Here is a 115,343-nt window from a genome sequence, read left to right as displayed (position 1 = left end):
ACACCGGAATATTCAATTACAAAATCAACAGTATCAGATACTTCATCAGGATATCCGACTGTATAATGAAAAAGTCTTGAGCCTGCTTGTCCGTTTGCCTCAAAATCCAAATCAATTCCATTTGATGTAATTGAATTAATATTCAATCTCTCAAGGTGAAAGATAAACTTATCTCCTTCAATCGTGCGATTTCTGGCTACTGTAATTGTACAAACACCTTCGACTTGCCTGCTTGTGTAACGGTTTAAATCAAGATATACATCATAATGTAATACTACAAAGGGCATTTCCCGATATTCAAGAGGGTCAGGTGGCTGTTGTTCAGAAAAAACTGTTACGCCAAATATCAAACTAATTGCAAAAAGAAGGATTCCAATTTGTAACTTTTTTATTTTCATTTCAAATTATCCATTTTGAAAAAAACTAATATAATCATTTTTTTAGAAATATAATCAGCAAAATTAAATAATTACATTCAATATTGTAAAACCTATATTTATTTATTGTTATGTAACTTTCTTGATTGAACTTTGTTATTAAATTGATTTAGAAATGAAAATTTTGAAATAATTTGTTTGAAGTTTAAAAAATATTCAAAAAAGCTAGTTCGAATAGTGTTTATCTGAAAAATCTTTTTGGTATTTGAAAAAAAACAGTTAAATTACCATTTGGAAAATTGCAAAATTATTTTATGAATATAAATTAAGAATTTAAAAAAATTTTTATAAACTTTTTAGGTGATACAATGTTAAAGAATTCTAATTTTATGAAATCCCTAAGGATAATTCTACTGGCAGCAATTATGCTTCCTCTTATGTACTCGCAATCAATGTCGCAGTACTGCAGCGCATCCACAACTTATCAGGATGAATTCATTGCTGAATTTTATTTTAACACAATCGCAGTTGACGATTGGAAATGGTCAAGCACAATTTCAGATTATACTCACTTATCAACCGACTTGAAAATGGGGGATACATATACAGCGAAAGTTGTAAACGGTTATGCTTACTCAAGTGATCAGGTCCGGTTGTGGATTGATTTTAATCAGGACGACAAGTTTGATACATCAACTGAAGAATTTATTTTATCATCAAGTGACGCTGGTAAAAATTTTGCTGGCGATATAACAATTCCTCTTGATGCAAAAGCTGGCTCAACAAGACTACGTGTCAGAATGACCTGGGCTTCAACCCCTATGCCTTGCGACGGTTCTTCCTATGGCGAAGTTGAAGATTATACTGTTAATTTAGTGCCTCCAATTCCTGATGGACAGATTACAGCTATGACAAGTCCTGTTAAGCCTTTTTTAGTTGGTGAATATCCTGTTATTGCAACTTTACGTTCTAATAATGAAGTTGCTATGACTGCTTGTAAAATTGACTGGTGGGTTAACAACGTATATCAGGGAACCTACAACTGGACAGGCAATATGCGTAATGGCCAGACTCAGAATGTTAATCTTGGCAATTATAATTTTGTGTATCCGGAAAACGAAACAGTTTTTGGACCATTCCAAATGAGATTTACAGTAAAAGATGTAAATAATGATCCACCTGACGCAGACCCAAGCAATGATACTTATCAGGTAAATATTTCACCAAATCTCAATGATTGCGGTGCAATAGGTTTCTTCGGTCCGCCTGAAGGATTTGGTGCCGGTGTAACTCCTGTAAGAGCACGTATAATGAATTTTGCTCCTAAACCACTTTCAAGGGTTACTGTTTACTGGAAAATTGATGGTCAGGAACAAACACCTAAGACATTTACAGGTTTAAACATCAGACAAAATCAGTTCCAGGATTTGGATATGGGTACGTTTTTATTCTATAATAAAACTCCTCTTGGTCCATTTGAAGTAGAAGTATGGACAGAAAACCCGAATGCAGTTCAAGATGAAGACCCAAGCAATGATAAATATCAAGGCGGTATAGGACCATCTTTGGCTGCAGGTACTTATTTTGCCGGTGGTGCTAATGCACACTTCCAGTCACCTGCTGAAGCTGCTTCATACATGAATTCAAGCGGTATTTTTGGCCAAGGTGCAGTAATTATCGAAATTCGTCCCGGAACTTATAATGGACAGGTAATTTTGAATAACCGTATGGCTAACGACAATCAACTTATATTCCGTTCATCTACAGGCAAAGCTTACGATGTTTATCTTGTTAACAGTCCTTCAACAGCAAATAATTTCGTTCTTCAGCTTGCAGATGTTAATAATGTAACTTTCAGAAATATAACAATTCAGAATAATAATTCAAATATCAGCAATGCAGGCAGACTTGTAACCGCCGATAATATGAATGGATTGAAATTTGAAGATGTTGTTTTCAATGGTGTGTCTAACGCTCCTAAAACAGCTGCTTATAATATTTTAACATTAAATAATGTAAATAATTTCTCTGTAACTGGTAGTGATTTTAACAGGGGTTCAGCAGGTATTTGGAATGAAACATCATCATCGCCTGTTTTTGTTGCTGATAATAATACTTTTATGAACTTCTCATGGTATGGTATTTACAACTATATCCAAGCACCTGCAAATGGTAATGACGTTGCTATCAACAATAACACTTTCAAGCGTGATATGGCAGGCAATCCAAATGGTGCAATTTTCTCATTTAATGGCTCTTCAATCAGAAACAATATTATTGCTGATATCAATGGTGTTGGCAGTGCTGAAGATGCACTTATAAAAGTAGAGCATTATGAAGGTTATGATGAGGAAACTCCATATTCATTATCTCAAATGCATACTTCATATATTGAAGGTAACACTATAACAAACTGTTCAAATATGAATGGTATCAAAGTTATCAATGCGAATGCAATTGTAAATCATAATCAGGTTGTAATGTCACAATCTGCAAACTTTGGTGCGGCATTGATTGACTTCATGAATGCTTCAGGTGTAGCAGGCAATAACATGTTGATGGGATCAAACATATTAGGTCTTGACGTTGAAAATTCACCTATGCTTTATGTAATATATAACACATCATCTGTTGAATTTAATGGCAATCCTGTTGCAAGAGTTAGTGGCGATAATGCAAGTATTATGAGAAACATATTTGTTAATAAAGGCACCGGAACAGCAATTACTGCTCCATCAGCAACCAATATTGACCAGAATGTAATTTATACAAGTGGAAATGTGCTTGCTAATATCGGCGGTACAAATTATGCTTCTATGGCAGCCATCCACAATTTAGGAATGATGATAGAAAGTAATAGCGTTTTGGTTGAATTCTTCAGCCCTTCAGATCCGCATTTGAAAGTGTATAACGCTGCTTTACTATTTAATACACCTCTGTTTAATTCAGACGACAACTGGGCTGGCTGGTATGTTGAGCATAGTGACTTTGATGGCGAACCACGTTTATCATATTATGCCGGTGCTGATGAAATTTTCTTATCAATTTCAATTGAACGTCAGACAGAAGGTTTCGTGGATTGTGTTGGTGCTACTGATAACTTCCTTACAGTTTCATCAGCAATAGGATACAATGCACCAATGACTTACCAATGGGAACATGACGGCACACCAATACCGGGAGCTGTTGACCCAATCCTTTATTTCGAAAATTTACGTCACCAGCAAGCCGGTGTTTACCGTTGTTTAGTTAATGGTCCGGGTAAAACAGAGCCAATTTACTCACACCCGGTAGCTGTTTATGTAACCCGTTCAACTGACATTACCCGTCAACCTGAGACTCATGGTGTATTTGTTGGAACTGTAGCTACTCTGTCATTTGATGCACACGTTAACGGTAAGAATATCGAAAGTGCTATTGCTAATGACGAAGTAAAAGTTCAGTGGTACAAAGTTGTTGACGAAGGTAATGATATCAAATTAACTGATAATCAATGGATTTCAGGCACAAGATCAAATTACCTTACTATCGCTAACTTCAGATTACCTGACCAAGGCGAATACTATGCTACAGTTGAAGGCATCTGTGGTATGGTTACTACCGAAACTGCAAAACTTACTGAAGAAAATCTTGAAATTAATATTATTCAGCAACCTGTTGCTAACACTATTTGTGCTACAGAAGAAGTAATATTTAATGTAGATGCTACTTCAGGCGGTTCAAACCAACTTATTTACCAATGGTACAAAGATGGCAATATGCTTACAGATAATCTTCCAAAGATTGAAGGCACTAACAGCAAGCATTTGATTATTTATAATCTTAATAAAGCTGATGAAGGTAATTACTACGCTACTGTAACTATTCAGGGAACAACTGTACAAGTGCAATCAGATATGGCTGCTCTCAAAGTAAATACACCTCCTGTTATCTTGCTTCAGCCTCAAGACGCTACAATTGAAGCCGGTCGCCAGTTGATGCTTGATGTTGTTGCAGAAGGCAATGATGATCAGGAAGTACTTAACTACAAATGGTTCCATAATAGCAGATTAGTTCAGGATTCGGACGATATGTATTATATCGTTGATGTTACTACTCCTGATAATGCCGGTGAATACTTGGTAATTATAAGCAATGATTGTGGTTCAGTAACGAGTGAAACAGTAACTGTTACAATTACAACAGGCAGTACAAGCGTTGTAGAAGTATTCCAGAGCGGATACTCTCTGACTACTGCTACTCCTAATCCTGTTCAGTCAGTTGCAACTATCAACTTTACTGTACCAACAGAATCATTTGTAAAAATTACAATGACTGATGCAAGCGGTGCAGGTAGAATTATTCTTGCTGAAGGTAACTTCCAGACAGGTACTCACAACATTAATTTCAATGCTCAGGATTATAATCTTGCCAGCGGCACATACTTCTATTATTTAGAATCTAATGGTGTACGCTTAGCTCAGAAATTAGTTGTAATCAAATAGTTTGATTATTTCAAATTGACCTCATTAAAAAAAGGCTTCCCGTTAATTTGGGAAGCCTTTTTGATTTACATCCTGTGTTGCAAAAAAAAGGTTAACATAAAAAGGAGTAAACGATAAGGCATGACCAGATAATAGAATTTGTACGGCGAACTCATTTTAAAGTTTTGAAAATATATGAGTTAGTGCATTTCGACTTTAGGTATGGAAAAGAAGAAAATGGTACCGACTCCGACTTTACTCTCAACCCAAATTTTACCTCCATGTTTCTCGACAAAATCCTTACACAATATAAGACCTAAACCACTTCCTTTCTCGTCAGCAGTTCCAAGAGTTGACACTCTCTTATCTATCTGAAAGAGTTTGTTTTGGGTTTCTTCGTCCATTCCTAATCCCTGATCTTTTACATAGAAAATAGAGTCCGAATCACTGTCAAATCCTTCTTCCAGCTTGCCAATTTCAATAATATCTCCAAATTTAGAAAATTTAATAGCATTAGATATTAGATTTCTGAAAATAGTAGTTATCATATTTGAATCAGCATATACATAAGTACTTGGCGGTATAAGATTAAAAACTATAACGCCTTTGCTTGACAAATTAGCTAATTGAACTTTAATAATATTATCAACTAAAACTGAAATGTATAAATCGGAGGGGAAATACGATATAGTTCCCTGTTGCGACTGAGCCCATTCAAGCAGATTTTCAAGTAAAATAAAAATATTATCAGCTGACTCTTTTATCATCTTTATAAATGATTTTATTTCATCTTGAGATAAAGTCGAATAATTTTCATCGAGTAGTCTGGTAACATTATTGAAAGCACCCATTGGGCTTCTTAAATCATGTGCAATAATTGAAAAGAAAACGTCTTTTGCAGAATTAAGTTTTTTAAGTTTCAATTCGCTCTGAAGAAGTGTTTCTTCTGCAAGTTTTTGGTCAGTTATATCCATTCCGATGGATTGATATTTGATAATATTTCCTTCATCATCAAAAATAGCACAATTTGACCAGTTATGCCATTTGATAGAGTTGTTAAATTCAATCTTATGGCGATTAGTAAATATTGGGTTTTCTTTTGTAAGTTCTTTAAATTTCCCGGATAAAATTACACTGTCCTCATCACTTAAGAAACTAAAGAATTTTTTATTTATCAGTTTGTCCTTCGGTAATCCAAAGTAATCAGCATAAGATTGATTTACATAAGTGAGTGTACTATCAGGTAAAAATTCACAAACCAAAGCAGGTAAATTTTCAGCTAAAGCACGGAATCTTTCTTCACTTTGCTGTAAAAGAATTTCAGCTTCCTTTCGCTTAGTGATATCACTAAATGATGCTATACTCATCATAACATCGCCCTTACTATCGTAAACAGGGGTGCCGTAAATTTCAAGAAGAGTATATCTGCCATCAGGGCGCTTGATAATCATATCATCTACAAAAGATTCTTCGCCCTGCATACCTCTGATTATTGGCATTTCATCAATAGGATATCTTTCGTTAGTGCCATACTTATAGGCTTCATATATTGTATCGAGATTATCTTTTGTGGCATCCGGCAGAATCCCTCTGCCTAATATACTTTTTGCAAGATTATTTGCTATTACAGGTTTGCCACTTGGCGATTCAACCATAAATATGCCTACCTGCAACTTATTAATTAAAGTATTTAGCAAACTGTTTTGATTGAAAATCATCTGCTCATTTTTCTTTCTTTCAGTAATGTCAACGAATGCTCCGACAATTCCGGCGGGTTGATTATTAACATCATAATAAAGACGCTTTGAAAATATCACAGACCTTCTAACGCCGTCTTTATCAATAATATCTCCCTCGTACTCCTGAACTCCCATATTTTCAAAAAGTTCCCTGTCTTTCATCTGATAAATATCGGCTAATTCGAAATCCCATATTTCATTAGGCATTTTACCTGAAATTGTCTCGTTACAAACACCCATTACTTCTTTGAATTCCTGATTGCAACCCTGATATCTTCCATTAATATCTTTGTAAAAGACCGGCAGAGGTATAGCATCAATCAAAGATGAAATGAAGTTTCTTTGCTCAATTATTTTCTTTTCAGCTTTCTTGCCGGCAGTAATATCTCTGGTAACGCCATGAATACCAATGACATTGCCTTCCTCATTTCTTAAAAATGAAACATTTGTAGATATTGTTATTATGCTTTCGGTGTTGGAAATTATATCTGATTCTATCAGATTATTGGCAAAATTTATGAATTCATCGTTATTAAGTTCAACTCTAAGTTTGTTTAAAATTGCTTTAACAGTCGAAGCGGGGTAAACTTCATCAAGTCGTTTCGATAAAGCACTTTCAACCGGTACTCCAAAGTTATCACTAAATGAAGGGCTTAGATATTTTATAATCAAATCTAAATCTGTTATAAAAATAACATCGGAAGTACTTTCGGCAATTCTTTTAAATTTTGATTCACTCTTGAGGAGCCTTTTTACCTGAAATTTCAGCTTTTCATTTTCTTGTTCTAATTTGTTTTTATCATTTTCAAGTATCAAGTATTTTTCAATGAGTTCTTCAACTAAAAAATTGTTATCAAATATAAACTTGTTGTCTGTATTTGATAACTCCTTTGAGTTGTCTTTCGAATTTTTTATTCGTGTAAAAATATCTTCTACTTTAGTATTCATATACTAATTATGTACTTGAAAAATTACAGATTACAAATGTAAATATTTTTTATTTATGAATAAAGAAATATTTGTTTTCTAAGTAATTTAATGTAAGTAGAAATGCGTAGCAATTTGAATAAAACAGCTAAAAATGTAGATATATTGATTATTTATTTTTCATATTAGGATTTTAAAAAAATAATAAAAATACGGAAAACTACTTGTACAACAATGTTTTATACACGATTAAGCCCTTAAGAGAAGTCATTTCTGACTGAATTCTAAATAGTTTAAAAAAAAATGTCTATTTTACATAGATTATAAATAAAATCAATCCTGAGTATTATCGGTTTCATTATTCTTGTTGTTAGATTTATTTTTAAAAATCTGATATGCAACAAAAACAACAACTATTATAATCGCAACAGGAAAGATTATTTTTCCGTAAAGTGACAAATATTTATCAATTGCTTCCCAGTTATCACCAAATGCATTGCCTAATCCAAGCAAAATAGAATTCCATACAAGTGAAGAAACAATTGACAGGGCTATAGTAATTGTAAAATTAAGTTTGGACATACCTGCAAAAAATGAAATAACAGCACGAGTTCCTGAAAGAAACCTATTGGCTATTATAAGTCCGTAGCCATATTTTGCAAACCATGACTCAACCTTTTTGATAGCGTCCCTTGAGATGAATTTGAATCTGTTCTCATCCATAACCAAAGTATCGAATTTCAAGCCCAAATAATACATCACCGCAAAGCCGAGAGTAGAACCTAAAGTAGCAACAAGCAAGATTTCCACAAAACTCCCTGATTTAATTCCAATCAGTGTACCCATGAAAACCAGGACAGAATCACCGGGCGATGGAGGGAAAATATTCTCGGTAAATGTAGTTATAAATGCAATAATCAGAACCCAGTACCAAGGCACTTGAGAAAGAAAATCTATTATAGTTTCAAGCATTATTTAATTCCGGAAGTATTTTCTTTAATAATATTAATAAATTGTTTAATTCTGAGATGTAATAATCCGGATTAGAATTTTCCTGCGATTCTGCTACAAGAATTGAGCAAACCCCGGCATTGCGGGCAGCCAAAATATCCGAATCTGTATCTCCAATCATTATAGACGAATGAAGGTCAATATTATATTTTTCAGCTGCTGAAAGTATCATTCCCGGGTTAGGTTTTCGGTTGAAACTATCAGAGGAGGCAAGCTCAGTACAAACATAGATATCATCGAATGCAACTCCCGACTTTTGAAGCAGCAGGTTTTGCATGTAATTGTGGACATCATCTAAATTCTTCTTGCTCATAATTCCTTTTCCAACACCTTGCTGATTGGAAATAATTATTGCAAGAAAACCTCTATCTTTAACAAATTTTAAAATTTCAGGAATTTCAGGATTGAGTTCAAAATCGGATATTATCTTTACATAATCTCCTAAAATTCTTTTGTTGATTATGCCGTCCCTGTCGAAAAAAACCGCTTTATTCTTCATCGAAAAGCTCTTTGATTACACCATCTATCTGGCTGAAAACCACTTCCCATGTATGAGTTGTAATAATCCAGTTTCGGGCATTTTCGGAAATAGTTTTTGCAAGCTCTTCATTTTTGAGAAGCTCAATTGTATATGCAATTAATTCCTCGTCACTGTGGGACAACATTGCATCAATTCCATGTTTAGCATAAATTCCCTGATTGCCTGTAGGTGTGGTTACGACTGCACAGCCCGAAGACATTGCCTCGAGCAGCTTATTTTGAATTCCTGAAGCACCATCATGAGGGTGCAAAAACACTTTTGCATTTGCATAAAAATCAGCTAAATCAGGTACATCCGCATGTATCTCTATACTATCACTTGCGAGCTCACGAATAGATTTGGGTGGATTTGCGCCAACAATTTGCAACTTGACATCAGGAACTTCAGATAATATCTTAGGGAATATCTCTTTTGAAATTTTAAGAGCCATCATTGTGTTTGCCCAAACGCTCAATTTCCCTGTGAAAATAACATATTTCTTTCTTTTGTTATAGTCAGTTTTGGGAGCGTATCTTTCAATATCTACACCATTTGTTACAAGACGGTATCGGGCATCAGGATTTCCATTTTTCATTTCCTCAATGTCTTCTTTGGTAACGAGGGTAGTGTAGTCATACATAGAAGTTATTTTTGGCTCATATTTTCTTAATTTCATTACTTCCCACCATCTTACGGCTTTTTGAAGTAAATTTGTGCTTCTTGAGTAAGACCTGCTTTGATAAAGTACACGGCAATCTTCAGAAATTAATATTTTTTTGAAAGATTTATCCTTGATATATTCAGCAGTTCGCATAAAAAATGCTATACCCAAATCAAAATCTATTTTACTGCAAAGCTCATCAACTGTATGCTTAAATTCCCTTGTCAGATAAAATGAAATTTCAAGAGGATATTCCAAAGGAAGTCTCACTCCGGTTATAAGCCCTGAAAGCATAGGGTTTAATGCAATTGGATAAACATTAACACCAAGTTCTCTTACCGGTTTTAAATCTGCTTCCAATGGAAGTGATCCAAAATTGAATGCTACCAAATACACATCATTCTTCTCCGCCAAGTGCCTTAGCAGATGATATGCTTTGATTTTATCCCCTCCTATTAATGGAAAAGGATACCTTGATGTCAGAAATAAAATCTTCTTTCTTTTCAACTTGTTTTATTTTAGTGAATCATATCTATGCAAAAATACTTATATTTTTTTTATTAATGAAATTTTCTCTGTTATTTAGAGTTTTTAATTTGGTGATTGGAATCAATATATCAGTTAAACTATTTTAGATTATAAAACGTGTCAAGAAAAGATATACCAAAATTGCATATCGTATTAGCATTTTACAAGTTAGATTTTTAATTTTTTTAGGTTATTATATAAGATGAGAAAAGAAAATTTCAGAAACATTGCCATCATCGCACACGTTGACCATGGCAAAACAACGTTAGTTGACCATTTACTAAGACAAAGCGGAACATTCCGCGATAATCAGCAGGTTGATGAGCGGGTAATGGATTCAATGGATCTGGAAAGAGAGCGCGGTATTACTATATCTGCGAAAAATACATCCGTTGAGTACAAAGGCATCAAAATCAATATAATGGATACTCCCGGTCACGCAGATTTTGGTGGTGAAGTTGAGAGAAGTCTGAATCTTGTTGATGGTGCCTTACTTCTTGTTGATGCAAGCGAAGGACCGCTTCCACAGACTCGGTTTGTACTCAAAAAAGCACTGGCTAAAAGCCTTCCTGTTATTGTTGTCATAAATAAGGTAGATCGTCCGGACGCTAGAATTCAGGAAGTTATAAACGAAATCTATGATTTATTTATTGATCTTGATGCAGATGACGCCCAAATTGAATTTCCGATTATATATACTATTGCCAAGGAAGGTCAGGCATTCAAAAATATAGGCGACGAGTCAAACAGTCTTGAACTGCTTTTTGAAACAATAATCAGCACTATTCCCGGTCCAATTGCAACAGATGACGAAGTACCGCAATTTTTGGTCACCAGTCTTGATTACGACTCCTATGTTGGTCAGATTTTGATTGGAAGACTTTCTCATGGTTCGCTTTCTATGAATAAAAATTATTTGCTTTGCAGTGAGGATGATAAACGAACTCAAGTGAAATTCTCTGCACTTTATACATTCAAAGGCTTACAGAAAAAGGCTGTTGATACTGTTTTAGCCGGAGATATAATTGCTCTTGCAGGTGTTGAAAATGCAAAAATTGGAGATACAATCACTTCAATTGAAAACCCAAAGCCTCTACCTAGAATAAAAGTTGACGAACCAACTGTTTCGATGATATTTTATGTCAATAACAGTCCATTTGCAGGAACTGAAGGACAGTATCTTACTACACGTCACCTTAAAGCCCGACTTGAAAAGGAACTTCTTCGTAATGTGTCAATTCAGGTTACACCTACTGACCGCGTTGATGCTTTTGAAGTAAAAGGCAGAGGTGAACTTCAAATGGCTATCTTAATTGAAACTATGCGCCGGGAAGGTTATGAATTTATGGTATCGAAACCTAATGTAATAACAAAAACTGTTGACGGAAAAACCCATGAACCTTATGAGCACGTTTTTATTGATGTTCCTGAAGAACATACAGGTATTGTAACCGAAAAACTTTCAATTCGTAAAGGAATTATGCAGAATATGATAAATCATGGACACGGCAGAGTTGACCTTGAATTCAGAATTCCTGCTAGAGGTTTAATCGGCTACAGAAGTCAATTTTTGACTGATACAAAAGGTGCAGGTATTATGAATACTTTGTTTGATGGTTACTCTGAATGGGCAGGGAACATCCCACAGCGTGTTTCAGGCGCTCTGGTTGCAGATAGACCGGGACGCGTCACAGCTTATGCTTGTCAAGGTATGGAAGACCGTGGCGACTTGTTTATACCTGTTGGAACTCAAGTTTATATGGGCATGGTTGTTGGCGAGAGAAATAAATCCGGCGATATGGATATTAATATTACAAAAGAAAAGAAACTGACAAATATGAGAGCTTCCGGTTCAGACAATACTGTTGTTCTTAGACCACCAAGAATTCTTACTCTTGATCAGGCTATCGAATTTATCTCTGATGACGAACTTATTGAAGTTACACCTGAAAATATCCGAATCAGAAAGATGGAATTAGATGCTAACAAACGCAAGCCAAAAACACGTGAATTAGGTTGATTCCGGCACTTTGTAGCTTGTGAAGTTAAAAATTCAGCAAAAATCCCCCTGTAATAAAACTCAATGTTTTCAGGGGGATTTGACTTTTAATATTTCACAAATTTCTCCACCATATTCCCAACACGGATGAAATACACTCCTGCCGGCAAATGAGACACATCAATTCTTTGGGTGGACAGGTCAAGCCCTGTCCCTATAATTCTATCATAAACATCAGAAGTTTCCAAAACATCGGATGTTTTATTAGAGGCATGAATAGCAGATTCAGAACTCCTGACCCAACATAGCAAAATAAAGCAGTTACAAGAATTAAATCGCAACATGTAAATTCGCAAATTGTTTGTTTTGTCACATTGAGCGAAGTCGAAACCTGTTAGCAAATAACACTCATTTCGACTTCGCTGCCAATGACAGTCTTGTAAGTGTCGGTAAATATATATAGTTAGATTTGTACGCATTTCGACTACGCTCAGTGTGACACTTGGTTGTATTATTTTGAAACTGAATACTTTTCTGCCAGATGCTAATTATTACATCAACCTGATTACTTCATTACAATTTGTTTTAAATTCTGAAATTAAATTAATAAGAATTACTACAAATTCACGATATAGTAATACAATGGCATTCCTAAAGTTATATTCATAGGGAAAGTTACTGCAAGTGCCATTGGGATATAAAGCCCGGCATCTGCCTTAGGTGCTGCAATTCTCATTGCAGCCGGAACAGCAATGTAAGATGCACTTGCCGCAAGTATGGAGAACATAAATCTGTTGCCAACTGATTCTGTAACAATCTGACTTAAAAATGCTACAGAAATTCCATTGATTAAAGGCATCAATAGTCCAAATAATATTGCAAACCTGCCGTATTTTAGAAAACTGTTAAATTTTTGTGAGCTGATAATACCCATTTCAAGTAAAAATATTGCTAAAAATCCCTTGAAAATATCAGTTGTAAACGGCTCAATTCCGCGGGCTTGTTTAGCGTCTGAAACAAATCCGATTACCAAACTTCCTATTAGCATCAATACACTTGCATTTGTAAATGAGTGATGAAGAATTTTTTTCATACCGGTACCGCTTTCTTTTTCTTTTTCATAAAGCATTATAAGAATTACACCAACAATAATTGCCGGAGATTCCATAAGTGCCATTACTGCCACCATGTGCCCACCAAAATCAATAGATTGAGCTTCTAAAAATGATGCTGCTGCTACAAATGTAACTGCACTCACAGAGCCATAAGATGCGGCTACGGCACCTGCATCACTGATTGAAAATTTCGTTTTTAAAATATAAAATGAATACAGTGGTATTATTGATGCAATGATAATTCCAAAAATTAAAGTCGCTAAAATTTCATAAGATAATGGACTATGAGTAAGCTCTTGCCCACCTTTAAATCCAATTGCAAATAAAAGATACAATGAAATAAACTTTGATGTTGATTCAGGTATCTGTAAATCACTTTTTACCCTGTTGGCAATAATACCAAGAATGAAAAACAACAATGTGGGATTTGTTAAATTTGATATTAAAATTTCGAGATTCATAAATTCTGATTAAAATTACGACAAAATTAATCGTATATGACGTTGCTAATATTTTTTATTACTTTTACCAATATTTCCATACAACTGCCAATTTTTGCCTGAATCGTGGATTATTTGGATTAAGGAATTTCGCAGATTTTTAAAAAAGCAAGATGTCCTACACTTGCGAAGTGCAGGACATCTATTTCCATAAACAATGGAGCAAGCTCCATTGCTATAATAGCTAAACATCCGATGTTTCCAAAACACCGGATGTATCAAAAAAATCATCTATTTTCCAAATTCCTCTTTTTTGTTTGGCAATGGCGGTACACTCGGAACTTTTGGCTTTTTATCGGTTTTTTGCAGTTCGAGTACCATTTCTATGGCTTTGTTGAGCTGCTGGTCATTTCCGTGGAACTCCTGCCAAGGGTCATTATCTACATCTAAATCCGGAACCATGCCAACATCTTCAAGTACCCATTTACCATCAGCACTGAAATTTGATACTTCGGGACGATTTACACTGCTTCCATCAAGAAGTGGTAAACTGCCGTAAATTCCGATAACACCACCCCATGAGCGTCTGCCGATAACAGGTCCCAAGCCGAGTGCCTTGAACTGATAAGGGAACAAATCACCATCGGACATTGAAAACTCATTGATAATACAGACCATAGGACCGGTCATAACCGCATCAGGATTTGTCAGAACTTTTTCCATATTACGTGCATATTTGGCTATTACAAGCTCGCGTCGAAGTCGTTCAATAATAAGAGGAGATACATTTCCACCACCATTAAAACGGTCGTCAATTATTAAGCCCTCTTTGCCGAGCTGCGGATAAAAATATCGTACAAACCAGTTCAGACCATTGTTTGGCATCATATCCGGTACATGAATGTAACCAATTTTTCCATTTGTAGCTGAGTCAACTTTTTTGCGGTTTGTTTCGACCCAGTCGTAATATCTGAGTGTTCTTTCACTTTTCACAGTTTTGACATCAAGTATTCTTGCATTTGGGTCATTTGCAGTTTTGCCAATTTTCACCTTAACAAACTTATCGGCTTTATTCAATAATTGAGATGAAGGAGTATTAAATTTGTCGAGTTTCACCCCATCAATTTCAATTATGTAGTCTCCTTCAGCGATATTCAGACCCGGCTCTGTGAGTGGTGAGCGTATATCGTCCTCCCAATTCATACCTTTGTAAATTTTCTTAATTTTATAAGCATTTGATTTACTGTCAAAATCATAATCAGCACCGAGTAAGCCAATCGGAACAGGGCTGACTTTGGGTTGGTCGCCTCCACTTACATAGGCATGTCCAGCATCAAGTTCGCCAATCATTTCACCAATTATGTAAGTCAAATCATTCCTGTGCGAAACATAAGGAAGAAGAGTTTCATAACGTTTGCGGATAGCTTCCCAGTCATAGCCGTGCATATTAGGGTCATAGAAGAAATCGCGGAAATGTCGCCATGATTCATTAAATACCTGCTTCCATTCTGCACGTTTATCCAAAACTTTTTCCATTTGGGTTAAGTCAAGCTTGCCCTCTTTGCCTTCTTTTGTGCTGATTTTTTCGGTAAGTTTTGTAATATAATAATCTCTACCGCTTCTGAAAAATATGCTCTTTTCATCATTGCTGATTGAGAATCCATCCACATTGCCAACTTCTTTTTCTTCTTTACCTGCAAAATCGTAATAGAACATAGCTTTAGGTTTGTCCTTTTCATTTCGGATATAATAAAGCCGGTGATTCTTTGTAGGAACAAGATTTGTGTATAATCCCGCAGGAGCCGGCATTTTAAACACGCGGTCAATTATGTTGTTGAAATTAATTTCGACTCGCACTTCATCGCCTTTCTTGCTGCGTTTTTGCTTTTCTTCCTCGTCGAGAGACTCTTCATCATTTTCAAATACTGCAAATGGATTCATAATTGTGTCCTGAAGCGTCAGACCATAAACATTTGCCATGTGGCTGTATTGAAAATTATACTCAAAATTTCCCATTGACGGATTGAATTCCCTATCAGATACAAATAGCAGAAATCTGCCTCCCGGAGTAAATTTCGGGTTGTATGAGCTGTACATTTCACTTGTAACGGGGATTGATTTTCCAGTTTCAAGAGAATATATATTGATTTGCCCGAAACGCGATTCAGGATAATCAACATAAGCAATCCAACGGCTGTCAGGTGACCACTCGAAATCACTAATATTCCAGATTTGAGATTTTGCTACATTCGTCTGCTTTTTTGTTGCAATATCAATATAATACAAATTGCGGGTATTATCATAAGTCAGAATTTTTTTGCTATCCGGTGACCACAAAAGCGAATAGCGGTAAAATTTGCCATTACTTGTTAATTGCATATTGTCCGAGCCATCCGGTTTCATAAGATATATTTCATCTGTGCCGGATTTATCACTAATGTAAGCAATCCATTTTCCATCGGGTGACCAAACTGCACTGCGGTTATGAACACCAGATTCATTTGTCAGATTTTCGATTTTACCTTTGCTTGCTGGCACGGTATAGATATCGCCGCGTGCTGAAAAAACTGCACGAAGAGCATTAGGAGAAACATCACCGGATGTAATTCTGCTACTTACTTTTTCCGGTGATGGACGCACAGCAGCAAAATCATTAGTGATGAATATTTCTAATTTTTGCACATTTTGCGAAACTAAATCCATCAGATAAATATAACCGCCATTTTCAAAAGCAATATGTTTTGCACCAAGAGAAGGAAATTTAACATCAAATTCTGTAAATTCTGTGATTTTCTTGGTCTGTTTGGTAGTTAAATCATAGCAGAAAAGGTTCATAGTAAAATCGCGGTCTGATAGATAATAAATCTTATCGCCTGCCCATATTGGAATAATATCCTGAAACTTCGTATTGCTAATATTCTCGGATTGCCCGTTTGTCAGGTCATAAATTCTGATATCATCTGCCTGCCCGCCACTGTAACGTTTCCATGTACGGTACTGGCGAAATATGCGGTTATAAGCAATCTTCTTTCCGTCCGGACTGAGAGTGGCAAAACCTCCGCGTGGAACAGGCAACTGCTCCGGAAGTCCTCCATCCTGACCAACAAAAAATAGTTGCCCTGCTAAATTCCATCCAATATGGCGGCTTCGGTAAAGAATTTTCGAGCCGTCGGAAGTCCATTGCATGATTAATTTATCGGGTCCCTGACGTTCAGCAACACCACTTTCCATAAATGAATAAGTAATACGTTTTGGATTAAGGAAATTATCTTTCAAATCAATTGTGTAAATTTCATTATTTCCGTCGTATTCAGCTGTAAAAGCGAGCTTACTGCCATCGGGAGAGAATCTTGGATAACGTTCCAATCCTTCCGAAGTGGTGATTCGTTGTGCAATACCCCCCGAAATCGGTGCAATATAAACATCACCACCATAGATAAATGAAACCTGAGTTTCTGAAGTATTAGGGTATCTTAATAATCTTGCTTCCTGCGAAAATGCGCCTATAGCAATAAATAAAATTCCAATGACTAAAGCAGTTAATCTTTGCATAATCATAAATCCTTTTGTTAAATCATCATTAAATCAATATTACAAAAATACGGTATTTATGTTTAAAATAAAAGAATGGATGGGAAAAAGAATTTTACATTTCAATAAATGAAAATATTTTAATTTACGTTGTTATATTATGTTTTAAATTAATTGAGAAAAAGAAATGCAAAACTTAACTGAAAATGTTCTGTCGGAATCAATGATTAAATCCGCAATTATGGATATGATGAATAATAACAAAGATTTATTCAAAGAAATTATATCTTCAGCAATTCAGGATATTGGGATGGTTGCAACAATGAAAGACACACCAGCAAGTGAAATGAACGGAAAAAGCCCGTTAAGGTACAGACGTTAATTACTTTTTTGTGAATAACTTTGTAATTTGTTATTTTTATACATTTTTCGTAATTATTAATAAATTTATGATTTTGATGTTATAAATTATTAAATATACATAAATACGGCATTTATAATTAATATAAAAGAAAGGGTGGAAAAATGTGTAAAATATAAAAAAATGACTAATTTATCTCATTCAAAAATATCTTCCTTACTTTGTTTTTTGAGTTTACCGGAGCGAATTAATTCAACTTGTTTGAAAGCATCCGCGAGGTCATTCTTAAGATTGAATATTTGAAATCAAATGGCTGAATCCATAAAAATACAAACTAAAAAAATGGATGCATCTTTTCATTCAGTCTGACAATTGGCTTTGTCAATATGAATGAAATGATACATCCAGTAGAAAATATTTTAATTTGATTATTAAATTTTTACAAATTTTTCAGTTTTTTCACCAATTTGAATAATATAAACACCGCTTGGAAGCATTGAAATATCAACTCTTATAACAGTCTTAAAGTTGTTTGATGAGTTTATGTTGCAAATACTCGTTACATCAATACCTAATGGGTTAATTACTTTAAGTTTTTTATCACTCAATTCTCCAGAATTAATCTTGATTTCAATAAATTCAGAAGAAGGATTCGGATAGATTTTCATAGAAAATTCTATAGAATTATCCTCAGTATCTTCTACTGATGTACCTTGAAAATCATTGAGTTGAATACCAACAAGCAGATTATCAGTAGTTTTGGCAATAAGATATTTGCTCTGAATCAAAAGCATATCACTCACCGGACTATAAGTATTTATGAGATGCTTCGGAGTATTGGTGCCTTTATCCCAAAATCTTATTGTGCCGTCTTGATGGGCTGTAACAAAAGAATTTCTTCCGGGAATATTTAAAAATTTAACAATTCTATGCGGATAAATATTTGATTTTTCAATTACCTTCTGTTCGATTAAATTCCCCGAAGCTATATCATTGATATAAATTATATTGCCCGGTTGAGTTATTTTGGGATTAGCATATTGAATCACACAAGAATTGTTATATACGAAATCATTGTTGTGATATTGCCGTGCATCAAATAAACCGCTTACTGATTTATTAGCCAAGTCAAAAGTATAAATCTTAGAACCATCTGTTGCAAGGAACTTTGAATCATCATCAGATAGCGAATAATTAGGATCCAAACCAGCACTATTGCTTATATTTGCAACTAATTTGATCTCATCCTTTAAATAATATTGCTCAAATATTGCGACATTATCTCTCAAACTAAAAATGTTATAAATTGAAGGTTTTATTTTACTAATATTATAGGTGAATCCTGTAATTAAAAATTCACTTAGTTTATTATTGTTGTGATCGAATGTTGAAAAAATATCTGCATGTATAGCTCTTCTTGGATTTATCGTAGACCTGGCATATAAAGAAATAGTTGAGTTTACTTTCCAAAGATGTATTTGCTCGACAAATGATGAATTAAAAACACTAAGAGTATTATCATCTAAAGATGTTGATTTAAAAGTTTCATTGTGTAAAATTTTGAACTCTTTATCAAGAAATATGATTTCATCTCGTTTACCCTGATAGACAAATCTGTTTTTATGATAATCAAAACTTGTAAATCCCATAGTATTACCTTGATCATAATATTCATGATTAAGAGTCAGATCATTACTAAACTTCAATTTCAAATCAGATGCCTTCATATAGGCAATATTGCTGATTTTTTCATCGGGATTTAACACCGTGAAGAAAATTTCATCTGTATTTTTGATAAATTTAAGATGATTTACACTTCCTTGTTTGCTTAGAGTTTCGTCATATATAATTTTTTGTGAAACTGCGTCATAAACTCTTAATTTAAAACTCTGTTCTTTATACAAAATTGCCACATATTTGTTATCTGATGAAACATCATATAAAATAACATCTAACTTCGGCTCAAATTTGTATATTGAAATTGCTCTAAAATTTCCAGTTGATATATCAATATTTACAATTTGTTCTTCATTGAAAATTGCGAATAGTTTATTGTTTGAATTTGTGTAATCGCTAAATGCTTTATAGATATTCAAATCAAATGAAATAACTTCATCTTTATTGATATTATATATATTTGGATATTCTCTACCAAAAATTATCTCACCTGAGGTAAAATAAATCAATGAGTCATTGTAGAATACATACCCGTCAATAAATTTCTTAAGTACTTTTAATGTTTTTGTATCTATGAGACTACCATGAGAAAGCAATTTAGTTTGATCATCAGAAATGGAATTTGGTAAAATACTAATATTTCCAGTTCTTTTTGAGAATATATGGTCGATAAACTTTTCACTTTCAGAGTCTATAATTTTAGAACCAAGACCCACCAAGAAACCATCTTTGCTGTCATTTGAATACACTTTCGAGATGTTTAAAGGTTGCCCATAAATATCGAGGGATTTATCATAAGTCTTTGTATATATCAAATCCCCTGTATTAATATCAATAAAGTCTAAATATGGACCAACTGATGTTGCTAAATAAGGCTTAGCAAAATGCAAAAATCTTGATCGCGTAAGATTAAATTGTTGGACTAAAGTTCCCTGACTACTTCTAATATCGACATTCATTATATCAACATTAAAGTAATTATTCACCCAGTCTTGTACATAAAACAAATATTCTACATTGTTATTATTTAAACTGAATATTTTTTTGGATATTGATAGTAATTTGGATTTATATCTAATAAATTAATATTGTTTATTTCTTCATTTTCTAAACTAATAATCATTGATTGTTGATAATTTATTGAATTGATATTAAATTTATCATCTTTTATTACATAGTTAAATGAGATACTATTTGGATTTAAATCATCAATAAATGTACTGACTAAATAATAATTTTCTTTGTCAGAGAAAAAACTGTCAAAAGAAGGGATATTCTCGATTTTTAAATTATTTAAGTCTAGTTTTAATAATTTTGCAGTATCGTTATTGCTGTAAAAGTAAATTATATCCCTGTACTTATGCGATTTTAAGTTGTCTATCATAACACCTTCCAAACCATTTATGGTTAGCAACTTAAATTTGCCATCAGTATAGGAATGAATTTTTCCATCAAAAATAAAAATGTACTCATCTGCGGAAAATTTTTGTATATTTTCTATGCTCTTGTTCAAATGTGAAATGGAAAATATTCCATTTGTTGACTTTGAATCGAAATCAAGGACATATAATTTTGATTCTTCTTGGTTGCTACTGTTTTTGCTTGAAGTTACAAAATATGCAGATTTGCCATCATTATTCATCTTAAAGTCAATTAATTTACCTTGAACATAGTCATAAATGGAATTATCGGAAATATTTAAAAGATAATTTCCGACAATTATGTATGGCAAGTTTATATGGTATATATTGTTTAGAGTGAGTTGGGTAAAAGTTTTTGAGGGGTCAGCAGAACTATAATTAAAAGACATAATTGGTATAGAGCTCATTATTTCAAAGCTTGATGAATTAATAAGTTTGATATAATGTTGTTCAACTATAACCAAAGTATCGCCGGTAAAACTTTTTCCAGAGTAAAGAATATCACTAAGAACTTTGTCGGATGTATGCCACATTAATTTTGGTTCTTCAGATTTTGCAATCAGAATTACAAATAAGAAACAAAGACAAATAGTAAAAAAATGTTTCATAAATTACCTCATTTTAGTAAGTAAAAATTATAAAAATATGTACAAAAATATAACGCAATATAATTATAAAATATTAATTTAAAAAAATATTTTTGATTCACAATAATTTCCACATCTTATTTTATGAATATTAATCAATTTTTTTTATAACTGAATAATAATCAAACTCCAAAATCAAGGGAACAATAAAATAGGCATGACTTGTTTAATACTTTGTATTTTTTAAGATATCAGGATAACATTATAAATCTCCGTACTTACTTTTCAGCTCCCTTCTTGCATCAGATGCAATCCATTTTGCAGCTTTACTTTTCGAATATTTTTCATTAAGTAAATCGCAAATATCCAAACTTTTTAATGCTAAGTTTCTGTTGCGCTTACCTATTTGTCTGAGTGCCCAGTTTACTGCTTTTTTGATATAATGTCTTTCATCAGTTGAATGTGTGATAATGATGTCAATATATTGATTGAAAAAGCTGTCCGGCAACTTCTTATGATGAACCGCAATCCATGCAATTAATGCAAATGAAGCCCGCTTGACAAAAAGTCTTTCATCATTTTGCCACTCATGAACTTTGTCATAAGCATACATTGTTTTTTGAAAGAGCTTACCGGTTACCGAATCGCATATTGCCCAATTATCGAAATCTCCAGCCCATTTGTCTATTGTTTGCTCTTCTATTATCTTGGGGTCAGCAATTAATGCAGCGAGTATTCTCACGTCATGAAAACCTGTTTCCCAAAGGTCGAGTGCGAGTGGATGATTGCGTTTGATTTGCCTTCTGAGCTCTTCGAGTTGACCGGCAGTCACGCCGAATGCTTTAGTTGTCGTAATTCCGAATCTTGCCATTCCTTCGATATTAGCAGGATTATATCTATGTTCGAACCAATTTAATACTTCTTCTTTGCTCACAATTTATTCCCTTTATTTGTTAATTTATATTTATATTTTCGAGGACTTCACCGACAAGATAGAATGAGCCGAAAATCAGGATGTTATCTAAATCAGCGGTTGCTGTTAATGCATTATTTACATCAGTATAAGTTTTGATATTACTTATTCCAAATGATTTGAATTTATTTGCAAGGTCATAAGATTTCATCGCTCTTTGTATTTTCAAATCAGGAATATGAACCGATAAAGCATATTTCTTCAAGTATTGATTTAATATTTCAAAATTTTTATCTGCCATAAAATTGCAAATAATATTCCACTTTTTATCAGGAAAATACTGCTCCAAAGTATTAAATAAATTCTCAATGCTATTGTCATTATGAGACCCGTCAAGTATTATCAACGGACTATTTGACAGTACATCAATTCTTGCTTTTAATCCTGCTAGCGACCTTACATTTTTTAATCCGTTTTGAATATTTAAATCATTGATTTTGTAATTTTGTCTGATAATATCAATTGCCGAAAGCACGGTTTTCAAGTTGTCTTTCTGCGCCTTTCCGCTTAAACCAAAGTCTGTCTCAAGTAATTTTCCATCGGGGTATTTTACAGAAAAATTTGATACAAGAATATTTTTGCTTATGATATTTTTAATTTGAATATATTTGTCTGCCTCAATCAATACGCTTTCCGGACAATGCCGATTTACGACATTATTAACTCTATCGTTATTGCGTGCAAGTACGCAGGGTATGCCCGGTTTGATTATACCGGCTTTTTCTTTAGCAATTTTTTCAATAGTATCTCCTAAATATTCCTGATGGTCTAAATCAATTTTCGTAATTACCGATACAAGTGGATATACTACATTCGTAGAGTCAAATCTTCCACCCATTCCGGTTTCTATTACAGCTATATCAACAGCTTTCTCAGCAAAATGCATAAATGCCATTACAGTAGTAATCTCAAAGAAAGTGGCTCCAATTATTTCAGCAGTGCCCTTAAGTTTGTGGTAATATTCAACAATTTCACTATTGCTGATAAGTGTGTCATTTATTCTGATTCTTTCGTTAAAATCAAGCAGATGTGGTGATGTATAAAGCCCTGTTTTATAGCCGGCATCCATCAAAATTGCGGCAATTGACGAGCATACCGAACCTTTTCCGTTTGTTCCGGCTATATGAATACTTCGAAATTTATTCTGAGGACTATTCTGCGAATTGCAAAGTGCAAGAGTTCGCTCAAGCCCGGGCTTAATTCCAAATCGTTGCTTTGCGAATAAATCATATAAAACACTATCTATTGAAATAATATTTTCACTCATACTTCACGATTTTTGTAAATTTATTTTTTTAAAAATAATACTTGTTAGTCATAATACAAAATTAAATGAATAAAAAATCTTTTAACGAAATTAATGCTGTGATAAGTGGCGGAAATAAAGGAATTGGGCTTGCCGTTGCAAAATCATTGTTAAATGCCGGTGCGAGAGTGTTTTCATTAGGTCGGAGTGAATTTGCGGCATTCCATCAAAATTTTACTCATATCAGTTGCGATATTACAAATTTTAGCAGGACAAAAGCTGTAATTGATGAAATTAAAAGCCGGTATGAATTAAATATGCTTGTAAATAACGCCGGTTTGGCTGATTTTTGTAATTTTGCAAGTTCTAATTCTGAAAGTAATTACAATATGGTAAATTTGAATTTATCATCAGCTATTTCACTTACTCATAATTTATTAGGAGATATGCTAAAAAATCAATTTGGAATAATTGTTAACATTTCTTCAATAGCAGCAATAGAAAATTTTGCAGATTGCAGCGTATATAATGCTACAAAAGCGGGACTTCTTTCATTTTCACGTTCACTTCGAAAGGAAGTTCGTGGAAAAGGAATCAAAATTTTAGACTTTCTACCCGGCGCTACACTGACTGATATTTGGGATAAAGATTTCGCTGCTTCTTATGGCAGCAAAATGATGCTACCGGAAGAAATTGCTGAAATAATTTTTGAAAACATAAAGTTATCACTAAATCCCCGGCTTATGATTGAGGAAGTAATCATCACACCACAAGCAGGAAGTTTGTAGATTATTTTTCAAGTATGACAAATTCAACGCGTCGGTTTTGAGCTCTGCCTTCATCGGTAGTATTATTATCAATTGGTTTTGTGCTACCGAATCCTTGAATTTTGATTCTACTCATACTGATGTTATATCCTTGAAGAAAATCAGCAACAGCTTCAGCACGCTTTAACGATAAGGTCTTATTGAAATTACTTTTGCCGACATTGTCAGTATGTCCATTAAGTTGAATTTTCATATCGGGGTTTTGATTGAGTAAATCAACAAGACGATAAAGCTCAGAATATGACTCAGGTAGAAGCTCAGATTCAGCAAAGTTAAAGAAAATATTATTTATTCTTACAATTTGTCCTTCTTCTATAGGCACAAGGTATAAATCTCTTCTCAATTCATTATACTGCTTAATATTTTTTAGGTCAATGTTTTGATTAACTGAGGCAAATCCCTTCGACCTACCCAAAAAACCGTAGATATTTCCGGCAGGAAGTATTATGCTGTATTCACCTGTCAGTGGGTTTGAACGTGCCATTCCGGCTTCTTTTCCATCGGGAAGAATTTCATAACGAATATCAGCAGAAAGCGGCTGATTGGTCTTTTGATTTAATACTTTTCCCTTAATCAATACTACGATATCGGGTTTGGCAGACTGAGGCAGCCTTACACGATAGATATCCTCAGCAGTTTCAGAATTATGTGATGAGACAAAGTACGCATACTGTCCATCGCTTGTTACAGTATAATAAGCATCCCATCCGGAAGTATTAATCTGCGGACCAAGATTTACCGGCTCGGTCCAGTTTGTCCAGCTATCATCAAGTCTGCGGGAGACATACATGTCGCAGTTGCCGTATCCAGGTCTTCCTGAAGTAGAAAAATAAAGGGTTTTATTATCACTTGCGAGGTATGGCGAAAGTTCTTCTTCTGAAGTATTGATTAGAGGGCCTAAATTTTTAGGCTTACTCCACACAGAATCATCTTCGAGGAAACTGACATGCAAATCGGTTTTTCCATAGCTGTCATCTTGTTTGATTGCTGTAATGAGAATTTTGCTGTTATTTGCAAGACAGAAGCTTGATTTAGGATATAAGTTATAGTAATCATTTATTATTATAGAATCAGGATATGACCATCTGTATCCATCAAAATTAGAAACAGAGAAACCTGCCTTCAAAGTGCCATCAGGAAGATAAATATTCCCGAGAAAAATTGAATTTGCATCAGTAGAAATAGAAATTGCAAAATTTGCATTTTCATTATTTACAGGCTCGCCGAGATTTTCGGCTTCTGAAAAATTTCCGGTGCTGTCAAGGCGTGAAATCCATACATCTTGTCTTTTCTTTTCGCCAATATTTCCGGGATGACCTTCGCGGGTAAAAACAAGTGTTCTGCCATCCTGAGAAATAATTGGAGCAAGTTCCGAATATGGACTATTTACTTTGTCGCTCAGGCGTTCCTTCTCATAAGTTACGCTGTCTTCAATAGTATTGATTGTGATTTCGTAATCGCTGTGATAATCAGCAATGCCAATTGCTTCAATTTGATATTTATCATAATATTCAATGACGTTAACTTCAATTTTGATTTCATCGGTTCGGAAAGCTGTTCTGTCAATATTGAACTTGCTAAGTCTGCCTTCACGAAGCTGATTTCTGACATGGTGATTAGAAAATACGAGATGACCTTGATTCAGTGAGTCGTAAAGAATTATTTTTACAATTGCTCCGGGATTTAAATTTTCATTTATTATAATTTGTTCTGCGAATATTTTTTCAGGAAATTTGACACGTATCCATTCAATTCTGTCAGTAGGGAATTTTGGCATCCAGGCACTGGCACTAAGTCCCTGATACGGCATTATGCTTGGTTTGCCCAAAACCTGAAATGCCGAATATTCTTTATTGCCGGTTTGCGATGAATAGCCTACCAGCTTATCAGCCCAATAGACTGTATTGGAATTTGCTTCGAATGTGCTTAACACTAAAAGGAATATTATTATTTGCTTCATATTACAATTACATTTTATCATTGCATTCAGAGACGTAATAATAATTAATCAATTTATAAATATATGCAAAAATTTAAATTTTAAAAATTGAATCAAATAAATATCAACTATTAGACATTACATTATCATAAATTTTTGCCATACCTCTGAAAATCAAATTTTCGTCATATACAGCACCCGGGAAATGCTTTACAACATACTTCTGAATTTTCCCGCCATAGCCGCCGGTAATAAAAATTGACGGATTTTCAAGATGGTCAAATTCGATTATATTTTCAATAATCATTCTTATAGCTCCTGCAACTCCAATAATAATTCCTAAACTAAGAGCAGAAGGAGTATTTGCACCTGCACCTTTTGGATTAAAATCGAATTTCGGAAATCCAAGTTTTTCGGATATTGATGCAAGTGTATTTTTTTGAGTATAAGCACCGGCAAAAATTGCTCCACCCAGGACTTTGTATTTGTAATCAAGTACATTAACTGTTACAGCGGTTCCGCAATCAACCGTAATAATTGGTGGTTCGTCGAAAACGGTAGCCCCGACAATACCCAACAGCCTGTCATTTCCAATTCCAATAATATCTCTAATATCAACTATATTTTGCTCTTTTATTAAATCTTTGATGTTGACAAAATCGTAAACCTTCTTATTTCGAACAATAGTAGTGAAAATATTCTCTGCATTGTAATTTACTGATGAGTAAACAACCCTATCAAATGACTCATGAGATAGATAATCGGACAAACTAAGAGCAAATCCGGTATGCTTATAATGAAACGGAGTTTTGACGCCGTTCTTGAAAAGTTTAATTCTTGAATTGCCTATATCTGCAAATAGTATAGAGTTTTTAGTATCCATAAAAAAAATTATTATTTAATAATGTTCGACAAATCGGATATGATATTATCTACAGCCATAGAAAAAACTCTGCTGTATGCTTCTGCTATGAATTTAGTTTCGTACTTCCTTCTTACGAACTTTTGCTTATAATTACTGCTGAAAAAGAGCTCAAGTTTATTGTCGTTCAGTCTTTTTAGATAGTCAACTTTGAACTCAATCTGAACGTAGTATTCTCTTGTCTGAGGGCTGTCATCATTATAAGTAGTCATTTCAATCAAGTGTGGCTCCACAATATACTCCGGCAGAGCTATCGAGCCGCTTTTCAATACTCCGTGTTTCAGAAGTCCGCTTTGATTTATTCTAGTTGCTACAAAGTCGGTAGCTAAAGTCGAAACATCGCTAATCCATCTGTGATAAAATAGACGCTCTACATTATTTGGAGGAGTACTTATCAGGAAGTGAGGCGTATCAAAAGTCTCATTTACAAATACCCTCCTAATCATTACAGTCTGCTCCAATACAGGTAAATTCTTCAGCAGAGTCGGTTCCTGCTTCAGCTCATAGTAATTAATAACAGGATAGGGCTCCCGTAGATTAATACATCCGGCAAGAATGATTAAAGGGATAAATAGCATATATAACTTATTCATAGTTCCCCATATCAGTTATAAACCAATTATTTTCTACTTTTAAGGCATTGAAAAATAATTTTCTTCTGAAATTAAACTCAAGATTGTACCGCATTTGATTTGAAGACAATGTATCAGCTTTGATATCTGTTATTTCAGCAAGTGATATCATCCTTTTAATTCTGTGTATATCATAAAATTTTTCATATCTCTCGATTGCAAGATAAGCCATGCCGTCCTCCTGCTTAATCATTTGAGAAGCGGCGGGAACATTATTGCTGTCAAGCTCAGCTTTGAACAAATATATAGCACCTAAAGCTGATTTTTGATTGAATTCTACATAATTTTGAGTAGCAAAATCTGCTCTCGTACCAACAACAACCAATTCGCAACCGCAAATGAGAAATGACGATAATATTACAAGTAATCTGTTCATTACGTATTCTTAAAAAATTCTAAAGTGGACTTAATTGCCGTTTCAATTGCCTCATTCCGACCTTTAAATGGATGTGAGCAATTGAAAGTATGTCCTGCTTTTGGTATGACGATTAAATCACGTTTTTTGTTAATGCTTTCAGTAGATTTAAGTTCGAGTGCTTCTTTCATCTTGACAGTAATATCATTATCGGGATGAATTATTAGCACAGGCAATGATATTTTCGACATTTCGTTCAAAATTGCATTATCAGGGAAGTTCGTGTCTTTATCTTCAATATAACTATAATCAAGATGCAGTTTCTGTCCTGTTTTAGCAATTTCTATTTCAACACTTCCATTTTCTCTCCAAGCCTCTTTTTGACGATTTGTATTTCTGTCTAATTGTGAAATTGAAGCCCAAAGTGCAATCTTTTTAATATTCTCAAACTTGCGAGCTGTAAGAATCGAAACCGCTCCTCCTAATGAATGTCCTGCAAGATATATTTCGCCATTGAATTTGCTTTTGAGCTCATCATTATCTAATTTATTTTCAATTATTTTTGATATTAATTGCGATAAATCAGAAACTTCAACTGATACTTTATTACGCCTGAAAATTGAGTCATCATAAACTTGATTCAAATCATCCACTATACCATTTAGGGAATAATCGAAATTTATAGCAATTACATTGTTTTCTACAAATTTTTCACAGATATACGGGATAAAACTCCAGTTTCTAAAGCCCTTGAAGCCATGGGAAAAAATAACCAAAGGAAATTTTCCCACTTCAGAGGGGATACGAATATCCCCTCTGATTAAATCACCTGATAAATTCATTATTTCAAAAAAATGACTTATCATTGAGCTTTTTGCACAAGTGTTACTTTAACTTCTATTTTTTCCTGATAGTTATCGCCGCGTAGAATATGTACATTCACAACATCACCGGCTTTCTTTTCGCGTATTTTGTACATGAAATCATATAAATTCTTAATTTCGGTTTCATCAATTTGAACAATTATGTCGTTCGGCTGTAAGCCTGCTTTGTAAGCCGGACTGCCGGGAGTAGCACCTGATATTTTGCATCCGAGCGGACTTTCTTCAAAGTTGGGTATAATACCAAACCATACTTCGCCATATCCTTTTTCTCTGTCGGATTTTCTCTCCGGCGCTTTCATTTCGGATTTGATAAATTCTGGTCTGGAATCAGAGTTACCAAGAGTTTCTACTACTCTGGAAATAAAGTTAACAGCCCATGACATTCCGTTGAAATTAATCTTTTGGAATGTGTCGCTTGGTTTATGATAATCTTCATGGACGCCAGTGAAAAACATCAGAACAGGAATGTCCTTGATAACAAATGAAGCATGGTCGCTTGGTCCGTATGCGTCAGATGCTTTAGTAATTGAAAGAGTATCAATCAAATCAAGTGAGTCAATCATTTGTGGAAAAATATTGCCGGATGCAGTTCCAAATGCAGTAAACTCGTTTTTATTCATCCTGCCGACCATATCAATATTAATCATTGTGATAATTTTGCTAAGGTCAACAGGTGGATTATTTACAAAGTAAGATGAACCTAAAAGCCCCATTTCCTCTCCGGAAAACGAGCTGAAAATAATGCTGCGTTTAGGAGGATTCTGAGCATAATAGTAAGCCAGTTCAATCATCGCTGCTACACCAGAAGCATTATCATCTGCTCCATTATGGATTTGAGGACGTCTGCCCTGCTGCATTGATGTTGGACCTCCGTATCCCAGATGGTCATAGTGAGCGCCAATTAGAATGTATTCATCTTTAAGCTTTGGGTCAGTTCCTGTAATAAATCCATTCAAATTGTAGGCAGGTGACTTCTGATCAATTATTTCAACATTGATTTCAACTGTAACATTGGGAAGTATAAAACTTTGCGGTTTACGGTCGGCAACAATTTTATTTTCAGATGCGATAAGCGCCTGATTTTTTGGGAAAAATTTTGACAAGGACTGCCTCCATGCCTGAATTGCAATTATGCCGGAATTTTTGCCCATATTTGTGTATTCAGGTCTTTCGAATACATTCATCGAGTCGCCCTGAATTCTAACCATGATTATGCCAATAGCGCCCTTATTTTTTGCATTTGTTGCTTTATATCTTAAGGAAGAATAATTAGCAAAAGGACCGTCTTTCTTTTCTTTATCGGGTGTTTCAGAGATTAGAATTACTATTTTGTCCTTGACATCAATTCCGGCATAATCATCGTAATCAAGCTCAGTAGCCGATATGCCAAAACCAACAAATGCAATTTCACCCTGAACCTGCCCATTTTCACTGAAGCCAAGTGGCACGAAATCTTCGCTTAAAACCCAATTCTGCTTAACTTTCGGCAATCTTGCTACCGGAACTCCAGGACGCTGAACAACAGTTTGCAAAGCCACAGAGCTTGCCTGTCCATAGCTGAAACCTGTTGCTACACTAAATTCCTGCCTGAAAGTATTATTCCAATTCTTAAGTCCGGCTGAGCGGAAGTGATTTTCGATATAAACAGCGGCTTTTTCTATACCTTCAGTTCCGGGGAATCTCCCTTTGAGTTCGTCATCAGAAAGGTATTTGACTGCTTCACGCATCCGGCTTTGCTCGGGATTTATTTGAGCGAATGATTCAGTTGTCAATAAAGGCAGAAGAACAATTATAATTGCAATGTAAATATAATTTCTATAAATTTTCATTTAACTTTTCCTTAAACTTATTTATCAATTTACACAAATAAAAACAATTTTTTGTTAATATCCATACTTATTAGTAAAATGATTAAAATAATCAATTATTATTTTGCAAAAATAAAAAAAGCCGCTTGAAAATCTATTTATCCAAGCGGCAAAATTTACTTAATAAGTCAAACTCAATTACCATGCGTATCCCACATTGACGCCTAAGTAAAAGGGTCTCCAGTCCATGCCTGCTTCAACAAGAACATTGTAATTGATTCCAAAAACAGGCTCAAGTACAAAATCATCAAAAATCCATTTATAAGTAGCTTCAGCACCAATCGCAAGAGTCATTCTATTGGCATAAGTTGCATCGCGATAGCCGATATACCCAATCGAAGCACTTGGACCGAAACCGAATCCTTTTATAGCTTTGTCAGCATCCTGAAAAAGATACCATTTGTAAATACCTTGCAAACCAACACCAGTCCAGCCTTGATAACCATAATAAGTAGCGCCGATAGTCAGTGAGTTTTCACGGCTTACCTGCATTTCATAATTGACATTAAATATGCCGAAAGCAAGTGCCAGCGGGTTGGCTGTTATAGCTTCGTTATAATTTTTCATTACTCTTTGAGAATGGCTTTCACTTGGAAAAGCTATTAAAATAATCGCAACAAGCACGATTGTTACTGATAATGTCTTAATGTTCATACATTTTCTCCATAATATTTTAATTATTTGCAAAAAAAATTATTACGAATATAATTGATTATTGTCAATAAATGAAAATAAATATTTACGAAATTCAAAATATTGCTAAATAAAAAATATGTTTTGTTTATTACGTTATAACATTAGTATATCAAACTGATTTTGATATTTGAATTTTCAGTTAACAAAAATTTATTATTATGGCAAGTAAATTAACATTTGATTTTGAAAAACCCATTATTGATTTAGAGTCAAAAATTGCTGAAATGCGTGATTTGGGACAGCGAATTGATATTTCCAAAGAAATTAATACTTTGGAAAGTAAAATTGATGAGCTAAGACACGATATTTATGATAACCTTAATCGTTGGCAAAGAGTGCAAATTGCCAGACATCCGGACAGACCATCATCACTTGAATATATTCAAAATTGTTTTGATTCATTTACTGAATTACACGGCGACCGAAAGTTCAAAGATGACCCTGCAATTATTGGCGGTTTTGCAACAATTAATAAGCAATCTTTTATGGTTGTTGGTCACCAAAAAGGTGTTGATACTAAGTCTAATGTTTACAGAAATTTTGGTATGTCAAATCCAGAAGGCTACAGAAAAGCTGCAAGACTTTTCAAACTCGCGGAAAAATTCGGCAAGCCAATAATTACTCTACTTGATACACCCGGTGCATTCCCCGGCATAGAAGCTGAAGAGCGTGGTCAGGCAGAAGCTATTGCGGCAAATTTACTTTTGATGAATCAGTTGAAAGTACCTGTTTTAGTAATAGTAATCGGAGAAGGTGCTTCCGGAGGTGCTATTGGAATAGGAGTCGGAGATAAAATCTTTATGCTGGAAAATTCATGGTATTCAGTTATTTCACCGGAATCATGCTCTTCAATACTTTGGAGAAGCTGGGATTACAAAGAGCAAGCAGCCGAAGCTCTTCAACTTTCAGCAAATGACCTGAAAAAACTGAATGTAATAGATGAAATTATTCCAGAACCCCTCGGTGGAGCACACAAGGATAGAGATAAAATGTTTGCAATTATGAAAGAAACAATAATCCGTGAGCTTAATGCCGTTAAAAAATTCAATGCTGAAAAACTTCTTAAAAAGCGAAGAGAAAAGTTCTATTCTATGGGAGTTTGGGAAGAAGCCAAATAATCCCTAACCATATACAAACAATAAAACAGAATTGGTATGCTAAGACGTCTGCGAATATGGAAATGGCGAATTTCATCATGGTTGATGAGGTTCGCTCAAAAACCATATGCCAAAACTACACTTTTTCTTCATTCATTTGCAGATTCGTCATTTTTCCCTGTAACTATTGATATTACACTGATTCCTATTTCGATAGCAGCACCAAAAAAAGCATTTATTTTTGCTCTATGGGCAACAATTGGCTCTGTTTTGGGCGGTATATTTGCATATTATATCGGTCATGAATTTATGGCTTCATTTGGTAAAGCTATTGTTGCTTTATTTGACAGTGAAGAGACTTGGGAAATTATGCTTAATACTTTTAGAGGTGAATATGCAAAATGGACTTTAATCGTTGCATCGCTCACACCTTTGCCATTTGCGTTGGCAACTATGGCAAGCGGGGTGGCGGATATGGATTTTACAACATTTTTACTTCTATCATTTGTGGGTCGAGCTACAAGATTTTTTTTGCTTGCCTTACTGATAAATTATTTTGGTCCGGCAGTTCAAGTATTTTTGAATAAATATTCCAGAATCATTGCTGTTTCATTCGCAATTATTTTTATATTATTTGTAGTATTTTTGATAATCAGGTGATAAATTTAGACGACAGGAAGATAAATTCTTACAGAAGTGTATTCATTGGGATTACTGTCAATTTGGAGCTTGCCTCCGGCTAATCTTAATAAATTTTGCACTATTGCAAGCCCAAGCCCAATTCCTTGTTGCTCAAATATTTCTCTGCCAAACTGCATAAAAGAACCAATATTTTGAATTTCTGATTTGTCCATACCTCTGCCGAAATTAATAATTTTGATAATATAAAATCCACCACTCGCAATACTAACAACATCAAGTGACTTATCGGGGTCTGAAAATTTTGCAGCATTATCGGCAATTTCGTACAAAATTTTATAGGCATATTGCTCAGCAATCTTGATATTTTTATCAGGGCATAATTCATAAGTTATGTTTTTTACTTTTGAATAATTAGATTTTGCGGTACCGCATGCAGAGCGTATGACAGATTCAATTGAATAATCTTCGATTTTTTTAACATCTGTTGAAGTGATGATATTGCTATTCAAATCATTGAAATATTTATAATTATCCACTAATCTCATCAGTCTGGCGCCTGAATCATGAATATGCTCGATAATTCCATCCATTTCTTCATTTTTTATCTCAGCAACATTCCCTTTTAGAATTTTAGAAAATCCCATAATTGCATTCAAAGTTCCTGTTAGCTCACCCGGCATAGACATAGAAATATTTTTAATCAGGTCATCTACTTTATTTGAAAGCGAATCTTTCATTAATTCATTCTTTTTCAACCTTGTTTCAACTGCTCTGATTAATTCGGAACCTTTGTATGGCTTGGTGATATAGTCATCAGCACCAAGATTCATACCCGTTCGGACTGCATCATCGCTCGCATTAGCAGTTAGAAAAAGGAAAGGAGTTGTATAAAATTCCGGATATTGTCTTAGCTCTTTAATAAGTTCAAGCCCATTCATTTCAGGCATATTAATATCGCATACGATTAGATCCGGCTTGGAACTTAAAATCAATTCGATTCCAATTTTGCCATTTTCAGCGCATAAAACTTCGTATCCGTTCAATTCCATAAGGTCACGAACATTCGACCTAATGTCATCTTCATCTTCTATTACAAGTATTCTTTTCATCATACAAATTTAAGTTAAATCTTAATTTTTCGTGGGATAATTCTAATATGAACAAATAAATAATCTTTTGTCGAACTGAGCGAAGTAGAAATATTGATTATTCAACCATTATTCACAACTTCGCTCAGATAATCTGCTATATTTAGTTTTCAGAATTATAATAATTCAATAAGTAATGCATTTGCTTCGCCGCCACCAATACATAACGAAGCAATTCCGCGTTTGAGATTATAATGCTTTAAAGCGTAAATCAAAGTTGTCAATATTCTCGCACCCGATGCTCCGATGGGATGACCTAACGAAACAGCACCGCCATGAACATTTACTTTTTCTCTTGGAATAGCAAGTTCGCGTATTGTATGCATCGGCACGCAGGAAAATGCTTCATTAATTTCAAATAAATCAATATCAGCGATACTCAGTCCTGTTTTATTTAATAATTTAGTGATGGCAGCAGTTGGAGCTGTTGTAAACCACTGCGGGTCTTGAGCGTGTGAATTATGGCTGATTATTGTAGCAAGCGGTTTGATTCCTTTAGCATTGGCAAATTCCTCAGAAGAAATCACAAGTGCTGCAGCTCCGTCATCAATTGAAGAAGCATTTGCTGCTGTAATTGCGCCATCTTTTTTAAATACAGGCTTTAATGAAGGCACTTTATCAAATCTAACTTTTCCGGGTTCTTCGTCAGTATCAACCGTGACTGAGCCTTTGCGGTCTTCAATAACAACAGGTATGATTTCATTAGTAAACTTGCCTTCCTGCTGAGCTGCAATAGCTCTTTTGTAGCTTTCGACAGCAAATTCATCCTGTGCTTCGCGTGAAAATTCACATTCAGTTGAGCATAACTCACCTGCCATACCCATGTGCAGCTGATTATAAACATCCCACAAGCCGTCACTTATCATTGAATCAACAATCTCGCCATTTCCCATTCTGTAGCCTTCGCGTGCTCTTGGGAGAATATATGGAGCATTAGTCATAGATTCCTGACCACCTACTACAGCTACCTGTAAGTCGCCGCATCTGATTGCCTGGTCAGCAAGCATTACAGCTTTAAGTCCGCTTCCACAGACTTTGTTGATTGTCATACATTCTACATTTTTTGGAAGTCCGGCATAGATTGCTGCCTGACGTGCAGGCGCCTGCCCGACACCACCCGTGAGAACATTGCCCATAATTACTTCCTGGACATCTTCGGGTGCAATACCTGCCCGCTTTACAGCTTCTTTTATAGCTACTGCACCAAGTTGTGGCGCCGAAAGTGAGCCAAGACTGCCCATAAAGGCTCCGATTGGAGTTCTTGCTGCTGATAAGATCACTGATTTCATTTGATAATTTCCAATATATGACTAAAATTTTGACTATTTTTTTCTTAACGAAATTTGATGAGCATTATTATTTTTAAAATTAGCAATTTAATCAACTTGGGCTGCAAGCAACACAAGTAAGACTATGGGGCATAAACATCAGCCTTTTGATAGGTATTTCCGCATTGCACCTTACGCATTTTGTGAACTTATCTGTACCGTATTTACTTTGTCTGAATTCGAGTCCTTTCAGCATTTCTCGGGACATTGTAAGCGAAAAATCAGCAACACTTTTATTATTAATTGCATCCATTCTGGTAATTCTACCAATCGAATCATCCGGAGCAATGGCTTCAGTTCTACCTTCCAATAGTAAAATTTCAAGTTGTGTTGAAATAATATCTTTTTTAATTATTTCAAGTAATTCTTCTTTCTCATTCAATATAAATAATTCCTTAATCCAAAATTTAGTCAGAGCTTACTACAGCGATTTTTTGCACAGCAGAATGTTTTGTACTCGATGAAGTGGCTAATACAAGGTAAACTCCATTAGGAACTCTGTTGCCATTTTCATCTCTGCCATCCCAGATAGTTTTTCTGCTGTTCACCAGAAACTTTTTTACAAGTGCTCCCGCAGGTGTAACAATTCTGATATCTGAAAATTCCTCAAGCCCATCAATTACCATTTCATTATCGCTTGAGAGGTTGAATGGTTGAGGATAACATTTTATATCAAAAGATGTCGCAGGTTGCAGAAATAAACTCTGTGCTTCGTAAATTCCGGATTTGCTTCCGAGATAAACCTGACCTGTAATTTCATTGTAGCCAATTGAAAGAATTTCGTCAGTAGGAAGAGGTGAATTACTACGGTTGATATTACCTAAAGTATCAGAGCCGTCAGCATTTATTACCCACACACCGTTATTAGTTGCAAGCCATTTATTATTCTGAGCATCAACCATTATATAATTAATATTCTGCTCACCAATCAAACGATTGAGATTTCGCACATTGATATTAACCTGAGATGAAACAACAGTTGAGGGATTTGATATTACAGCAAGTCCACGAGGGGTGCCAATCCAGACAAATCCTGCCTTATCAGTTTCTATATGAGAATGAGTATTATCAGGGATATTAGGATAATCATTTTGAGTCAAAAAGCCACGATGCTGCTGATTAGCGGGATTGCTTAAACTTCCGTTTTCGTTGACATACATCATACCAACGCCCTCAATTCTACTTCCACCGACCCATTTTGTTCCGAAGAAATCAATTGCAAGAGACGAGAAAAATCGTTGATTAGAATTACGCGGATTAGTATAGCCGTAAGAATTATACTCTTTGTCAAACGCTACTATTGCAGGACCCTGAGACTGATTGCCTAAAATTGGAACCCATATATTGCCGCTATTATCTACTCTTGCTTTCCCGCACACAAGATATCCGGCTGCATTTGCCAAGCCATAAAGCTTAGAATTGCTCGTATCAAAAGTTCTGAAGTTATATTCGTTACCTTGAGGTTCAAGCACAAGAAGACCTGTACCATAGTTCGACACGATTATTCTGCCATCCGGTGCCGCTGTTATTTTATGATAATTATTCCCTTTGATTTCAGGATACTTATTTACAGTAAAATTTTCCCAGGTCTTTCCGTCAAATTTGGCAAAACCGCGTCCATTAGGGTCAATATCTGTTGCAATCCACAGGTTCCCGTTTTTATCAACTTCCAGGTCTGTTGATACATTCAGCAATGGAGAATCCGGTAAATAATGAATAAAATTTCCATTTAGAAATATTCCGATGCCGTTATTATTATATATTACAATATAACCTGATTTTCCAGCTTTATTATAAGGTAAAAAACCATTGACAAAAGATTCAGGATTTGGAATTTCGATTAATCTGTCTTCAAAATCCAGCATTCCGAAAATTGTTGAATATGCAAATCCGCTTTCATCTGAATAAATCGAGGTATATCTGTCTTGTGTAGAGCGGTATTCTCTCAGAGTATCATTAACAAGTCTTGTTATAAATTTCTCGCTCATTGCATAAGTTATGCCGTCATAAATTGCAATATCAATGATTGATGTTTCAAATAAGCCCGGGTTTGACCGGTATCCATTCCAATTTGCCGGGTTTGCAAGCTGTGAATTGAGATTGGCAGAAGCAATTCCATTTGTTGTAGCTATCCAAATATTTCCGTTATCAATTAATATTCTGTTGACAGGATTATTAGTATTAAAATTTGAAAATCTTCTGATAGTTTCTTCAAATACCATTCTATCAATATTAAATACCGCAAGACCAAATCCACCTGCGATATAAGCTTTATTTCCGTGGAAAGCTATGTCATTAATTCCGGGATTTGAAAATCTCTGACTAAAAATATCCGTAATATGTGTCCAGCCAATATTTTCATCATAAATATCTAAATAGCCGTTTTCACTGCCTGCGTAAACATTTCCTGAATGAGGATGTATCTTTACGACGCTAATATTAATATCAAGCATCTCGTCAATATTACGAAAGACCTTGAAATTATTTGCATCAGTATCAATTGTGTATAAGCCTCCTGTGGAAGCCACCCAAATTCTTCCACTGTTGTCAATATCAACCGAACGTGTATTTACAAGTGATGTATGGGCTTTCCAGTTGTCAAGCCGCAATTGGGAATGAAGACTGATATTAAAAATAAATATTAGCCCAACTGTCAAAAAGCTTATCAGGAGTTTTTGCATTGGTTTTTTCCGGAAAATAATTTAACAAAGCAGTAAAAAAATCTACTTGGAATCTCCTGTTTACATTGCTTTTAATAAAGAAGCCATTTCAATTGCTGACACTGCAGCTTCAAAGCCTTTATTGCCGGCTTTACTGCCTGATCGCTCGATAGCTTGTTCGATGGTATCGGTAGTCAAAACACCCATAATACAAGGCACACCGCTATCAAGATTGATTTTTGATATTCCCTTTGAAACTTCAGCAGCGATATAATCGAAATGAGGTGTTGAACCTCTGATAACCGCTCCAAGAGCAATTACTGCATCATAATTTTTGGAATCTGCAAATTTTTTCACAACCAGTGGAATTTCAAAAGCACCAGGGCAGTAAGCTATAGTAATTCTGCTCTCATCTGCCCGGTTTCGCTTTAGTGCATCTAAAGCACCATCAAGCAATTTACTTACAACGAACTGATTCCACCTTGATACTACAATTGCAAATGATTTATCCTGAGCATCAAATATGCCCTCAATTACTTTTGGCATAATTTTATTTCCTTTAAACTTTGTATTTCCAATTTTTTAAGTTACTTTTAATATTAGTCAAATTGCAAAATGTAAAATTATTTTTCTTCTTAAACGATTTTATATTTTTTATAGTCGAATTAACTATTGTTTTAACTTAAACGGATTTTATAATGAATAAATTTATTGTGCTTTTTTTAACAATCTTAGTATTGTTAAGTGCTTGTAATACCGATACTAAAGGTAATGCCAGCAAAGATATGGAACTGAAAACCAATATGGACTCAGTTTCATACATTTTAGGTGTTAATTGGGGTAAGCAGTTAAATAATGATTCTATTGCTGCAAATATCGAAGCAATAACTATGGGCTTCAAAGATGCATTTAAAGGCGAAATCAAAATTGATGAAGTAAAGAGTAATGAAATCATTCAGGCTTTTGTTGGCGAATTGCAGAAAAAACAAATGGAATCCCAGCAAGCCGAGCAGGAAGCTTTGAAAGCTCAGGGACCCAAGAATTTAGCTGAAGGACAAAAATTCCTTGAAGAAAACAAATCAAAAAGTGATGTTAAAGTAACTGCATCAGGTCTTCAGTACAAAATCATCAATCCCGGCAAAGGAGCAAAACCTAAAGCTACTGATAATGTTGTTGTACACTATAAAGGCTCCCTTATTGATGGTACTGTTTTTGACAGCAGTATTGAACGTGGCGAGCCAGCTAAATTCCCGCTGAATGGGGTTATTCCCGGCTGGACTGAAGGTCTTCAGCTTCTCGGCGAAGGTGGTAAGGCAATACTTTACATCCCTTCCGAACTTGGTTATGGAGAAAATGGACGTCCTCCGGTTATACCACCAAGCGCAACTTTGATTTTTGAAGTTGAATTAATCAGAATTGAAAAGTAAATCTATTAGTATTTTCAGCTAAAAATTTTCTGTTGGGGGTATAGCTTGCTGTACCCCTTTTCTTTCTCAAATGCTGCTTTAAGTGTAAATATATCAGTCAGAAAGTAATAGTATCGGATATTGATTGCAGTAAATTGCAACAAAGTAGAGTAATTTGAGAGTATAGATTCTTAAAATATTGATTAATTGCTTTCTATTTCGTGTTATTGATTAGAGCAAAATTATTCATTTTAACAGTGCGAAGTATATTCTAAGGAACATATTTGCAATAAACATATAAACAATATTTTAAGCTCATATACTTTATATAATTTTTAAATTAGAATGAGCCGTATATGTCAGATTTGCAAGTCAAGAAGATACAAACATACAGTCTTTTCGGGTTTGGCTTAGTTACAATAATATTATGGAATATTCCCGGTTTAAGTTTAGTTTTATATCCGTTTACTTTACTTGGAACTTGGTTCCACGAAATGGCTCATGGTATTGCTGCGATTTTAATGGGCGGTAGTTTTCAGAAATTGGTTATATTCCCGGATGGCTCCGGTTACGCTCAATTTGCATATACATCACTTTTTCTGGGTGGCATAGGGAAATCCATTGTTGCAGCTGCAGGTCCTGTTGGTCCAACTATAGCAGGTTCACTGTTTATAATTGCATCAATTAATAAAAAATCAACAGAATGGGCTCTTTATATTTTCAGTTTTTTGCTGATTTTATCTTCACTTATATGGGTAAGACCACTTATAAGTTGGGGATTTCTTATCGTATTGTTTTTTGCGGTTTCAGCTACTTTAGTATCTGTAAAGGCTTCAATTAATGCCAAAATTATGACACTTCAATTCCTTGCTGTTCAAGCGTTTATAAGCGTGTATCAAAGTATAGGATATTTATATTCAACTGGAGCTTCAGTAGATGGTTCGCCCAATATGAGTGATACGCAGGTTATAGCCGATAATTTATTTTTGCCATATTGGTTTTGGGCAACATTGCTTCTGGCATTCAACGTATGGATGATTTATGTAAGCCTGAAATATTATTTCAAAAAAAATGAATCAGGTAAATCAAAACAAATCTAAATACAAGCAACAATGAGCTGATAATTAGGAAAAGCAGCTATTTGACTACCATTATTTTAATTGATTTGGCAAATGGACCCGATACCATTTTTACAAAATAGAGGCCTGTATTTAGTTCTTTAAAGTCAATTATTTGAGTATAAGTGCCACTTTCTTTGAATCCGTCTGAAATCAAATTTATTGATTCGCCAAATGAGTTAAACACTTCAATATAAGTCTGAGCCGGTAAAGCCACAGTATAGCTGATTTCTGCAAAACCACCTAAAACAGGATTTGCTGTCTTACTTTTCAAATCATAAAATCTATTGGACAAAACAATTTTGCGAACTTCTTCACCGCAATAGGACATTCTGACCTTACCTGAAAATAATTTCTTGTTAATGCATCTTTCAGCAGATGGAAAAATGGCAGTTTTAAGTTCAATATCGCTTGAGCTTGAATCTCCAAGAAGTACAATAAATACCGGTTTACATAAAACACCTTTAAGTCCTTTCAGACTTGTACTTCCACGGGCTGTGATATTTAATCTGATTCTATCACCATCAACTTCAGTTTCGTATGTATCAAAACTTATCCATCCACTTGTAATATCTCCCGGCAAAACTTTTCCACCAAAGAACAAATCTTTTTTATCATATTCAATTTCCAATTCAAAACTATAAATATCAATTTCATTCAAATCGGTAAAGTCACCGATTATTTCAAATTCCGGTCCAAATGATTTTGGAGGATTATATTCAAGAATTGCTCCCGGTACTGTATTTTCTATTTCAGGCAATTGGACAATTAAATTTCTCTTGACTGTATTGATTCTGATTATTCCTGTAGAAGTATCAACATCGCTGAACACACGCAGGAATAGTTCGAAAATGTCCTTATCTTCATCATATGTCTCAAACCTGAATCTAAGGTAAATACTGTCTAAAGGATCAAGTATAACAAAATTATTATCAATGCTGTCTGTATCGATAGTAAAAGCTCCTAAATCTCCTGCAACAGGCTTAACCTCGATTATGAAGGCTTCAGTAGTATCTGAGATGTTCTTGATTTTGATGAGCCCCTCTGTTATACGGCAGTGAAATGCACTGTCAATTGATATATTTTCAATTGAGATAACCTTGTTATAGCTTGTTCCGGTGACATAAATAAAAGTAGTATCCCATTTTGAGCCGTCAACACCATAATAAGAGTCGGAAATAATCCTCAAAGCTACTTGCCTTTCGCCTGCTTCACGTGGAAGAAAAGAAACGGGTATTTCAAGCGGATTTAATATATTGATAGAAGTATCCCGAGGAAGTGCTTTGCCAAAAGTAAATTCATCCGGTAGTGTAAACCCTACCGGCATAACATCAATTGATTTGATGAATAAATCTGCTGACCATGATTTTGATGCAATACTGACGTTGCCCGTTGAAGGATGCTTGATACTTACAAGTGTTTTACCGGGGAATTGATAACCGCTTGCTTCGATTAATGGTTTAAATCCGAATCCGCGTACATAATTAAATATACGACCTTTTTCAATTCCGGAAGCGATATCAAATATCGGAATTACCTTGATTTCCTTTAAAAATTCTGTATTTGGTGAGAATTCCACCGGGATTTGTATCTCCTGTAAATATCCAAGGTATTCAGGTCTGTCAGGATAAAGTAACGCAGGCGATTGAGAGCTAAGCCTTGGTTTAATTTCGCTGTCAATTATTCTGAATTCGTTTGATAATTGGCTTAATTCAAAACCACTTACAGACACAGGATTTTCACCGCTGTTTCTGAGATATAAATATCCTTTTTTTCTGTCCCCAACTCGAACTCTGCCAATATGTACATCAGACAAATATGGACCGGGAAGGTATGCAATTCCTCTTATATGACAAACACTGTCAGGACCGGAAGCATTGTTTTTAAATGTTAATGTATCGAAAAATTCGCCATGTGTAGTCGGTTGAAACGTGATTCCGTTAATAAATCGTTCCATCTGTGGGTTAATCTCGAAATTATTAAGCTGCATAGCCGCTTGCTGCGAAATACCGAATGGACTAAAGTCTGATAATGGATAAAATCCCGAGATTATGAGCTTGCCTGAACCCGGATTTGATATATTTAACCCCTTACCGTAAACAGGATTGAATGACTCATTATATACGACTATTTTGCCTACTTCAACAGCCCGAAAGTCAATGTCTTCTACAATTATTGCAGGTTTGACCCCTATTCCATTCATTGGAAGACGGTATGTAAGACATTCGGTTTCAATAAGTAAAGTATCAACATCAAATACATCTTCTGAATATTTATCTGTGAGAGGATTAAATGAAATTATTATTCGATGAATTGAATCAGGTGAAATTATCAAATCTTTGGGCATCTCAACAATGCTGAAGAGTATTCCTTTTGCAAGCCTGATTGAAACTATTTCTATATCTCGGGAGGTCATATTTTCGATTTGAGCATTTAAGCGGGATTCTGTATTAATAAACACATTTCCGAATGAAAGGAGATTTGGTGTCAGTTGAATTCGCTCAGCACGATAAACAACCGAATCAAATGCAAAATTCCTGTTCGTTGAATCTACTACAAAAAAAACTGCTTTTGCATCTACATATTTATTCAATACACTAAGCATAAACGAGAAATCATAATTCACTTGTCCGGGCTCAAATGTGCTGGAGTGAATCTCGGATATGTTTTCCGACCGTCCGGCAAGCAGTACCGGTGGTTGAATTATGCCTACATCGCGCTGGAAAGTATCCTGATTAATCATTAAGCTGCGGTCATCTGTTACCTGTATGGCAAACTCACCGCAGTGCGACCCACTAACTATAACAGGTGGTTTGATATCAACAGTATCAATTTTAGAATATCCATTCTTAATAAAGGAAAAAAACAAAATAGCTGTCGCAATTAAAAGTAAAAAGCGACTTTTCCGAGAAGATTCTATTTTGTAAAATTTCTTCATTTAAGATTATGTTAACACAATTAGTATAATGACAATTTAATATGAAAAAAGTTACGAAATTATATTAAAAAACTTGTATTTTATTAAAAAACAATGTTTCTTGGTTATGAAAGCTATAAATATCTTTCAATTTTTATAATTTCAAATCGTTATTTCAGTTTTAAATCTCAATTTTTATAAATCGTAATATATTCATGAAATATTTATACATTATTGTTATATTTTTAATAATATTTAATTCTGTCAGAAGCGAACATACTGAACCTTTTTCTGAGTTCAGTCAGTTAAACATCGCAAAAAACAGAAGTCAGATAATTAATAATAAGGTTGTTGAAAAATACGCATACAGATTATTAAGTGAATTGGATACTTCAGATAGAAAGATTGTTTCAAGAGAGTATTTTGACGAAAAAGGCAATATCTTGAAATTTGAATCAATTGATGATTATGGTTCAGTCCAAATTAATGCTATATATAAATATAATGATGAAGGTATGCTCATCAATCTTGAGGAAACGGATAATTTTCGTACAATTATCCAAAAGCACACTTACTCCTATGACCCGTTTGGGAAGCTGGTGAAAGTACTGACCACAGGTTATCAGGATGTGCATATACAAACTGTTCAATACGAATATGTTGAAGAGAAAAGCGTAGTCATAGAAAGTATAAAAGATAGTAGTAATAATGTCATAGAATATGCAATTCATCTTTATGACAAGCCTTTTAACCAAATCATTAAAACTTCATATTATACAAAGGATAACGAAATCAATGGAATTACGGCATATTTTTACGATTCAAACGGTATAAACAGTCGCGAAGTTTACAAAAAAAATATTGATGAACCTTACCAAATAAAATATCATAATATATATGACGAAAAATCCAATCTTTCCGAAGTTCGCAATATTGGTTTTCCAAATAAATTGATGGTCACGGTTAAGCATATTTATGATGAAAATAATTTACTTATCAGTACAGCAATGTATGATGCTGAAAATAATTTTATTACTGCAATCAATTACGAATATATTAAAAATTAAGAATTAAGAATTAAAATGATTATTATAAATAAAATATTATCTTTGATATTTTCTGTTACAATTCTATTCATTGTTTCTTCTTGTGACGGCGGACTTGCTCCACGTAAGGAATCAGACAAGTCAGTTTTGAACGGAAAAATAAAATTTGTTAAGGGCAATGACAACTGGCCCCCCGAAGATTCTGTTTTTGCTATCAGAGCGGCAGCATTCAAGGAAATGCCCGACTCGAATATCATACTTGCAATTCTTGGCGGTAATGCGTATTTTACCGGTGAGTCACTACCAATGTATCAGGATTCTATTAATTTTACATTCGATATTACTGAAGCACCCGTAAATCTGGTTTATATTGTTGCTGTATGGCAATATACACCTGATATTTTATCCCAAAGGGTAATAGGAGTATATACCGAAACGGGCGATAAAACTAAAGCTTCTCAGCTTATGATTGAAAAAGGTAATACATATAACATAGAAATTGAAGTTGATTTTGACGATTTACCTCCTATGCCTTTTTAATAAATCTCTAAATATTTGTAATGGCAAGTTTTTTTGAAACATTTTTTTAAAAAAATCGAATTAAATAGAGATATTAGTTTAAAAAGTATTAATTTAGAAAGTATCACAATTACAAATTTGAAAAATGTTTACTCTCTATCTTGCTTGTTTAATTTTCGGCGGAATTCTGCTTGGAGCTTCCCTGATTAGCTTTGGTGGTGGCGATACGGGAGAATTGTCTGATACCGATATTGGAAATGATGTTGATGTGAGCCATGATGTTGATGTGAGCCATGATGTTGATGTGAGCCATGATACCGAAATTTCCCACACCTCAGATTACGACCACCATACCGACCTGACAAGTACTTCTGCATCAAATACGATTGAGAGTATCAGCAAATCAGGAATTATCAAGGAAGCCGCACAATTTTTCAGTTTCAGAAACCTTATATTTTTTATGACTTTCTTCGGTCTGACCGGCACAGTCTTCAATTTGTTCGATATATCAGGAATTTTGGTGCTAATTGCATCACTTGGTATGGGTGCATTCAGCTATTTATTTGGTTACGGACTGATGAAATACTTGCGAAATAGCGAATCAGGTGGAGAAATCAGCATAAGAGGATTAATCGGCAAGACAGGTTTTGCCGGACTTCCTATTACAAAAGACCGTATTTCAAAAGCGGTTATTTATACAGGCTCGAACAGCCGTGAATATTCTGTTCAGCTATCCGAATCTTCGCAGTATGATAGTCTTGGCATTAGAGATAAAATTTTAGTTATTGAAGTTGTAGAAAATATACTTATTGTAGATAAATTAGAGGTATGATATGGAAAGTATTATTGAGTTGTTATTACCGCTTGCCGCATTAGGAGCAATTGCGATAATTATTATTTTAGTCACTATAAGCAAACTTTTGCTTATAGCGCATCCAAATGAAGTGATTATCCTTTCGGGTAGAAAACGCAAACTCGAAAATGGAGAATCAGTCGGCTACAGAACAATTCGTGGCGGTAGAACAATCAAAATACCACTTTTGGAAAAAGCAATTCGAATGTCTCTTGAGACAATACCGATTGAACTGCAAGTTACTAACGCTTATTCAAAAGGAGGTATTCCTCTTCGAGTTGAGGCTATAGCAAATATTAAAATTGCATCTCAGGAGCCATATTTTGGTAATGCTGTTGAAAGATTTTTAACACGCAAAGAGTCTGAAATTCATGGTATAGCTAAAGATACTTTGGAGGGTAACTTGCGTGGCGTTCTTGCTTCACTTACTCCTGAAGAAGTGAATGAAGACCGTTTGAAATTCGCAGAAACTCTTATGGACGAAGCCGATATTGACTTGCAGAAGCTTGGTCTTCAGCTTGATACTCTGAAAATTACTAATATTTCTGACGAAAATGATTACCTCAATTCTATTGGTCGTGGAAAAACTGCTGAAGTAATTGCCAATGCTAAAAAAGTTGAAGCCGCCCAAAAAGCTGAATCAGAGCAAGCTGAAGCTGAAGCTCAGGAACGTGCTGAGCGTGCAAAAGCATTCTCTAAACAGAACATTGAGCAGGCACAGATTGAATCTGAACAGAATGTACTTGTGTCGCGTGCAAACAAAAATGCAGAAACACGCGAAGCAGAAGCCCTCTCTGAGCAGCGTGCCGCTAAAGCTCAAGCCGCTGCTAAGCAGGAAATCGAGCAGGCACAGATTGCAGCCGAGCAAGGTATAAACATTGCTGCATCAAATAAAAGAGCCGCTACCGAGGAAGCCGACGCACTTGCTCGTGAGCGTGCAGAAAAAGCTCGTGCTATTGCCAAGCAAGCTATTGAGCAAGCACAGATTGATTCCGAAAGGAACGTAAAGATTTCTAAAGCACAAGCTGACCAGCAAATTGAAATTGAAAATAATAATTATCGTATTAAAAAAGCTGAACTTGAAAAAATTGCTGTTGTCAAGGAAAAAGAAGCTGAAGTTGCCGGTACAAAAGCTAAAGTTAAGTTCGAACAAGAACTTGAAGAAGAGCGTATCATACTCCAAAAGAAAAGACTGATGGCTGATGTTATAGAGCCGGCTAAAGCCAGAAAAGAAGCAATGGAACTTGAAGCTAAAGGTCAGGCTGCATCAATAATTGCTGATGGTGAAGCTCAACTCGAAATTCTGCGTAAGAAAATTGAAGCTTACATTTCTGCAGAAGGTGATGGTGACAGGATTTTTATGTTAAATATGCTTCCTGAGATTATTGAGCAGCTCGTTTCAACTGTTAAGGATGTCAAAATTGATAAAATTAGCATCATTGATTCAGGTGGCGGAACAGGCTCTCCTATGACAAAGGTAGTAAATCAAATTCCTGCGGCTGTTGTAAACCTTGCCGAAATGCTCGAAAATGCTACAGGAATTGACATTTTGAATAGTTTCAAGAAAAAGCCTGAGAATGATCAGGATAATTTTATGGATGATTTCAGAAGCAATTTTGATAATTATGGTTTTGAAGATAATTATGACACTGAACCTGAAATTGAAAACATTGAAGTTGATAAGAGCGAATAATAATTACAATCTCAGATGAGCTATAACAAAATTGTAAAAGCCGAAGAGATTAACTGCTTTTCGGCTTTTTCATTTTTAGAATTATTTATTTTTTAATAAAAAACTGAGTTCTAAATTAAACCAGCCTTATTTGCAGCATTTTTGATATAGCTCATAGTAAAGAGTGGATGAAGACAGATATTGTTCTCGGTCAATGCTTCCACACCTGACGCTTCACGGTCAATTACGCAGACAGCATCCTGAATCAAAGCGCCCGTACTCCTTAAGTCCTTTACGCTTAAAATAATCTGACCACCGCTTGTAACAACATCTTCGACAATAAGGATTTTCTTACCATCATAATCAGGTCCTTCGGCAAATTTTTGCGTGCCGTATTCTTTTGCTTTTTTGCGAGTAAATATTACAGGTTTCCCTGTTTTGACCGAAAGTAAGGTTGCAAGTGGTATTCCACCCATTTCAAGTGCTCCAAACATATCGAAATCATTTGGAAGTAAGTCAATCATAAAATCACTAATAGCATCCAGTAAAACCGGATTGCTTTCAAACTGATATTTGTCGAAATACTCATTGCTTATTTTGCCTGAGCGTAGTAAAAATTCACCTTTAATATAAGATGCTTTATAAATTTCTGCAGCAAGTTGCTCTCTTGTCATTAAAAATCCCGTTATTTTTGATTAATCAATTCTTGTGGTAAATCCGCATAAATATATAGTGCAATTGCAATTGCGGCTATGCAATCGTTCAAATCCTTTGGTTTCACTTTATCAGGTGTATCTGAATGGTTATGGTGATAATAGAAGTATTTTCCGCCATCATTTGTGCCAAGACTCATGCCCGGAACACCTGTACGCATCATTGGACCAATATCAACGCCACCACCACCTTTTGTAACCTGAATCTCCGGATTGATTTTTTGAAGCAATGGCTCAATAATTTTTAATGTATTAAGCATACTTTCAGAACCGGTATATCTCAAAGCAGATGGCGGGAAAATGCCTGAATCATGTTCAAACATAAGTACATGCTTTTCATGCTGATGTGCATCACGATATGAGTAGCCGCCTCTTACGCCATTCTCTTCATTAGTCCATTGAACAATTCTAATTGTTCTTTTAGGCTTCAGACCAAGATTTTTTAATAGTCTGACAGCCTCCCAGGTAACAATACATCCACCTGCATTATCCTGAGCACCAGTTCCTGCATCCCATGAATCAGTGTGACCTCCGACAGCAATTATTTCATCAGGATAATCAGTGCCCGTCAGCTCACCTATTAAGTTATGCGACACAGCATCAGGTAAAGAATCCAAATCAAATTCCAATCTTATTTTTGGAGTGATTCCATATTTGACTAATCTGCCAAAAAGCATTGCATCTTCAGGGGTGATAGAACCATGAGGAATTCTTGGGACAGAGTCGGAATAAACCATCATCCCGGTATGAACATTATTTGAAATATTTGTACTGAGAGGTCTCATAAGCGATGCAACAGCGCCGTACTTTGCAGCACTGTCGGCACCATAAAATCTGTATGCAAATCCTTTTCCATAACCTTCATAAGGAAAATTATATACAACTATTTTACCCTGAACAAGGTTTTTCTTTTTGTGTAAATCTTCAAAACTATCAACTGTAATAACTTCAGCTTCAATTCCTCCTTTTGGGGTTGCAATACTACCTCCGAATGCAAAAACAGGAATATTAGCTTTTCTGGGATGAGTCAGCTCGCAATTTTCGTGATTTCTTACCCAGTGAGGCACCATAACTTCATCTGCTCTGACATTTTCAAAGCCGTCTTTTTTCATTTCCGAAAGCATCCATTCAAGAGTTTTCTCAAGATTCTCCGAGCCACTAAGACGCGGACCGAATACATCACACATATATTCAAGCCGGTGATATGCTAATGTATCAGAATGCGCTTGTTTGATTATTAAATCAGCTATACCTGAATAGTTCTCAGCGAAAAAAGCAGAATTTTGCTCAGATTTTGCCTGAAATCCTAATAATATCAGAAAATTAATCAGTAGTAAATATTTTAGAAAAGCGAATTTATTCATAAATACCTATTTTGCGATTATAATGAATTCAGTTCTTCTGTTTTTTGAGCGTCCTGCTTCTGTTTCATTGCTGGCAACAGGCTTAGCAAAACCAAAACCGCGATATCTAAGCCTTCTTTCGTCAATCCCACGCTCAACTAAAGCATCATAAACAGCTTGGGCTCGGCGCTCTGACAATGCTTCGTTATATTCTTTTGTGCCAATATTGTCAGTATGCCCTTGAATATCAAATTTTAAATTGGGCCAGGTCATCATTAAATCAACTAATTCATCAAGTGTCAGATATGAATCTTCCTTGATTATAGCTTTATCAAAATCAAAGTTAATCGGCCTGACGACTGTATCTGAAAGTGCAAGCCAGCCGGTTGTATCATAAAACCCGTCCGCTACAAGTGAATCTGCTCTTCCGGGCACATTTATAGCGGCGTAGGCATGATGATAACCCCAATATGTAGGCGGTACATAAGTAATTCGGTAAAAATATCTCAGGCTCATATAAATATCTTTAAATATTGCTATGAGTTGTTCTTTTGTATGGGCTTTGTAAAATTTTCCACCGGTATATTGCGAGAGCAATCTCAATGATTCATCCTTTGAATATCCAAAAGCGACGCAAAATACATGAACATCAAGCTCTTTTGCTTTTCGGATTAAAGAATCAAGGTTTTTTTTGGAATAATTATCATCACCATCGGATAAAATTACTACAATTTTGGGTTGGTCTTTCGGGCTGTCTTTGAGCAAATTTATACTTCCGTAAATTGCATCAAAAACACCTGTAAAAAGACCCAGACCTTCATTACGTTTAGCTCTGTAAAGCCTGAGAATATCGGCAGTATCTTTTAAAAGAGGCACTTTTACATCAAGTGTTCGGTTAAATGTGCCAAGAGCAATCCTATCCTGCGGAAATTTCATTGAAACAAACAATTCCGTTCCTTCGAATATCGCACTTAGAATTGCATCCATTGAGCCGCTGTAATCAACTGTGAGCACAATATCATAGGCAATTGAATCATCTGCTCCGAACTCTCTGACTTTAAAATCTTTGATTGGAGCGTGCCTAATCTTGTAATTTTTCCCAAGTTCCTCTCTGACCGAAGTAAAATATTCGATATCCTTATCTTTTTTGTAAGGGTCAGCCATATGAGTGACGAAATTACCCAAAGAGTCGTAAACTCTTGCAAAGAACCGTACTTCTTTTGGATAATCCTCTGCTTCAAACCTGAACATATCGAATATTAGCAAATTTACATCTACTGAATCAATGGGTTTTGTATCGCTGAGATAAATTTCTTTTGGAGGTTCTTCATCGCCATATTTCAATCGCATTTCCTCTTCGTAAATTTCCTTCTGAAGCTCGAATCCTGTCTTACGAGGAGTTTTACAAGAATTAGTCAGAAAGCTGATTGAAAATAGCATTAAAATGGAAATTAACAAATATTTGGACTTTTTCATGACACTGACCTATTTTATTTTGACACCCATAATTATTCCATCACCGACCGGAACCATACAAACAGAGTACTGTTCATGATTTCGGAAGTAGTTATTGAAGCCTGTAATTGATTTCACATCTTCGGGATTTCTTTCCGGAGCAGAACTTGCTACAAATCCGAAGGCAAAAGCATTATCTGCGGCAAAAATACCGCCAACTCTTAACATTGGTGTCAAAAAATCAAGATACCTCGCATAATTTGGTTTATCAGCATCAACAAATATAAAATCGAATTTATTTTCAGGATTGTATATTCTTAAAAATTCAAGAGCGTCACTGTTTTGGACTTCAATGATGTTTTCCAGTCCCGCTTCTTTAACTTTCTTTACAGCAAAAACAGCGTGCTTAAATTCGTTTTCTATGGTAATAATCTTAGCATCATCAGGCAGAGCCCTTGCCATTGTTATGGCAGAATATCCTGCTAAGGTTCCAAGTTCCAGAATGTTTCTGGCTTTAATAGATTTCAAAATGAACTGCATAAAAAGCCCTTGTTCTGGTGATATGCTTATATCGGGAATACCTTCAGTTCTTGCTTCTTCGACAAGATTTCGCAAAAAATCATCTTCTGAAGAGAAATTTTGTTTCAGATATTCAAACAAACGGTCATCAACGGGTGTGGGTTTCTGAGACATCTTAGAATTTCCTCTTATGGTCTTGTTCCAAGTCGAACATTAACATTCACTCCGTGATTATTTACTTGTTCAAGAAGAATGGAAAGATTGATAAATGCACTGTCTAATTTATTCATAAGCTCTTTATCATATAGAAGTTTACTGGCAAATCCACTTCCATTTCTAAGGTCAACTGCAATTGTATTTACATTCGCAATCAAATCGTTAGCACCGGCTATAGTTGTATCAACATTTTTAAGTAAAATTTTGACATCATCTAAAGCTGTATCAATATCACCAAGTATATTGGCAACTGTAGGTTCGTGTTTATCAACAGCTTTTCTAAGGCTTTCAGTCAGTAAATTCAGATTACTAATTGAATTATCAAGCTTAGTATAATTATTATCAAGGAAATTATTCAGATTCGCAGAGAGTTCAGCTGCATTTTTAGCTGTTAAGCGAATGTCTTTCAGAACTTCGCCATCTGCAAGCAAATCTGTTGCTGATGCTGCAATTGTATCAAGCCTTCTAACTAACATAACAGCATCACCAGAAACTTCGCCAACCAAAGTTACCAGCTGCGCAATATCAGGAGGAGTAAATCCTGTCATTTCATTCTGAATATTAAATTTTTGTGATTCAACGCCCGGATTAATTTCGATTTTCTTTCCACCGGTGATTTCAAGTAAAGTAATTTTTGCATTTGCATCAGATTTGATATCGTTATAATTATCAAGCATTACAGTTATAAGCACTGATGAGTTATCATTTTTTACATTAATAATACTGCCGCGCTTAACTCCATTTACTACTACCGGTTCTGATACCTGCACACCGCCTGAGTTTGGAAATCTGATTTTTAAAAGTCTGTCTTCGGATGTAACTTTATATCCTTTCCCAAGTGAAATACCTAAAAATAGCAATGCAAGTGCAATAAAAGTTACAATGCCTACTGTTATTTCCTTATTTTTTTGATTTTTCATTCATTTAAAATATTTTAATATAAAAGCTCATCATCATTGTTAAAATTGCCGAAAGCACTATCATTTTGATTATCATAGTCAAAATCATAATCATCGTTCACATTATCAGCATCGGTATGGTTTTCTGAATTATCTCGCGAAAATCTCTTATTATCCAGAAGCAGGATATTATCTGCAATTATTTCAACATAAAATCTTTTAACATTATTTTTATCTTCGAATTTACGAGTTCGTAATTTACCCTCAACAAATATTCTGGTGCCTTTATGAACTATTTTCATTACAATTTCAGCAAGAGAACGCCATGCTACAATAGTGTGCCAGTCAGTATGCTCTGCAAAATTACCATCTTTGTCCCTCCATGATTCAGATGTGGCTAATCTGAAATGAGCTACCGGAATTCCCGAAGGAGTATGTTTTAATTCAGGCTGTTTTCCAACATTTCCAATCAACATTACTTTGTTAAGTGCTCTCGACATAAGTGTTCCAATCCCGTAATATCGTAATGAATAAATATTTGTTAAAGAGAATAGACGAAATTATCATTATAAATTACATCTATAACAAAAAAAAATTTTCCATTATATTTAATGGAAAATTTTAGATTACAAAAATAACAAAAAAAATTAAATCTCTGCGTATTCTAATATTCTGCTTGCGATTTCCAAGTCAATATCTCTATTGTTATAAGTTCCATCTTCAAGTCTTGACTTTATTAGACGAATTTTTTTGATATCATCAGAAATTTCAAGTTTATCACTTTTATTTATTCTTTCCGAAGAGCTGCTTGCTTTATTATCAACAGCTGCTTTACGGGATTCAGTTTCATTTTTGAGCCCGTATATATTGGCAAGTGTATTAACAGAGTTTATTTTCATTTTCAGCTCTTGCTATAAATTAACAATGATTTTTGACTATTTAACTTTTTAATCGAATTTTTTGCAATTTTGACTTTCTCATCAATCAATGCAATATTTTGTTTATCGAATGTGATTACTTCCTGAATTTTATCATTCATAAGCTCACGTTGCCGTTGAGTTAAAGTACCAACTTCAGGAGATGAAAGATACTTACTTAACTCATCTAAAATTGGTTTTCTGGCAGTATAATACGAGGCGATATCTGCGAAGTGGTCTTCTGCAGAATCACATAGAAATGCCTGAATTCCTAACGTAATTTCATAAGTAGAATTCAGTAGTTTCATCGCTTCGTTATACTTTAGCATCAGCCAGAGCTCCGCTGCCAATTTGATTCGATACTATTTTTGCAATTTTAAGCATAATTTCAGGAGGCATCTGACGAACAACTTCCTGAGTTTCCTGGTCAATCAGTTTCATAATCAGTTGATTTGCTTCTTTCTCAAACTTGAATTCGACATTTAGTTGGTTACCTTCCAAAATGCCTCTAAGTTCACGATTCAAGTCATCAATTGATTCCTGATTGTATTTTTTTTCCTTAACTTCAACCTTCTGAGTTTCGGAATCGCTTTTGGGCTGACCATTTATTTTCGAATTTTCAAGCCGTGCACGATTGTTCATTTCGATTTCAATCTGAACATCGTTCTGCTTGTCAATCATAAGGTCAGGCAATCCACTAATAGCGCTAATCATAATGCACCTCAATTAAAAGGTTTTAGAATAATCCGTTTTCACTACCTTGTGTAATGAAACCGCTTAAATATGTATTTTGATTCTGTGCTTCATAGAAGAGTTTCAAATAACTTTGATATTGTCTTCTCAAAGCATTAGCCTGAGTTTCAATTCTGCTTTCAGTATCTGCGAGTCTTTTACTTGTTGAATCAATTTGAGTTTTTAGATTTTTGTTTCGTTCCGACACCAATCCTGAATTTCCTTTGAAAGGAGAAATCAGCTCTTCGACTCGCTTTGCTATGCCGTTTTCTCCTGAAAACAAATCAGCTAATTTCTGAGGGTCAGATTCAAGTGCGGTTTTGAATTTATCGCTGTCAGAAATCACAAGAAAACCGCTATTATCAAACTTAATTCCAACATCTACCAAATATTGATAACCGTCTTCAGCAGAGTCGGTGAATTTAGTTAGAGCAACATTTCTCAAATTCTGGAGTAGTCCGGTTACTGCCGAGTCATTTCTGCGAATATCTTTATTTTGATTAATACTTGACATTACATCATTTATAGATGTGAGCAAGCCTTTTACAAAATCTTCAACTGATTTGGTATTAACAGTTGTCGAAAGTGTAATCGGACTGGCATCCTGTTCCTGGGTTTTGAGCAGATTGATAGTCAAGCCATCCAAAACATCAGTAACAGTATTAGAGCCTCTTGTAATATTGATACTATTCAGCTCAAATTTAGCATCTAAATCAGAAAAATCTTCGCGTCTGAAGCCGGCACCGGTTTCAGTTGATAAAACTCTTGTATTCGTATCGCTAAGGAGAGCAGTAGGATTGAGCCCTAATTTATCCAATACTGTACTTTCCGAAAATCTGATACGGTTATCCGAGCCTGTATTCTTAGCAGTAAGAGATAATCTTCCGGTAGTTGTAGTATCTTTTACAAAGGCGGCATTGATATCAAGGTCAGCTGCGCTGTTAATAGCCTGAACAATTTTCTTCATTGCCTGCTCATTCGTTTCTGTACCGTCGAAAGTTACCGAAACTTCTTTAGTTACGTCGCCAATAGTAAACTCAAAAGTTTTGTCCCCGGCATCTTCTCCGAAGTTATCACCAAGGTTCAATCTACTTGTAATTAATAAATCATTAGAGGCAAGTTGATTTACTTTCAGAGTATTATTGCCTATTGTTCCATCGCTTTTTGAGCTTGCTGTTGCAATAGAGGCATCAGATGAAGTTACAGACTTGGCAAAGAATTTGTCAATTGCATCTGCGGCTTTGAATTTATCAATCTGAGATGAGAGGGAATTAATACGGGTATTTAAATTAGTATAGAATGACTGACGAGACTGCAACAATGTGCGTCTGTTAGTCAAACTATCAATTTTATTTTGCTGAGTAGCTTTATAAGACTCAACAAGTAAATCTGTTTGAGACTGATTAGTTTGTAATACACTATTTAAACTCATTTTCTTTTCTCCTCTACATATATCTCAAATAATTATTCGAGATTAAAAGCTGTTGCCCATGAAACACGCAACTCTTTAATAATCGTATAAGCTTCATCGAATTTTTTCTGCATCACACATCTTTGGCAGTATTCGTACAAGCGATAAAGTCTTGTTGCCACTTCTTCGTATTCAAAATTCAGCGAGCTCATTAATTCGACAAGAACACGATTCATTTTGGACGAATCTTGCTTACGGGCACTGACAAGGAATAAGTCATACATCTTGAGGATAATTTTTTCCTTGCTCCATGAAAGAACTTCCTGTTCTAAATAAGCCGGAACTTTACCTTTTTCACCACCGTAAACTTTAGAAGCTGCTAACTTTTGTGCTACATTTGACATATTGATTTCCTGAAAAATTATTTTGTACTTTACTTTAATATCGTCAGCTTAACAAATATCTTTAGCATATTTTTGACAATTATTTTTAAAATATAAAATAAGCAAAACACCCTTTATATGTCAACAAAGCAAGGCGGCGGTATAACCGCCACCCTGCGTAAATTATTTCATCATCCTTGAAGATTCCTGAATCTTCCTTGTTACTCTTATCTAAAGAGCTGGAGGAAATTCTGAGGATTCTGATTCGCCTGAGTCAATGACACCAATGATGCCTGTTGTAAGAACTGTGATTTGATAAGTTCTAACTGTTCTTCTGCAACGTCTGCATCTTCAATTCTTGAAATCGCAGCATTATAGTTTGTAATCTGTGAAGTCAAAAGACTTTCCTGAGATGTCAAACGAGCATCAATACCACCAATATAAGATGCTACTTTATTCACATTGTTGATAGCAGTAGATAAACTCTGCAGGGTTGTTGCAATGTTTGCTTCACTAAATATATCAAGATCGTCTGATGCAACTCCATCCAAGTCAGCTAAGTTTAAACCTTCAACAGCTGCAAAATTTGATACACCAGAATCTGATGTTGAATTCAAATTAAATTCACCAGTTGCTATACCATCTCCAACTATATTGAAATCATCAGTATTAGTTTCTTTAAGATTCACGTCAATATTCAATAGACTATTATCTGCTTTAAACCCGATATTCCAAGAACCAGAGAATGTACCGTCAAGAAGTTCACGACCACCAAATACAGTCGAGTCAACAATAGTTTGAATCTGTTCTGCAAGACGGAAAGCACCTTTTGCAAGAGCCACTTTTTCGTCAGTACCAAGTGCACCAGAAGCAGCATTTGAAGCAAGCTGTTTGATATCATTCAAAAGGTTCTGAATGTTGTCAAGTGAATCCTGAACGATTGCAGTCACGTTCTTGGCTTCACCAACTGACTTAAGAGCTGATTTAAGTGATGTGTTACGAGCCTGTAAGGCACGTGAAGTGATATAACCTGCAACGTCATCTGACGCAGAGTTGATTCTCTTACCTGTTGACAGTCTCAACTGGCGAAGTGCAATGTTATCATTAGATGCTTTTAATGCGTTGTAAGCATTTTCAGCAGGCGTGTTTGTGCGGATTCTTGATCCACCGGATATAGCCGTAGCCATAATAAACCTCCATGTAAAGTTAAATTAATTATTGCCGGGCATCCTGCCGATTGATATTTTTTCATCCACTTATTCATATCGTCTTACTTGAAGAAAACTTTAGGATTTTTTTTCAAAAACCTAAAATTATTTCTGCAGGTGTTTTTAAAACTCTGTCAAAGTACATTCCGCTAAAATAAATTTCGCTTTGTTTATCTGCTGAAATCAACATATATTCAGTAGCGGGTAGTCTGCTCTTAATTTTAATATCGGAACAATTATGCCGAAAGTTTAATATATTTCCTACATTTCTGAAATTTATATATGCAGTTTTACCAAAAGTGAGCTTTGTATCCTTATCTTCCAATATCAATTTATCATCTTCCCTGACTTCAGTGCCACTTTTAGAGATAGTGATTTTCAGCCCTTTTTCTGGATCAAATTTATTTTCAATATTTCTCAAATAGAAGTCAATCTTATCTCCTGTCCTGACTTCGTAATTAAAATGAATATCCAGTTGTGTTACTCTTTGACATTTAAGTGCTATAGCGCCATCTTTGAGAGAGAAGCTGTTATCATTAATTTGCTTGAAAGAATCCAAATCACCAAGTATTGTTCCAATTACCCGATACTGGTCATGGCGATTGAGTGTGAATTTATCAGGGTGACATCCGGAAAAGAGTATTGAAATAAGAGACAATGTTATCAAATATTTAATCATTTGTTATACCTCAATTCATGAGGATAAAATATCCTGTCAAGTAATCCAAAATTAAGTCCAAGATAAAAATTTGAAAAGTTTTTTGTAATTCCATAATCGCCAATTAATCCGGCTGGAAGGTTGATAGTTGTAGAACCGCTTGCATATCCGGCAATAAGACCGAAATTTATTGATTCACTTATAACGAGATTTAACTTGATACCGGTATTAATCATAGATGAAGGGAAATAACTGATTTCTAAGAATGGTTCGGCAGATAGCTCGTCATGGGCAAGAACGAACCAATAGCCGGCTCTGATTGGCAATATGCCAATTCCCCAGGATTCTCTGCCCAAAATCATCATATTCAGAAGTGAAGTGCCGAGAAAAATCTTGTTATTTTTATGGGGTATGGCAAGATATGAATTAGCAAGTTTAAACTGAAATCCGGTAAAAATTTCATTATCGGTAATTGAATTTACTGAACTGCCTCTCAGAAATGCAAATTGAACCAATCCAATATTCCATGATGAATGTTCGTGGTCTTTCCATTCTGTCTCTGTTTCACGAACTAAATTATGAAAATCTAAAAATGATATTCCTATTCCAAAATATGGAAACACCGAGGTTATTCCTTCATTTCGGTTCTGAAAATCATTATTGCGAATTTGTGGGGAGTATGTTGGGTTATATCCTGCTGCAAGTCCTAGATAAGCTCGTAGATTTAATCCACCAATTGAACCAAATTCAATACTACCTGAAATATTTGTATAAAGTGAAGGATAAAAGCCAAACCCTATTGATGGAGTAATTGACAGATATGGTATCTCTTCGCTGATGTAGTACCTCTTTCTAAGATAAACAGGCAGAACACTAAATAGCATATTCTCACCACGTGCATCAGGTAATAAAAATTCTAATCCGTGAGTGCCGAGAGTCCAGTTTTTTGAATCCCGAAACCACCTCAAGCGATGTTCAAAAATTCCAATTCTGTAGATTCCACCAGTGAAAATGGAATTTGAATTTCCACGGTATGTATCTGTTACTTTATCCAAATCAGGAAAAATGCCCAATAAACCGGTTCCAATTCCAAAATCACTGTTTCCGCCTATTGTTCCAACACTTTCAAAAAAGCCGAATCTGATAAAATCGGGATAGAATCTTTCGACAATTGAGTCAAGTTGCATTAACTCCCGTTCAGGCATTACGACTTTAGATGATGGATAAATAACACCATTATCGCGATTGCCCGGATTATTGCGAACATGATAAGTGAAAATTGTATCTTTATCGGTTATTGTATACACATCCTGCTCCGTTCGTGTCAGAGAGCCACAGGACGAAATTAAAATCACAAATAATAATGATAATATGATAAAAATTATTTTCATCAAACAACTCCAACCGATAATTCTACATAACCTGAAAGCTCAGCTTTTATAATATCTCCTTTCCTTATCTGTCCAACACCTTCGGGAGTTCCGGTGAATATGACGTCACCTTTTCTTAGTGAAAAAACTTTGGAAATATATTGAATCAATTCAGCTACCGTACGTTCCATTTCTTTAGTACTACCTGACTGTTTAAGTTCATCATTGACCCATAATTTCAAATCGAAATATGGTACTTCATTTTCAAAACGGCTCTGTGGAATAAATCCGGAAACAGGAGCTGAGGTATAAAAACCTTTTGCAACAGACCAGGGTTTTCCCTCTTCTTTTGCTTTTTTCTGTAAATCTCTGAGTGTAACATCAATCCCGACAGCATATCCACCAATATACTTATGTGCATCCTCAGGCAAAATATTATGGCAGTCATTTCCAATTAAGACCACAAGCTCAACTTCATAATGAACATTTTCTGAAAAATCAGGAAGAACAACATTTTCCCCACTTTGAATATAAGCAGCTGGCGGTTTGATAAATATCACAGGTTCAGGCGATACACTTGAACCCATCTCGGCTGCATGTTTTGAGTAATTTTGACCTATACAATAAATAGTACCAACTTCAATATCACTCTCTCCCTGAATTGAATATTTTTTGTAGCTCATGCATAACTCTCATTTATTCATTATAAAATTATCAATTACAAAATTATCTTAACGGTAAAGGCGGCAGTATAATCTCTTTAGGGAGAATTCTTGGGACCGTGTCTTCGATTTTTTGACGTAGTTGCGGGTCACTATTCAACTGCATTTCAGTTACAGGATAGGGAACTGCATTCCAGGTCAGACTGTCATCTTTTTTAGTATAACTGAACATTCTTTGCTTGTATGGTAAAGTCATATCAGAATAAATCTTGTCCATGAGAATCCCCCAAATCGGTGCAGCAGAGCGACCACCATATCCATCAGAACCTAAAACATCGAATGTTACTCTTTTATCATCAAAACCCAGCCAAACACCGCACACAAGCTGTGGTGTGAAACCAACAAACCAAGCATCAGCGGCATCGTTTGTTGTACCTGTTTTTCCGGCAGCCTGTATATCCTTAAATCGTGACCTTATAGCTCTCGATGCTGTGCCTGCATCAACAACTCTTTGCATCATGAAAATCATCTGAGCCGCAATTTCCGGTTGCATTGCTTCAGTCATATTTACAAATTTACGTTTTTCGCGTATTAAAGTGCCGTGTTTGTCGTAAATTGTTGAAATATAATAAGGTGGAACATAAATCCCGTTATTTGCAAAAGTTCCGTAGGCAGATGTCAGCTCAAGAGGATCTAAATCACCGCCTGCTCCTAATGACAAAGCAGGTACTCCTGCTAACACAGATTGAATACCCATCTTTCGGGAAAGATTGACGACATCTCTTGGATTAGTAACTTCAGTAATTAATCTTGCAGAGACTGTATTTATCGAAATTCTTAAAGCGTTTAAAAGACTTGTTTTTTCACCGGTTTCACAATTTCCGGTGCCCTTTGGCTCCCATACTTCACCTGTTTGGAGCAAATAAGAAAATGGTCCGCATTCAATCATAGATTCCGGGGTCATTCCTTTTTGCAGGGCGCTTGCATATACAAACGGTTTAAAAGCAGAACCGGGTTGTCTTTTAATTTGGAAAGCATGGTTTAAAGAATATTTGGATTCTCTGTGTTCCTGCATAAATTTTGGTGAAGCGCCAACCATCGCGAGTAAAGAGCCATTTGTGGGGTCAATTACCACGAGTCCTACCTGAATTGTAATAGCTGCATTTTTAACAGAATCAATAAATTTTTTATCAGCTCTTAATTGTTGGTCTAATGATTTTTTACCTTCTTTATCAGCAGCTCTGTAATCTGCTCTTCCTGTGATAGCTTTTTTAAGTAAATCATCCAGTAATGTTTTTTGTCTGCTCCAATTCCATTTTTTGTCGAATAATTGCTGAAGTTCCTTCAAATGCTCTGCAACAGCTTCGTTGGCGTGTCTTTGAATTCTCGAATCAAGTGTAGTATGAATTATTAAACCATCGCGATAAAGATTGTAATCAAGCATCGAATTGTCACGCGAAATATCCTGCCTAATCATCTCTACATAATGAGGTGCAATCAGCTCACCCATAAATCTTCGTTTCTTCTTATCTGCACCTTTTTCCTGCTTAAATACAGTTAGAGGCGATTTAATCGCTTCCGTGTATTGACCGGCTGTGATATATTCCTGGTCATACATTAATTTCAATACAAGGTTGCGTCTCGAAATTGCTTTTTCAGGCTTTTTAAAAGGGTTGTAACTTTCCGGTGCTTTTAGTAATCCTACAAGAAGAGCACATTCAGGGAGAATGAGCTCAGAAGGGTCTTTATCAAAATAAACCTGAGAAGCGACCTGAATTCCATAAGCGCTGCTTCCAAAATATACTGTATTTGAGTACATCTCAAGAATTTCTTTTTTGGTATATGTCTTTTCAATTTGTAATGATAGAAACGCTTCCCGAATTTTTCTGTCCCAAGATACAGCATGGCTCAAAAACAAATTTCGTGAAAGCTGCATCGTAAGTGTACTGGCTCCTTCTTTATCGCCTAATACGTTCTTTATGGCGGCATTTATTACCCTACCGGTATGAACTCCCCAGTGTGTCCAGAATTTTCTGTCTTCAGTAGCTACAAGAGCTTTTATAAAATTATCGGGAATGCTGTCATAAGTCAGATTTACACGCCGTTCATTAAAAAAATGATCTAATAATTTGCCATCCGAACTGTAGATTCTTGTTGCTAAATTTGTTTGAGGATTCTCGAGCTGCTCAAGTCCCGGCATTCCGTAAGAAACAATATTATTGGTATATAAGGCAATACCGAGAGTTATCAGTATTGTTAATATACAAAGCAATATAAGCAGGTGTATAGGTTTCATTCAAATTTTATATTTATCAAATATTTTCTTAATTATACTTTATTTAAGAAACCTAAAATAATAAAATTTATTTTAATAGCCGAAATACATTCCAAAAAAATGAAATTATTATATGATTTTAATTCTTAGAAATTTTTTAAATATCACAAATATTTATAAAAACAGCATAGAAACACCTGCAACTGTTATGAATGCACCGGCTATTGATATAAATGTCAATTTTTCCTTGTAAAAATACCATGTAAGCGGCAAAACTATAACAGGTACTGTTGACATCAATGTTGCGGCAATACCGATTTTAGTATTTGTCAGAGCCACGAAGCTGAGGGATATACCCAAATATGGTCCTATAATCGAACCTAAAATCACAAGATTAAATGTTTTTCTTTCTTTGAAATACAGCTTAATTGGGTTTTTATATTTTTTAAATAATATACCTAATGGCAACATCACAATCGCAGCTGATGCAATTCTTACAAATGTAGCTGTCAGACTGTGAATATCACCGTAACTATAGGCTCCTTTGGCAAAAATCAGTCCGATAGCCTGACCCGCAGCTCCGAGAAGTGCATACATAAGCCCTTTTCGAGTAGTCTTGAATTTATTTTCTGCATTCGGTTTCTCCATTACAACAACAGCAATTCCGGTTAGAGTAACCAGCACACCTGTGATTGCTAATACTTCCATTACTTCACCAAGGAAAAAGTATGCAAGTATGGCAGCTATTGCAGGATTAATTGAATAAATAAGCATAGTAACCCGCGGACCAATTTCCTGAAATGACTTGAAAAGAAATGTATCTCCAAGCACAAGACCGATAAAGCCACTGATTGTCAAAAATAGTATTTGATTTAAATTTACTGTAAAATCAATTGAAAAAGCAAAAATTGTTATCAGTAAAAATATTGCGGCGAGAATCATACGGTCAATATTCAGCTGGATGGCTCCAATTCTGAAAGCCACAGTTGTAAAAACTATTGAAATACCTGCCCAGAATATTGCGGCTGCAAGTGCGGAAATTTCACCTATAAACGGCATTATATTATAACCTTATTCCTTGATAGTCAAAAAAGTGTAAAGCACCACGGTCTAACTTAATCTTAATTTCTTCGCCTGCTTTAAATTTTCTTTTTATATCTTGTCTGATACAGAAATCAGTTCTTCCTGTAGTTGCATAAATCAACTGCTCATAACCTAAGAATTCATATCGTTTGACAGTAGAACAAATATCTTCATCATTAGCTACTATACTGATATTCTCCGGTCTTATCCCAAATGAGTAAATATCTTCATGTATTTCATGACCGACATTGATTATATTCTCATCAATTTCAAAACCAAGGGGATGGTGTCTGACTTTGAAAAAATTCATCTGAGGACTACCTAAAAACCCGGCGACGAAAATGTTTTCAGGACGATTGTAAACTTCGTCTGGGGTGCCGTATTGCATAATTTTACCATTATTCATCACAGCAATTTTAGTACCCATTGTCATAGCTTCCACTTGGTCGTGTGTCACATAGACAGATGTTGTGCCTGCTTTTTCGTGTAGATTAACAATTTCATTACGCATTTGAATTCTTAGTTTAGCATCAAGATTTGAAAGTGGCTCATCGAAAAGAAATACATTCGGCTTTCTTATAAGCGCCCTTCCGAGTGCAACTCTCTGACGTTGACCGCCCGAAAGCTGCTTAGGCTTACGTTTGAGAAGTTCGTCAAGACCGGTAAGATGAGCAATTTCTATGACTCTTGCTTCAATTTCCTTTTTCGGAATCTTTATTATTCTTAGTGGAAAAGCAAGGTTATCATAAACTGTCAGATGCGGATACAAGGCATAATTTTGGAATACCATACCAATATTTCGCTTTCCTGGCTCCAGGTCGTTTATTTTCTTTTCATCAAAAAACAGCTCTCCTGAAGTAATTTCTTCAAGTCCGGCTATCATTCTTAAAATAGTTGATTTCCCGCAACCTGATGGTCCTACAAGTACGAGAAAATCACCGGAATCTGCGGAAATACTCACATCATCTACTGCTCTTGTACCTTTTTGATACTCTTTAACTATATTTTTTAAATCTATTTTCAAATTCAACCTTAAAAGAAATTCAAAATTAATAAATTTAATGCTAATAACATCTAAATACTTTTCATTATATTTGTAAATTGTTTAATTTGAAAATTAAAATTTCTTTTTAAAATCATGAGATACAGAATAATTATATTACTTTTAGTAATTTTTGCTTTATCGGCTTGCCATAAAGATAATCCCGTCATTCCTTCAGGCGATACAGAAATACTATCACTTAATTCCGATTCACTGGCTTATGGTGATACTCTAATCATTAAAGGTAAATTCTTTGGTTCATCTATGCCCGGGAAAAGATTGATATTTGATTCATTAGTTTCGGTAAATTCAAATGAATGCCTGCTTTGGCATAATTCAGAAATTCATCTTGTAATTCCTAACGGCACTCGCTCAGGAATGGCGTATCTTTATTTTGATACTTTAGCTATAGACAGTACTTATATAGGAATAAGTAAAGTTCCTTTTTTTGATGTTGTCGAAGTTAAAGCCGGAAAATTCACACGTGGCTCAAATGTTTCATCTTTAAATGAAATGCCTGCCCGGGAAATTGCAATATCAAGTGATTTCTATATCAGCAAATACGAAGTTAATCAGAGAGTTTATCAGGCAGTAACAGGTAGTAATCCTTCAAATGTTAAAGATATTCGTTTACCGGTTGATAGTATAAGCTGGCTTGCCGCAGTTGAATTCTGTAATAAGCTTTCTGCAATGCACAACCTTGAATCAGTATATACCGTTACAGGTATTGATGTAACTATGGATACAGCTAAAACCGGATGGCGTCTGCCTACTGAAGCAGAATGGGAATATGCATGCAGAGCCGGAACTCAAGGTGATTTCGCCGGAAGCGGAATTTTGAACGAGATGGCTTGGTATTCTGAAAATTCAGGAATGAAAATGCATCCGGGTGGCAGAAAAAAAGCTAACGACTTTGGAATTTACGATATGCACGGCAATGTTTGGGAATGGTGCTGGGATTTCTACGGTGGACAATATTACAGTACATCACCTGATGTCAACCCATTGGGTCCTGCCACAGGCAACAGCAGAGTGATGCGTGGCGGTTCATGGAGCGATGGGATGAATTTTGCTAGGTCATCTAACAGGTCACTTCCATTGCAAATTGGCTCAAATACCGGAATTAGAATTATTAGAAAAAAGTAATATTGCCACTCATATCTTGTCAAAAGATACAAAATTATGAAAATAAGAATCTGTAAGCATATAATTTTGATAAATAATTTTATTAAGAAACTATTATTTATTAATTTTGCGATACTATGGAACGACTAATTGAAATAATTTATATGGATGATGAGAATAAATTCCTGACCGATTCTGAAATTGAGCACGTAGCTCAAAGATTCAAGATATTGTCGGAAGGTTCGAGATTGAAAATACTTCGCTCGCTTTTCGACGGAGAGAAATCAGTATCCGAAATCATCGAAAGAACCGGCTTACTTCAGGCGAATGTATCAAAGCAGCTCAGGATTCTGCAAAATAATGGTATAGTTAACTGCAGACCCGAAGGACTTATGAGATACTATAAGCTAACTGATTTCACAGTTCAAAAAATATGTCATGCAGTTTGCGGAAGATTAGAATATTAGTTTATTTAATAAAATATTGTCTTTTCTTAAATCAGTTTATGTTGCATACATATCTCTTGTTTACTCAATAATTGCTGCTTTTGCTATTTTGTTATTTGGCAAAAAAATCTTTTATCCGATTGCAAGACATTGGGCAATGCATCTGCTCTACGCCTCAGGGGTTAAACTTAAAATCTCGGGTAAAGATAAAATATCCAAAGATGAAAGTTATATCTTTGTAGCAAATCATAGTAGTCTCATTGATATTCCTGCTTTACTTGCAGCAATTGATATTAATTTCAGAATAATTTACAAAAAAGAGCTGGAGAAAATACCTGTATTTGGTTGGGGGCTCAAATTGTCACCCTTTATTGGTATCAAACGAGAAAGCGGAAGAGATTCAATGTCAGGTCTTGAAACTGCTGTAGAATCCGTCAGGTGTGGCGATTCAGTTGTAATTTTTCCGGAAGGCACCCGGTCTAAGGATGGTAAATTAGGTGAATTCAAGCGTGGAGCATTCCTTCTCGCTTCAAGAAGTGGCAAAAAGATTGTACCTGTAACTGTTAACGGCTCTGCAAAAGTATTGCCTAACAAAAAATTACTCATCATAAGTGGTGACATTAGCATCAATATTTCTGACCCGATTACTTACAATGGGTCAAATAAAGCCGATGAGATGGAACTGATGAAACAAGTCCACGATATAATTAATTCTAAACTGTAATCTACTATCTTGATTTAGCAATTTTCTTTTCAAAAAGCTGAAGCGCAACTCCGGCAATCTGATCCATATTGTAATATTTATAATCAGCAAGTCTGCCTACAAAATATACGGAACCATCTAATTTATCTGCTTCAGCTTTATATTTTGCGAAAAGCTCATTATTGTCGGGGCGGGGAATTGGATAATAAGGGTCATTTACTCCCGGAATATATGCCTGAGGATATTCGAAAGCTACGCTTGATTTAAGATGCTTTTGCTGTGATAAATGTTTGAATTCGGTTATTCGCGTGTAGTCATAATTATTGGGATAATTTACCTGACCGACTTCCTGATATTGCTCAGTATCAAATGTCTTAATGTCAAAATTCAGACTTCTGTATGGAAGCTCACCGAACATATTGTCGAAATAATAATCAAGTGGTCCTGTGTAAATCAGCTTATCGAATTTAATATATTCCACAGCTTCGCGATAATCTGTTTTTAGCAAAATTCGGATATTTGGATGTGAAATTATTCGTTTGAACATTTCGGTATAGCCGTTTTTTGGCAGTGCTTGATAAGTATCCTGAAAATATCTGTCATCTCGTGAAATATAAACAGGTACTCGGGAAGTAACATTATAATCGAGCTCTTCCGGCTTTAAATTCCACTGCTTGACTGTGTATCCGTAAAATACATTTTTATATATATACTCAGCCAAAAACCGCAATTCCTCATCTTCGACCTCTTTCATTTTCAGGATTGGGATTTTAATTCCGTATCCATACCTTTCAATTAGCTTGGTTTCAAGTTTTTCTGCATATTTTTGTGGAAAAAGGGCATAGATAGAATTTAAGTTGAACGGAACAGGTACACGTTTTCCTTCGACTATTGCCTGAACATAATGGTTGTATGTGTTCCATTCAGTAAATTCAGAGAGGTAATCCCAAACTTTTTTTGATGAAGTATGGAAAATATGGGGACCGTACTTATGAACAAGCACTCCGTCATTGTTATAGTAATCATAAGCATTTCCGGCGATATGGTCACGCTTGTCAACGATTAAAACCTTTTTATCCAGTTGGGTTGCGATTCTTTCTGCAAGAATGCTACCCGCATAACCTGCACCTACAATCAAATAGTCGAATTTCATAAAATATTCAATTTATTGAGCATAATTTTATATAAACAAACAAATTGGTAATTTATTATTTTACAATTGAGAAATTGTTTAGATTGCGGGTTAGTAAATGAATTTACATTACATATCAACAATGCAGTTGCTAACTATTATCATCATTGAGTAATTGCTGATTAATAGATAATCCGGCAAAAACAAATTGTATTGAATATATAGATAATAATTGTATTTTTGAAAAACTATTATTACGAAATTATCTGACAAATGGATGTTAGTAATCAGAATATTATATGTAATCAGTGTGTTTGTGCTACTTGTTTCGTGCACGGCTGAAAATATGATAGTGCATAATGCTGAGGTGAAATCCCGTGCGGCATATTTACCTGTTCATATTACAAAACCCTGTGATACAAGCAGGGTTGATGCTTCAATTGGAATTTCTCATAACAAAAATAAAAATTTTCAATTAATACCTGATGAAAGACTTGAAAAGGGTGAGGTAACAATTGTAAATACTATTATTGATGCACATTTTGATTATAAGGTTGATAATAAGATTGGAATTTTCGCAGGTTTTGATGGTGGTTTGACAGATGGAAAAATTTTATTTGGAAGTATGTTGGGAATTGGTCATATCGAAAAGTATGATAATTTTGCAATTCGTTATGATGTAGGAGCCGGATTTGATTTCAGGCATATTGATGCTGATTTCTCATACAACTTTAAATGGCTTATGGGAGAAGGCAGATTATATGACAGTACGCGTGGAAGTTCGTTTGCTTGGAATTATTTTGGATCTGTTACATTTAATACAGTACGGCGGGATAATTATCCGACTCTCTTTTTAAGAATTGCTTACGTTAATCAAAGTTTGTTTAAGGTAACAACCTGGGATAATCTTGCTTATGAAAGCGAAGGAATCAGAAATCACAATCTGCTGATAAGCGGAGGAGTATCAATAGACCTGTCTCCATCATATTATCTTGTGATTGGAGGAAATTATATTTATACTTTTGCTAATAAATATACTAACTCTGTAAATAATATTTTACCTTTTATACGTATTAACTATACATTCAATGTTAATGACCGTGCAAAAAATGAGATTCAACCACAGAAAAGAAAAAAATATTATAAAAGGTAATATTAGTTTTCAAAAGATAATATAAAAATTTTTTTAAAAAATACTTAATTCAGGTAATTACCGTCCAAAGTGTAATATTTACTTATAAAAAGCCATATTCTTGATATTTTAAAAAAGAAGTTAAAATATTTTTGAAAAAAATCAAAAAAAGTTGAAAAATAATTTGGCAGATTCGGAAAACTTTATTACTTTTGTAAGCTCTATCACCGTAAAGTGTAAGAAAAATATAATTTTTGGAGATTTAAAGTGCCAACTATCAGTCAGTTAGTCCGTAAGGGCAGAAAAAAGTTAGTAGAAAAGAGTAAGTCAGCGGCTCTGAATTCATGCCCTCAAAGAAGAGGTGTATGTACCAGAGTATATACCACTACTCCTAAGAAGCCTAACTCAGCTCTCAGAAAAGTTGCCCGTGTAAGGCTTACATCTGGTTTTGAGGTAACGGCATATATTCCTGGAGAAGGTCATAACCTACAGGAGCACTCAATTGTATATGTACGCGGTGGCAGAGTGAAAGATTTGCCGGGTGTAAGATATCACATCGTACGTGGAACCGCCGATACTCAGGGTGTTGACGGAAGACGTCAGGGTAGATCAAAATATGGTTCAAAGCGTCCTAAACCGGGACAAGCTACAGGACCTGCTGCAAAAGGTAAAAAGAAATAATTAAATAAAATACAGCAATGAGAAAAAGAAGAGCAGAAAAAAGACCGGTTGTTTTAGATCCGATATACAATGATTACGTTGTAGCTAAGTTCGTAAACAACATTATGTTTGAGGGCAGAAAGAATGTCGCCCGCACAATTATATACGATGCGTTTGATATAGTTAAAGAAAAGACTAATGAAGATCCGGTAGAGGTTTTCAAAAAAGCGATATCAAATGTTGCTCCCCTGGTAGAAGTTCGTTCCCGCCGTGTTGGTGGTGCTACTTATCAGGTGCCCGTTGATGTACGCGAAGAAAGACGTCTTGCTCTTGCTATTCGCTGGATAAAAAATTATGCAAAGGCTCGCCGTGACAAAAAAATGTCTCAGAGACTTGCTGCAGAATTTATGGCTGCCTCCAAAGGTGAGGGTTCGGCTGTAAAGAAACGTGAAGATACCCATAAAATGGCAGAAGCTAATAAAGCCTTTGCACATTTTAAATGGTAAGTGATTTTAGAATGTTCTTTGTAAATTTGTAAACCTGACTTGAGATGACTCGTCAAGTTGACATATCGAAATTTCGCAACATCGGCATTATGGCTCACATAGACGCTGGTAAAACGACTACTACAGAAAGAATTTTGTATTATTCGGGTTACCTTCATAAAATGGGAGCGGTTGATGACGGTACTGCTTTTATGGATTACATGGAGCAGGAAAAAGAAAGAGGGATTACGATAATGTCTGCGGCAACAACCTGTATGTGGAATGACTATCAAATTAATTTGATAGATACTCCCGGTCATGTTGATTTTACCGCCGAAGTGCAGCGTTCACTTCGTGTACTTGATGGAGCTATCGCATTGTTTTGCGGAGTGGGCGGCGTTGAACCACAATCGGAAACAGTTTGGCATCAGGCAGATCAGTATCGTGTTCCAAGAATTGCATTCGTCAATAAAATGGATAGAACCGGTGCTGATTTTGAGAGAGTTCTCGAAACCATGAGAACCCGTCTCAAAGCTAAACCTGTTGCTGTACAGTTCCCTATGGGCGCCGAAGACAGATTCGAAGGCGTGGTGGATTTAATTAAAATGAAATCCTTGCGCTTTGATATCGAAACACTCGGCTTGGAATACGCTGAATATGAAATTCCTGCGGCTTTTGTCGAAAAAGCTGAGGAATATCGTTCCTATTTGCTGGAAGCTCTGGCAGATATAGAAGATAATATTTTGGAAAAGTTCCTTGCTGGCGAAGAGATATCTGAATCCGAAATCATGGCGGCTGTAAGACGTGGTACAATTGAGCAAAAATTTGTACCCGTACTTTGTGGCTCTTCCCTAAAAAATGTTGGTGTCCAGCCTTTAATGGATGCTATCATACAATACCTCCCATCACCACTCGAAGTAGAGTATTTCCCCGGTTATGATGTTAAGGATACCGAAAAACTGATTTCTCGCAAACCTGATGACAGCGAGCCTTTTTCAGCCCTTGCCTTCAAATTAATAACCGATCCGTTTATAGGTAAACTCACTTTTATCAGAATTTATTCCGGCTGTTTGAAAGTTGGCAGCAGTGTCAGCAATACTTCAGCTGAAAAGAAAGAAAAAATTCTGAAAATTATGAAAATTTATGCTAACAAACGTGAAGAAATACAGGAAGCTTACGCCGGAGATATTGTTACTATTCCCGGTTTAAAGTTTACCCGAACCGGTGATACTCTTTGTGAAACAAATCAACCACTTTTATATGAAAAAATCAGTTTTACCGAACCGGTAATTAATCAGGCTATAGAAGTCAAATCAATCGCCGATCAGGATAAACTGCTTGAAACATTACAAAAACTCAGCGATGAAGATCCTACTTTCAGGTTCACAGCTGATGCAGAAAGTGGTCAGACAATTATTAGCGGTGTTGGTGAACTTCATCTTGAAATTATTGTGGACAGACTTAACCGGGAGTTCAAAATACCTTCAAAAGTTGGAAAACCACAAGTATCTTACCGTGAAACAGTGTCAGCAAAAGCGATAGAAGTAGGAGAGTTCGAGAGACAAATGGCTAATAAGAATCAGTACGGACATGTAAAAATTGAAGTAATGCCTGCTGATAGAAATGAAGGTCTTGTCGTTGAGAATATGCTCAGAAAATCGAAGATTCCCGAAAATCTTGTTACTGCTTTAGAGCAAGGTGTTCGAGAAGCTTTGAATGTAGGACCCTCAGGGTATCCTATGATAGATGTCAAAGTCAGGATTTTAGAAAGTAATTATATCGAAGATGTAACTACAGAAATAGGCTCAAAAATAGCTGCTTCCACAGCTGTTAAGGACGCTTGCCGGAAGGCTATACCGATAATGCTTGAACCTGTTTTTAAAGTGGATATTACTTCGCCGGATGAATATGTAGGCGATATAATTGCAGATATCAGCTCGAGAAGAGGCAGAGTTGAAGGTATCGAAAGTGTTCTTTCTATGCAGCTTGTAAAAGCGATAGCGCCTCTTTCGGAATTGTTTGGATATGTAACTCAGTTGCGTTCCAAAAGTCAGGGCAGAGCAGTTTTCACAATGACATTTTCTCATTATGAACCTGCTGTAATCAAAAGTTTGTATTAATTTTGTAATTGAATTATTTATTTATAAAACTCAGTATTAATTAGGAGCGATGTACTAATGGCTAAAGAAAAATTTGATCGCAGTAAGCCGCACGTGAACGTTGGTACAATTGGTCACGTGGATCATGGTAAAACTACTTTAACCGCTGCCATAACAATGGCATTGTCAAAAAAATCAGGCGGTGAAAAAAGAACATTTGACTCAATTGACAACGCGCCAGAAGAAAAAGCACGTGGAATAACGATTGCTACCGCTCACGTTGAGTATCAGACTGAAGCACGTCACTATGCTCACGTTGACTGTCCCGGTCACGCCGACTATATCAAAAATATGATTACCGGTGCTGCTCAGATGGATGGTGCGATTCTCGTATGTGCTGCAACTGATGGTCCGATGCCACAAACTCGTGAACATATTCTTCTTGCTCGTCAGGTAGGTGTGCCACGTATAGTTGTATTTATGAATAAAGTTGATATCGCTGACCCAGAGCTTCTTGAGCTCGTAGAAATGGAACTTCGTGATCTTCTTTCTTCATATAATTTCCCCGGCGATGAAATTCCGATTATCCCTGGTTCAGCTCTTCATGCTCTTGATGCCGGTGCAGCAGATGCTCCTCTTGATGATGAAAGATACCAGTGTATCTGGAATTTAATGGATGCAGTTGACTCATATATTCCAACACCTATTCGTGATGTTGATAAACCATTCCTTATGCCTGTTGAAGACGTATTCTCAATTACAGGTCGTGGTACTGTAGGAACTGGTAGAATTGAACGCGGTATTGTAAAAGTTAACGAAGAAGTTGAAATCGTTGGTTTCGGTCTTCAAAAGAAAACAACTTGTACTGGTGTTGAAATGTTTCGTAAATTACTCGATGAAGGACGTGCCGGCGATAATGTTGGTCTTCTTCTTCGCGGTGTTGACAAAAATGAATTGGAACGTGGTATGGTTATTATCAAACCGGGTTCAATCAAACCTCACTACAAATTTTCAGCTCAGGTTTACGTATTGAAAAAAGAAGAAGGCGGACGTCACACTCCATTCTTTAATGGTTACCGTCCACAGTTCTATTTCAGAACTACTGACGTAACCGGCTCTATGGAACTTCCGGCTGGCGTAGAAATGGTTATGCCCGGCGACAACCTTGATGCGATTGATATCGAACTTATCACACCTGTTGGTATGGAAGACGGTTTGCGATTTGCTATTCGTGAAGGCGGCAGAACAGTTGGTGCAGGCGTTGTAACTAAAATTAATGAATAAGAAACAGGGATCGTATAAATCTCAAGGATAATACAAAGTGGCAACACAAAGAATAAGAATAAAACTTAAATCATACGATCATAACCTGATTGACAAATCTTCAGAAAGAATTGTTCGGACAGTTAAGCAGACGGGAGCGGTCGTTTCAGGACCGATCCCCCTGCCTACAAAACGCTCGGTTTATACTGTAAATCGTTCGCCACACGTAGATAAAAAATCTAGAGAACAATTTGAGACTAGAATTCATAAAAGATTAATTGACATTTTCAGCTCGACCCAAAAGACAATTGATGCTCTGATGAGACTTGAATTGCCTGCCGGTGTAGATGTTGAAGTGAAAGTGTGATATAGGAGCTAAGTGATGAAAAGTGCTATTTTAGGTAAAAAAGTCGGTATGACAAGTATTTACAATCAGGATGGTGTAGCTGTACCGGTTACTGTTATCGAAGCAGGACCTTGTCCGGTTGTAAATATCAGAACTCCCGAAAGAGACGGCTATAGTGCAATACAGCTTGGCTACGGCAATATCCGTGAAGACAAGGTAAACAAACCTGAAGCAGGTCATTTCAAAAAAGCAGGTGTTACACCTGTCAGACATTTGAAAGAATTTCGTAATCTTGAAAAAGAATATGAAATTGGCGCACAGGTTACTGTAGAAGAATTTAAAGTCGGAGATAAAGTTAAAGTCAGTGGTACAAGCAAAGGACGCGGTTTCCAGGGCGTTGTAAAACGTCACCACTTTGGCGGAGTCGGTATGCAGACACATGGTCAGTCAGATCGCCAACGTCACCCTGGTTCAATCGGTTCATCTTCTTACCCTTCAAGAGTATTCAAGGGTTTAAGAATGGCAGGTCGTATGGGCGGAAAAACAATTTCCATAAGAAATATACAAATATTTGATATTCTACCGGAAAGAAATATTATATTGCTCAAGGGTAGTGTACCCGGACCAAAGAATACTTTGTTAGAAATAGTAAAGGTTTAGGCAAGTTATGCAAGTAGATTTATATTCTAAGGAAGGCGGAGTTATAGGGCAAGTAGAACTGCCGGATTCCATTTTTGCAGTGGAACCCAATGAGCATGCAATGCATCAGGCAGTTGTTGCTTATCTGGCTCATCGCCGTCAGGGTACAGCAAAAACTAAAATTCGTTCCGAAGTTTCAGGTGGCGGCAAAAAACCATGGAAACAAAAGGGAAGAGGAACTGCCCGTTCAGGTTCATCAAGGTCTCCAGTATGGGTCGGCGGTGGTACTGTTCACGGTCCGAAACCTCATGAGTACGTTTATAAATTGCCCAAAAAGGTGAGTCGTCTTGCCAGAAAATCAGCTTACTCATTAAGAGTAACTGAAAACAATCTCATGATTGTTGATGACTTTACTTTTGATGCAATCAAAACTAAACAAATGGCAGGCGTTTTAGATAAATTGTCACTGAGTAGTCTTAAAACTTTGGTATTATTGCCTGATGTGGATTATAATGTCTATATGTCAGGAAGAAATATTCCAAATTTAAGCATCCAGCCGGCTGATAAAATTTCTACTTATGATATTTTAAATCATAGAAAAATTATTATCTTAAAATGCGCTATTAACAAGATTGAAAAAACTTTTGGCAATTAAGGCGGTTTAGAAAAATGATTCAATTGATTAAAAAGCCTATAATTACAGAAAAAGCAATGAACCTTGCTTCTCAAAGACAGTACGTCTTTGAGGTGCATCCTGATGCTAACAAAATTCAGATAAAACAAGCTATTCAGGATATGTTCGATGTAGATATTACAAGTGTTCGCACTGTAAATGTAAAAGGTAAAAACAAAATTAGAATGACTCGCCGCGGTTTAATGCGTGGTAAGACAGCTTCAAAGAAAAAAGCATACGTGACTCTGAAAGAAGGACAACAGATTGAAATCGTGTCCGGAGTAGGCGGAGACAACGAATAAAATTATTATCAATTTCAAGTAAGTTTTGAAAAATGGCAATTAGAACACTAAAACCGATTACGCCGGGTACGAGATTTTACTCAGTAAGTGAATTTAACGAAATCACTACTGACAGACCTCATAAACCGCTGACAGCTCCGATTAAGAAATCGGGCGGCAGAAACAATACCGGTAGAATAACTTCACGTCACAGAGGCGGAGGTCACAAAAGACGTTACAGAATTATAGATTTTAAACGTAATAAACACGGTATTCCGGCTACTATAAAAACTATTGAATATGACCCTAACCGTAATGCACGTATTGCTTTAGTAGAGTACCAAGATGGTGAGTTCAGATATATTCTCGCTCCTGCTAAAATTAAAGTAGGTGATGTGATTATTTCGGGTCCTGATGTAGAATATAAAGATGGCAATGCACTTCCGCTTAAAAAAATTCCTGTTGGTTTGTTCATACATAATGTTGAACTTAAGCCTGGAAAAGGCGGACAGATTGCAAGATCAGCCGGCTCTCAGGTACAACTTGTAGCAAATGAAGGCAGATTCGCACATCTTAAAATGCCATCAGGTGAAATCAGACTGGTTCCAAATGTTTGCTATGCTACTTTAGGTTCAGTTGGCAATGCCGATCATGAAAATATCCTTTGGGGTAAAGCAGGAAGACTTCGCTGGTTTGGTATTCGTCCGCAAACACGCGGTATGGCAATGAACCCGGTAGATCACCCTATGGGTGGTGGTGAAGGTACATCAAAATCAGGTGGTGGTCGTCAGCATCCACGCTCCCCTTGGGGCAAATATGCAAAAGGTTTGAAAACTCGCAGGAACAAACCATCAGATAAGTTAATTATTAGAAACAGAAAGTCAAAATAGTCAAGGATAAAAGAGAATGTCGCGTTCGCTAAAAAAAGGCATCTTTGTTAATTATAAACTACTCAAGAAAGTAGCAGATTTGAACGAAGCCAAAAAGAAACAGGTTGTTAAGACATGGGCTCGCGCTTGTACTATTACTCCTGATTTTGTTGGGCATACTATTGCTGTACATAATGGAAAAAATTTCATACCTGTATATGTGACTGAAAACATGGTAGGTCATAAATTCGGTGAATTTTCCCCAACACGTATATACAGAGGTCATGCCGGTCATAGAAAAGAACAACGTTCAGCTAAAAAGTGATAAATAGGAGATTATTTTAAAAATGGAAGCAAAAGCTCTAAAAAGATATATACCGTCATCACCTCTGAAAATGAGACTTGTGATAGACATGATTCGTGGCAAAAATGCTGCAGAGGCAATTAATATATTAAGATTCTCGCCAAAGCATGCAGCTCGTGTCGCAGAACAGGTATTACGTTCGGCTATCGCCAATCTCAATGTAAAAGCTGAACAGAATGAAATTGCTTTTAATGATGAAGATATTTATGTTAAGACTGCCTTCGTTAACGGTGGACCGGCTGCTAAAAGAATATTACCGGCTCCAATGGGTAGAGCTTTCAGAATCAAAAAACGCTCTAATCATTTGACTATTATTGTAGCGACACCAACAGAGGATGAAAATGTTTCCGGTAACGAATCAAGCAACAAGGAGTAATTAAAGTGGGACAAAAGACTAATCCGATTGGTTTTAGATTAGGTATTATCCGCAATTGGGACGCTAATTGGTTCGACGAGAGAAATGTAGCCGAAAAATTAGCCGAAGATTTCAAAGTAAGAAATTATATTCGCAATCGTAAGAAAAAAGCTGGTATTGCAAGAATTCTTATCGAAAGAACTGCAAAACAAATGCGTATTACTATCAATACTTCAAGACCTGGTGTTATTATTGGTCGTTCAGGTAAAGATATTACTCAGCTTGAAGAAGAATTGAAAAAACTTACCGGAAAAGATGTTAAGATTCTTATCAGCGAAATTAAACGTCCGGAATTAGACGCATTACTTGTTGCTGAAAATATTGGTCAGCAGCTCGAAGGAAGAATATCATTCCGCCGTGCTATGAAAATGGCTGTCTCTTCTACTATGAGAATGGGCGCACAAGGTATTAGAATTATGTGCTCAGGTCGTCTCGGCGGTGCCGAAATGGCAAGGACTGAGCAGTACAAGGAAGGTAGAATTCCACTACATACTTTGCGTGCTGATATTGATTACGGAACAGCCGAAGCTCTTACAATCTATGGTATCATCGGTATCAAAGTATGGATTTGTAAAGGCGAAGTTATCGGAAAACAGCAATAATTATAAGAAATTAAAAAAACGGAAATTAAGTCATGTTATCACCTAAAAGAGTTAAAAGACGCAAAACGTTTCGCGGCAGGATGACCGGAAAGTCATTCAGAGGCTCAACCGTAGCATTCGGTTCATTTGGATTGAAAGCTTTGGAGCCACACTGGATAACTAATCGTCAGATAGAATCTGCACGTATTGCGATTAACAGATACTTAAAACGTGACGGTAAAGTCTGGATAAGAATCTTCCCGGACAAACCCTACACAAAGAAACCTCTCGAAACTCGTATGGGTAAAGGTAAAGGTAGCCCAGAAGGTTGGGTGGCTGTAGTTCGTCCCGGCAGAATTCTATTCGAAGTCGACGGCGTATCGAGAGAACTTGCTGAAGAAGCATTGAGACTCGCTTCTCATAAATTGCCTATAAAAACAAAATTTGTTACACGAACAGATCTGGTTTACAATGAAACCACGTAACGCTAAAGATTTAAAAGAGCTGAACGACGAAGAATTGTCATTGCTTTATACAGAGTCAATCGAAACTCTTTCAAAGCAAAATTTTCAGCACGCTCTAAAGCAATTGCACGATACTGCTTATCTTAATATTTTAAGAAACGATATAGCAAGAATTAAAACCATTTTAAACGAACGTTTAAGAGCTAAGCAAAATGGATAATAATACAGAAATTATGAACAATGAAGTTGCACCTGTAGCAGAAGTAAAGAAAACTGCACACAAGAAAATACTGGTTGGCAGAGTAAAATCTAACAAAGCTGACAAGACAATTACCGTAACTTCAGAGCGACAAGTCAGCCATCCGCTTTATAAAAAATACTATAAAGTTACTAAAAAAGTAATGGCTCACGATGAAAACAACGATTGCAATATCGGTGACCTTGTGAAAATTGTTGAATCAAGACCTTTAAGTGCACATAAGCGTTGGAATCTGGTAGAAATTTTAGAAAGAGCCAAGTAATCAAGGAGTAAATGTTATGGTACAAGAAGAATCTAATCTAACTGTTGCCGATAATTCAGGCGCAAAAAGAATGAGAGTTATCCGAGTTCTTGGTGGTCACGGCAAAAAATATGCAGGACTTGGCGATTTGGTCGTATGCGCTGTAAAAGCGGCTATTCCAAACGGAGCAGTGAAAAAAGGTCAAGTTGTAAAAGCTGTTATAGTTCGCACAGCAAAAGAAGTTGGAAGACGCGATGGCTCATATATCAGATTTGATGATAATGCAGCAGTAATCCTGAATGATAAAGGCGAACCACGCGGTACTCGCATTTTTGGACCGGTTGCTCGAGAGTTGCGTGAAAGGAATTATATGAAAATTGTTTCACTCGCTCCTGAAGTAATTTAAATAAGGTGTAATTGAAATGAAACTAAAAATTAAAAAAAATGACATAGTTGAAGTTATTGCCGGCGATGATAAAGGCAAATCCGGCAGAGTACTTCTGGTTGACCCTAAAAAAATGACAGTCCTCATTGAAGGTGTCAATATACATGTCAGACACGAAAAACCAAGTCAGAGAAATCAGAATGGTGGGCGTATAGAAAAAGAATTTCCAATTCATTATTCAAATGTTCTCGTCATAGATTCAGACAAAAATGCAACACGTGTCGGTTTCAGAAAAGAAACTAAAGGCACTGAAACAAGTACCGTAAGGTATTCTAAAAAAAATAACAAAGTAATTTAAAATTTTAAAGTGATTATCTAAAATGGCTAAGCAGAAAGTACAACAACAAACAGGTAAAGCAGGTTCGAAAAAAGGAGAATTTACTCCGGAGGGTAAAAGGCTTGAAGATGTAAAGCAAACGGCTAAGCCGCCTGTCCCGAGACTTGCAGATTACTACAAAAGTACTGTTGCGCCTGCACTAATGAATAAATTTCAGTTTAAATCTGTTATGCAGGTGCCAAAATTACAAAAGATCTGCCTCAATATGGGCGTCGGTATGGCTACTCAAGACCTTAAAGCACTGCAAAGTGCTATTAATGAGTTAGAGTTAATTTCCGGTCAAAGACCTGTTGTTAGAAAAGCTAAGAAAGCAATTTCTAACTTCAAACTTCGTCAAGGAATGCCTATCGGATGTATGGTTACTCTTCGTGGTGCACGTATGTATGAATTTCTTGATAGATTTATCAATATTGCATCACCGCGTATCCGTGACTTTAGAGGGTTTCCCGATAAAAGTTTCGATGGAAGAGGAAATTATACTGTCGGTATCAAAGAGCAGATTATTTTTCCGGAAATTGATGTAGATAAAGTAAACAGAATCACAGGTTTTGACATTACGTTTGTAATCAAATCACAATCTGATGAAGAATCATTCGCTTTATTATCAGAATTTGGTTTTCCATTCCGTAAGAAAAGTTAAATTTAAGTGGTATAATTATATATGTCTAAAACATCAGTAACCGCACGAAACGAAAAAAGAAGACGCTTAATTGCTAAATATGCAGAAAAACGTCAACTACTCAAAGCAAATGGAGATCTTGAAGGTTTACAAAAATTGCCAAGAAACAGCTCTCCAACAAGACTTAGAAGTCGTTGCGCTCTTACCGGAAGAGGTAGAGCAGTTTATCGTAAATTCGGATTGTGCAGAAATGTATTTCGTCAAATGGCGCTTGAAGGGAAAATCCCGGGCGTTAGAAAGGCAAGTTGGTAAAAATTAATATGGTAAACGAAATATGCCAGTAACAGATCAAATATCAGACTTTTTGACACGTATTCGTAATGCAGGTGCAGCAGGGCATAAAACTGTTGATTCGCCAAGTTCGAATATCAGATATCATATTGCTGAAATCCTGAAAGATCAGGGTTATATTACGGATGTCGAGAAAATTGATGAAGGACCTCAGGGTACGATAAGAGTAACTCTGAGATATTACAAAAGAAAGCCTGCAATTAAGAAAGTTGTCAGGATTAGTAAACCGGGCAGAAGAGTATATTCTTCGGTTGATGAATTACCGAGAGTTTACAACGGTTTGGGTATTGCTATAGTATCTACATCGAAAGGTGTTTTGACAGCTAAGCAAGCACGCAAATTTAATGTCGGCGGTGAAGTTTTATGTACAGTTTGGTAATTTCTGAAGGAGCCGAAAAGTGTCAAGGATTGGTAAGAAACCTATAACAGTTCCTGATAAAGTTAAAGTCAGCTTTAATGAAGGTATAGTTGTTGCAGCAGGACCTCTTGGTCAATTGCAATATAAAATTCCGGAATCTATTAAGTTAAATATGGATGACAATACTATTACTTTCAGCAGAGAAAGCGACGAGCGTCATATTCGCGCTCTTCATGGCTTATCAAGAGCTTTAACTGCTAATATTATAGAAGGTGTTTATAAAGGTTTTGAAAGAAACCTTGTGATAGAAGGTGTGGGCTATAAAGCTGAGTTAAGAAACGGCAAATTGTTTATGTCCCTTGGCTTTTCGCACCCCATATTGATAATTCCGCCCGATGGCATATCATTTGAAGTGCCTACGGCTACAACTATCAAAATAAAAGGTATTGATAAGCAGCTTGTTGGATTATTTGCTGCCAAGATTAGACAGATCAGACCGCCGGAACCATACAAGGGTAAAGGTGTCAGATATCAGGGTGAATATATTCGTCGTAAAGCCGGTAAGACTTCGGCTAAGTAATAAATTTAAAAGCTGATAAAAGTTAGAGAGAAAAAAATGAAAGTTCAATATTTAAAAGCTAAGCGCAGACTGAAAAGAAAAGCTCATGTTCGCTCCCAGATTACCGGTAGTGCTGAGCGACCACGTCTTACAGTCTTTAAGAGTGAATCTCAGATTTACGTTCAGATAATCAACGATGTTGAAGGCAAAACTCTCGTTTCGGCTTCATCTATTGATAAAGAAATTCGTAGTGAAGTGAAAGCCGGTATGACTAAAACTGCTAAAAGTGTACTTGTTGGTAATTACATTGCCAAAAGGGCAAAAGAAGCAAATATTACTAAAGTAGCATTTGACAGAAACGGCTATATTTATCACGGAAGGGTTAAAGCCCTTGCTGATGCCGCACGTCAGGGCGGATTAGAGTTTTAATTTCAGGTAAGGAGAAAATAATAAGTGGTTAATATCAAAGTATCAGAACTCGACCTTAAGGATAAACTTGTTTATGTCGGCAGAACAGCTAAGGTTGTAAAAGGTGGTAGAAGATTTAATTTTTCTGCACTGGTTGTTGTTGGCGATGGCAATGGTCATGTTGGTTTCGGTCTTGGCAAAGCCAGTGAAGTGGTTGACGCAGTAACTAAAGCTACAGAGTCTGCTAAAAAGAATATTGTAAAAGTCAGACTATCTGATAATACTATTCCACATCAGGTTGTTGGAAAATTCGGAGCAGCAAAAGTTCTAGTCAGACCAGCGACTGCCGGTACTGGCGTAATTGCTTCCGGTGGTATCCGTGCTGTTTTGGAATTGGCAGGGGTGCAGGACGTATTGACTAAGAGCCTTGGTTCTTCTAACCCGCATAATACAGTGAAAGCTGCTGTAGCAGCACTTGCTTCACTGGAAGATGCTACAAGTGTTGCCGCTCGTCGTGGTATTGCGGTTGAAAAAGTATTGAACGGCTAATTTTATTGAATAAGCTAACATAAGGTGTAATAAAATGGGTAAACTTAAAATTACTCAAACTAAAAGTGTTATTAAAAGAGTGCACAAACAAAAAAAGACTATCGAAGCTCTCGGGCTTGGAAGGCCTAATTACAGCAATGTATTGCCAGACAACCCACAGACAAGAGGTATGATCGAAGTTGTTAAGCACTTAGTCACAGTAGAAGAAGTTTCAGAATAAAATAAGATAGTAAAATGAAGCATATTGGTAATTTAACCTACGCAGAAGGTGCTAAATCAAAGTCCAAAAGAATAGGACGCGGTCCCGGTTCGGGACATGGCGGTACTTCTACACGCGGTCACAAAGGTCAAAAATCACGCTCCGGCGCCAAGATATCGCGTTTTAAAGAAGGTGGGCAGATGCCTATTAACAGAAGATTACCAAAATTTGGTTTCTTCAATCGCTTTAGAGTGGAATATCAAACTGTTAATGTTTCAAGACTGCAGGAACTTGTTGATAATAACTGCTTCGAAAACAATTCAGTAACTTTTGAATCGTTATTTCAGCTTGGAGTTATTAAAAAGAAAAGTTTACCACTCAAAATTTTGGGAAATGGTGATTTAACTGCAGCTTTGAATATCACAGCACATAAATTTTCAGAGTCAGCTAAGAACAAAATTGAGTCAGCCGGAGGGACCGTAATAATAAATGAGTAAAATTTTACAGACAATTCAGAACATTTTTAAGATTGAAGAGTTAAAAGATCGTATCTTATTTACTCTTGGAATACTAATAGTTGTTCGTATCGGTGCACACATAACTCTTCCGGGTGTTGACGTTACTGTGCTTAAGATGATGATTGCTAATCAGGACTCTAATACTCTTTTCGGTTTGTTTGACTTGTTTGTAGGTGGTGCATTTTCGAATGCTGCAATTTTTGCTCTGGGCATAATGCCATATATTACGGCATCTATCATATTTCAGCTCGCCGGTGTAGTCGTTCCCGAAATTCAAAAAATTCAGAAAGATGGGGAAGATGGCAGAAGAAAAATTAATCAATACACACGTATTTTAACTGTATTTATAGCTGCTCTTCAAGGCTGGGGTATAAGCATAAAACTTGCCAATGACAATGTCGGTGGCATTCCTGTTGTTCCTGAAGCCGGTTTCCTGTTTTCTTTGACTACTATCGTTCTGCTTGCAGGCGGTACTGTATTTATGATGTGGCTTGGTGAACAGATTACCGAACGTGGTATTGGAAACGGCATTTCGCTCATAATCATGATCGGTATTATTGCACAGCTTCCTGTTGCGCTGATGAACGAATGGAATCTCGTAATGACCGGTTCAAGATTGTGGCCTGTTGAATTAGTTGTACTCGCCTTACTTGTTGTTATTATTGCTGCGATAGTGCTGGTAACACAAGGAGCCCGGCGAATACCGGTACAATATGCTAAGCGACAGGTTGGCAATAAAGTGTTCGGCGGCACAACTCAGTATATACCTCTTAGAGTAAATACAGCAGGTGTAATGCCCATCATCTTTGCTCAATCACTTATGTTTATTCCAAATACGGTTGCGACATTTTTTCCGGAAAGTCCATTTTTTAATACCGTAGCAAGATTATTTGACTTTCAGTCATTTTTCTATGCAGGTATATATTTCATAATGATTGTGTTTTTTACATATTTTTATACAGCAATTATTTTCAATCCAAAAGATATTGCCGATAACATGAAAAAGCAGGGTGGCTTTATTCCCGGCATTAGACCCGGAAATAATACCTCTGAATATATCGAGTCAATTCTAACCAGAATTACTCTACCCGGTTCGGTATTCCTTGGTATTGTTGCTGTTATGCCTACGTTTGTTACCTACTTCTTCAAAGTAGATATGCTGTTTGCATCTTTCTTTGGAGGTACAAGTTTGTTAATCATGGTTGGTGTTGCTCTTGATACTCTTCAGCAAATCGAATCACATCTACTGATGCGTCATTATGATGGATTTATGAAAAGCGGTAAGATTCGGGGTAGAACCGGCGTAGGTGGATTTTAAGGATTAATTCGGTAATTTCGTTATGGCAAAACAAGATTTAATAAGAGTTGACGGAGTAATTGACGAAACATTGCCGAATACGCAGTTCATCGTTAAACTTGAAAATGGTCACAAAATACTTGCACATATTTCAGGTAAAATGAGAATGAACTTTATAAAAATATTACAAGGTGATAAGGTTACTGTCGAATTGTCTCCTTATGATCTTTCTAAAGGAAGAATAGTTTACAGGTTTAAATAGAGAGTTAGCCATGAAAGTTCAGGCATCAGTTAAAAAAAGAAATCCTGATGACAAAATTGTTCGCCGAAAGGGTAGAGTTTATGTTATCAATAAGAAAAATCCACGTTTCAAGCAGAGACAAGGTTAATAAAAGGAGTATAGTGTGGCTCGTATTGCCGGTATAGACTTACCAAAGAATAAGAGAGGAATTGTAGGACTAACCTATATATTCGGAATTGGCAGGACTACTTCAGAAAAGGTCTTGAACCAAGCAGGTATTGATTTAGCTAAACGTGTATCAGACTGGAGTGATGATGAAGTTTCAAGAATCAGACAAGTTCTTGATAATTACAAAGTCGAAGGTCAGCTTAGAAGCGAAAATCAAATGAATATTAAGCGTTTGATGGATATTGGCTGCTACCGCGGTCTTCGTCACAGACGCGGACTTCCGGTCAGAGGTCAAAGAACACGTACCAATGCACGTACACGTAAAGGTCGTAAGAAAACAGTTGCCGGAAAGAAAAAAGCAACTAAATAATCTCATTGAGATAATTTGTACATTAAATTTTAGGTAGAAAAAAACGTGGCAAAAAAGAAAGTCAAAAAGAAAGTTGTCTCCGATATACATGGTAAAGCATTTATCAGAGCTACTTTCAATAATGTGCAAGTAACTATAACTGATATGTATGGTAACACCCTTTGTTGGTCTTCCGCAGGTAAGAACGGATTTAGAGGTTCTAAAAAGAACACACCTTATGCCGCTCAGGTTTCAGCAGAAAAATCAGCAAAAGAAGCTTATGATATGGGTTTACGAAAAATTGATGTTATGGTTAAAGGTCCTGGTTCGGGACGTGAAGCCGCTGTTCGTGCGCTAGCTTCGGCAGGTCTCGAAATTCATAGTATTGTTGACCGTACTCCAATACCGCACAATGGTTGTCGTCCGCCAAAAAGAAGAAGAGTATAATTCTGGTGGCATTCATATAATTGTTCACAAATATTAAAGATTGAAATTAATATATGAATACTCAAATGCAAATGCCCGATAGGGTAATAATCGAAGAAACGTCTGCTGAATCACACGGCAGATTCATTATGCAACCTCTGGAACCGGGGTTCGGTGTTACTATTGGTAATGCCTTACGAAGAATATTGCTTTCTTCAATTCCGGGAACTGCTATTATCGGTGTTAAGATTTCCGATGTTTTGCACGAATTTCAGACCATTCACGGTGTAGTTGAGGACACCTCGGAAATAATTCTTAATCTAAAAGAAACTAGAATTAAAACTGCCGATAAAAAATTGACTAAAGTGATGCTCCAATTAAAGGGTCCGGGAAGCTGGACTGCGAAGGATATTCAGGATGCAGCTCCAACTATGGAGGTAATGGACCCTGATAAACATATCGCTACTTTGGCTGAGGATGCAGAATTTGATGTTGAGTTAAGACTTGGTAAAGGTAAGGGATATGTTCCTGCCGAAGAACAAGTTATTACAGACTTCCCTGTCGGTATGCTTCCTATTGACTCGATTTATACTCCAATTAAGAATGTTGTATATTTGATTGAGCCTTTCAGAGTTGGTCAAAGAACCGACTTCGAAAGACTTGTTCTCGATGTCAAGACTGACGGTACTATTTCAGCTCAGGAAGCTGTTCATGCTGCTGCCAAAATTATGAATGACCATATTAAGTTTTTCATTAATTTTGAACAGTTTGAAGAAGAAATGCCGGTTCAGGAAGTTGTTGAAGAAGAAGTTAAAACAGCTGAGCGAAACAGATTGAGGAAAATTCTTCTCACTCCGGTTGAAGAGCTCGAGCTTTCGGTTAGAGCACATAACTGTCTCAAAGCTGCAAGCATTAAAAATCTTTCGGAACTTGTTCAGCTTCAGGAGTCTGAACTACTAAAATTCCGTAATTTTGGCAGAAAATCTCTTGCTGAACTTACAGAAGTAGTTATGCTTAACGGGCTTGAATTTGGTATGAGCGTAGAGCAATACCTGAAAGACGAAAAAGTTGTTCCCGATGGATATATTGATTAATTTTGAATGTATTACTGTTGAAATAGAGTTCTAATCATGAGACACTTAGTATCAGGAAGAAAATTAAAAAGAACCAGCAGCCACAGAAAAGCACTTCTTGCAAATCTGGCTACTGAGCTCTTCAGACATAAGAGTATTAAAACTACAGAAGCAAAAGCCAAAGAATTAAGGTCTTATGCAGAAAGTATTATTACTCGTGCAAAAAATGCACTGCTGAAAGAACAGCAAGGCAAATTGCCTCAAGGTCAAACAATTGATGTTCATAGTAGAAGAATTGTTGGTAAGCATATACGCGTTAAAGAGGTATTGAGTGAGTTGTTTGACTCTATTGCCCCTTCAGTAGTAGATAGAAACGGTGGTTATACACGGGTTATCAAAACAGGTATAAGGCGTGGCGATGCTTCAAAAACAGCTATTATCGAATTGGTTGATTTTTCTGCTCCTCAGGATGGCGCTTCAAGTATGAAGAAAAAGAAAAAAGCTAAAGCTCCTAAACCTGCAAACGAAACTGTAACTCCGGTTGTTGCAGCTGCTGATATTGTTGAGGAAAAAATTGAAGTTGTTTCTCAGGTAGCAGAAGAAGTAATAGCTGACACAGTTGAAACTGTTGAAGAAGTTGTTGAAACTGTTGAATCAGTTATTGAAGAAGCTGGCGAAGTTGTTGAAGAAGTTATACCTTCAAATGAAGAAACGCCTTCTGAAGAGAAATCTTCTGAAGACTCTTCACCTGAAGAAGAAAAGAAAGACTAATTTATTATTAAGAAGTGAAAGTGGCTGTACAAGTGTTAATAATAAATATTAACATTTTTTACAGCCTCTTTTTTATATATGTTGATTTCAGCGAAAAATATTACTAAGTCATTTCAAATTAAGGGTGAAGAAAAAACCGTGGTTCTTCAGGATTTAAATCTTGAAGTCGATAAAGGTCAATTCGTTGCTCTGGTTGGTCCGTCAGGTGTAGGCAAAAGCACCTTGCTATATCTTCTTGGTACTTTAGATAAACCGGATTGTGGTAATATCCTTTTTCAATCAAATGATTGGAATTATGATATAACGGCTATGAATGATTACGAGTTATCTAAGTTAAGAAATAAGATGCTTGGTTTTGTATTTCAATTTAATCAGCTTTTACCGGAATTTACGGCTATTGAAAATGTTATGATTCCTGCATTTATTGCTGGAGTTGGTAAGAAAACAGCAAATGACAAAGCAAAATTCTTACTTGATAAAGTAGGTATGTCGCACCGAATGACTCACAAACCGACAGAATTGTCCGGTGGTGAGCAGCAGAGAATTGCTATAGCACGTGCCTTGATAAACGACCCTGAGATTATTCTGGCGGATGAACCGACCGGAAATCTTGATGCTGCAAATTCAAAAGCTGTTCTTGATTTGTTAGGGCAGATTATGAATGACTATAAATTAACCTGCATTGTGGCTACTCACAGCAGTGATGTTGCATCTGTTGCGGGAAGAATATGCTCAATGGGTTATGGAAAAATTATTGATGAAAGATATTCCAATAATTTATCTGATAAATTTTAGTATAATAAATCTAAGATAACTAAAAAATATTTTGTCAATTTGAAAAAATGTATTATTTTTGTATTTCTGTATTTTGCCATTTCAAATGATTTATATGGCAACAAAAAAGAAAATTAATTAGGAGAAATATTAAATGAATGTTCGCCGTGTTTATGAGTCAACTATAATAGTTAATGCCGCTTTAGAAGATAATGATATTGATGCGGTAATCAATAAAATTACTACTTATTTAGAAAATCATGGCGGTGTGATTCTTGAGATTGATAAGTGGGGGCGTAAAAGGTTAGCTTACCCTATAAACAAAAAGTACAATGGGTACTACGTTCATATCGTATTCGAAACTCTGCCTGTAAATCTACCGATTCTCGAGCGTTTCTTTGTTTTGGAAGATACAGTATTAAGACATCTGACTCTTGTTTTATCAGATAAATTAAGACAACAGAGAAAAGAAAAAGCACTTGCTGAAGGTCATGAATCAGGTACTAAGCTGATTTCAGGTACTGATACTGTTCCTGCTAAGACTGAAGAAAAACAGGTTGAGGACAAGGAAACTGAAAAAGAAGTTGAAAAAATAGTAGAAGAAGTAGAAGCATAGTTTATGCTTGATTATTTTTCTTTCAAAGAAAAAAATAGGATAATATTAAAATGAAAGTCATTCTAAGAAAAGATCTTGTAAATTTAGGCAGTATGGGTGATATTGTAAATGTTCGCGACGGATATGGTCGTAACTATTTAATTCCCAGAGATTATGCATATTATGCGTCTGAAACCGCTATTAAAAGACTCGATATCGAAAAACAACAACGCAATAAAAGACTTGCTCAGGAAAAAGTTTCTGCCGAAACAATTGCTTCTAGTTTGTCTGAAGTACAAGTAAGTATAGCTATGAAAGTTGGTGAAGAAGGTAAACTTTACGGTTCAGTCACTCCAACTATGATCGCTCAGGAATTATCTGCCAAAGGGTTTGATATTGATAAGCGTCATATTGTAATTGAAGATTCAATCAAAACTTTAGGTGTATTTGATGCAAAAGTTAAATTGCATCCTGAAGTTAGTACTAACGTTAAAGTTTGGGTTATCAGCGAAGAAGAATAATTAGGTATATATATATTCTTAAATTTTCAAAAAGCAGGTATTTTCTTAATTCCTGCTTTTTTAGTTTGTTATGTGATAAAATATTTGCTTTCATTTTTCGCATATAATATTTTATAAGGAATTTAATATGGATTATAACGATATAAAACAAATAGCAAGAGCAATTGTGGAAGAGATGGATTCGATACATAATGCTGATTTAGCTCCTAAGTGGGAAGGAGGCTCAATATTCTTTTTGCCAAAAAACAGTGATACACGAGACCATGAACTGCCTATTGATAAGTTGTTTCATAAAATTGTTATGATTAGAGATAATCTACGGGTGCTGGAGCAGCAGATCAATTCTAATGACAATTTGTCTGAAGGTGAAAAAGTAAAGTATCAAAGCTATATTACTAAGTGTTACGGTTCAATGACATCTTTTAATTTCCTTTTCTATGATGAAGAGGATAAATTCAAATCTAAAAAATAACAGGTAAATAAAGTGGCAAAGGGAAAGGAAAATTTGCTTCATATTGGTGTGTTCGGAAGAACAAACTCCGGTAAGAGTTCACTTATTAATACTTTAACAGGGCAGGATTTGGCTATTGTAAGCAAGGTTGCGGGTACAACTACCGATCCGGTTAAAAAATCAATTGAAATTATTGGGCTCGGTAATGTTGTCATTATTGATACAGCAGGTATTGATGACCAAAGCGAACTTGGAATTCTAAGGATAAGAAAGACAGAGGAGATGCTTGAGCTAATTGATATTGCCGTCCTTGTATTTACCGGCGATGATTTTGGTTCTTATGAAACTGATTTAATTCGTCAATTCTGTAAGCGGGATGTCGAGTTTATAATTGTAGCAAATAAGTCTGACTTGTTTACTGCTAATTCCGTAATTGAACAAAAAATAAAGTCTGAATTTCGCAAGAATATAATTCAGGTTTCATCTACAGAAAAAATAAATTTTGACTTATTAATAAATTCCCTAATTGAAATAAGAAAAAATTTAAACTTAATCAGACCATCTCTGTTAAGTGGTCTGGTGGACTATGGCGATGTTGTGCTTTTGGTTACTCCAATTGATAGTGAAGCCCCTGATGGCAGAATGATTCTGCCACAAGTCAACGCAATTAGGGATTCTCTGGATAAAGGTTGTATTACTATTGTGGTAAGAGAGTCTGAACTGGAACTGTTTTTCAAAATGTCAAATCTTAAACCCTCATTAGTTGTTACAGATAGCCAGATGTTTGATTATGTATCTAAGGTCGTACCGAATGATATTATGCTCACCGGGTTTAGCGTTTTGCTTGCAAGGCTTAAAGGCGATTTTGAAGAATATCTTAATGGCACTCCGAAAATATCCGAGCTGAAGGACGGTGACAGGGTTTTATTGCTTGAATCCTGCTCACATACATCAAATTGCGATGATATTGGTAGAGTAAAGATACCAAGGTGGATGAAAAAATTTACGAAAAAAGATTTAGAATTTGATGTAGTAGCAGGCTTGGATAAATTATCTCGACCTATTGAAGATTATGCACTTGTAGTGCAATGCGGAGGCTGTGTTATTACTCGTAAACAACTAATTAACCGGCTTAGAAATGCAAAATCTGCAAGTATTCCTGTGACTAATTATGGTATGGCTATAGCTTATTTGCATGGTGTTTATGACAGGGCTATTCAGCCTTTTACGAAATAATTCAGATAGTCATCCGACTACATGATGGTCAGGGCTATGTAGAACACAAGAAATCCATCAAAAAACTATACCCAAATTGTATATCAACTAAATTATAGTGTATATAATGAAGGTGACGTCTGTTCTACAACTTAATAAACGCGCTCCACGTCCCAAGTACCTCGCCCCAAAAAAAAATTTTGAGATTTTTTTCATTTTCATGTGTTACTATTATTGAAAAGAATGTTATTTTTGAAAAAGTATTTGTGAAATTGGAAAAAATCATGAAAAGATTATTATTTTTAATCGCTGTGCTGTTAATCGGCACTTACTCTCTTTCTGCACAGGAAGACCCTAATGTGATGTGGACTTATGGTCAAGCCAGTTTTTCTACTTATCCGGCAATTCACCTTAATGGAAATGTGCTTATCGGTGACAAAGGCAAAGGTGATGTAATCGAACTTAACGGACTTACTGGGGAATTGATACGAAGAATACCAGTACCTGTATCTGATATTGACCCAAATCAAATTGCTATATCAAAGGATGGTACACGACTCACTATTGCAAAAAAAGTTGTGGATTATGCTACAGGAGAAGTAATTGCAGAATTACCAGAAATTACAGTACTTCCTAAATTTTTGAATCCAAGTAATAATATTCTGGTTTTAGGTATTTATAGCCAGGGACAGAATAGCTGGTTAGTATACAATATTAATGATGGTACTTCAACCGGCTATAAAATACCACATTTAGTAACATCAATAGATGTATCAAATGACGGTCGTTTCTTAGCAGTTGCAAGTAAAGAAACGAGCTTACCAATTAACGAACAACGCACCCACTTTTACCTTTACGATGCCCAAACAATGCAGCTCATACGTGAACTTGAAAATGTATTAGCCGAAGGCAGAACTATTGAGTTCATTCAATTCTCCGAAAATGCTAAGTTTGTGGGGTATGGTCAGTTGACTGGTGGTACTCCTAAAGCAACTTTTTTCTCTTGCGAATCACCTTATAAGAAGTGGGAAGTTAAAACAGAAAAATCAAAACCTTATGGATCGCACGGTATCTGTTTTATAAATAATGATTATGTATATCTTTCATACATACGAGGTGCTCCAAATAATCATTCAGCAATTTATGATATCAACAATGATAAAATAATTTATGAAACAGATTTATACCACTCATATTTCCCGGTTTTTAATCAAAAATATAATAATATTGTAATTAATGGTGCTCTTGCCCTTGACTTTAATAAAATCCTAAATTCTGTCAGTGTTGATGAATCAAATGAGCCAATTAAAAAACTCGTAACTGATTACAGAAATGGGATATTAAAGATTTCAGGATTCGAAAGTATTTCACCGGATATCAAACTATCAATCAATGACATTCAGGGAAATGTGGTATTTTATAAAAAGATACAAACATCTTTAGGAAACAGCATAATGGAAATACCTGTTCAATTACCTTCCGGTGTTTACATCTTGCAGTTTAAGGATGGAAAAAATTACCACAGCGGAAAATTTTTGGTGGTGGAGTGAAATTGAGGGTTTCCATATAAAGAAACTATTTTTGCATTATAAACGTTAAAAAGTATGGACAAAGAAATTAAAAATGCAGAGAATATTAAAGCTAAGTATTTTATAAATAAAAAGGAAAGAAACAGTGAAAAGTAATGAATATAAAACAATTGATGAGCTCGAAGATAAATACATTGGAAAACGTGGCACACCACAGCGTGAAGAATATGAGTTTGATTTGAGTATCGAAATAATTGGTGAGAAGTTGAAACAGTTGAGATTAGAGAGAAAAATTACTCAGGAAGAATTAGGTAAGCTCATAGGCGTGCAGAAAGCACAAATTTCCAAGCTCGAAAGAGGTTCAAGCAGCTCCCGAATATCTACAATTAATAAGGTTTTTAATGCACTTGATGCACAAATAAAATTTCAGGTCGTTAGCTATTAAAAGCTGTAATGCTATTATTTAAGGAGTTTCAAAATGAAACACAAAATGATTTTATTCTTGATTGCTTGATAATAAAATCAATTAATTTCAGAAAAACATTTTGGTGGTGGAGTGAGTTACTGAAATATTATTTATCAATTTTCGTTAAATTTTAAATATTACATATTTAATATAAGAGGTTTAAAATGAGTGTATTGATTGCAGAAAATGTTGTTGAAAATTATTTCAAAATAATAAATAATTGGGATTTTGAGTCAAAGAATAGTTTGATTTTAAAGTTAAATAATTCTCTAAATAAAAAAAGTCATTTTTCACCTGAATTTAGTAAATTATTTGGCGGATGGAATGATAACAGAAATGCTGAAGATATTATTATTGAAATCGAATCTTCGCGTGTCAATCAGAAAGAATTGGAAGTAATGTGATGCGTTATTTGCTTGATACAAATATTTGTATATATTTTTTGAAAGGTCAGTTCAATTTGATAGACACTTTCGCCTCAAAAGGACTTGACAAATTTGCAATTTCTGAAATTACTTATGCAGAGCTTGTTTACGGAGCTGAGAAGAGTCAGAATATTGAAAAAAATTTACTGGTTGTAGAAAATTTTATCAAAAGTATCCCAATTTTGCCAATATTTCCCGGATTAAAAATTTATGCTAAAGAAAAGGCAAGATTAAGAAATTTAGGATTGCCAATAAGCGATTTTGATGTATTAATAGCTTCTACTGCAATTTATAATGATATGGTTTTAATCACAAGGAATATTAAGGAGTTTGAACGAATTCAAAATCTAAAATATGAAAACTGGATAGATGAAAATTAATCTGCTTTTTGTATAATATCACATTGATTTTTCTGTGTTATACTTTCGGGGAAAAGGATAGTGAAATTTAGTATTTCATAAACAGGTGCAAACATCTTTAGGAAACAGCATAATGGAAATACCTGTTCAATTTCCGTCCGGTGTTTACATTTTGCAGTTGCAATATGGAAAAAATTACCATAGCGGAAAATTTTTAGTGGTGGAGTGAAGTTTGAAATATTCAAAGATAATTAACGTTTATAATTTATTTGTAAAATTAGTGGCGAAATAGAATGTCAACAATTACTATACCTATTGAAATACCTAAAGAATTACTTGTTGCAGTCAATGACTCAGAACAAGGTTTAAAAGGAATTGTCAAAACTGTAACCGCTGCATTTCTTTATAAACATAACAAACTAACTCTTGGCAAGGCAATCGAATTATCTGGATTATCAAGGTACATGTTTGAGCAATTTCTAATTAAAGAAAAAATATCCATAAATTCTACTACAATTGATGACGTATTATCTGATATTGAAAAGCTTAAGGATATATAAAATTGAAAATTGTAATTGCCGATACAACTTCGCTAATCTCACTTTTACTTGTTGACAAACTTGATTTAATTGAAAAATCAATCGGACAATATTTTATTCCTGAAGCAGTTTGGAATGAGTTAGTAAATTATTCAAATCCTAATTTCGACCTTAGAAATCTTCCTGAAATTAAAAATCATGTATTAAAAATTCACACAAAAAATTATTTACATTCAATCATGGATTTGGGTGAGTCAGAAGCTGTAACGTTGTATAACGAAATGGGTGCTGATTTCTTACTTACAGATGATAACAAAGCCAGACAAATTGCTGAATCAATTGGAGTTAATTGTATAGGTTCAATTGGACTTCTCATCAAATCAAAAGAAAACGGCTTATTAACTGAATTGAGAAACATTTTTGAAATTTGGTTTAACAACGGCAGATATTTCTCCAAAAGTCTTCTAAATGAAATACTAAAAAAGTATGATGAAGAGCTGATTTAGAATGTATTCAATTGTAATATTCAATTTTTCGAAAAATGGATTTTTTTCATTTTGAAAATAATTATGATAGCGGAAAATTTTTGGTGGTGGAGTGAGTTTCGTTGGCTGCTAAATTCCCCTCAAGAGGGGAATTAATTAAGACAAAAAAAAATATCAAATGATTCTACGGAATATACCGTAAAACCATTTGATATTTCACTTAAGAAAGAAAGAATTTATTTCTTCTTTCTACCTGATTTTTCATTTCCTTTTAATTGGAGCATTCTACCAATATTGGCAACATTTTGAAGATTAATATCTCCATTTATCCAAATAAGGGAGGACTCACTTTCTCCGGCTACTATCATTATGAATTCCACAACTTTATCGCCTGATTTTTTTACCATGCTCTTAACGGTGTTCTTGCCTTCATTTATTGACATAATCTCGGCAAAACCATCAGTAGCCTGAAATTTAGCCAGTTCGTTGACAAAGTTTTTACCTTCCTCTGAGAGATTACCTTTTGAAGGTTTGTATGATAATGCTTTAATAGTATTAATACCTTTGAGCATTTCTTTGCCAAGCTCGGCTGCTTCTCCGGACTCATTTTGCATTAGGACTGATGCGGGGTCATTCATTATAACCGACTTAAAGTCCTGAGCATTCCCATATTTTCCGAAGAAAGTATCTACAGCTCTATTCTGCGAATAAACGCTGAATGTAAAAGAAAAAATAAATAATATGTAAAGATATTTTATCATAAAAATTCCTATTGTTTAATAAAATGTTTTCCGTAAGTTTCCAATGCCTTAAAGGCATCGAAATGGTCAAAATTTGAATCAAAATCACCGAGTGATTCAAGTTGCGATGAGGCAATCTCAAAATTGTCGGAAATTAGAATGAGAGATTCTACAGCATAAGCGTAATCTTTATCGGTGGCTTTATCGGATGTATTAATAAATTGAAATACTCCGAAAATCACCAAAATAGCTGCAGCTACAGAGGCATACCAGTAAGTTTTGTAGCTCCTATTTTCGACCTGTTTCAAGCCTGATCCTGCAATTTTATTCAAAAACTTTTCGTCAAAATTCTGAGAAAGTGGCTTGTTGTCGTCGTATCCGAATTTGTAAAATTCGAATTGTGGTTTGTAAACTTCAAATTCAGGCGCTACATCACCCGCGAAATACTCCTTTAGGAGAATTTCATCCTGCTCTGAAGTCTCAGCGTCGTAAAACTTTTCAAGCAGTTGCTTAATATGGGTAATGTCATTTTTCATTGTAGTTAAAATTATAATTAGTACTTAAAATTTCTCTTATTTTTTTTCTTGCTCTTGACAAATTGACTTTCAAGGTATTAATGTTCATACTCATCACATCTGCAATTTCCTGATAGCTTAAACCTTGCAAATCTCTAAGCTCAATCACGCTTTTAAGACTTGGCGGCAGACTATCAATTGCCCTGTGTACGAGTTCGACTGCTTCCAGCTGCTCAGCACGAGCATGAGGAGAAATTCCTCTGTCGCTTAAATCAAGCTCAGCTGCATCAATACCTGTATTAGAATACTGGTACTGCTTCGACCGAAATCTGTCAATACACAAGTTTTTAGTTACAGCCATAGCAAACGCTTCAACGCTGGATTTTTTGCTTAGTTCAGCTCTGTTGACCCAAAGTTTAACCATTACATCCTGCAAAAGGTCTTCGGCTTCTTCATGGTCTTGCATCAGCCGTTTTGCAAATCTGAACAACTTATCTTTCAGCGGCATTACATTTGCCGTGAACTCTTCAAGTTCCATATTGAATTGACGATTTATTATTAAATAAGTAACAAGAGAGTATAACGTTTTTTTATTAAATATAATTTTTTTTGTTTTAATATAGGTTATCATATTTTCAAATATTGCCCATTAAATAATCATTTATTAGAAAAATATCTAAACTCAGCATGCCTCACCAACAAATCGGACTGTTGATCTCGGCAATTAAAAATAAAAATATGCGTCTTTATATCTTCTTGTAAAATATAGCATGCAAGTAACTGATTTTTTGCATGTTTTAAATTCAGAAATTAAAATAAATATAAATAAATATGGAGAATTTTTAATGGCGACAGCTACTAAAAATAGAAAGGAAAATAGAACTCAAAGCAGCAATGGAGTGGCCGGGAAGCAAAAGATTGTTAATATGAAATATATGGGTCATGATGTAGAAATCGAATTATACAGCAAGTTTGATTTTTCCGGATTTGATAAGAAAACAATTATAGAATGGTATAAACTCAATCATCTTGGCAGACGACTTGACGACAAAGCAGCTTTGTACCTGAAAATGGCAAAAGGCTGGTCTTATCATGCACCTTTTAGCGGACATGACGGAATTCAGCTTGCATTAGGCAAGATTTTTCGTGCAAAAAAAGATTTCCTGTTTCCTTACTATCGGGATATGATGACTTCGCTTGCAGCGGGTATAACGGTTGAGGAAATTATTCTTAACGGTCTGAGCAAAGATACTGATGTTGCAGGTGGCGGTCGTCATATGAGCAATCATTTTGCAAAACCTGAAATCAATATCCAGAATGTATCATCCTGCACAGGTAATCACAGCCTTCATGCAGCAGGTGTTGCAAGAGCTATCAAGCGTTATAATGATGATGCAGTAGCGCTTTATTCAGGCGGAGAATCGGCTTGCTCCGAAGGTTATTTCTACGAAGCAATTAATATTTCAACATTAGAGCAACTACCGGTTGTATTTGTAATTCAAAATAATAAATACGGAATTTCAGTTCCACTTGTTGACCAAACCGCAAATCAGGTTGTATCAGATAATTTCAGTGGTTTTAAGCATATCAAAATCTTCGAAGCTGATGGTCGTGACCCATTTGACTCTTATCAGAAATTAAAAGAAGCTGTTGAATATGCCAAATCAGGTGCAGGTCCTGCTATGGTACATGCTGATTGCGACAGAATCGGCTCACACTCGAATTCTGATCGCCACGAACTTTACAGAAGCGAAGAAGAAAGAGAAACAGTCAAAAGACGTGACCCTTTGATGCAATTCCGCTGGCATATACTTGACAGAAAAATTATTACCGAAAAGGCACTCATAGCCATTGAAGAAGAAAACAAGGAAATCATATTTAAAGCTGCTGACCTTGCTGAGGCAGCACCCGAAGCTGATGGCAAATCATGGACAGAGTTTATCCTTCCACCTGCTTATGTAAATCAAAGCGATAAGACAGAATATGAACTTTCAGGTGATGAAGAACAGATACATTTCATTGAAGCAATTAACAATACACTTAAGGAAGAGTTCAGATCTAATCCTGATACATATTTATGGGGTCAGGATATCGGAAAAGGCGGCGTCTTTAATGTTGTAAAAGGTATGCCTCAGGAATTCGGTAAATTGAGAGTATTTAATGCACCAATTGCAGAGGATGCAATTGTAGGCTCTGCAAATGGTTTTACCAGATATAATGATAAAGTCAGAGTAGTGATCGAAGGGGCTGAATTTGCTGATTATTTCTGGCCCGCAATGGAACAATTGATTGAGTGTTCCCATGATTATTGGCGAACAAAAGGACAGTTCTCACCAAATGTAGTAATCAGACTTGCCAGTGGCGGATATATTCAGGGTGGGTTATATCACTCGCAAAATCTTGAAGCCACTTTTACGACAATTCCCGGAATTAGAGTAGTTGTTCCTGCATTTGCTGAAGATGCTGCAGGATTAATGAGAAATGCTATCCGTTCAAAGGGTACAACTTTGTTCCTTGAACCTAAATTTTTATACAACTTTAAGCACGCATCAGGTCCTAAAACAAATGAGGATTATGTAATTCCTTTCGGTAAAGCAAAAATTCGCAGAGCAGGAAGTGATGTTACTGTTGTCGCTTATGGTACAGCCGTTCATTTGAGCTTATTTGCTGCTGAGGAACTTTCAAAAGAAGGTATCTCGGTCGAAGTAATTGACCTTCGTTCTTTAGCACCATGGGATACTGAAACTGTATTTGAATCAGTTCGCAAAACTAACCGTGTGATCATCGCTCACGAAGACCGTAAAACAGGAGGCTTCGGTGGAGAAGTTTCTTCGGCTATAACATCTGAAATGTTCAAACATCTTGATGCGCCTGTACTAAGAGTTGGTTCTAAGGATGTACATGTTGGATTTGCCAAAAATTATGAAAGTGAAATTCTTTTGAACAAGAATGATGTGATGGAAACAATCAGGAAAGTGTTAGCTTTCTAATAATAATAAAATATTGAGTGTGCAATAAACTTGACAGTGTGAAGTTAAAATTACAAGCGATTATTAAATAAATTATTATTATATTTGAAATTGCAAGATGCCCAAAAAATAAAATTGTTTATTTGGGTATCACCCTTTATATTTGTAACTTGTTTGGTGCAAAATTTTTTTGCGCCCGTAGCTCAATTGGATAGAGTGTTGGATTCCGGTTCCAGAGGTTGGGGGTTCGATTCCCTTCGGGCGTGCTAAGTATATGTTAAACTAAATGATTATAATTGCGAGATTAAATGAAGAAGAGAGAAATGAATCAGGAAGATGCAAGTCAGTTATTGACAGGTGCAGATTCGGGTGCGGTATCATCTGACAGCGGTGAACCAAATTTTATCGAAAAAAACGGCAAATTGATATCAATAGTATCTTTAGTTGTTGTCGTTGCAATAGCAGTAGCATTTTACCTGCGTTATCAGTCTGAAGAAGCTTCAGGAAGAGCTTCTGTGTTGCTTACCAGAGTAATGGAATATTATGAAGCAGGTGATTATGAAAAAGCTCTAAATGGTGACCCTTCAAAAACTTACCTTGGTGAAGAGGTTAAAGGCTTGAAGTATATCGCTGATGAATTCAGTAGTACTGACCAAGGCAAAATAGCCGCTCTATATGCTGCTAACTCCTTATTTAACAGTAACAAGCAATCAGATTCAAAAAAATATTTCGAAATTGCCCAAAAATCCTCTGCCGATATTATCAGACTTGGCGCCAATGCCGGTTTAGCTGCAACTCTTGAAATCGAAAATAAATATTCTGAAGCTGCAGAACTTTATAAAAGCGCATCACAATATGCAGATGAAGATAATATAAAATCAAGATATTTGTTTTATTCAGCATTATGTTACGAAAAGGCAGAAAATAGTGCCCAAGCTGAATCTCTTTATAGAGAAATATTAAAATTAAGTGAATTTGGCGAATTTAGCACACTTGCTAAGGCTGGATTAACAAGGATTGGCACGATTATTGAGTAATGCAATTGGGCTAAGACCCCATTTTTATGTTTTTTATAAGTTAGAAATTAAATGTTATTAAATAATTTGTTGTACATAAGTATTTATTTTTTGGAGGTATCATGCAACGATTGATTCGTTTGAGTATTCTAGTGGTACTGTTTGGAATGTTTACCATGGCTGAAGGCTTTGCCCAGCCGGCTGTTTACGTTTCGGGTAGTATTGCACCTGGAAAGGTGAGAATATTCGCTAAAGACTCCCTCTACATAGTCAATAAGGATTATGTTGTAGGTGGTACTTTGATAATTGAGCCGGGCACGACAGTACATTTCCACCCTCAGGGTAGAATTATTGACTCGACCGGTGGACGTATCATTGCCGATGGTTTTGCAAAGGCAACTTACGTTCAGAATCCTAGTGGTATCAACCCTGTGACAGCTTACGAGCCACTCGGTTATGCCAGCTTTGATTATTTCTTTTTAGGCGCTGTAAATCAATATAATGATAATTCTGCAGCTGCAAGAACAATTAGGGTCGAAACACCTAAAGATCCAACTGTTCACCCTGACAAGTTTAATCATATTTTCCATGTTTTACTTGACAAATCAACTCGTCAGGTAGTAGATATTGTGGATCCGAATTCAGCTAACTTTCTTAAAGAAAGAAATTCAGCTACTTCCGGTAATCCCAATCATATAGTAGTTTCTTTTGAACAAGCATTGATGTTTTACAATGCACGTTTATTCAGAGATCCTGAAAATTTTGATCCGAATTTGAAAACTTTACCTTGGAAAAGAGTTGGAGGTGAGGGTGTTAATAATGTTAACATAGTACCTGCTCCAATCAAATTCGTGGGTCAACCTGTAAATAACTTCTCAAGGGAGTGGGGTCATATTATTGTACTTCCCGGTGCAAGAGCTGCTTTCTTCCGTAATGTTGTTTTCGAAAACATTAGAAAAGACACTACAGTTGACAGAATTCCGGTATATAATGTGAACGGACCTAATATGGGTGCTTCATGGAATGCTGTTAACAATAAACTTAAAGAATTGACTAATGGCGCCGGTGGTGCTATTACTACGTTTTCTTCAAGAACTTGGTTGATTGATGTTGAGTTCAAAGGCAATATGGCACGTTTACGTGGCGGTGCTCTTAACATTCTTCAGGCTCCGACAGAATACGGATTTACTAAACCTGCTAACGCAACAGTTCCAAATTACTCTGCCGGTAAGAATCCAAATCTTACTAATAAAGACGGTAGTGTATCAAGCATAAATTCAAACACAACTATTCCGAGAATTGATAATATTGACGAAAGTAGCCAGCTTGCAGAACCTTTTGGTTCTAACAATGCTACTTACCGTCAGGCTCTTGACGATGCTCGTATAGCTGTTTTCTTAGGTCGTATGAGAAATATGCACTTTGAAAATAACTACGTACAGATTGCTAACGTCAGAGAAGAAAATATCGGCGGTGTTCCAAGAGTTTATGATATAATCAACCAACCTGCTCAGTTCCCTTATGGTACTTATGCAAATGGTGCTTATGGAGGTGCTGTTTACGTTGGTGGTGACTCAAGAGTTAAAGAAAGAAACATTGAAATTGGTTTTGGTGTTAATCATAGCCTACTTATTGGTGGTCAGGAAGTATTTTTCCCAACTATTGATAAATTCAGTGCTATAAGAAACCAAGCTAATAACTATCAGAACTCCAGAGACTCAAAAGGCTCTCGCGGTGGTGCTGTTTATGTTGGTCCTTATACTTCTTTAATTGCTGCAGGACAATACTCAAATAACAAAACTTATGCTAAATACTATGATGATGCAGATAGATTTGGTGAAACATCAGCAGCTTATTCAATAGGTGGCGGTATCTTCATCGAAAACTCTCTTGGCAGACTTCAGGTTAGAGGCGGACCGGAACGTGAAGGTATAAATGAAACATATTTTACAGGAAATATGGCTGCTGCAGGTGGCGCTATCTATGTTGATGGCAACACTAATCCGCTTGAGTCGCCTGTTATTGGTGGTTCAGATACTAAAATAGCTACACGTGATTACGGTTTTGATATTAAATTTGAAAATAACGTAGCTCTCGCTTTCGGTGGTGCTATCTTAACTAAACGCAATATGTCAGTTAACGGCTCCGGTGGTGTCGAAGCTGATGCGATTTTAGGTTATGATGGTAAATATCCTGTTAGATTCTGGAACAATAGTGCAGGATTTGCAGGTGGTGCTGTGGATATTCGTATTCCTAGTTCCGTTCCTATTCTTCTTCACAAACACCGCGTAATTAATCTTATTCGTGCAGAATTTGTTAATAACGTAGTTGGTGAAGGCGTTGAAGGCGAAAACATGAAGCAAATCCGCGGTGGTGGTGCTGTCTATTCCTATAATGGTGATTTAAGTGTAATTAAAGCTACAGATTTCATCGGTAATACCGTATATAATGGTAACGGTGGTGCAGTTTCTTTTGTAAATCTTCAGGATATTACAACTAAAAGATTCTGGCTGTCTGACCTTGATATGGTTGATATCGGTGCTGATTATGTTCCTTACAAATATACATCTGTTAATGACCCGTTCACAGGAAAAGACGACAAATATCCTGCTGACTTAAGAATGTTAACAAGATTTTTAGATAACCAAATTATTTTAACTGACCCTGAATTTACTGCTTCACAGATGGGTAGCGGTGCAACTCAGGTTGGTTCATTTAATCGTATTAATTTAGATTCAAGACTTCCTGAAAATGGTATTGGTCTTGGTGGTGGTCTTTATATTCTTGATAGTATTGCTCATACAAGAGTTGGAAGAATTGACTCAATTACTTTCAATCGTGTAAGATTCCAGAATAACTCATCTTATTCTGGTTCAGCAATCTATTCAGATAACTATGATCTTAAACTTGTGTTGAATCGTTCACTTATTACAGGTAACGAGGCATATTCTGAAGCCGGTGCTAACCAAAATGTTATCACTGGTCCTTACAGAAGATCGAATAACTTTAACCCGGCTTCATCTGACTTAGCCGGTGCTATTCTTTATGGTGAAGTTCAAGGTCCGCTTCCTTCACACCAATTCTCTGAAGCGGCAAATTCAATTTATAACAATGAAGCAAGATTTTTAATAAGACTTCCTGATGCACCTGATACTAAAGGTATCTTAGCCGGTACTACAGGTATAGGTTATGGCGGTACTGATACTCTTCGCGGTAACTACTGGGGTCATACTGAAGCGAATGTAGATTTCTATATTCCACACATTCATGACAATCCAAATATTTCAGCGTTCACAACTTTCTTTGTTGATACAGACGGTGAAAATTGGTTACCTTTTGTTTATCCTGAGTTAATCAATCCTAATGCAGCTGACCCACGTACTAAAGGTCCATTTGAATCACAGGAAAGAGGTGATATCACTTACAAACCTGTAATTCTTGCTAACGTAGCTGGTGATGATACTCAGCCTGATCCATTATCAATTCCTGAACATTTAGTATTCAGCGGACATGTTTATGACCTTCATGATAAAGGTACTGACATTAAAACTGCTGATTATTCAAAACGCAGAATGAGTCCGATTGAAGACTTTGCTGTAGGTATTCCTCCTGTTATCAGAAGATACAGCGATTTGAATCAGCCTTCAAATGGCAGATATATCAAACGTTGGTTGAGAGATCCTATGGCTGCTGAACTTTTGGATGATAATGGTAATTTCGTTTATCCTGGTATCAATTCAGTTCAAGGTGAATTCCAACCGGATGATAAAGGTATTTACTATCACCCAATCGGTTACCCTCTATACCTTGAAACCCGTGCTAACTACGAAGGTTTAACAAGAATAAGCAATCATGATCCAAGATTATTGAATCAATCAATTTTCTTTGTAATTAATCTTATGACTGGTGATTATGTACGTGCTAACCTCAATCAGGTAAGCGAAGATGCTCCTTACAGAGAAACTTTCCGTACTGTAATCGAACTTATTCCTGACTCAACTAACAGACGTGATCCGTCTTGGAGACGTTCAGCTGAAGGTCTTGCTAACTTAGGTTCAGGTCCTGACTTACTTTACAAATTATATCAAAATGAATACAATGAAGATGCAGCTGCACTTCAAGGTCGTCGTTATACTGAAGATTACAGAAACTTCGCAAGAGTTTCAAACCTCTTCTCAAACAGACCACAAATGCCTGCTTCTAACCAAATTGGTAACAATAACTGGGTAACATACTTCGCTGGTGAAAGATATCGTTCATTACCTGTAAGAGTTGGCGACTCTGTACTTATCGTTTCAAGAACTGTTCTTTGGAGAGATGGTGTACATGCTGCTGCTACTGAAGGTTTAGCATTCAGAGTAACTGAATCAACTGAGCCTCCTGTATTTACAGGCGATATCGTTAAACTTTCTACAGATACAATTAGAAAGAATGTTCCAACAGAAGAAAATCCTGACGTGAGAACTGAAGTTGTTATTACTGAGTTCTTAAATAAGGTATTTGTTACAGAAGACAGAACATATCCTGCTCAATTCCGTACTTATTCAGGTCTTCCAATAGAAGCAAATCCTGAAAACTGGGAAGATGAATCACAGAAAATTTATGAAGGTGGACGCGGTCGTGACTCCATATTAAATATTACTGCGATTGATCCTAATCGTTTTTATGATCCACGCTCATATATTGAAGCTAACAATTATGCTCGCTTAGATTATAATGCTTTAATACCTAGCACTTCAGCTTTAAGCAGATGGCTTGTTGTTCGTAAGAGATATGCTGCTGATCCTATCAAAGACGGAGCTCAGGGTTACTTCGAATTAGCCGGACGTCCAATTAATCCTTTCATAGTTCCTGGTGGTGATTCGATGACAGTTTTTGCATCAAATTTCCCTCCTCATTACAGAACTTTAGATTCGATTTTACAATTGAATCCTACTATGTCTCAGGATGAAATTGATTTATGGATTGAAACATATCCTGCATACTTACATGCTCCTCAGTATGATATTGATAATGCAAGATATTTACAACAAGACACAGTAAATGTCGCTTCAAGATACACAAACTCATATCAGTTTAAGATATTTGTTGTCAATACTCCTCCTGTATTCTTTGATGAAACAGATGCAGTAATTGAAGTTGACAAAGTAGATTCACCCGGTGAACTTTATGTAAGATACGAACCAACAAGAATTCCTTGTGGTCGTGATAAAGTACAAAGATTGATTGCTAACGTTACTGATAAATTAAGATTCCAGATGGACATCAATACTACAGACGAGTTGGAAGATAAGTCACCTGCTGCTGCAGGCTGGGACTTCCGCTATGGTAGAACTGCTTATGGATTCTTCAATACAGCAATTCGTAACAATCCTTCAGATACTACTGTTATAGACTCATTAGATTATGATCTTGACGGTAAAGGTTTGGAAGGTACTATGGTTATTCAATCAAGACCGCGCTGGATGAGTAATGATAATTTATACAGATATGACAGCGACGATCAATCAGACGTATTTGGTGCTGATTTTACAACTCACGGACAGCTTAATGTTCGTATAGATGCCGGTGATGCATTAGCTTTACTGACACCAAATCCACAGTATAATAATACTATTGTTGATGATACAGTATTTACTGTAGTTGTTAATGATGGTCACGGTGGTATTGCTTCACAGGATTACAGAGTATTTATTAACGTACAACCTGCAATTCTTACTGAAACTTTACCTGACGCAATTGAAGACAGAGATTACAATCCATCACTTCTTGATTCAAGCAGAATGATTAGAATCTTTGATCCTAACTTTGGTCAAAGCCATACTTACAGATTGATTTATCCTTCAACAACTGAAGACGCAATTGCAATTGATCCTTGCTTCTCTGAGGCTGGAAGTATTGACCTTACTAACATTAAAACTACTCCTGAATGGCTTAAAATTAACCCGAATACCGGTTTACTTTATGGCACTCCAAGAGTTCAAGATGTTCCTACTTCTCCACTTGATGAAATGATTACTGTTGTTGTAACAGACGAAAACGGTTTATCTGTAATGAAGAGAATATCACTAAGAGTATTCGGTGTTAATCATGATCCACATATCAGTGGCATTCCTGCTGTTGAATGTATTGATCAGGCAAGTGCTTGGTCAACTGAGTTGACTGTCAGAGATACTGATCTTTTAAGAGGCAATACAGAACAATTAACACTTACAATGTTTGATGTTAACGATCAACCGCTTACAGGCTTTACAGTAAATCCTAATGTAATCAATGGTAATGGTTCAACTGATGAATATGCTATTACTATAGCTAAAGGTGCAGGAGTTCCTGTTCAGGTTGATCCTGATGGTAAAGTTACTATTAAGATCAGAGTTCAAGACAGAAATGGCGCAGAATTTACTTTGATTATTAGATTAAACTATTCAGATCAAACTGACTTCCTTGCTACAATTAATGTTGCAAATTCACGTGGTGCAAATCAAGATTTGGTTTTCGGAACTTCAAGTCTTCAGGATGCTTCAACAGGTGACGGTAATGATGGATTCTATATTGGTAAACTTGATGAACAACTTTGCGAATATGAATTACCTCCTTCACCATGGGATGATGTATTTGATGCACGCTGGTCAATTAATAACAGAAATGGTATATTAAGAAACATATTCCCGATTGCACGCTCAGGTCAGGAAAGATCTTATGTTTACAGAGCACAGTTCCAAGCCGGTGATCTAAGAGCTGGTAACCAATTATACCCTGTAACTATTAAATGGAGACCTGATGAAATTCCTTCAAGAACTGATTCACGTAATCCTGCAGGCTCTACTTGGTTAATCAAAGACAGATGGTCGGACGGTAACTTGTTTATCTTCAATATGAATGACCCAAGTATTGGATACCATTCTAATGCAGTACAATTTGATATAGTTAACGGAGTTGCTACTATCACAGTGGTTGACGAAGCTATCCAAGGTTTTGTGATTATGCACGATTGGTTAAGCAGTGTACAAACGCTTGGTGACAATGCATCTGCTACCAAGATTAGCAGTGTATCTCCAAACCCTGCAAGCAGCAACGCTACAATCAACTTCGAAGTGCTTAATCCTTCTTACGTTACATTACAGGTTGTTGATATGATTGGTAATGTTGTTACTACTCTAGTAAGTGATGATTATAGCAGCGGTGTTTATTCAATTGATTGGAATACCGGTGATACTAAAGGTACTAAGGTTGCAAGCGGTCAGTATATGGTTCGTTTGTCAGCCGGTAATGTTACCAGCACTTATCCGATTATGATTGTGAGATAATATAAGCAATGGCAGTGCCCTATACGATAGGGTACTGCCAATTAATGAGCTAAAAATAAAAGAATTAATAAATTTAGGAGTTCAAAATGAAGAAATTTTTGATTACAGCTGTCGGAATTGCGATATTGATTGCTGTATCAGTTTCTCCAAGCTTATTTTCTCAAGTGAACGGAGAGTATAGATCCATTACCCTTGTTGAAAATACACCTTACGAGAATCTGGTTGACCCAATCGTTATTCCGCATGCTCAGTTTGCCCTTGGTCCGAATTATATTACCACGGACAGAAATGACGGCTACCACAGAGTAAATCTCGGATTCGATTTCGAGATGAACGGTGAGGTATTTAACCAATGCTGGATTGGTGTAAATGGCTTTATTACATTATCGCCACCACCTTTCCTTCCTGCTAAAAATGTAAATGCACTATTTTTAGATGCAAACAATTATCCTGTTAATGTAATCGCTCCTTTTTGGGGTGACCATTATCTAAGAAATGAAACAGACTTCTTTACAGAAGGTTTTGTGATTTCTGAAATTTCATATAAACTTGAAGAAATTGAACACGAAGATGGTAGATTTCAAAAAGTATTTGTAGTTCAATGGAAAGATTTGAACATAAACTATATGCTTAATAATGAACCAGTTAAATCAAGTGTTGCTAATTTCCAGTTAAGATTATATGAATCACTTGATGCGTTTTCTTATCAGGGAAATATCGAATTTGCTTATGGTACTGTTGGTCCACGCAATCGTCCTGATATGACTGACACAAGAGTAATCACTACTGGTAGTACTATTGGTATTAAAGGCGAAGGTAAAATCGTTGGTGAAGGTGCAGACTATTTAAATGGTCTTCTTTATAATCAGGATATTACACTTGCAGCTACCAGCCAGGCTAAAACAAGTAACTGGCAGCCATCCGGCGGTTCAGATAAAAGAATATTATTTACTGCTTCTTCAGTATTTAATGTTGCTGAATGGTGGGGCGATGGTGACGTTGACTTTTCAAAAGCTCGCGGTAACAAACACTTTGGTATGACGCAGAGCCGTTTTGTTACAGTAAATGACGTTCGCCTGATTATGAATTCAGTTGCTACCGGCATTCCTTTAGACCCTGTTCGCAGACGTCAGGCATATCATGGTGATGTGAATCATAATGGTCGTTACTATTTTGCTACTGATGGAACTAAGATCCCTATCAAAAAGAAAAGCAAAGTCTTTACTGATGATTTACCAAATGAAGTAAGTTCTGTTAAGCAGATTCTATTTGAAGCAAACGAACATGATGCATCATTTATCTTAGCGTATATGGCAGGTCGTGTTCCTGAATTGCCTTGGCTGCTTGATACAGCTGTACAATGGGGCAAAGTAATTAGCAATGATATAGCTTCAAATCTTAAAATTGGTACAATTGCTCCTTTAGGGAACAATGAATATCAGATTCCTGTTTATTTGAACGGTGATTTAAACGGTCCAATGAGTGCAAAGTTTGAAATTAACGGCAGAATTATTGATGTTGTTAAAAATGAAAATGAAGCAACTCAAATGCTCGTTATTTCAAATGAAAACAGAGTTGTAGTTTCAGGTCAGGGCGACTTTGAATCAAATAATCCTATCTTAATCATTAAAGTTTCTACTGATGCAAGTAATATTGTTTTCAGTGGTGTTAGATTTAATGATAAAGAAGTTGGTGATTTGAATGTTGTTGCTTCAGTTGAAAACAACGATGCTTTATTTGCAGCCGTTTCAGTTACACCTAACGTTATAACTGACAAAGCATTTATGAATGTTAATATCAGTGTTGACGGATATTATGAACTTAATGTTTATGATTTACAGGGTAATGTTGTTTCAAGGATTATGAGCGGTGACGTTAAATCCGGAAGCTACTTATTAAACTGGGATGCAAAAGATATGAGCGGAAGTTCAGTTTCTAATGGTATGTATATCTATAGACTTAATGGTGCCGGTCTTAATGAATCAGGCAAAATTATTGTTAACAGATAATGATTAATAAGATAATAATATTATTTTGGTTGTCGGCGGTTTTGATGACCGCCGGCTACCGAAATAGTTTAGCATTAGAACGTGTAGTAAAGCTTAAGAGCCATTATAATGTGAAAGTATGTGGCAACGACAGAGATAAAGATATATTGGTAACTGTCGGAATGGGTGCAATATCGTCACAAGACCAGTTCTTTGCATTTGATATTTTGATTAAATATAATCCTGAGAAAGTCAGATTTGATGGTCCTGTATATTTGAATACATTTGCTGAATTTATTCCAATGTATAAGAATGTGAGTGTGGCACATGAAACAGGATATATTAGAGCGTTTGGATACTCTGACAAGGCATTATCCGGCGATAGAGAAATCATTGGATTTGTCGCTAAATATTTGGACGATTGCCAAAGTTATGTTGAATTTGAAATAATTGATTTCGATTTGACAGATGATTTTAAAGGAAAGTACGTAGTTGACAGCAGCTTGGTTTTTATACCCGAAAGGGTAGTAGATCCTGATAAAAAAGTTGAGGTTAATCTTGACAATGAGATTTTGAAATTTGATGATACTAAAGTATTAAGTTCAAAACTCAATGTGAAGATGAATCCCACAACGGATTCAGAAAAAATGTTCTTTGAGATATATTTAGATGAAGAAAAGCCTTTTACCATTAGTAGTGTAAATGCAATTTCTGACAAGATTTCGATTACAGAATTTTCAAAAATTGCTGACAGTAAATACACTTTACTGATTAATCTTTTCGACTATATAACAGATGAAGATATCATTGAATTTACTTTTGAAGAAAAGTTCAAGGATACTGTTGATGTCGAGACAAGGTTTACTGTTAATCCGGGAAAATTTGAAGGATGTTATTGTTATTCAGATTTTACCGGTGATGAAATTAAGCTGCTAAGTGTTGGCGAGCCGGTAGATTCAAGTGTTAGTGTACGTAGTTATTTTGATACAAAAATTAATGTAAATATTAATGATGGTATGCTTAACATAAGAAATAATTCCGGTTATAAAATAATTGAAGTTGAATTGTATGATTTACTTGGTAACAGAGTTAAATCATTGAATGTAAATTCCTATTCTGAAGTATTGAACTTCAGTATAGAGTTTTTAAAAAGTGGTTTTTATCTGATTAAGATAAAAACTACAAAACGTGAAGTAAATAAATCAATAATAATATATAATTAATTGTTTTCAAATTATAAGGGGTTCATGATGAAACTATTACATGGTTTACGCAGTTTTAGGAAGATCTTTGGACTGTCATTAGTTTTAGGTTTAATTCTGATGACAGCGGTAGAGTCCTATTCGCAATTTACGCGTCCTGTTTTGCCAAGATTAAGCTTGACAGGCGTAGCGAATAATTACGAAACCGATTTCTACCCTGATGGTAGAATTTGGGTTCCACCATCAGTATCAGGTGCCAGAGAGTTCTTGATGCCTGTGTTTATAACAAATAACTGGTATAGCTATCGCAATGCACAAGGTGCTGCTTTATATACAGTTGATCCTATCAGAAGCTTCAGCTTCTCAGTTTTCTATAATGAAAAAGCTATACGCTTTATTGGTGTTGAAACAGTGAATTCTGTCTTCAACGATCCCGGCTATGAACCGCTTGCTCAGCAATTCTATATTGATGCTGAAGACAAGCTGGATGACTATTACTGGTATTATATCAATCCAAATAAATGGGCTGATACAAGAGATAATTTAGACGGTAGAAGAGTTACTTTCAATGGTACTTCTATGGGTCTTGCTCTACCTAATACCGATCTTGATGTAGAAGAATTTAAAGTTCTTTTTTATGTCAGATTCCGCGTTATGGCTGAAAGACAAGAAGGTCAGGGCGGTGCTGGCTTTAACCTTATTCAGACTACTCCGATATACATTGACAACAGATCAGTAAAGTATAATGACCTTGATGTTGCAAAGCAAAATTCTTGGTTAGGTTTTACTGATTATGATATCAATAACTATCAGAATCTCTATTCACGCCCAATTATTGGTAACGGACGTGGCAGACTTGATGGTGATTTATTCTATCCTGATACTTATCTTGATGGTATGAACAATGCTCCAACGGCAGAAGATGATAACTTAATCACTCTTCCGGGACCACTTTCAGATGATGGTATGTACAAAGCTGAGCCTGTATATCCCGGTGTAATCACACTAAAAATATCTGATGATATTCCGTCTGTTCGTGTAGCATCAGTTACTGATGATGCTTTCCCGATTATTCAATATGAACAAGATCAATCTGGAAATGAATTACCGACAATGTATGAATTACCTACTATTGTTCTTGTTGATGATAATTCACCTGAGCAATTTGGTTTAGCAAGAATGAAAATATCAAACAGTACATCAAAATCAAGACTTCAGAATATCTGGTTTGAAACTGATGCTGCATGGCTTGAGATGCACGTTGACGATTTGAATGAAAACAGAACTCTTACTTTCCCTAGAAATCAAAGACGTTATGGTTTTGCTCAATACCTTGATAATTCAATTCTTGGTGAAGAGCTTGACCCTGTAATGAAACCTACTAATGATGATGGTGATGTTTATATCAGATTACAGTGCGATCCTACTAAATTACCTCCTCGTGGTGATGGCGAACCTCATGGTGTTCACATTGGATATGTAACGATTAAATCAGACTATGCAAGAGTTAGCCCTATCAGAGTAAAAGTACTCTTCTTATTTATGAAGAATCCTTACGAACCTGATTGGAATAAAGCTCCGGGCAATCCCGGCGGTATAAATATTATCGTTAGAAACTCTGCCGGTGCCGGTGGTGAAGAACGCAGACTTGTATTCGGTACAGGTACACGCGCTACTGATGGCATAGACTTGCTTTATGGTGAAGCAGCATATAATGTTCCACTTTCAACAGCTAACTTTGATGCTCGTTGGTTCCCACTGAGAGCAGACTTACTTGCGCAATATCCTTTTGGTTTTGGTGATGTAGCTCCTAACGCTGCAGCTGCAAGAACAGTTTCAAGAGATATTCGTGCATATAATATGCCTAAAGGTCAGAATTCACATATTTATGAAGCTCGTTTCTTCAATCCTGCAAATGCTTATCCTATAAGTGTTGAATGGAATATTAATGATTTCCCTCAAGGTGCTCAATTATTCATCCGCCAGGTTGTGAACGGTGTTCCGCTTCAGGCTACTGATATGAGATTTGCAACTCAGATTGACCAGTTCAGACGTTCAATCACAATTGCTGACAGAAATGTTACTTCATTCAGAATTGAATATACGCTTCCTACTACTATGGATTTTGTAGATGAAAATGGTGACCCGATTATTAAACGCGGTTGGAACCTTCTTTCATTGCCACTTGCTCCAACAAACACTGTACACAATGTAGTTTACAAGAATGCTATTAATGTACCTTGGGCATTTGTTAACAGTCAGTATCAGGAAAGACCAAACTTAAGAGTTGGAGAAGGCTTCTTCTTGAAATATTCATCACAAGTTGATGTTAGTTTCGCAGGCAGCATTATTGACTCTATTACTAAAGACAGACACAATGTAAGAATTTGGGCAGGCGACTTCCCGGATCCACAGTTCAACCAATTCTTTGGTGGTTGGAATTTAATTGGTGCTTTATCAAATATTACAAGCATTGATGGTATCAGATTCTATCCTACTTCTGATAACCAGCTTCCAAGCTTGGCATATACTAAACAATATGGTGTTTACGGATACCGTACTGATTTAGGTTACTTTGAAGTAAGTAATATGGTACCTGGTCTTGGTTATTGGATTAAAGCTTCAAGTGACGGTTTTTATGGTTTAAATCCTACTTACCAACTAGATAAACAAGCTATGTCTAATAATACCAAGCTTGATATGATTGAACGTTCAACTAAAATTACTATGTTTGACAATGCTCAGCACAGAAAAGATATCTATGTAAGCAATGACCAAACTGCTAATACCGGAATCTTCGAATTACCTCCTGTATTCTCAGAAGATATGTTCGATGTTAGATTCAATAATAACGGCTACTTCACAAATGATAATGAATCAGTAATCAGAGTTCAGGGTGTTACTTATCCTGTATCATTCAATATCGAAAAAGCTGATGCTGATTATTTATTCGTTGACCCTGTTACTAATCAGGTTTATGGCACTATCAAAGCCGGAACTAATGGCAATGTAACAATTGATGAATTACCATTTGGTGCTGTTAAAATGATGAAGAGAGCTGTTGCTGGTGAAGAATTTGCATTTACTGCATTTCCTGTTCCTGCAAATGATTTCACAAATGTCAATTTCACCATCACTGATAATGATTTTGTAAGTGTTAAATTATTTGATGCTCTTGGTAATGAAATTGCAGATTTCATTAACGAATACAGAACTAAAGGCGATTATACTGAAACAATTTCTCTCAAGAATATTAATACCGGCAGCTATATCTTAAGATTGACTTCCGGCACTAAGACTTCTGTTGTTAAGATTAATGTTATCAGATAATTAATTTGTCGTTGATTTTTTCAAACGGGCAACAAGGTTAAGCCGTGTTGCCCGTTTTAGTATTAAAATATATTATTTATATAATAGTGATTGAAATGAATAAGAGATTTTTTTGTTTTACAGTTATATTTCTGTTTTTGACATTTGTGTCGGTCTTCTCACGCCAGCCGGTGGAAATCAACATAAATGTCCAAAATGATTTAGGACACAAATCCCCTTATAATTACAGTTTTGGAATATCACCACTTGCAACAGATGTTCTGGACCCTGACTTAGGAGAATTGAATTTACCTCCTGCTCCTTTTGTAGGTTTTTATACTGCATTTGAGTTTATTGATTCTACACAAGTTGAAGCTGATGGTTCGAAATATTATGATAGAATCTGGACAAATAAAGATTTGAGGCATTATCCTGATACACTTGATTACTATTATGTTCGGCACAAGATGATTTACAGATTTGGGAACGGTAAGAAAATACAAATAAACTGGAATAAAAATTCTATTCCCAAGATTATTGATTCAATATTTATTAAAGACAGACTCAATGGGTTTGTAATTAATTATAATATGAAAGAAACAGATTCTTTTGAATGGGATAATGATGAAATTCGCGAACTTTTTATACATGTATATTATAATCTAAATACAACTTCAGTTAGGGAAGACAGTAAGAAAAGTTTTACTGTTTATCCAAATCCTGCAAATGATATGTTGAATATTTCTAATGATTTTGAATGCGATAGAATAGAAATTGTTGATATGCTTGGTAATTCATTATTTGATATTCCTTATCAAAATACGATTAATATAAAGCATCTGTCAAGCGGAATTTATGGTATTAGAATTTATAATAAAAGTGGTATTACTACATCCACATTTGTTAAAAATTAGTGTCTGAAAATGATTGAAAATAAACCTATAAAGAAAAAAGTTACGAGTAAAGATGTTCCTCAAATTTTGAAAGCATCAGAAAAAAGCAATTATCGTCCGAATCAAAGTCCGAGATCACATTCCGGTAAGCCACATGAAAGCAATTTGCCGGAAATCAGTGTTGTAATTCCACTGCTTAATGAAGTGGA

The 115,343-nt window shown here is 35.7% G+C and carries 114 protein-coding genes and 1 tRNA gene (2 of these 115 only partly in view); 68 read left to right on the top strand and 47 right to left on the bottom strand.

Translation table 11 applies throughout. The features are described from left to right. On the bottom strand, positions 1 to 398 hold the beginning of the coding sequence (locus KF896_07780) for a T9SS type A sorting domain-containing protein (protein ID MBX3043601.1). It extends 1,579 nt beyond the left edge of the window; the window shows 398 of its 1,977 coding nt (coding positions 1-398); it begins with the start codon at positions 396 to 398; the stop codon falls past the left edge of the window. Between the two features lie 347 nt (positions 399 to 745). Between KF896_07780 and KF896_07775 the strand changes: the two genes are divergently transcribed. Continuing rightward, positions 746 to 4,861, top strand: a complete 4,116-nt coding sequence (locus KF896_07775) for a T9SS type A sorting domain-containing protein (protein ID MBX3043600.1) — start codon at positions 746 to 748, stop codon at positions 4,859 to 4,861. Positions 4,862 to 5,040: 179 nt separating this feature from the next. Here the strand turns inward: KF896_07775 and KF896_07770 are convergent, their stop codons facing one another. The 4 genes from KF896_07770 to KF896_07755 all read right to left on the bottom strand — a co-directional run bounded on the left by KF896_07770 (position 5,041) and on the right by KF896_07755 (position 10,205). Beyond that, positions 5,041 to 7,527, bottom strand: coding sequence for a PAS domain S-box protein (locus tag KF896_07770; GenBank protein MBX3043599.1), 2,487 nt, complete (start codon positions 7,525 to 7,527; stop codon positions 5,041 to 5,043). Between the two features lie 312 nt (positions 7,528 to 7,839). After that, positions 7,840 to 8,478 (bottom strand): DedA family protein, encoded by a 639-nt coding sequence (locus KF896_07765; GenBank protein MBX3043598.1) that lies wholly within the window; start codon positions 8,476 to 8,478, stop codon positions 7,840 to 7,842. Then, positions 8,471 to 9,016 (bottom strand): HAD family hydrolase, encoded by a 546-nt coding sequence (locus tag KF896_07760; protein ID MBX3043597.1) that lies wholly within the window; start codon positions 9,014 to 9,016, stop codon positions 8,471 to 8,473. Before KF896_07760 ends, KF896_07765 begins: the two co-directional genes overlap by 8 nt. Continuing rightward, positions 9,006 to 10,205, bottom strand: a complete 1,200-nt coding sequence (locus KF896_07755; protein MBX3043596.1) for a glycosyltransferase — start codon at positions 10,203 to 10,205, stop codon at positions 9,006 to 9,008. The genes KF896_07760 and KF896_07755 overlap by 11 nt, the downstream gene beginning before the upstream one ends. Positions 10,206 to 10,428: 223 nt before the next feature. Between KF896_07755 and typA the strand changes: the two genes are divergently transcribed. Beyond that, positions 10,429 to 12,246 (top strand): translational GTPase TypA, encoded by a 1,818-nt coding sequence (gene typA / locus KF896_07750; GenBank protein ID MBX3043595.1) that lies wholly within the window; start codon positions 10,429 to 10,431, stop codon positions 12,244 to 12,246. 86 nt (positions 12,247 to 12,332) lie between these two features. On the opposite strand, the gene KF896_07745 is transcribed toward typA, so the two are convergent. The 3 genes from KF896_07745 to KF896_07735 all read right to left on the bottom strand — a co-directional run bounded on the left by KF896_07745 (position 12,333) and on the right by KF896_07735 (position 17,332). After that, complete coding sequence (locus tag KF896_07745; GenBank protein MBX3043594.1) at positions 12,333 to 12,569, bottom strand: T9SS type A sorting domain-containing protein; 237 nt, start codon at positions 12,567 to 12,569, stop codon at positions 12,333 to 12,335. A gap of 272 nt (positions 12,570 to 12,841) precedes the next feature. Next, on the bottom strand, positions 12,842 to 13,801 hold the full coding sequence (locus KF896_07740; GenBank protein ID MBX3043593.1) for a sodium-dependent bicarbonate transport family permease: 960 nt from the start codon (positions 13,799 to 13,801) through the stop codon (positions 12,842 to 12,844). 270 nt (positions 13,802 to 14,071) lie between these two features. Next, positions 14,072 to 17,332, bottom strand: coding sequence for a PD40 domain-containing protein (locus tag KF896_07735; protein ID MBX3043592.1), 3,261 nt, complete (start codon positions 17,330 to 17,332; stop codon positions 14,072 to 14,074). Between the two features lie 166 nt (positions 17,333 to 17,498). Here KF896_07735 and KF896_07730 point away from each other — a divergent pair, with 166 nt between their 5' ends. Next, a complete protein-coding gene (locus KF896_07730; GenBank protein ID MBX3043591.1) occupies positions 17,499 to 17,693 on the top strand; it encodes a hypothetical protein in 195 nt (64 codons plus the stop codon). 410 nt (positions 17,694 to 18,103) lie between these two features. Here KF896_07730 and KF896_07725 read toward each other — a convergent pair whose 3' ends face one another. The 4 genes from KF896_07725 to KF896_07710 form a co-directional block, all read right to left on the bottom strand. Next, positions 18,104 to 20,308, bottom strand: coding sequence for a T9SS type A sorting domain-containing protein (locus tag KF896_07725; GenBank protein ID MBX3043590.1), 2,205 nt, complete (start codon positions 20,306 to 20,308; stop codon positions 18,104 to 18,106). A 68-nt stretch (positions 20,309 to 20,376) separates the two neighbouring features. After that, positions 20,377 to 21,378, bottom strand: a complete 1,002-nt coding sequence (locus KF896_07720) for a hypothetical protein (protein ID MBX3043589.1) — start codon at positions 21,376 to 21,378, stop codon at positions 20,377 to 20,379. 241 nt (positions 21,379 to 21,619) lie between these two features. After that, positions 21,620 to 22,228 carry a DNA alkylation repair protein gene (locus KF896_07715; GenBank protein MBX3043588.1) on the bottom strand — a complete coding sequence of 203 codons (609 nt, stop codon included), beginning with the start codon at positions 22,226 to 22,228 and terminating at the stop codon, positions 21,620 to 21,622. A gap of 82 nt (positions 22,229 to 22,310) precedes the next feature. Continuing rightward, positions 22,311 to 23,597, bottom strand: a complete 1,287-nt coding sequence (locus tag KF896_07710; protein ID MBX3043587.1) for a bifunctional folylpolyglutamate synthase/dihydrofolate synthase — start codon at positions 23,595 to 23,597, stop codon at positions 22,311 to 22,313. 65 nt (positions 23,598 to 23,662) lie between these two features. On the opposite strand from KF896_07710, the gene KF896_07705 reads away from it, so the two are divergent. After that, positions 23,663 to 24,364: an SDR family oxidoreductase gene (locus KF896_07705; protein MBX3043586.1), complete on the top strand. Its 702-nt coding sequence runs from the start codon at positions 23,663 to 23,665 to the stop codon at positions 24,362 to 24,364. A 1-nt stretch (position 24,365) separates the two neighbouring features. On the opposite strand, the gene KF896_07700 is transcribed toward KF896_07705, so the two are convergent. The 7 genes from KF896_07700 to KF896_07670 all read right to left on the bottom strand — a co-directional run bounded on the left by KF896_07700 (position 24,366) and on the right by KF896_07670 (position 31,657). Beyond that, on the bottom strand, positions 24,366 to 26,363 hold the full coding sequence (locus KF896_07700) for an OmpA family protein (protein MBX3043585.1): 1,998 nt from the start codon (positions 26,361 to 26,363) through the stop codon (positions 24,366 to 24,368). Between the two features lie 103 nt (positions 26,364 to 26,466). Continuing rightward, positions 26,467 to 27,225 (bottom strand): type III pantothenate kinase, encoded by a 759-nt coding sequence (locus KF896_07695; protein MBX3043584.1) that lies wholly within the window; start codon positions 27,223 to 27,225, stop codon positions 26,467 to 26,469. Positions 27,226 to 27,236: 11 nt separating this feature from the next. Further along, positions 27,237 to 27,857, bottom strand: a complete 621-nt coding sequence (locus KF896_07690) for a hypothetical protein (GenBank protein ID MBX3043583.1) — start codon at positions 27,855 to 27,857, stop codon at positions 27,237 to 27,239. Next, positions 27,850 to 28,272, bottom strand: a complete 423-nt coding sequence (locus tag KF896_07685; protein MBX3043582.1) for a hypothetical protein — start codon at positions 28,270 to 28,272, stop codon at positions 27,850 to 27,852. Before KF896_07685 ends, KF896_07690 begins: the two co-directional genes overlap by 8 nt. Further along, positions 28,272 to 29,117 carry an alpha/beta hydrolase gene (locus KF896_07680; protein ID MBX3043581.1) on the bottom strand — a complete coding sequence of 282 codons (846 nt, stop codon included), beginning with the start codon at positions 29,115 to 29,117 and terminating at the stop codon, positions 28,272 to 28,274. The genes KF896_07685 and KF896_07680 overlap by 1 nt, the downstream gene beginning before the upstream one ends. Next, positions 29,114 to 30,964, bottom strand: a complete 1,851-nt coding sequence (locus KF896_07675) for a M28 family peptidase (protein MBX3043580.1) — start codon at positions 30,962 to 30,964, stop codon at positions 29,114 to 29,116. The genes KF896_07680 and KF896_07675 overlap by 4 nt, the downstream gene beginning before the upstream one ends. 177 nt (positions 30,965 to 31,141) lie before the next feature. Beyond that, entirely contained in the window at positions 31,142 to 31,657 is a 516-nt protein-coding gene (locus KF896_07670; protein ID MBX3043579.1) for a hypothetical protein, read from the bottom strand. A 200-nt stretch (positions 31,658 to 31,857) separates the two neighbouring features. On the opposite strand from KF896_07670, the gene KF896_07665 reads away from it, so the two are divergent. Beyond that, positions 31,858 to 32,817 carry an acetyl-CoA carboxylase carboxyltransferase subunit alpha gene (locus KF896_07665; protein ID MBX3043578.1) on the top strand — a complete coding sequence of 320 codons (960 nt, stop codon included), beginning with the start codon at positions 31,858 to 31,860 and terminating at the stop codon, positions 32,815 to 32,817. A gap of 36 nt (positions 32,818 to 32,853) precedes the next feature. Then, positions 32,854 to 33,456, top strand: coding sequence for a DedA family protein (locus tag KF896_07660; protein ID MBX3043577.1), 603 nt, complete (start codon positions 32,854 to 32,856; stop codon positions 33,454 to 33,456). A gap of 5 nt (positions 33,457 to 33,461) precedes the next feature. Here KF896_07660 and KF896_07655 read toward each other — a convergent pair whose 3' ends face one another. The 5 genes from KF896_07655 to KF896_07635 form a co-directional block, all read right to left on the bottom strand. After that, positions 33,462 to 34,550 (bottom strand): response regulator, encoded by a 1,089-nt coding sequence (locus KF896_07655; GenBank protein ID MBX3043576.1) that lies wholly within the window; start codon positions 34,548 to 34,550, stop codon positions 33,462 to 33,464. A 152-nt stretch (positions 34,551 to 34,702) separates the two neighbouring features. Next, a complete protein-coding gene (locus tag KF896_07650; GenBank protein MBX3043575.1) occupies positions 34,703 to 35,875 on the bottom strand; it encodes a thiolase family protein in 1,173 nt (390 codons plus the stop codon). A 91-nt stretch (positions 35,876 to 35,966) separates the two neighbouring features. Further along, on the bottom strand, positions 35,967 to 36,296 hold the full coding sequence (locus tag KF896_07645; protein ID MBX3043574.1) for a TraR/DksA C4-type zinc finger protein: 330 nt from the start codon (positions 36,294 to 36,296) through the stop codon (positions 35,967 to 35,969). Between the two features lie 25 nt (positions 36,297 to 36,321). Beyond that, positions 36,322 to 38,595 carry a hypothetical protein gene (locus KF896_07640; protein ID MBX3043573.1) on the bottom strand — a complete coding sequence of 758 codons (2,274 nt, stop codon included), beginning with the start codon at positions 38,593 to 38,595 and terminating at the stop codon, positions 36,322 to 36,324. A 60-nt stretch (positions 38,596 to 38,655) separates the two neighbouring features. Then, on the bottom strand, positions 38,656 to 39,120 hold the full coding sequence (locus KF896_07635; protein MBX3043572.1) for a 6,7-dimethyl-8-ribityllumazine synthase: 465 nt from the start codon (positions 39,118 to 39,120) through the stop codon (positions 38,656 to 38,658). Positions 39,121 to 39,377: 257 nt separating this feature from the next. On the opposite strand from KF896_07635, the gene KF896_07630 reads away from it, so the two are divergent. Together KF896_07630 and KF896_07625 are read left to right on the top strand one after the other, a co-directional pair. Continuing rightward, positions 39,378 to 40,001 (top strand): FKBP-type peptidyl-prolyl cis-trans isomerase, encoded by a 624-nt coding sequence (locus KF896_07630; protein ID MBX3043571.1) that lies wholly within the window; start codon positions 39,378 to 39,380, stop codon positions 39,999 to 40,001. Positions 40,002 to 40,336: 335 nt separating this feature from the next. Further along, positions 40,337 to 41,080 (top strand): M50 family metallopeptidase, encoded by a 744-nt coding sequence (locus tag KF896_07625; protein MBX3043570.1) that lies wholly within the window; start codon positions 40,337 to 40,339, stop codon positions 41,078 to 41,080. 37 nt (positions 41,081 to 41,117) lie between these two features. On the opposite strand, the gene KF896_07620 is transcribed toward KF896_07625, so the two are convergent. Continuing rightward, positions 41,118 to 43,967: a hypothetical protein gene (locus KF896_07620; GenBank protein ID MBX3043569.1), complete on the bottom strand. Its 2,850-nt coding sequence runs from the start codon at positions 43,965 to 43,967 to the stop codon at positions 41,118 to 41,120. Positions 43,968 to 44,230: 263 nt separating this feature from the next. On the opposite strand from KF896_07620, the gene KF896_07615 reads away from it, so the two are divergent. The 4 genes from KF896_07615 (at position 44,231) to KF896_07600 (ending at position 48,126) form a co-directional block, all read left to right on the top strand. Beyond that, entirely contained in the window at positions 44,231 to 45,082 is an 852-nt protein-coding gene (locus tag KF896_07615; GenBank protein ID MBX3043568.1) for a hypothetical protein, read from the top strand. 15 nt (positions 45,083 to 45,097) lie between these two features. Beyond that, complete coding sequence (locus KF896_07610; protein ID MBX3043567.1) at positions 45,098 to 45,601, top strand: hypothetical protein; 504 nt, start codon at positions 45,098 to 45,100, stop codon at positions 45,599 to 45,601. 124 nt (positions 45,602 to 45,725) lie between these two features. Continuing rightward, entirely contained in the window at positions 45,726 to 46,412 is a 687-nt protein-coding gene (locus tag KF896_07605; protein ID MBX3043566.1) for a hypothetical protein, read from the top strand. Position 46,413: 1 nt separating this feature from the next. Beyond that, a complete protein-coding gene (locus tag KF896_07600) occupies positions 46,414 to 48,126 on the top strand; it encodes a flotillin (protein ID MBX3043565.1) in 1,713 nt (570 codons plus the stop codon). A 110-nt stretch (positions 48,127 to 48,236) separates the two neighbouring features. Here KF896_07600 and pyrE read toward each other — a convergent pair whose 3' ends face one another. The 18 genes from pyrE to KF896_07510 all read right to left on the bottom strand — a co-directional run bounded on the left by pyrE (position 48,237) and on the right by KF896_07510 (position 64,973). Beyond that, positions 48,237 to 48,779 (bottom strand): orotate phosphoribosyltransferase, encoded by a 543-nt coding sequence (pyrE, locus tag KF896_07595; protein MBX3043564.1) that lies wholly within the window; start codon positions 48,777 to 48,779, stop codon positions 48,237 to 48,239. An 11-nt stretch (positions 48,780 to 48,790) separates the two neighbouring features. Then, the gene (locus KF896_07590) at positions 48,791 to 50,182 is read right to left on the bottom strand and encodes a M20/M25/M40 family metallo-hydrolase (protein ID MBX3043563.1); all 1,392 of its coding nucleotides are present in this window, start codon (positions 50,180 to 50,182) and stop codon (positions 48,791 to 48,793) included. 6 nt (positions 50,183 to 50,188) lie between these two features. After that, positions 50,189 to 51,637, bottom strand: coding sequence for an OmpA family protein (locus tag KF896_07585; GenBank protein ID MBX3043562.1), 1,449 nt, complete (start codon positions 51,635 to 51,637; stop codon positions 50,189 to 50,191). A gap of 9 nt (positions 51,638 to 51,646) precedes the next feature. After that, on the bottom strand, positions 51,647 to 52,309 hold the full coding sequence (locus KF896_07580) for an O-methyltransferase (protein MBX3043561.1): 663 nt from the start codon (positions 52,307 to 52,309) through the stop codon (positions 51,647 to 51,649). 14 nt (positions 52,310 to 52,323) lie between these two features. After that, positions 52,324 to 53,271 carry an MCE family protein gene (locus tag KF896_07575; protein ID MBX3043560.1) on the bottom strand — a complete coding sequence of 316 codons (948 nt, stop codon included), beginning with the start codon at positions 53,269 to 53,271 and terminating at the stop codon, positions 52,324 to 52,326. A gap of 14 nt (positions 53,272 to 53,285) precedes the next feature. Continuing rightward, positions 53,286 to 53,750 (bottom strand): single-stranded DNA-binding protein, encoded by a 465-nt coding sequence (gene ssb / locus KF896_07570; protein MBX3043559.1) that lies wholly within the window; start codon positions 53,748 to 53,750, stop codon positions 53,286 to 53,288. 147 nt (positions 53,751 to 53,897) lie between these two features. Beyond that, entirely contained in the window at positions 53,898 to 54,149 is a 252-nt protein-coding gene (locus KF896_07565; protein ID MBX3043558.1) for a hypothetical protein, read from the bottom strand. 2 nt (positions 54,150 to 54,151) lie between these two features. Continuing rightward, entirely contained in the window at positions 54,152 to 54,496 is a 345-nt protein-coding gene (locus KF896_07560) for a hypothetical protein (protein MBX3043557.1), read from the bottom strand. Then, positions 54,483 to 54,881 carry a flagellar protein FlaG gene (locus KF896_07555; GenBank protein MBX3043556.1) on the bottom strand — a complete coding sequence of 133 codons (399 nt, stop codon included), beginning with the start codon at positions 54,879 to 54,881 and terminating at the stop codon, positions 54,483 to 54,485. Before KF896_07555 ends, KF896_07560 begins: the two co-directional genes overlap by 14 nt. A 22-nt stretch (positions 54,882 to 54,903) precedes the next feature. After that, positions 54,904 to 56,331, bottom strand: coding sequence for a flagellar filament capping protein FliD (fliD, locus tag KF896_07550; GenBank protein MBX3043555.1), 1,428 nt, complete (start codon positions 56,329 to 56,331; stop codon positions 54,904 to 54,906). A 32-nt stretch (positions 56,332 to 56,363) separates the two neighbouring features. Continuing rightward, positions 56,364 to 56,714, bottom strand: coding sequence for a flagellar protein FliS (locus KF896_07545; GenBank protein ID MBX3043554.1), 351 nt, complete (start codon positions 56,712 to 56,714; stop codon positions 56,364 to 56,366). Between the two features lie 206 nt (positions 56,715 to 56,920). Next, positions 56,921 to 57,880 (bottom strand): flagellin, encoded by a 960-nt coding sequence (locus KF896_07540; GenBank protein ID MBX3043553.1) that lies wholly within the window; start codon positions 57,878 to 57,880, stop codon positions 56,921 to 56,923. Positions 57,881 to 57,992: 112 nt separating this feature from the next. Next, on the bottom strand, positions 57,993 to 58,580 hold the full coding sequence (locus tag KF896_07535) for a hypothetical protein (protein MBX3043552.1): 588 nt from the start codon (positions 58,578 to 58,580) through the stop codon (positions 57,993 to 57,995). Next, complete coding sequence (locus KF896_07530) at positions 58,577 to 59,950, bottom strand: hypothetical protein (protein ID MBX3043551.1); 1,374 nt, start codon at positions 59,948 to 59,950, stop codon at positions 58,577 to 58,579. The genes KF896_07535 and KF896_07530 overlap by 4 nt, the downstream gene beginning before the upstream one ends. After that, positions 59,950 to 60,612, bottom strand: a complete 663-nt coding sequence (locus tag KF896_07525) for a fumarylacetoacetate hydrolase family protein (protein MBX3043550.1) — start codon at positions 60,610 to 60,612, stop codon at positions 59,950 to 59,952. Before KF896_07525 ends, KF896_07530 begins: the two co-directional genes overlap by 1 nt. 43 nt (positions 60,613 to 60,655) lie before the next feature. Next, positions 60,656 to 62,887 carry a PBP1A family penicillin-binding protein gene (locus KF896_07520; protein ID MBX3043549.1) on the bottom strand — a complete coding sequence of 744 codons (2,232 nt, stop codon included), beginning with the start codon at positions 62,885 to 62,887 and terminating at the stop codon, positions 60,656 to 60,658. Between the two features lie 153 nt (positions 62,888 to 63,040). Beyond that, positions 63,041 to 63,925, bottom strand: a complete 885-nt coding sequence (locus KF896_07515) for a DMT family transporter (protein MBX3043548.1) — start codon at positions 63,923 to 63,925, stop codon at positions 63,041 to 63,043. A gap of 4 nt (positions 63,926 to 63,929) precedes the next feature. Beyond that, positions 63,930 to 64,973 (bottom strand): ABC transporter ATP-binding protein, encoded by a 1,044-nt coding sequence (locus tag KF896_07510; GenBank protein ID MBX3043547.1) that lies wholly within the window; start codon positions 64,971 to 64,973, stop codon positions 63,930 to 63,932. A 114-nt stretch (positions 64,974 to 65,087) separates the two neighbouring features. Between KF896_07510 and KF896_07505 the strand changes: the two genes are divergently transcribed. From KF896_07505 to KF896_07495, 3 genes are all read left to right on the top strand, one after another. Further along, the gene (locus tag KF896_07505; GenBank protein ID MBX3043546.1) at positions 65,088 to 66,137 is read left to right on the top strand and encodes a formylglycine-generating enzyme family protein; all 1,050 of its coding nucleotides are present in this window, start codon (positions 65,088 to 65,090) and stop codon (positions 66,135 to 66,137) included. Between the two features lie 143 nt (positions 66,138 to 66,280). Then, positions 66,281 to 66,583, top strand: a complete 303-nt coding sequence (locus KF896_07500; protein ID MBX3043545.1) for a winged helix-turn-helix transcriptional regulator — start codon at positions 66,281 to 66,283, stop codon at positions 66,581 to 66,583. Between the two features lie 16 nt (positions 66,584 to 66,599). Further along, on the top strand, positions 66,600 to 67,286 hold the full coding sequence (locus KF896_07495) for a 1-acyl-sn-glycerol-3-phosphate acyltransferase (GenBank protein MBX3043544.1): 687 nt from the start codon (positions 66,600 to 66,602) through the stop codon (positions 67,284 to 67,286). A 4-nt stretch (positions 67,287 to 67,290) separates the two neighbouring features. On the opposite strand, the gene glf is transcribed toward KF896_07495, so the two are convergent. Next, entirely contained in the window at positions 67,291 to 68,418 is a 1,128-nt protein-coding gene (gene glf / locus KF896_07490; protein MBX3043543.1) for a UDP-galactopyranose mutase, read from the bottom strand. Between the two features lie 256 nt (positions 68,419 to 68,674). Here glf and KF896_07485 point away from each other — a divergent pair, with 256 nt between their 5' ends. The 44 genes from KF896_07485 to KF896_07270 all read left to right on the top strand — a co-directional run bounded on the left by KF896_07485 (position 68,675) and on the right by KF896_07270 (position 95,216). Beyond that, complete coding sequence (locus KF896_07485; GenBank protein ID MBX3043542.1) at positions 68,675 to 69,550, top strand: hypothetical protein; 876 nt, start codon at positions 68,675 to 68,677, stop codon at positions 69,548 to 69,550. Positions 69,551 to 69,796: 246 nt separating this feature from the next. After that, positions 69,797 to 70,210 (top strand): 30S ribosomal protein S12, encoded by a 414-nt coding sequence (gene rpsL / locus KF896_07480; GenBank protein ID MBX3043541.1) that lies wholly within the window; start codon positions 69,797 to 69,799, stop codon positions 70,208 to 70,210. A gap of 17 nt (positions 70,211 to 70,227) precedes the next feature. Further along, the gene (rpsG, locus tag KF896_07475) at positions 70,228 to 70,695 is read left to right on the top strand and encodes a 30S ribosomal protein S7 (GenBank protein MBX3043540.1); all 468 of its coding nucleotides are present in this window, start codon (positions 70,228 to 70,230) and stop codon (positions 70,693 to 70,695) included. A gap of 44 nt (positions 70,696 to 70,739) precedes the next feature. After that, entirely contained in the window at positions 70,740 to 72,794 is a 2,055-nt protein-coding gene (gene fusA, locus KF896_07470; protein MBX3043539.1) for an elongation factor G, read from the top strand. 57 nt (positions 72,795 to 72,851) lie between these two features. Further along, entirely contained in the window at positions 72,852 to 74,057 is a 1,206-nt protein-coding gene (gene tuf / locus KF896_07465; GenBank protein ID MBX3043538.1) for an elongation factor Tu, read from the top strand. A gap of 37 nt (positions 74,058 to 74,094) precedes the next feature. After that, a complete protein-coding gene (gene rpsJ / locus KF896_07460; protein MBX3043537.1) occupies positions 74,095 to 74,403 on the top strand; it encodes a 30S ribosomal protein S10 in 309 nt (102 codons plus the stop codon). A gap of 15 nt (positions 74,404 to 74,418) precedes the next feature. Beyond that, entirely contained in the window at positions 74,419 to 75,042 is a 624-nt protein-coding gene (gene rplC / locus KF896_07455) for a 50S ribosomal protein L3 (protein ID MBX3043536.1), read from the top strand. A 7-nt stretch (positions 75,043 to 75,049) separates the two neighbouring features. Beyond that, entirely contained in the window at positions 75,050 to 75,676 is a 627-nt protein-coding gene (rplD, locus tag KF896_07450) for a 50S ribosomal protein L4 (protein MBX3043535.1), read from the top strand. A gap of 14 nt (positions 75,677 to 75,690) precedes the next feature. Then, the gene (gene rplW, locus KF896_07445) at positions 75,691 to 75,996 is read left to right on the top strand and encodes a 50S ribosomal protein L23 (GenBank protein ID MBX3043534.1); all 306 of its coding nucleotides are present in this window, start codon (positions 75,691 to 75,693) and stop codon (positions 75,994 to 75,996) included. 32 nt (positions 75,997 to 76,028) lie between these two features. After that, positions 76,029 to 76,865, top strand: a complete 837-nt coding sequence (gene rplB, locus KF896_07440; protein ID MBX3043533.1) for a 50S ribosomal protein L2 — start codon at positions 76,029 to 76,031, stop codon at positions 76,863 to 76,865. Between the two features lie 16 nt (positions 76,866 to 76,881). After that, entirely contained in the window at positions 76,882 to 77,169 is a 288-nt protein-coding gene (gene rpsS / locus KF896_07435) for a 30S ribosomal protein S19 (protein ID MBX3043532.1), read from the top strand. A gap of 22 nt (positions 77,170 to 77,191) precedes the next feature. Next, the gene (gene rplV, locus KF896_07430) at positions 77,192 to 77,584 is read left to right on the top strand and encodes a 50S ribosomal protein L22 (GenBank protein MBX3043531.1); all 393 of its coding nucleotides are present in this window, start codon (positions 77,192 to 77,194) and stop codon (positions 77,582 to 77,584) included. 5 nt (positions 77,585 to 77,589) lie between these two features. Further along, positions 77,590 to 78,225 (top strand): 30S ribosomal protein S3, encoded by a 636-nt coding sequence (gene rpsC / locus KF896_07425; GenBank protein MBX3043530.1) that lies wholly within the window; start codon positions 77,590 to 77,592, stop codon positions 78,223 to 78,225. A gap of 32 nt (positions 78,226 to 78,257) precedes the next feature. Then, the gene (gene rplP, locus KF896_07420; protein ID MBX3043529.1) at positions 78,258 to 78,689 is read left to right on the top strand and encodes a 50S ribosomal protein L16; all 432 of its coding nucleotides are present in this window, start codon (positions 78,258 to 78,260) and stop codon (positions 78,687 to 78,689) included. Beyond that, a complete protein-coding gene (rpmC, locus tag KF896_07415; GenBank protein ID MBX3043528.1) occupies positions 78,676 to 78,888 on the top strand; it encodes a 50S ribosomal protein L29 in 213 nt (70 codons plus the stop codon). Before rplP ends, rpmC begins: the two co-directional genes overlap by 14 nt. 13 nt (positions 78,889 to 78,901) lie before the next feature. Then, entirely contained in the window at positions 78,902 to 79,189 is a 288-nt protein-coding gene (rpsQ, locus tag KF896_07410) for a 30S ribosomal protein S17 (GenBank protein ID MBX3043527.1), read from the top strand. Positions 79,190 to 79,205: 16 nt separating this feature from the next. After that, positions 79,206 to 79,574: a 50S ribosomal protein L14 gene (gene rplN, locus KF896_07405; protein ID MBX3043526.1), complete on the top strand. Its 369-nt coding sequence runs from the start codon at positions 79,206 to 79,208 to the stop codon at positions 79,572 to 79,574. A 16-nt stretch (positions 79,575 to 79,590) separates the two neighbouring features. Beyond that, positions 79,591 to 79,911, top strand: a complete 321-nt coding sequence (locus KF896_07400) for a 50S ribosomal protein L24 (GenBank protein MBX3043525.1) — start codon at positions 79,591 to 79,593, stop codon at positions 79,909 to 79,911. Positions 79,912 to 79,933: 22 nt separating this feature from the next. Then, a complete protein-coding gene (gene rplE, locus KF896_07395) occupies positions 79,934 to 80,590 on the top strand; it encodes a 50S ribosomal protein L5 (GenBank protein ID MBX3043524.1) in 657 nt (218 codons plus the stop codon). Between the two features lie 21 nt (positions 80,591 to 80,611). Further along, positions 80,612 to 80,881, top strand: coding sequence for a 30S ribosomal protein S14 (rpsN, locus tag KF896_07390; protein MBX3043523.1), 270 nt, complete (start codon positions 80,612 to 80,614; stop codon positions 80,879 to 80,881). Positions 80,882 to 80,903: 22 nt separating this feature from the next. Beyond that, positions 80,904 to 81,299, top strand: a complete 396-nt coding sequence (gene rpsH, locus KF896_07385; GenBank protein ID MBX3043522.1) for a 30S ribosomal protein S8 — start codon at positions 80,904 to 80,906, stop codon at positions 81,297 to 81,299. Between the two features lie 19 nt (positions 81,300 to 81,318). Further along, positions 81,319 to 81,858, top strand: coding sequence for a 50S ribosomal protein L6 (rplF, locus tag KF896_07380; GenBank protein ID MBX3043521.1), 540 nt, complete (start codon positions 81,319 to 81,321; stop codon positions 81,856 to 81,858). A 36-nt stretch (positions 81,859 to 81,894) separates the two neighbouring features. After that, on the top strand, positions 81,895 to 82,266 hold the full coding sequence (gene rplR, locus KF896_07375) for a 50S ribosomal protein L18 (protein MBX3043520.1): 372 nt from the start codon (positions 81,895 to 81,897) through the stop codon (positions 82,264 to 82,266). 24 nt (positions 82,267 to 82,290) lie between these two features. Continuing rightward, positions 82,291 to 82,794 (top strand): 30S ribosomal protein S5, encoded by a 504-nt coding sequence (rpsE, locus tag KF896_07370; protein MBX3043519.1) that lies wholly within the window; start codon positions 82,291 to 82,293, stop codon positions 82,792 to 82,794. A 34-nt stretch (positions 82,795 to 82,828) separates the two neighbouring features. Next, positions 82,829 to 83,014: a 50S ribosomal protein L30 gene (gene rpmD, locus KF896_07365; protein MBX3043518.1), complete on the top strand. Its 186-nt coding sequence runs from the start codon at positions 82,829 to 82,831 to the stop codon at positions 83,012 to 83,014. Between the two features lie 14 nt (positions 83,015 to 83,028). Then, positions 83,029 to 83,490 carry a 50S ribosomal protein L15 gene (gene rplO, locus KF896_07360; GenBank protein MBX3043517.1) on the top strand — a complete coding sequence of 154 codons (462 nt, stop codon included), beginning with the start codon at positions 83,029 to 83,031 and terminating at the stop codon, positions 83,488 to 83,490. Then, positions 83,483 to 84,829 carry a preprotein translocase subunit SecY gene (gene secY / locus KF896_07355; GenBank protein MBX3043516.1) on the top strand — a complete coding sequence of 449 codons (1,347 nt, stop codon included), beginning with the start codon at positions 83,483 to 83,485 and terminating at the stop codon, positions 84,827 to 84,829. The genes rplO and secY overlap by 8 nt, the downstream gene beginning before the upstream one ends. Before the next feature lie 22 nt (positions 84,830 to 84,851). After that, positions 84,852 to 85,070 carry a translation initiation factor IF-1 gene (gene infA, locus KF896_07350; GenBank protein ID MBX3043515.1) on the top strand — a complete coding sequence of 73 codons (219 nt, stop codon included), beginning with the start codon at positions 84,852 to 84,854 and terminating at the stop codon, positions 85,068 to 85,070. 10 nt (positions 85,071 to 85,080) lie between these two features. Continuing rightward, positions 85,081 to 85,197, top strand: a complete 117-nt coding sequence (ykgO, locus tag KF896_07345) for a type B 50S ribosomal protein L36 (GenBank protein MBX3043514.1) — start codon at positions 85,081 to 85,083, stop codon at positions 85,195 to 85,197. Positions 85,198 to 85,212: 15 nt separating this feature from the next. Further along, complete coding sequence (gene rpsM / locus KF896_07340) at positions 85,213 to 85,587, top strand: 30S ribosomal protein S13 (GenBank protein ID MBX3043513.1); 375 nt, start codon at positions 85,213 to 85,215, stop codon at positions 85,585 to 85,587. Between the two features lie 45 nt (positions 85,588 to 85,632). Beyond that, positions 85,633 to 86,013, top strand: coding sequence for a 30S ribosomal protein S11 (gene rpsK / locus KF896_07335; protein ID MBX3043512.1), 381 nt, complete (start codon positions 85,633 to 85,635; stop codon positions 86,011 to 86,013). Between the two features lie 53 nt (positions 86,014 to 86,066). Next, positions 86,067 to 87,086: a DNA-directed RNA polymerase subunit alpha gene (locus KF896_07330; GenBank protein ID MBX3043511.1), complete on the top strand. Its 1,020-nt coding sequence runs from the start codon at positions 86,067 to 86,069 to the stop codon at positions 87,084 to 87,086. Between the two features lie 36 nt (positions 87,087 to 87,122). Continuing rightward, the gene (gene rplQ, locus KF896_07325) at positions 87,123 to 87,836 is read left to right on the top strand and encodes a 50S ribosomal protein L17 (GenBank protein MBX3043510.1); all 714 of its coding nucleotides are present in this window, start codon (positions 87,123 to 87,125) and stop codon (positions 87,834 to 87,836) included. 81 nt (positions 87,837 to 87,917) lie between these two features. After that, positions 87,918 to 88,631 (top strand): ABC transporter ATP-binding protein, encoded by a 714-nt coding sequence (locus tag KF896_07320; protein ID MBX3043509.1) that lies wholly within the window; start codon positions 87,918 to 87,920, stop codon positions 88,629 to 88,631. 133 nt (positions 88,632 to 88,764) lie between these two features. Next, entirely contained in the window at positions 88,765 to 89,226 is a 462-nt protein-coding gene (rpsF, locus tag KF896_07315) for a 30S ribosomal protein S6 (GenBank protein MBX3043508.1), read from the top strand. A 50-nt stretch (positions 89,227 to 89,276) separates the two neighbouring features. Further along, on the top strand, positions 89,277 to 89,726 hold the full coding sequence (gene rplI / locus KF896_07310; GenBank protein ID MBX3043507.1) for a 50S ribosomal protein L9: 450 nt from the start codon (positions 89,277 to 89,279) through the stop codon (positions 89,724 to 89,726). Between the two features lie 127 nt (positions 89,727 to 89,853). After that, positions 89,854 to 90,198 (top strand): hypothetical protein, encoded by a 345-nt coding sequence (locus KF896_07305; GenBank protein MBX3043506.1) that lies wholly within the window; start codon positions 89,854 to 89,856, stop codon positions 90,196 to 90,198. A 12-nt stretch (positions 90,199 to 90,210) separates the two neighbouring features. Beyond that, positions 90,211 to 91,413, top strand: coding sequence for a [FeFe] hydrogenase H-cluster maturation GTPase HydF (gene hydF / locus KF896_07300; protein MBX3043505.1), 1,203 nt, complete (start codon positions 90,211 to 90,213; stop codon positions 91,411 to 91,413). A 263-nt stretch (positions 91,414 to 91,676) separates the two neighbouring features. Then, positions 91,677 to 92,942, top strand: coding sequence for a T9SS type A sorting domain-containing protein (locus tag KF896_07295; GenBank protein MBX3043504.1), 1,266 nt, complete (start codon positions 91,677 to 91,679; stop codon positions 92,940 to 92,942). Between the two features lie 124 nt (positions 92,943 to 93,066). Beyond that, positions 93,067 to 93,366 (top strand): helix-turn-helix transcriptional regulator, encoded by a 300-nt coding sequence (locus tag KF896_07290; protein ID MBX3043503.1) that lies wholly within the window; start codon positions 93,067 to 93,069, stop codon positions 93,364 to 93,366. Positions 93,367 to 93,551: 185 nt separating this feature from the next. Beyond that, positions 93,552 to 93,791, top strand: coding sequence for a hypothetical protein (locus KF896_07285; GenBank protein ID MBX3043502.1), 240 nt, complete (start codon positions 93,552 to 93,554; stop codon positions 93,789 to 93,791). Further along, entirely contained in the window at positions 93,791 to 94,192 is a 402-nt protein-coding gene (locus KF896_07280; protein MBX3043501.1) for a PIN domain-containing protein, read from the top strand. The genes KF896_07285 and KF896_07280 overlap by 1 nt, the downstream gene beginning before the upstream one ends. A 272-nt stretch (positions 94,193 to 94,464) precedes the next feature. After that, positions 94,465 to 94,731 (top strand): UPF0175 family protein, encoded by a 267-nt coding sequence (locus KF896_07275; protein MBX3043500.1) that lies wholly within the window; start codon positions 94,465 to 94,467, stop codon positions 94,729 to 94,731. Between the two features lie 2 nt (positions 94,732 to 94,733). Continuing rightward, the gene (locus KF896_07270; GenBank protein MBX3043499.1) at positions 94,734 to 95,216 is read left to right on the top strand and encodes a DUF3368 domain-containing protein; all 483 of its coding nucleotides are present in this window, start codon (positions 94,734 to 94,736) and stop codon (positions 95,214 to 95,216) included. Positions 95,217 to 95,431: 215 nt separating this feature from the next. Here the strand turns inward: KF896_07270 and KF896_07265 are convergent, their stop codons facing one another. The 3 genes from KF896_07265 to KF896_07255 are packed head-to-tail and all read right to left on the bottom strand — an operon-like array spanning position 95,432 to position 96,988. Then, positions 95,432 to 95,956, bottom strand: coding sequence for a DUF4252 domain-containing protein (locus KF896_07265; protein MBX3043498.1), 525 nt, complete (start codon positions 95,954 to 95,956; stop codon positions 95,432 to 95,434). Between the two features lie 8 nt (positions 95,957 to 95,964). Next, on the bottom strand, positions 95,965 to 96,471 hold the full coding sequence (locus tag KF896_07260; GenBank protein MBX3043497.1) for a hypothetical protein: 507 nt from the start codon (positions 96,469 to 96,471) through the stop codon (positions 95,965 to 95,967). Then, a complete protein-coding gene (locus KF896_07255; protein MBX3043496.1) occupies positions 96,461 to 96,988 on the bottom strand; it encodes an RNA polymerase sigma factor in 528 nt (175 codons plus the stop codon). The genes KF896_07260 and KF896_07255 overlap by 11 nt, the downstream gene beginning before the upstream one ends. A gap of 388 nt (positions 96,989 to 97,376) precedes the next feature. Here KF896_07255 and KF896_07250 point away from each other — a divergent pair, with 388 nt between their 5' ends. The 9 genes from KF896_07250 to KF896_07210 all read left to right on the top strand — a co-directional run. Then, a complete protein-coding gene (locus KF896_07250) occupies positions 97,377 to 99,440 on the top strand; it encodes a 2-oxoisovalerate dehydrogenase (protein ID MBX3043495.1) in 2,064 nt (687 codons plus the stop codon). Between the two features lie 171 nt (positions 99,441 to 99,611). After that, positions 99,612 to 99,685: transfer RNA gene (locus KF896_07245), tRNA-Arg, on the top strand. A 42-nt stretch (positions 99,686 to 99,727) separates the two neighbouring features. Continuing rightward, positions 99,728 to 100,456: a tetratricopeptide repeat protein gene (locus tag KF896_07240; GenBank protein MBX3043494.1), complete on the top strand. Its 729-nt coding sequence runs from the start codon at positions 99,728 to 99,730 to the stop codon at positions 100,454 to 100,456. A gap of 101 nt (positions 100,457 to 100,557) precedes the next feature. Continuing rightward, the gene (locus KF896_07235; GenBank protein ID MBX3043493.1) at positions 100,558 to 107,742 is read left to right on the top strand and encodes a T9SS type A sorting domain-containing protein; all 7,185 of its coding nucleotides are present in this window, start codon (positions 100,558 to 100,560) and stop codon (positions 107,740 to 107,742) included. A gap of 86 nt (positions 107,743 to 107,828) precedes the next feature. Further along, positions 107,829 to 109,751, top strand: a complete 1,923-nt coding sequence (locus tag KF896_07230) for a T9SS type A sorting domain-containing protein (protein MBX3043492.1) — start codon at positions 107,829 to 107,831, stop codon at positions 109,749 to 109,751. Then, positions 109,751 to 110,953: a T9SS type A sorting domain-containing protein gene (locus KF896_07225; protein ID MBX3043491.1), complete on the top strand. Its 1,203-nt coding sequence runs from the start codon at positions 109,751 to 109,753 to the stop codon at positions 110,951 to 110,953. Before KF896_07230 ends, KF896_07225 begins: the two co-directional genes overlap by 1 nt. 99 nt (positions 110,954 to 111,052) lie before the next feature. Further along, complete coding sequence (locus tag KF896_07220; protein ID MBX3043490.1) at positions 111,053 to 114,262, top strand: T9SS type A sorting domain-containing protein; 3,210 nt, start codon at positions 111,053 to 111,055, stop codon at positions 114,260 to 114,262. A 95-nt stretch (positions 114,263 to 114,357) separates the two neighbouring features. Continuing rightward, positions 114,358 to 115,155: a T9SS type A sorting domain-containing protein gene (locus KF896_07215; protein MBX3043489.1), complete on the top strand. Its 798-nt coding sequence runs from the start codon at positions 114,358 to 114,360 to the stop codon at positions 115,153 to 115,155. A 9-nt stretch (positions 115,156 to 115,164) separates the two neighbouring features. Then, positions 115,165 to 115,343, top strand: partial view of a glycosyltransferase gene (locus KF896_07210; protein ID MBX3043488.1) — the start only. Its footprint extends 895 nt past the window's final position; the window shows 179 of its 1,074 coding nt (coding positions 1-179); it begins with the start codon at positions 115,165 to 115,167; its stop codon lies off the right edge, out of view.

The organism is Ignavibacteriota bacterium, from assembly GCA_019637995.1.
In the GTDB taxonomy this organism is placed as follows: domain Bacteria; phylum Bacteroidota; class Ignavibacteria; order Kapaibacteriales; family UBA2268; genus JANJTB01.
The sequence above is the reverse complement of the archived record's forward strand: the minus strand, read 5'-3'. Positions and strand labels throughout refer to the sequence as shown.

Excerpts from the sequence above, each read along its gene's own strand:
- KF896_07775 (MBX3043600.1), top strand. The coding sequence starts at position 746 with ATGTTAAAGAATTCTAATTTTATGAAATCCCTAAGGATAATTCTACTG.
- KF896_07770 (MBX3043599.1), bottom strand. The coding sequence starts at position 7,527 with ATGAATACTAAAGTAGAAGATATTTTTACACGAATAAAAAATTCGAAA.
- KF896_07765 (MBX3043598.1), bottom strand. The coding sequence starts at position 8,478 with ATGCTTGAAACTATAATAGATTTTCTTTCTCAAGTGCCTTGGTACTGG.
- KF896_07760 (MBX3043597.1), bottom strand. The coding sequence starts at position 9,016 with ATGAAGAATAAAGCGGTTTTTTTCGACAGGGACGGCATAATCAACAAA.
- typA (MBX3043595.1), top strand. The coding sequence starts at position 10,429 with ATGAGAAAAGAAAATTTCAGAAACATTGCCATCATCGCACACGTTGAC.
- KF896_07745 (MBX3043594.1), bottom strand. The coding sequence starts at position 12,569 with ATGTTGCGATTTAATTCTTGTAACTGCTTTATTTTGCTATGTTGGGTC.
- KF896_07740 (MBX3043593.1), bottom strand. The coding sequence starts at position 13,801 with ATGAATCTCGAAATTTTAATATCAAATTTAACAAATCCCACATTGTTG.
- KF896_07735 (MBX3043592.1), bottom strand. The coding sequence starts at position 17,332 with ATGCAAAGATTAACTGCTTTAGTCATTGGAATTTTATTTATTGCTATA.
- KF896_07730 (MBX3043591.1), top strand. The coding sequence starts at position 17,499 with ATGCAAAACTTAACTGAAAATGTTCTGTCGGAATCAATGATTAAATCC.
- KF896_07725 (MBX3043590.1), bottom strand. The coding sequence starts at position 20,308 with ATGAATGTCGATATTAGAAGTAGTCAGGGAACTTTAGTCCAACAATTT.
- KF896_07720 (MBX3043589.1), bottom strand. The coding sequence starts at position 21,378 with ATGAAACATTTTTTTACTATTTGTCTTTGTTTCTTATTTGTAATTCTG.
- KF896_07715 (MBX3043588.1), bottom strand. The coding sequence starts at position 22,228 with ATGGCAAGATTCGGAATTACGACAACTAAAGCATTCGGCGTGACTGCC.
- KF896_07710 (MBX3043587.1), bottom strand. The coding sequence starts at position 23,597 with ATGAGTGAAAATATTATTTCAATAGATAGTGTTTTATATGATTTATTC.
- KF896_07705 (MBX3043586.1), top strand. The coding sequence starts at position 23,663 with ATGAATAAAAAATCTTTTAACGAAATTAATGCTGTGATAAGTGGCGGA.
- KF896_07700 (MBX3043585.1), bottom strand. The coding sequence starts at position 26,363 with ATGAAGCAAATAATAATATTCCTTTTAGTGTTAAGCACATTCGAAGCA.
- KF896_07695 (MBX3043584.1), bottom strand. The coding sequence starts at position 27,225 with ATGGATACTAAAAACTCTATACTATTTGCAGATATAGGCAATTCAAGA.
- KF896_07690 (MBX3043583.1), bottom strand. The coding sequence starts at position 27,857 with ATGAATAAGTTATATATGCTATTTATCCCTTTAATCATTCTTGCCGGA.
- KF896_07685 (MBX3043582.1), bottom strand. The coding sequence starts at position 28,272 with ATGAACAGATTACTTGTAATATTATCGTCATTTCTCATTTGCGGTTGC.
- KF896_07680 (MBX3043581.1), bottom strand. The coding sequence starts at position 29,117 with ATGATAAGTCATTTTTTTGAAATAATGAATTTATCAGGTGATTTAATC.
- KF896_07675 (MBX3043580.1), bottom strand. The coding sequence starts at position 30,964 with ATGAAAATTTATAGAAATTATATTTACATTGCAATTATAATTGTTCTT.
- KF896_07670 (MBX3043579.1), bottom strand. The coding sequence starts at position 31,657 with ATGAACATTAAGACATTATCAGTAACAATCGTGCTTGTTGCGATTATT.
- KF896_07665 (MBX3043578.1), top strand. The coding sequence starts at position 31,858 with ATGGCAAGTAAATTAACATTTGATTTTGAAAAACCCATTATTGATTTA.
- KF896_07660 (MBX3043577.1), top strand. The coding sequence starts at position 32,854 with ATGCTAAGACGTCTGCGAATATGGAAATGGCGAATTTCATCATGGTTG.
- KF896_07655 (MBX3043576.1), bottom strand. The coding sequence starts at position 34,550 with ATGATGAAAAGAATACTTGTAATAGAAGATGAAGATGACATTAGGTCG.
- KF896_07650 (MBX3043575.1), bottom strand. The coding sequence starts at position 35,875 with ATGAAATCAGTGATCTTATCAGCAGCAAGAACTCCAATCGGAGCCTTT.
- KF896_07640 (MBX3043573.1), bottom strand. The coding sequence starts at position 38,595 with ATGCAAAAACTCCTGATAAGCTTTTTGACAGTTGGGCTAATATTTATT.
- KF896_07635 (MBX3043572.1), bottom strand. The coding sequence starts at position 39,120 with ATGCCAAAAGTAATTGAGGGCATATTTGATGCTCAGGATAAATCATTT.
- KF896_07630 (MBX3043571.1), top strand. The coding sequence starts at position 39,378 with ATGGACTCAGTTTCATACATTTTAGGTGTTAATTGGGGTAAGCAGTTA.
- KF896_07625 (MBX3043570.1), top strand. The coding sequence starts at position 40,337 with ATGTCAGATTTGCAAGTCAAGAAGATACAAACATACAGTCTTTTCGGG.
- KF896_07615 (MBX3043568.1), top strand. The coding sequence starts at position 44,231 with ATGAAATATTTATACATTATTGTTATATTTTTAATAATATTTAATTCT.
- KF896_07610 (MBX3043567.1), top strand. The coding sequence starts at position 45,098 with ATGATTATTATAAATAAAATATTATCTTTGATATTTTCTGTTACAATT.
- KF896_07605 (MBX3043566.1), top strand. The coding sequence starts at position 45,726 with ATGTTTACTCTCTATCTTGCTTGTTTAATTTTCGGCGGAATTCTGCTT.
- KF896_07600 (MBX3043565.1), top strand. The coding sequence starts at position 46,414 with ATGGAAAGTATTATTGAGTTGTTATTACCGCTTGCCGCATTAGGAGCA.
- pyrE (MBX3043564.1), bottom strand. The coding sequence starts at position 48,779 with ATGACAAGAGAGCAACTTGCTGCAGAAATTTATAAAGCATCTTATATT.
- KF896_07590 (MBX3043563.1), bottom strand. The coding sequence starts at position 50,182 with ATGAATAAATTCGCTTTTCTAAAATATTTACTACTGATTAATTTTCTG.
- KF896_07585 (MBX3043562.1), bottom strand. The coding sequence starts at position 51,637 with ATGAAAAAGTCCAAATATTTGTTAATTTCCATTTTAATGCTATTTTCA.
- KF896_07580 (MBX3043561.1), bottom strand. The coding sequence starts at position 52,309 with ATGTCTCAGAAACCCACACCCGTTGATGACCGTTTGTTTGAATATCTG.
- KF896_07575 (MBX3043560.1), bottom strand. The coding sequence starts at position 53,271 with ATGAAAAATCAAAAAAATAAGGAAATAACAGTAGGCATTGTAACTTTT.
- ssb (MBX3043559.1), bottom strand. The coding sequence starts at position 53,750 with ATGTCGAGAGCACTTAACAAAGTAATGTTGATTGGAAATGTTGGAAAA.
- KF896_07565 (MBX3043558.1), bottom strand. The coding sequence starts at position 54,149 with ATGAAAATAAACTCTGTTAATACACTTGCCAATATATACGGGCTCAAA.
- KF896_07560 (MBX3043557.1), bottom strand. The coding sequence starts at position 54,496 with ATGCTAAAGTATAACGAAGCGATGAAACTACTGAATTCTACTTATGAA.
- KF896_07555 (MBX3043556.1), bottom strand. The coding sequence starts at position 54,881 with ATGATTAGCGCTATTAGTGGATTGCCTGACCTTATGATTGACAAGCAG.
- fliD (MBX3043555.1), bottom strand. The coding sequence starts at position 56,331 with ATGAGTTTAAATAGTGTATTACAAACTAATCAGTCTCAAACAGATTTA.
- KF896_07545 (MBX3043554.1), bottom strand. The coding sequence starts at position 56,714 with ATGTCAAATGTAGCACAAAAGTTAGCAGCTTCTAAAGTTTACGGTGGT.
- KF896_07540 (MBX3043553.1), bottom strand. The coding sequence starts at position 57,880 with ATGGCTACGGCTATATCCGGTGGATCAAGAATCCGCACAAACACGCCT.
- KF896_07535 (MBX3043552.1), bottom strand. The coding sequence starts at position 58,580 with ATGATTAAATATTTGATAACATTGTCTCTTATTTCAATACTCTTTTCC.
- KF896_07530 (MBX3043551.1), bottom strand. The coding sequence starts at position 59,950 with ATGAAAATAATTTTTATCATATTATCATTATTATTTGTGATTTTAATT.
- KF896_07525 (MBX3043550.1), bottom strand. The coding sequence starts at position 60,612 with ATGAGCTACAAAAAATATTCAATTCAGGGAGAGAGTGATATTGAAGTT.
- KF896_07520 (MBX3043549.1), bottom strand. The coding sequence starts at position 62,887 with ATGAAACCTATACACCTGCTTATATTGCTTTGTATATTAACAATACTG.
- KF896_07515 (MBX3043548.1), bottom strand. The coding sequence starts at position 63,925 with ATGCCGTTTATAGGTGAAATTTCCGCACTTGCAGCCGCAATATTCTGG.
- KF896_07505 (MBX3043546.1), top strand. The coding sequence starts at position 65,088 with ATGAGATACAGAATAATTATATTACTTTTAGTAATTTTTGCTTTATCG.
- KF896_07500 (MBX3043545.1), top strand. The coding sequence starts at position 66,281 with ATGGATGATGAGAATAAATTCCTGACCGATTCTGAAATTGAGCACGTA.
- glf (MBX3043543.1), bottom strand. The coding sequence starts at position 68,418 with ATGAAATTCGACTATTTGATTGTAGGTGCAGGTTATGCGGGTAGCATT.
- KF896_07485 (MBX3043542.1), top strand. The coding sequence starts at position 68,675 with ATGTTAGTAATCAGAATATTATATGTAATCAGTGTGTTTGTGCTACTT.
- rpsG (MBX3043540.1), top strand. The coding sequence starts at position 70,228 with ATGAGAAAAAGAAGAGCAGAAAAAAGACCGGTTGTTTTAGATCCGATA.
- fusA (MBX3043539.1), top strand. The coding sequence starts at position 70,740 with ATGACTCGTCAAGTTGACATATCGAAATTTCGCAACATCGGCATTATG.
- tuf (MBX3043538.1), top strand. The coding sequence starts at position 72,852 with ATGGCTAAAGAAAAATTTGATCGCAGTAAGCCGCACGTGAACGTTGGT.
- rplC (MBX3043536.1), top strand. The coding sequence starts at position 74,419 with ATGAAAAGTGCTATTTTAGGTAAAAAAGTCGGTATGACAAGTATTTAC.
- rplD (MBX3043535.1), top strand. The coding sequence starts at position 75,050 with ATGCAAGTAGATTTATATTCTAAGGAAGGCGGAGTTATAGGGCAAGTA.
- rplW (MBX3043534.1), top strand. The coding sequence starts at position 75,691 with ATGATTCAATTGATTAAAAAGCCTATAATTACAGAAAAAGCAATGAAC.
- rplB (MBX3043533.1), top strand. The coding sequence starts at position 76,029 with ATGGCAATTAGAACACTAAAACCGATTACGCCGGGTACGAGATTTTAC.
- rpsS (MBX3043532.1), top strand. The coding sequence starts at position 76,882 with ATGTCGCGTTCGCTAAAAAAAGGCATCTTTGTTAATTATAAACTACTC.
- rplV (MBX3043531.1), top strand. The coding sequence starts at position 77,192 with ATGGAAGCAAAAGCTCTAAAAAGATATATACCGTCATCACCTCTGAAA.
- rplP (MBX3043529.1), top strand. The coding sequence starts at position 78,258 with ATGTTATCACCTAAAAGAGTTAAAAGACGCAAAACGTTTCGCGGCAGG.
- rpmC (MBX3043528.1), top strand. The coding sequence starts at position 78,676 with ATGAAACCACGTAACGCTAAAGATTTAAAAGAGCTGAACGACGAAGAA.
- rpsQ (MBX3043527.1), top strand. The coding sequence starts at position 78,902 with ATGAACAATGAAGTTGCACCTGTAGCAGAAGTAAAGAAAACTGCACAC.
- rplN (MBX3043526.1), top strand. The coding sequence starts at position 79,206 with ATGGTACAAGAAGAATCTAATCTAACTGTTGCCGATAATTCAGGCGCA.
- KF896_07400 (MBX3043525.1), top strand. The coding sequence starts at position 79,591 with ATGAAACTAAAAATTAAAAAAAATGACATAGTTGAAGTTATTGCCGGC.
- rplE (MBX3043524.1), top strand. The coding sequence starts at position 79,934 with ATGGCTAAGCAGAAAGTACAACAACAAACAGGTAAAGCAGGTTCGAAA.
- rpsN (MBX3043523.1), top strand. The coding sequence starts at position 80,612 with ATGTCTAAAACATCAGTAACCGCACGAAACGAAAAAAGAAGACGCTTA.
- rpsH (MBX3043522.1), top strand. The coding sequence starts at position 80,904 with ATGCCAGTAACAGATCAAATATCAGACTTTTTGACACGTATTCGTAAT.
- rplR (MBX3043520.1), top strand. The coding sequence starts at position 81,895 with ATGAAAGTTCAATATTTAAAAGCTAAGCGCAGACTGAAAAGAAAAGCT.
- rpmD (MBX3043518.1), top strand. The coding sequence starts at position 82,829 with ATGGGTAAACTTAAAATTACTCAAACTAAAAGTGTTATTAAAAGAGTG.
- rplO (MBX3043517.1), top strand. The coding sequence starts at position 83,029 with ATGAAGCATATTGGTAATTTAACCTACGCAGAAGGTGCTAAATCAAAG.
- secY (MBX3043516.1), top strand. The coding sequence starts at position 83,483 with ATGAGTAAAATTTTACAGACAATTCAGAACATTTTTAAGATTGAAGAG.
- infA (MBX3043515.1), top strand. The coding sequence starts at position 84,852 with ATGGCAAAACAAGATTTAATAAGAGTTGACGGAGTAATTGACGAAACA.
- ykgO (MBX3043514.1), top strand. The coding sequence starts at position 85,081 with ATGAAAGTTCAGGCATCAGTTAAAAAAAGAAATCCTGATGACAAAATT.
- KF896_07330 (MBX3043511.1), top strand. The coding sequence starts at position 86,067 with ATGAATACTCAAATGCAAATGCCCGATAGGGTAATAATCGAAGAAACG.
- rplQ (MBX3043510.1), top strand. The coding sequence starts at position 87,123 with ATGAGACACTTAGTATCAGGAAGAAAATTAAAAAGAACCAGCAGCCAC.
- rpsF (MBX3043508.1), top strand. The coding sequence starts at position 88,765 with ATGAATGTTCGCCGTGTTTATGAGTCAACTATAATAGTTAATGCCGCT.
- rplI (MBX3043507.1), top strand. The coding sequence starts at position 89,277 with ATGAAAGTCATTCTAAGAAAAGATCTTGTAAATTTAGGCAGTATGGGT.
- KF896_07305 (MBX3043506.1), top strand. The coding sequence starts at position 89,854 with ATGGATTATAACGATATAAAACAAATAGCAAGAGCAATTGTGGAAGAG.
- KF896_07295 (MBX3043504.1), top strand. The coding sequence starts at position 91,677 with ATGAAAAGATTATTATTTTTAATCGCTGTGCTGTTAATCGGCACTTAC.
- KF896_07285 (MBX3043502.1), top strand. The coding sequence starts at position 93,552 with ATGAGTGTATTGATTGCAGAAAATGTTGTTGAAAATTATTTCAAAATA.
- KF896_07280 (MBX3043501.1), top strand. The coding sequence starts at position 93,791 with ATGCGTTATTTGCTTGATACAAATATTTGTATATATTTTTTGAAAGGT.
- KF896_07275 (MBX3043500.1), top strand. The coding sequence starts at position 94,465 with ATGTCAACAATTACTATACCTATTGAAATACCTAAAGAATTACTTGTT.
- KF896_07265 (MBX3043498.1), bottom strand. The coding sequence starts at position 95,956 with ATGATAAAATATCTTTACATATTATTTATTTTTTCTTTTACATTCAGC.
- KF896_07260 (MBX3043497.1), bottom strand. The coding sequence starts at position 96,471 with ATGAAAAATGACATTACCCATATTAAGCAACTGCTTGAAAAGTTTTAC.
- KF896_07255 (MBX3043496.1), bottom strand. The coding sequence starts at position 96,988 with ATGGAACTTGAAGAGTTCACGGCAAATGTAATGCCGCTGAAAGATAAG.
- KF896_07250 (MBX3043495.1), top strand. The coding sequence starts at position 97,377 with ATGAAATATATGGGTCATGATGTAGAAATCGAATTATACAGCAAGTTT.
- KF896_07240 (MBX3043494.1), top strand. The coding sequence starts at position 99,728 with ATGAAGAAGAGAGAAATGAATCAGGAAGATGCAAGTCAGTTATTGACA.
- KF896_07235 (MBX3043493.1), top strand. The coding sequence starts at position 100,558 with ATGCAACGATTGATTCGTTTGAGTATTCTAGTGGTACTGTTTGGAATG.
- KF896_07230 (MBX3043492.1), top strand. The coding sequence starts at position 107,829 with ATGAAGAAATTTTTGATTACAGCTGTCGGAATTGCGATATTGATTGCT.
- KF896_07225 (MBX3043491.1), top strand. The coding sequence starts at position 109,751 with ATGATTAATAAGATAATAATATTATTTTGGTTGTCGGCGGTTTTGATG.
- KF896_07220 (MBX3043490.1), top strand. The coding sequence starts at position 111,053 with ATGACAGCGGTAGAGTCCTATTCGCAATTTACGCGTCCTGTTTTGCCA.
- KF896_07215 (MBX3043489.1), top strand. The coding sequence starts at position 114,358 with ATGAATAAGAGATTTTTTTGTTTTACAGTTATATTTCTGTTTTTGACA.